Raw genomic sequence first — 115,343 nt, 5'->3', positions numbered from 1 at the left:
CCTGCCAACGAATAAATCAACGATTCGGGGGTGCGCAGCAAGTAAGATGGATTAAAAGCCTGGTAACCAATGGCAGCAGATATACCCAACGAGGGGTAAAACTGTGCTTTGGCCACTTTTACATCTAGCTTAGCGGCTTCAAGCTCAAATTCTGCCTTTTTAATATCAGGACGGTTGGCTAAAAGCTGTGCCGGCAAACCTGCCTGTACGGTTGGCGGAACCAGATCGGTAAAACTAGATTTATCTCTAATAATGGTTTGCGGATAACGCCCCAACAAGAAATTAATTTTATTTTCTGTTTCAGTAATGTTCTGTTGAATATCAAATTCCAAACTTTTAGAGCTCAATACTTCAGCCTCAAATTTACGTACGGCAAGTTCGTTAACCCGAGTGGCCTGTTTCTGTATTTTCATCAGCTCCAGCGCATTGCTTTGCAGCTCAATATTTTTTTTCACCGTTTCCAGCTGATTATCAGCCGCTAACAACTCATAATAAGAATTAGCAACTTCTGCAATTAAATTGGTAACCACAAAATTCTTGCCCTCAACCGTTGATAGGTAATGGTTAACAGCCGCTTTTTTCGAATTGCGCAGTTTATGCCAGATATCGGCCTCCCAATTGGCCTGCAAACCAAACCTATAATCGGGCAGTACTTCGGGCACTTCTTTACCTGGTGTAATTTCGGTCGAAGCATCTCCGGCACCTGAGCTGGTATAACGGCCTACTTTATCCAATCCGGCACCAACGCCATAACTTACGCTGGGCAGAAGCTCGCCTTTTTTGGCTTTGATTTCATTTTTCGCAATTTCAATATCCTGTAGCGTAATGTTCAGCTCCTGGTTATTTTTCAAAGCAGTATCAATCAGGTTGACCAGATTTTGATCGGTAAAAAACTTACGCCATTGTATGCTGGCAGTGCTTACCGTATCCTGCGTACCGGTAAATGCCGCAGGTACGTTTTTATTTTCGGTGCGTTGGGCCACTTCTGGCAATTTGCATGCTGTATATGCGGCGCATAACATCACTAACCCAAGGCCTTTATAAATATTTTGTTTAAACATTATCTTCTATTTCTTCAGTTAATGGATGTTCTTCTTCAATTTTGATCAGCTTGTGTTTGGCGGCAATCGTACCGAATACATAATACAATCCAGGGATAATAACCACCCCGAAAATAGTACCGAAAAGCATACCGCCTGCAGCAGCCGAACCAATGGTACGGTTACCGATCCTTCCTGGCCCCGTAGCAATCATTAACGGAATTAAACCTGCAATAAAGGCAAAAGAGGTCATCAAAATCGGACGGAAACGTACACTGGCACCTTCCATTGCAGCTTTAAGTACTGATGCCCCCTGACTATGGCGCTGCGCGGCAAATTCGACAATCAGTACGGCATTTTTACCCAGTAAGCCGATCAACATCACCATAGCAACCTGTGCATAAATGTTGTTTTCAAGGCCTAATAGTTTTAAGAATAAAAAGGCTCCAAAAATACCCGCTGGTAAAGAAAGGATTACCGAAAGCGGCAAAATAAAACTCTCGTACTGTGCGGCAAGAACCAAATAAACAAAGCCCAAACAGATTAAAAAGATATAAATGGCTTCATTACCTCTTGATACCTCATCTTTAGAAATACCGGCCCAATCGATGCCAAATCCCCTTGGAAGCGTTTTCTTGGCCACCTCGGTAATGGCCTTAATGGCTTCGCCCGAACTGTAACCCGGAGCCGATTGACCACTGATTTCAGAAGCATTGTACATGTTATGGCGGGTAATTTCCGATAGTCCATACACCTTACGCATTTTAATAAAGGCCGAGAAAGGTACCATTTCATCACGGTCGTTCTTTACCGAAAGTTTTAAAATATCTTCTGGTAAAGCCCTGTACTGCGGTAATGCTTGTACAATTACTTTGTATTGGCGGTCGTATTTAATAAAGCTGGTTTCGTAATTACTACCTACAAAAGTGGATAGTGTATTCATCGCATTATCAATACTTACCCCTTTCTGCTGCGCAATATCGTTATCAACATCCAACATATACTGCGGAAAACTGGCACTGTAAAAAGTAAATACTGATGAAAGTTCTTTACGTTTGTTCAATTCACGCACAAAATCATTGGCAACAGTTTCCATTTTTTTATAGTCGCCACTACCACCCTTATCCAATAAACGGAGTTCAAAACCTCCAGCCGCACCGTAGCCGGGAACAGCCGGTGGTTGGAAAAACTCGATGGTTGCACCTGGAATGGATTTCGATTTTTCTTCCAGTTCTTCGATAATTTCTACTGCCGATTGTTTACGCTCGCTCCAGTCTTTCAGGTTAATTAAACAGGTACCCGAGTTCGATCCTGTACCTTCGGTAAGGATTTCGTAACCGGCCAATGATGAAACCGATTTAACACCATCAATTTCCTCGCACATTTTCTGCAGTTTTTCTGCAATCTGATCGGTACGCTCCAAAGTAGATCCAGGAGGGGTTTGAATAATGGCATAAACCATTCCCTGATCTTCGTTCGGAATAAAACCTGATGGCACACTTCCACTTAATCCCCAAACACCCAAACAAAACGCAACCAAAATACCAAAGGTTAATATCCTACGGCTTACCACCCTGCTCAATACCAGTTCATATTTGCCCGAAAGCTTATTGAAACCGCTATTAAAACCATCTAAAAGTTTATCAATAATGGTTTTCTTTTTTGTTGAACCATGGTGGTTTTTAAGCATAATGGCACACAAGGCAGGCGTAAGCGTTAAGGCCACAATACCCGAAAGTATAATTGCCGTGGCCATGGTAATGGAAAACTGCCTGTAAAAAATACCTACAGGTCCCGACATAAAAGCAACCGGAATAAATACGGATGCCATTAGGAAAGTAATGGCGATAATTGCGCCGCCGATTTCTTTCATAGCCTGCTGAGTAGCTTTCAGCACCGAAAGTTTCCGGTTATGCTCCATCTTGGCATGCACGGCTTCAATTACTACAATGGCATCATCTACCACCACACCAATGGCCAGTACCAAGGCAAACAACGTAATTAAGTTAAGTGTAATGCCAAAAAACTGCATAAACACAAAGGTTCCGATCAGGGATACCGGTACAGCAATGGCCGGAATTAAGGTTGAACGCCAATCGCCAAGGAACAAGAATACAACCAAACCTACCAATATAAAGGCTTCGACAAGGGTGTGTATTACCTTTTCGATAGAGGCATCCAGGAATTTAGAAACGTCGTAGCTGATTTCATAATCCAATCCCTTAGGGAAAGAACTCGATTTAATCTCGGCCATTTTCGCCTTTACATCTTTAATTACCTGGCTTGCATTACTACCATACGATTGTTTTAAAACGATAGCAGCCGAGGCCTTTCCGTTTAATGTTGAGTATAAATTGTAAGCAGCAGCACTAAAATCTACATCGGCTACATCTTTTAAGCGAAGTAACTCGCCATTGGCACTTGCCCTCAGCACAATATTTTCGTAACCTTCTTTTGTGCTAAAACGTCCTGAATATTTCAATACGTATTCAAAAGCCTGCGAGCGTTTACCTGAACTCTCACCTGTTTTACCCGGCGAGGCTTCTAAACTTTGCTCATCGAGCGCTTTCATTACTTCATCTACTGAGATTTTATACGCCTGCATGCGGTCGGGTTTTAGCCATATACGCATCGCATAATCCCTATCGCCCAAAATATCTGCAAAACCTACACCATCAACCCTTTTCAGCTCCGAAAGCAGGTTGATATCGGCATAATTGTACAGGAAATTTTGGTTCATTTTAGGATCTTTACTATACAGGTTAATGTACATCAACATGTTAGATTCCTCACGGGTAATTTTAACCCCTTCGCGAACCACCAAAGGCGGAAGCTTATTGGTAACAGCTGCTACACGGTTTTGTACGTTAAGCGAAGCCTGATTGGGATCGGTACCTAAGTTAAATACCACCTGAATGGAGGCCTCACCATCGTTACCTGCATCCGAAGCAATATATTTCATGCCCGGTACACCGTTAAGTGCCCGCTCGAGCGGAATTACAACCGATTTAATCAAGAGTTCGTTGTTCGCCCCTGGGTATTCGGCCGTAATGTTTACCTTGGGAGGCGAAATGGAAGGAAACTGTGTTACCGGGAGATAGCTGATGGCCAGCACCCCTAAAAACACAATAATAAGTGATATAACGATAGAAAGGACGGGCCTTTGTATGAATTTACTAAACATAAAATAAGTATAGAGGGGTTTAGATTATTCTGTTTTTAATCTCAATTGTTTGATCACTTCTTGAGGCTGCTGAAATTTGAAGGCAATTTTGTCGTCGTCTTTCACCTTTTGTACACCTTCCAGCAATATCTTATCTTCAGCACCTATCCCGTCGCCGATGATGTACAGATCGGGTACCTCGCCCGCAATGGTAATTGCCCTAGAGTGTACTTTGTTGTTTTTATCGATTACGAAAACATAGGTTTTATCCTGAATATCGTAGGTTGCTTTTTGTGGGATAACCAGAGCGTTTTTTAAAGGAACAATCATCTGTATTTTTCCTGTTTCGCCATTTCTCAGTAAGTTATCCGAGTTATTAAACCTTGCCCTAAAAGCAATATTTCCGGTTTCATTATCAAACTCACTTTCGATTACCTCTACTTTACCTTTCGATTTTAGCAGCTCATTATTGGCCAGTAGCAAACTTACCTCCTGCTGCCCTTTAGCTTTTGCAGCGCTTTGGTAGTTTAGATATTCAGGTTCTGATACATTGAAGTAGGCAAAAACCTGGCTGTTATCGGATAAGCTGGTCAATAATGCACCCTCATCTACCAAACTCCCCAATTTTAAAGGAATACGGTCGATGGTACCATCAAACGGCGCCCTGATTTCGGTATTCGATAAGTGGAACTTAGCCAATGAAGTTTCTGCATTTGCCGATTGCAGTTTAGCCTTGGCCAAAGCCAGTTCATTTTTTGAAACGATATTTTTATCAGACAGTAATTTGGTGTTTTCCAGTTCAATCTGTGCCGACTTGGTTTCTGCCTGTGCTTTTAACAGTTCAGACTGTGCCGCTTTAGGCATAATCCTAAACAAAAGCTGACCTGCTTTTACATGCTGGCCTTCATCTACATAAATATTTTGGAGGTAGCCCTTTTCTTGGGCCCTGACTTCGATATTCCGGACAGATTTAATCTGCGAAACATATTCTTTGGTAAACGAAGTGTCCATTCTTACCGGCGAGGTTACCGCATAAGTGACTACTTCTTCTTTTTCTTCTTTTTTCGAGGTACAACCCGTTACGTAAAGCAAAGCACACAAGCCTAGGCATATGACATTTCTCTTCATCATTTTTTCTTGAATGGTTTTAATCTGATTTATTTTTTTCATTAGTTTTCCTTGCCAAACCAATTTTATAATCGCAGTACCACGAATGGACAGGATATTGGACCGATAAATTTGGGTTACGCAATGATTTAATTCGATAGCGAAATAAATACAGATTTATGAAGTTATAATGAAGTTGAAATTCAGGTATGAATCAAGAAAATGATGTTTTAGCGGATTAAAAACCCATTTTAAAGCAAACAACGGATCATTTCGTCCTACTTTTGACTAGGATTACCAATTAACAAGCCAAATTATATGAAGAAAAATGAATTTCAGCATCAAAAACTGGAATTTATTGAATACTGATATTTTTGAAGATAATGATTAATTTAAATTTGTTGACTGTAATTTAACAAATGCTTAATGCTTTTAACGGCCATTTTGAGTGGATCGGCATTGATTCTTTATAACCACAGATGTACACAGATCAACACAGATGCGTGTATCAGCCTTAGCGGAGAAGTTTTTTTCGCCTCGGAAATTCGGAAAGTGCGGATTGTTGTGTACGTTTCTATGTTCCTTAATAGAAAAACAATTATCCAAATCTATCATCTGAGCACAGCGATGAAGCTTTTATCACAAATTTAATTCGCAGGGTGCAAAACCTCAAAGATCTTTCTTCTCTCAGGATGACAGTACAAAGTTGCTCTTGTAAATCTAACTTAACTTCATAACGGTAAATCAGGGAATCTTCTGACCATTAAGGCATTTGTTCCAATTTTGATTGGAATATTGGATAAAAAAAATAGCTTGATAAATATTAGTCAATTGTTTACGGACGGAAAAAGCAGTTAGCCATTGATAAAATCCAGCTAAAATTCTTCTCAATATTAAAATTATGTTAGGTTTGTAAAAATAACTATAAAAAAGATAGATTATGTATAGTAAAACTTTGCCGTTTTATTTTTCTGCCTTTGGGTGCCTATCGCCGATGCGGATATACTGTTGCTGCCCATTAAATTGTTAATTACAAATCTAATTACCTCCTTAATTTTTAAATCTTTACCATGGTTATCCGCTACCTATTATTTCTGCTACTTGTTTCTGCACAGGCATTTGCACAAACAAAAGACCCCTCACCACTAAATTTCCCAACGCCTAAAAACGTAGAGCATATGTTGTTTTACCTGCAGCGCGACCCTAATACCAATACACTTATTTATGCCCTTAACTTCAAAGATAATGGAAGCATTGATTCTGATAACCCCATCCGCCCCTACTGGATCCGCTATGCTGAAAAAGGACAGCAAAAAGACCTTGGCTACATTCAGCGGAAATTTGCCTATGGCATAGATACCAAAGCTCTTGGCAAAGATAAATATGAATTCAGATTTGTATCCTATAAAAAACTGCCCTTTTACTTAAATAAATATACAGATAAAACCTACCATGTGTCGGTAACCATAAACAATATCACCATCCGGGTTAGGAGACTTTTCGTTCGGATTGTTGGTGGATCTTTCTGGCTGCCCAATGTTAAATATGCCGAAATTGAGGGCGTAGAAGAATCAACAGGTAAGGCAGTTACCGAAAGAATCAGCGTAAAATAAACCAGTACCAACAAACAGCCCTATTATTTGAGTTCCGGTTTGCAGTACGCCGGCCGCTATTTTAAAATCCTAAACTTATATTGGAAAATTAATGTTCAGTAGCATTTCGGGAACAATAGCCCCGTTATCCGCTTTAGTCCCGATATAAATCGGGAGCTGCCGCTTCTACCGGGTTTAAACAAAATGGCCTGTACATCAATAGCAAATTGCCTACAAACCTTTCAAATACATCAGGCAATCATTTAATTGCTTAGAACAAATCCTCATCCCGATCCGATAGCGATCGGGTCCGCCCGAGATGAAAGCATTGCGGATGAGCCATCCGTGTACATCTATCGTTAATCAATCATTCTTCACACAAACGTTTGTGTTGAAGCAAAAAATCCCCAAAAAAGGCCCGCAAATTACTACTAATCAAATAGTTTATCACGAAGTTTGAAAATAAATTAACGTTTCAATCTCCATGAGTACTATGTAAAACTACAAGATTTACCAAATTTGAACTACACACAAAAACACTACTTTTTCTTCAACAGGTAAGTGCCTTTTGGGCAAACGTTTGCGCTAAGATTCTTAATTTTTTATCAATCCTTAGTCTTTAACTTCAATTCAGGTTAGTGCAAATAGCATTCTTTTTACGGCACTAATAATCGAATCGGATTAGCGGCTAAGTATAGCGATATCATAAGCGGCGGTTGAAAATGGGGCTTGGTTAAGCAAAAACCAGCTGTACATGCAGCATGGTAATGAAATGCAAACAATTAATAACAACCCAATACTAACCAAAATCAAAAAATGAAAAAAACAACTTCATTTGTTGCAAGCGTGCTGCTAATGCTAAGCTTGTATTCGTGTAAAAAGACAGAAACCCTAGCGGAAACTGAAACTTCAAAAATTAAAAATGCCATTGCCGTTACCGAAAGCCTGGGCGGTTCATCGTTAAATGTGGGCTTAGGAGGCAATGCCTATACTGCAGGCACAGGAGGCTTAATTAACGATACTGGTTTGCACAATTGGACATCCTCCAGCACCATTACCAGTGTGTGGTTCCGATTGGGGCTTACCGGTAACTTAACTGTTGCGGTAAAAGGTACTGTACCTTCCGGAAGCAGCAATATTAAAGTAACTATTAACGGTACGGTGTTTAACAAAACCATTACCGGCACCACGGCTACTACCACTACAATAGGCACCGTAAATATTACAGCAGCCGGGTATGTGCGGGTAGATATTCAAGGCGTAAGTAAAACGGGCAGTTACTATGGCGATATTTCCGATCTGGTTATCAGCGGACCTGCCGTGGCCTCGAATGTACAATATGCCAATACAGTAGCCGATTATTACTGGTCGAGAAGAGGACCATCGTGCCATTTAAATTACACAGTGCCATCGGGCACGGAATGGTTTTACAGCGAGCTGAATGTACCCAGTGGACAAGACAGGATCGGTTCTTATTTTATGGCCGATGGCTTCAGCGGTGGTTATTTCGGTATGCAGGTTAATTCGGCTACCGAAAGAAGGGTACTGTTTTCAGTTTGGGATCCATCAACCGGAAGTACTACCCTGGTTAGAAAAGGTGCTGATGTAACTTCAAACGGTTTCGGCGGCGAAGGAACCGGTGGACAATCTTATCTGTTGTTTAACTGGGTAGCCGGAACTACCTATAAATTTTTGCTTCAGGGCAAACCTGATGGTGCTGGCGGTTCGGATTACACGGCTTGGTTTTATGCGCCAGAAAATGGTGCATGGAAAGTTTTGGCACAATGGAAACGCCCGAATACTACAGCCTATTTAACTGGTGTATATTCATTTATCGAAAATTTTAGTCCTGATCAAGGCTACCTGCAAAGAAGCTGCAATTACGGCAACCAATGGTACAAAACCAGTAGCGGTAGCTGGACAGAGGTTACAAATGCCAGTTTTAGCTACGATGCCACAGCAGCTGCAGAGCAACGGATGGATTACCAGGGTGGCGTAACCGGCAATAGTTTCTACCTAAAAAATGGTGGTTTCTTTGCTACTTATACGGCATATGGAACCGCCCTAAGCAGAACTGCTACGGGTACCGCACCAAGTGTTAATTTAACAACTTTACCATAACACAAACTAATCCCGGGTGCCGATGGCAATACCCGGGATTATATAAACTGCACAAAAAAAAACACCCTGCATCTTTAAAAACCAACCTAGATGAAAAACAACTATTTAATCTTCATTTTATGCTGCATTCTTTATACGGGCTGCAAAAAAGACCATACTATAAATGCAGCAACTGCCACCACTTCTTTAAAGCCCAAAACGCTGCAAAGCACAAATACAACCACTAATCTTAAACTTAAAGTATTACAGCTGAATGTTTGGCAGGAAGGCACAAAAGTAACCGGAGGTTTTAACGGCATAATAGATGCCATTATACAATCGGGTGCCGATTTAATTACCCTGAGTGAGGTACGCAATTATAACAATAAGGATTTTAGCGCAAGGGTTGTATCGGCACTGCAGGCAAAAAACCTTACTTTTTATTCTTTCAAGGATAACAATGTGGGCATTGTATCCCGTTATCCAATTGCTTCATTTAAGGCTGGTATATATGGTAACGCTTTTGATAAGGCCATTGTAAAACTTAATGTAAATACGGAGGTTGCCGTATATTCGGCCCACTTGGATTACTTGAATTATGCCTGTTATCTGCCCCGCGGTTATGATGGCAACAGTTTTCAAAAAATCAGTCAGCCGGTTACCGATGTAAATGCCATCTTGGCTTCCAACCTGCAATCGACAAGAGACGAAGAAATAGCAGCATTTGTTAACGATGCCAAACTGGAAAGAGACAGTGGCCGGATTGTAATATTGGGCGGTGATTTTAATGAACCATCACATTTAGATTGGGTGAGTGCACAAAAAGACCTATTCGATCATCATGGGACCATTGTACCTTGGCAAAGTAGTGTTACCCTATATGCAAAAGGCTACAAAGATGCTTATCGCGTAAAAAATCCAGATCCTGTACAGGCACCCGGATTTACATGGGCCGCATTCAACACCAGTGCCAGTTTATCTTCGCTTGTTTGGGCGCCCGATGCAGATGAGCGCGACCGGATCGATTACATTTATTATGCCGATAACAGCAATAGGGTAACTGTAGATCAATCTATTGTATTTGGGCCATCGGGCTCTATTGTAAGGGGGCAGGGTTACGAAGATCCAACTTACACTAATCCATTTCTGATTCCGAGCGGAACATGGCCTTCCGATCATAAAGGTTTAATTACCACTTTTTCGATTATAAGCGTTCAACCGGCAATCAGCTTAAATAAAACCACGTATTCAAACGGCGAAACAGTAACCGTAACTTTTGCAAATGGTTCTACGGATACAAAAGCCTGGATAGGTATTTACCAAAATGGAAAAGTACCCGGTAGCGGAAGTTATGCTACCACATGGAAATATACCAATGGTGCTGGCTCAGGAAGTATGGCTTTAACATTACCGGCAAACAGTGCTGCAGGCACTTATTTTGTTGCTTATTTCAAAGATAATGGCTACATAGAAATTGCGCCAAGGGTTTCTTTTAACTATGGTGGCTAAACAACATAAAACGATCAGCAGATTTACTATTTAATAGCCCTCAATTTTTCTATTGAGCGTATGTTAATGGTATTACCAGATTTATCAACGATTTTTTCATCCTTAAAATCAGTCAGCATGCGGCTTACCCTTTCGCTGGCTGTACCTACCATGCGTCAAGATCATTGCGCGAAATACGATCAAAGAAGCTTTGACACTATTGAAATGCAAAATTGCTATTGATATGCAATTGTAATAGAAGCTGATGAACATGGAAGCAGCTGTTAATCGCAAATAAGGGCTTATTTAACGCAACACATTTTCTTTTTTAATCCCCAGCTTTTTCATGCGCGATACCAGCGTTGAGTATGGCAGGTTAAGCAGTTCTGCCGCTCCACCAGGCCCGGCAATTTTACCTTTGCATATTTTAAGCACATTTACAATATGCTCAACTTCATTCTGCTCCATGGTTTTAATGGTTGTACCGGCATTTTCCCTTAATGGGCTTACATCTTCAAAAATCGGCAGCAATACGTTGGTAATTATTTTGCCGGGCGAAAGTAAGATACTCCTTTCTATCAAGTGCTCCAGTTCTCTGATGTTTCCTGGCCAATTGTAATTAATCAGGGTCTGCATGGCCTCGTCTGATATCCTTTCGATATTTTTACCCAGTTTTTGGGCATATTGCGCAATAAAATGTTCAACCAAAATAGGAATATCATCTTTCCTCGTTCTTAACGGTGGAACCGCAATGGGGAAAACATTTAAACGGTAAAAAAGGTCCATCCGAAACTTGCCACTGGCCACTTCTGCCTCCAAGTTCCGGTTTGTAGCGGCTACAATCCTGATATCGATTTTAATCGTACTTTTTCCGCCAACCCTTTCAATTTCCTTCTCTTGCAGCACACGCAACAGTTTTACCTGCAAATCAAGCGGAAGTTCGCCAACTTCATCCAAAAAAACGGTGCCTGTATCGGCGAGTTCAAACTTTCCTATCCGCTTGTCATAAGCTCCCGTAAAGGCACCTTTTTCGTGACCAAAAAGTTCTGATTCTATAAGTGAGGCCGGAAGTGCAGCACAGTTAACCTTAATTAAGGGCCCGTTCTTTCTAAGCGATTGTGCGTGCAGGCTATCTACCAACCGTTCTTTTCCGGTTCCGCTCTCTCCTAAAATCAAAACTGTTGTATCGGTAGGTGCAACTAGTTTTACATGGTTAAATACGGTTTTCAAACCTTCGCTTTTTCCGATAATGCCTTCAAAATCCTGATGTTGTATAAAGGCATCTTTCGCTACGTGCTCACTTCTAAACTTAAGTTTTAGCTTCTGCTCGTGCAGGTAATTGGCAATATCGATGGTCACCAGCACATCTTTTTCTCTGAAAGGCTTAACCAAAAACCCATAGGGCTCTGTTTTTTTAGCTTCAGCCAAAATATCCTTATTTGAATTTGCTGAAAGATAAACGAAAGCAATATTCTTTTCCCTGAGCACTTTGGCCAGATCGATGCCTGTTAACTTCCCTTTCAGAAAGATATCAAGCAGAACCAGATCGGGCTTTTCCCGTTCAACAATTTCGAGTGCTTTAGTTACATAACTGGCTATATCACAAACGTAATAGCCTGCGCGGTGAAGGATCATTTCGAGGTTATTCGCCTCAACAAATTCATCTTCAACTATTAGTATACGTTTCTTCATGTCGGTAAGTCCGGTTAGGGTGTTTAAGGGATGAAATGGGGATTGGTTGCCTAAATCTACGACATTTTTTTCAATCAGCAAATATTACTAATCCGCTCATTATCAAATTATTCTAACGCCATAATCAGCAAGCTGTTATTAAGATTTTCATTTCGATAATTGTTGATATTTCGACAGAAACAGCAAAAAGCACAAAAACATAAAATACTTATTTAAAGCACGTTACAAAATCGGCATATGATTGGAACATTAGGGGCATCCAACAGAAAAAAATAAATTTTATAAACTGAAAATATGGAAATTACATCATTACCAAACCTGTCCATCCCATCGGTTTCTGCTGATGCGGCCTTATCAAAAGAAACCAAAGATTTCTTAAATTCCTTAAACAGTTCGGGCGGTCCAACAATCGAATCGCTTGCCCCCATAGAAGCACGAAAAGTACTTGTGGCCGCGCAGGCTTCTAAAGCAGTTGATTTAACGGGCATCACCGAATCGGAAAAAACAATTTTAGCCGATGGTTATAACATTACTTTAAATATTGTAAAACCAGCAGGGTCTAAAGCGGCGCTACCGGCCTTTATTTTTATCCATGGTGGTGGCTGGGTACTGGGTGATTACCCTACGCACAAACGGATGGTTAGAGATTTGGTAGTACTATCGGGCTGTTGTGGCATTTTTGTTAATTATACACCCGCTCCAGATGCGCAATATCCGCAACAGCCCAACGAAATTTTTGCGGCTACCAAATGGATTGCTGAACATGGGGAAGAAATAGGCATTGATGGCAAACGATTGGCATTGGTAGGGAACAGCGCAGGAGGAAATATGGCCACTGTAACCGCATTAAAATCAAAGCAAAACGGTGGCCCTGAAATTAAACTCCAGATCTTGTTCTGGCCAACTGTAAACAGCGATTTTGAAACCGGTTCTTACAAGCGATATGGGCAGGAAAGGTTTCTTACCACGCCATTAATTAAATGGATGTACGAAAATTATATCCCTGATTACGAACAGCGCAAAGAAATATATGCGGCACCATTGCTGGCCAGCCACAGCGAACTTGCCGGGCTGCCACCTACCTTGATACAGGTGGGCGAAGCTGATATTTTTTACGATGAATGTCTGGCCTATGGCCGTAAGCTTGATGAAGCTGGCGTTAAGGTAACCACCATGGTTTACGCAGGGGCTATACACGATTTTGGTTTATTAAATCCCCTAGCAGATACTGCCCAGTCTAAATCGTTGTTTCTGCATGCCGCTGCCGAACTTTGTGCCTACCTTAAGCCCTAACACTCCAATTAGTTATACAACGATCATAAAACCAACAGCACATGAAATCGATAAAATCAAAAACAGTAGTTTTTGTAACCGGCGCCTTTGTTAGCCATATTGGCTGGGATAAATGGGTGAATTACTTCGAAAGTAAAGGTTACACGGCTATAGCACCACCTTGGCCTTATAAAGATGGTGTTCCGGCCGAAATCAGAAAAAGGCAGCCCGATGCCAAAATTGCTTCGTTAAATTTAACGCAGGTAGTTGATAGTTATGCCAATATCATCAGCAACCTGCCCGAAAAACCAATTATCATTGGCCATTCCCTTGGCGGACTAATCACCCAACTGCTGGTACAGCGTGGCCTGGCTGAAGCCGCTGTAATTTATCATTCTGTGCCACCACAGGGCGTTTTATCATTTAAATGGTCTTTTTTAAGAGGTGTTACTCCCTCGTTGGGCTTATTTTCTTCGGTAGATAAAACTTATTTAATGCCTTTTAAACATTGGCAGTACACTTTTACCAATGGTATGCCTTTGGCCTATCAGCAGGAAATGTACCATAAACTGGTTATACCCGAATCAAAACGGGCTGCCAGGGGTGCCCTATCCAGGCAAGGAAAAGTAGATTTTAAAAAACCACATGTACCACTACTGTTCCTTTCGGGTACTGAAGATCAGATTATACCTGCATCTTTAAACTATACCAATTTCAAGAAATACAACAATAGTTATTCGGTAAAAGAATACAAGGAGTATCCAGACAGGAACCACCTAGGTATGGACCATGTAAATTGGCAAGAAGAAACAGATTATATCATCAATTGGCTCAATAACCATTAAAAACCAAGTGGCTGTATTTTATCGCTATCCTGATTTTATTAATCACACATTGGATCAGCTAAAATACAGCCTCTTAGCCCTCGTTAACGGAAACCACTTTTTCTTTTATAATGCCGAGCTTGGCAATTTTCGAATTTAAGGTAGATACTGGCACGCCAAGCTTTACTGCGGCACCATGAGGACCGAAAACCTTGCCACCGCATTTATGCAGCACATTTAAAATATGCTCACGTTCGTTTTCATCAATGGTTTTGATGTAGCCTTGATCTGTTTTTTTCGCGGTACCACTGCCCGCCTGAAGTGAAAACTGCAGTTCCTTAATTACCGTATTTTTGGATAGCAGCACGCTCCGCTCCATCAAGTGCTCTAGTTCCCTTACATTACCTGGCCAATGATAATCCAATAAATCCTGCAAGGCTTTATTGGCGATTGAGGCTACATTTTTACCGGTTTTCTTTGCAAACTTGGTGATAAAAAAACTGCTCAGATCCCGTATATCTTCTTTTCGGTTCCGTAAAGGTGGTATGGTAATGGGAAAAACATTTAAACGGTAATAAAGGTCGCTCCTAAACCTGCCCTGTGCAATTTCTTTGAGCAGATCGCGGTTGGTAGCCGCAATTATCCTAACATTTACCTTAATCGTACCCTTTCCCCCTAAACGTTCAATTTCGCGTTCCTGCAGTACACGCAACAGCTTTACCTGCAGTTCTAGCGGCATCTCTCCTATCTCATCAAGAAAAAGAGTAGCCCGATCTGCCAGTTCAAACTTGCCGATGCGCCGCTCCAAAGCACCGGTAAAACTTCCCTTTTCATGTCCAAAAAGTTCGCTTTCGATCAGGTTTGCGGGTAAGGCTGCGCAGTTAACCTTAATCATCAGTTTCTCTTTCCTACTGGAATTACTGTGTATTGCACGCGCAACCAGCTCCTTGCCTGTTCCGGTTTCTCCAAGTAAAAGCACAGTGCTATCCGTATTGGAAACCTGCGAGATCATTTGAAATACCTGCTTCATTTCATCACCCGAGCCAATAATTTCGCTGTGGCTGTAGGTGGTTTCAATTTCATTTTGAAGATAGGTTTTCTCTTCCTGAAGCTGCTGCTTGTATTGATTGATCTCTTTCAGTTGATCTGCTATTTTTTCGTTGGCCGAGATGTTGGATAGCGCAATAGAAAGCTGTGCGGTAATCCCACCGAACAAACTGCTATAAAAAACATCAAGGTTATCGCCAACTTCAGGTTCTATCCAAAGTACACCAATTGGTCCGTTGCCAAACCTCAAAGTAATGCCCACCACTGTTTTAATCCCAATGGCATACCAAAAACTAATGTAACCTGGCACATTCTGACGGCTTAGCAGCGATTGGATCTGAAACACAAAGGCCTTATCGGCATCCATTAACACATTAAAAATGCCATCATTAATTTCGAATTTGGTATTTAAGGCTTTGGTAAATTCGGGCATTTTTACATAGCGCGATTCGTGGTTGTACATAAATCCGCCGTGTGTTTTTCCGTTTTCGTGTATAACCGAAATCACATAATCTTTAATGTTGCACATTTTTTTTAAGCGCTCATTTACAATGACATTTAAATCGTGCTTGGTTCTAACGGCAGCCATATCATTGCTGAATGACAAAAGAATGGCCTTTTCCTCATCGCGCTTTTTGATTTCTTCGAGGTAAATAATATTGGATACGGCAATTGCGATCTGATTTACGATACCGCACATTAAACTGATAACAGCTTTACTGAGCACCAATTTCTGTTCGAGGTAAAAACTGATCATCCCAAATTTTTGATGCGCCTGCTCAAGCACTACACAGATTAGCTGATTAATGCCCGCGCCAAAAAGCACTGCAGCCTCCCATCTGGCTGAGGTTTCGGCAACTTCTTCCAGATCGAACACCATTGGTGCGCGCTGTGCGATCATGCCTGCAAGGGGATCGTACTTAACAGAGGGCCTCGAATAGATATACCGCTCATATTCGGGGTGTAATTTTAACCGCGGCCCCGGATCGGTAACAAAGTTTTCGCATACCTTTTCGGGATTATTAAACGTACAAATAGACAGGCCCACAAAACCCAAAAGCGGTTTTATTTTATCATTGATTAACCGGATGAGCTCTTCCTTTCCCTTAATATTGGCAATATCCATACTCACAGATAAAAGTATGTTGCTTTGATGATCGGAAAAAATTGTCATACCTTATTGATTTGATTTGTTGCCAAAGAAAATGAAATCGACCATAATCACACCATGCTCGCCAGTTGTGGTTTCGATGGTGTGTACATATTTAAAACAACGGCTCAGTTCATCAAAACCCTGTGCAACCAGCCTTACCACAACTGTATCACTTAAAAAAACAGCGTTGTTCTGCATACATACAAATCCACAATTTTCAATAAATTCATAATCGAACTGATATCCCCTCGCATGCAGATCGATAACCTGTTTGGTTAAAAGGCTGTTCATGGTGTTAAGTTTTACCATCACCGCTTAAAACATCATGCCAAATATTTAACTAATTAAATATCAACAATTTAAATGATATTGATTTTAACAACTATCGAAATATAGCTAATTGTATCCATATATTTCGTATGCTAGTTGTAATAACGATTAATTTTTTACAATTAACGACATATCGCTAGTATCTCCATCCACAACCAAAACAACACACTGAAATACAGCAGATTACAAAACGGCATAACTATTGAAAAATTCATACAAACTAAATTAAGAAAAATGGAACCCACTAAAGAAGTCCAATTATCTGCAATTGAAATACCTACACAATTTATTGAAGTAGGCCTTACTAAAATTGCATACCGCAGCCTTGGCGAAGGCAAAACCATTTTACTATGCAACCGTTTCAGGGGCATATTGGATACCTGGGACCCCTTGTTTTTAGATAGTCTGGCCAGGAAAAACAGGGTGATTATTTTTGATTATCCGGGCATTGGCCTTTCTACCGGCGAACTTCCTGTTACCAGTTTAGGTGTGGCCACAGCAGTTAAAGAACTGGCGGAAGCACTTGAACTTAAAAAATTCACGCTTGCAGGCTGGTCGTACGGTGGAACAGTTGCCCAAACCTTTGCGGCGCATTTTCCTGAACTGATTTCGCACTTAATTATCATCGGTTCGAACCCGCCGGGAAATAATGCCACGCCACCTGAGCAGGTATTTTTTGACGCCGCCCTTAAACCTGTAAACGATCTTGCTGATGAAACGATCTTGTTTTTTGAGCCTGCATCCAAAGCGAGTGTTAAAGCTGCAAAAAAATCGAATAAAAGGATAGCGGCCCGAAAAACTGATTTAAGTATAATGGTTACGCCCGAAAAGTTTAACAATTACTTTTTGGGAGGCGCTGATTTTAAAGAAGATAGCTATCAATCGAGAGAAAAGCTGGCCAGTTCCAAAATTCCGATACTGATTTTAATGGGCGACCACGATCCAAGTTTCCCTGTAGAAAACTGGTTCCCGATTGTAAAAACCTGGAAAACCGCACAGCTCATTATTCTTCCAAGTTCGGGTCATGGCCCTCAACACGAATTCCCTAAACTAACCACCAGATACATGGCTTCGTTTATAAAATGGAGTTAACATTTTAACCCAGGCTAAATCAATTGGTTTAGCCTGAGGTTTTAATACACTTTATGCTTAATTTCTATAGCCTTACTGCCAAAAATACTCACCTGCTGTTCGGCAATTGTTTCGTGCGGACTGCCCAGTGAAATAGCGCTGATTACATCAAGCTCATCCATAACATCATCCGGCAGTGTAATATTTAAAGCATTGATGTAAGCGTTTAACTGCGACAATGTTCGTGGCCCGGCAATGGTACAGCTTGATAACCCATTTTGCCTATCTTTTTGCCTTAGCCAAGCCAATGCAATATCGGACATTTTTAAATTCAGCGCTTTGCCAAACGCTTCTAAGTGACTTAAAATCTGTTTAATCTGGCTATTGGTTTCTTCTTTTACCAATACTCCGCCCCAGGCCTTTTTCCGCGATTCTTCGGCCAGGTTCTGGTTTCTGTATTTCCCTGTTAAAGTGCCGCCGGCAAGTGGCGACCAATAGGCCACACCAAGCCCTAAGGCTTCGGCCATAGGCAATAATTCGCGGTCGGCAGTACGCTCAAGTAGATTATATTCAATCTGAATGCCCACTACGGGTGCCCAGCGGTAAATATCGGCCATAACAGAAGCTGCCGAAATGCGCCAGGCAGGAAAATTTGAAAATCCGCAATACACAATTTTGCCCGCACTGACCAGATCATCAAAGGCCCGCAAAATTTCTTCCATTGGTGTCTGGTTATCAGAAAAATGTGCCCAGTACAGATCTAACCGATCGGTATTAAGTCTTTTCAGGCTCTTTTCTATAGCGTAAACCATATTTTTTCGGCTATTTCCAGTATTTTGGATATGCGAACCACCTGTAGTGAATTTAGATGCCAAAACAAGTTTTTCCCGGTTCCTCTTCATAAACCTGCCCAACAGTTCTTCCGATTCTCCGTATTGATAGCCATCGGCTGTATCGATAAAGTTCCCACCCATATCTACATAGCGGCTAAATATGCTTTGCGCCTCATCGGCCTGACTTCCATAGCCCCAGCGCATACCGAAATTTCCGGTGCCCAAGGCCATCTCTGAAACACGCAATCCGCACTTTTTTCCAAAAATTTTATTGTTCATTGCTTTTAGAATTAGTTAGACAATAAAGGATATAGCAATAGACATACCACAAAATCAACCACCTAAAAAACAATAAGTTACATAAAAAACAACAAAATAAATTATCGGAATAACAAAATTTACGCAACCAATTAGCGGCCTTTCGTTAATATCTAAAATTAAGTGAAAAATAAGGATACCAGCCTTCTTTGGAGTAAGCGGCAACCAAGCGTAAAACCGTTAAGGATGCAGGTGCAAAATAAAGGCCACCGCCTACGCCATGGTGCCACACTTCTGATTTTTCATTGCGTTCCCAAACCCGTCCTACATCATATAAACCCATAAAACCAACTTGCCCAGGTAAAACATAATTTACAAAATCGCCAAGTTTGAGCCTCAGCTCTAGGTTATTGTAAATGCTATGCTCGCCAGCAAACCTAAACTGCCTATAACCTAAAAGATTGCCATGCCCACCTAAAAACTGCGATTGATAAAAGGTTGGTTTACCTACGGTTACCCCGCCACCAATCCGATCTGCCAGAACTACATTGCCTTTTCGATCTAATTTTTGGTAAACAGCCACACTGGGATTAAGCTGCCCGAAAGAATTCGAGTAACTGTTTACTCCCTTATAACCCAATACACCAACATCAATTAAAACACCTTTTGAGGGCAACATCACGTTATTCCGTGTGTCGAAACTGTATTTGAGTATCAATCCTGCAAACATCTTATCCTGATCAACCGTTGCACTATCTGATGAATGCAAAAAGCCTGGATTTGAAATAAAACGGCCCACATTTTCATCTGCATCGTATCGGTAATACTGATACGATGGACCAATACTGAAAATCGATTTTTTGGTACGCCAGCGCAATGCCGCATTTACCTGGTAAAGATCGAAACGTGCGCGGTAATAGCTAATATTATTTTGCGATTCATCAAAAAAGGTTTCATTTCCCAATCCGAAAAAGTTCTGTGTATTGCTTGGTGCATTTATATACGACTGGATTAAAAAATCGGCTTTGCCAATAGCATGCAGCCACTCTCCGGTATAATTAAATTTAAAAGCCCCTGTTGCAAACGAATAGAGAAATGAAAATGATTGCGAATTGCTGTAAGGCATTTTCCTGAAACCCGGATTAATAAACTTTAACGCTAAACCAATGGCCAGTCCATCATCATTATTAAAACCTAGGTTAGGGAATATAAAATGTCTTTTATACAGATCTTTGGGTGCATATGCAAGATTGGCAGAATCTGCAGAAAGGTGTTTGCTTAATTTATTTGCATCAGCCCCGGTATATTGCTGTGTTTTGGCATCGTAAAGCAAAATACGCTTTGAATCGTTAATGGCATAGCTTTTTTCTCCATCGCCACCAATAATCCGCACTCTGACACTGGCTTTGGCATTGTTAACCACTACCTGATCGTTACCGTTATGCAGGTAAATCCTGATCTCTTTGGTTACAACAGGATCGAAGTTACGCGCATAGAGCTGATTGCCTGTAGTGCCATCTTTTGTAAGTTTAAATACCTTAACCAAAAGATTTTTGCCTAACGTATCCGTAAGTCCCACCACTTCATTCTTATTGCTCAGTTCTATATCTACAATCCGGTTAAAGAAATGATAATAATCGTTCATTAGCTTGGGCAGGCTCTCCCGCCTAACTTTTAACTGTTTAAGCAATTCGGCTTTTTTTAGGGTATAACCAGGTTCAGGCAGTTTTTTTAGGGCTTTATCAAAAAGGCCATCTGTCATTAATCCACAAAATTCTTTAACTACAGCATCCCATTGCTTTTCGTCCAGCTCGTTAAACCATCTGCTGTTAATTTCTCTTCCTTCCCATAAAAACCAATTGATATTTTGGATATTCCTTTCGTAACCCTGCATCATGGGTAAATACCAGGAGGCCTGTGCATAGCGCTGTATTTTTCCTTCCGAGCGGTAAAAAACCTGGTCACGGTCTCTTGGAACGGGCATATAACTGATTCCTTTCGGAGATTTTAAGGCCTTCCAGCGCCACTGGTCATCGTGCCTGTCCCAATCGCCCAATAATACATCAAGGCATTTCAGTTTCAGCAACATGGCCGCGTTAATCGTATTATCGTTATCCTCTACAAGTCTTTCGCGCATTTTGGCGGTGTTGTCCGATTTCCCAATAGGCTCCCGTTCTTCCAGTAAGGCTACGGTATTTACAAAATCGGCAGCAAATTCGCCAAGATTTTTATCTGCAGCTACCAAACCGATAATTGGGCTACTGTGCGGTGCACCAATGGCTTCGGCAAAAACAGGTACCAGGAGTGCAGAAAAAGGGTGCTGGGCCGACATATTGTCTTTTATAATATCCCTGGCAAAAGTTTGTCGCAGTGCCGGAGGGAGCAACACCTCAGGATATTTTTCTACGCTGCGCAAAACCCATTCATTTCCATTCTTATCCTGAAGCCGGATAGATTTTGACTGATTCCCCCCACCTCTTTGCACCGCCTTAAGTCCACCTGCAAAATCGGATAAATGAATTACCGGAACTTTTGTTTCCAGTGCATACTCCTTTCGGTAATTTTCGCCGAAAATTTTGCGATGGAAATTGCTCACACTATCATATTTTGGTATTAATCTTACCCACACACTATCAGTTGATAGTTTTTGTTGAGAAAAAGCGGTTAAACTGGTTAAGCACAACGCAAAAAACGCAATGCTGAGCGTAAAGGTTTTTATATTCATGATGGTTTAAGATGGTTATGATAAAGCATGGCAAACAAAACCTATGCCCCAGTGAAAAACACTGTTTATTTACAAATTAGCTGGTAAAATAACATAATAGGTATCGATATTTCGCTAAATTCGGTTTGACTGTCGAAATATCGACATTCAGCAACAAAAATTTTAACCATTTTTTGAACAACAGTAATATTTCTTATTAAAATTATTACTATTTTTAGGGTATAACCGAAAAACTAAGCACAAAAGCCAAGTGAATATAAATTGCAGGTAATTGCCTTGTGTATGCTGCTGGTATCTAACCGTTGAAGATTTTTATTGTTTTATTCCATCCCAAAAAAAGCGGGGTTGCAGAATCTTTTCTCAGTAAGGAGAAGATGCTGCTTTCTGCACTTATTTTTAGGCTTAATGGCATGGGAAATGTAATGCAAGCAAAAATGCTTTAAACCAATTGATATGAAATTACAGGTACTTCTACTCTTCTTATTCGCCCATCCCCTCCTAAAGGAAAACAAAGAAATTAGCGAACTGATATAGGTTTGCACTGCAATAACATTTTATGAAAAAATTTAAATTAACGGTCTTTTTTATCCTGTTTTTTTCCTGCTTCGGAATTAAACTGAGTGCCGAACCGCTTTATGTAGCCGTATCGGCAAAAGATGCCAGCAATATTTTGCTTAGCCTGCAAAAAGCGGCAAACAACAAAGCCAAAGTAAATTTACTGCTCGATCTTGCTTACTACCATCTTTACCGTACCTACGAAACCAAAGTTGGTTTTAAAGAAAGTCTGGATTCTACTGAACTTTACGGCAACCAGGCCCGAACACTCAGCGAACAGCTGCATTATACCAAAGGAATACTTACTGCAGATCTGTTTAAGGGCGTAGCTTACCATCAACAGGGTATGGATCTGCAGGCCTTAGGCATGTACAAAAGAATTTTAGCGGCAGCCCATAGAGCCAAATTATTCGATCTGGAAGGCAGGACCTGGTACGAGTTTGCCATATTGCAGGAAAAAAAAGGACGTTTAAACAGCTACGCCCAAGCAAAAGCCTGTTACAAAAAAAATGGTGATGTTTTTCGCATGAAATATATCGACCGGCTTAGCGAACTGGCCAATGAACTGACTGTAAAGGGTCAGTATTTTCCGGGATACCTGCCAATCAATCCATCCAATATTCCCTCTATCAGGCAAAAAATAGATAAAACGGAATCTAAGCAAGATAAGCTAGACCTCCTGTTGAGGTTAGCCAGTGTTTACATTTATCGGCAGGGAGAAGAAAAAGTACATATAGATAGTGCTGTATTATTGCTTAACCAAGCCAGGGCATTAAGTTTGGAACTGAAAGATAAGCACAGTTATAATGAAAGTATGTTGTTAAAGGCTTCTACGTATCAAGAACGCAACCAGATTGGGCAGGTGCATCAGATTATTGCAGCTTTAACCGATACTTCTAAAATAAAACTGATCATCAACCTGAGCGATCATTATTGGTACGGCATGTTTAAGGTAACTGGAAAACAGAGCACCGTAATGTTAGATTCTACAGAACTGCTTAACAAGCAAGCCTTACAGCTTGGCATGGTGCTTAAAAAGCCTTATTACATTAGGCAGGCAATGGATAGGCTCCTGCGCATTGCAGACTGGCGTAAATATAGAAATCCGAAAGCACCAGAATCGCATTATACCTACATTATGCAAAATGCACGCGCAGCGGGTTACCCATCAAAAGCACGATTATATGGAAGCTTCTGCAATGAATATGTAGATAGGGGCAACTTTTACAAAGGTTTGTATTACGCACAATTGGCCGAAGAAAACCTGAACGACGGACTTACCGTTGAAGATAAAATTTCGGTATATACCGGATTATTAAGCATTTATAAAAACGTAGAAAATTACAAAAAAAGCCTTGTTTACCATAAAAAGCTGATTGATGGTGCCGACGTTTTTGGCAAAAAGATCCTCATCTATTCCATCATTAACAGTTATGCAGAGTGCCTCATTGCCATGCAACTTCCGCAAGAAGCCTTAAATTACGTTCAGCAAATGAAAATAAAAATGCCGCCACACATAGAGCAGGCAAGCATTTATTACCATGTGGCCTTAGGCCATTGTTACAAGGCCTTAAAACAGTATAATCTGGCAGAGGCCAATTATAAGGAAGCCATTAGGTACCGTGAAAGGCAAAGGGCAAACCCAGGCTCGCTATACAACGATCTCGGAAATTTATATGCGCTGACCAAGAACTTTAAACTGGCCGATGAGAATATAAAAATTGCTGAAAAATACCCCACAACCAATGTAACTACCTACATGATCCCCTATTATGCACTAAAATCGCGAATAGATTCTGCCATGGGCAATTATCAATCGGCCTATAAATACCTGGGCATGAGCAAAAGGCTCAGCGATTCTATTTACAGGGTAAGTAAAGATAAGCATACCCAAGAACTGGAATTTCAGTACCAAACGCAAAAGAAAGAAAGCGACCTGCGCCTAAAAGATGATAATATCCGTTTCTTGAACCAAAATGCAGCTTTACTTACACAAACGGCGAAAATTCAGGAAGCCCGGTTAAAAGAAGCGAGACTGCTTACACAAAAGAACATATCCGACCTCAGCTTAAAACAAAAAGATATCGACCTGCTCAACCAACAAGCCAAGCTGCAGGAAAGCAACCTGCAAAAACAGCAACTGCAACAAAAAGTAGCCATTGGAGCCGCCGCCATGTTGCTGCTGCTTACCGTATTAATTTACCGTTTGTACCGGATCAAGAAAAACAGCAACAAACAGTTGGAAAGCCAGCAGCTTAAAATAGAACACAGCAATGCCAAACTGCGGACCTTGCTCGAAGAAAAGGAATGGCTGCTGAAAGAAATCCACCATCGGGTTAAAAACAACCTGCATACCGTAATGAGTTTATTGGAATCGCAATCTGCTTACTTAGAGAACGATGCCTTGGAGGCGATCAGAAACAGCCAGCACAGAATTTATGCCATGTCGCTCATTCATCAAAAACTTTACCTTTCGGATGATGTGAAGGCGATTAATATGGCGCAGTACATACCAGAGCTGATACAGTATCTCAAAGAGAGTTTCGATGTTAAAAACAATGTACAGTTCAATATCGATCTGGATGATATCGAATTTGATGTAGCAGAGGCAGTGCCTTTGGGCTTAATTGTAAATGAAGTAATTACAAACTCCTTAAAATATGCCTTCAAACCAGCGGAATGCGGAAAAATAAACGTCAGTTTAAAACGCACAGCGCCCGATCTTTACGAATTGATTATGGAAGATGATGGAGAAGGACTTCCACTAGACTTCGAATTAAAAACGGTTAATTCACTGGGTATGAAACTAATAAAAGGATTAACAGGTCAACTTGAAGCCGATTTACACATTGACACCTTTGATGGAACCAAAATTATAATATCTTCACTTTCCAATAATTACTTCAAAAGGATTAAACTGATGGAAAGTGAAGAAAGTTGGTAAGGGCTTAAATTAGTGGCGGAGAACAAAATGCGACCTTATTTAGTGGCGCCTTTTGCTGCACTCTCGATTACTTTAGCTACCGCTTCTGGCTGCGACATAAATACCAAGTGACTGCCTTTAATTTCGGTAACCTTTGCACCTGCCCTTTTGGCCATAAAACGTTCGGCATCAGGAGGAATGGTCTGATCTTCTGAAGCTACAATATACCAGCTTGGTTTCGTTTTCCAGGCTGCATTTTCTATGGCATGACCAAACACAGCTGCTGAAACGGGAATTTGGGAATCGGCCAAAAATTCTGCTTTTTCTTTAGGTAAATCGGCGCAGAAACCAGCATGGAATTTGGCCCTGTCGTACCAGATATAACCATTTTCTGGGGGCAATATACCCGAATTAGGTGCCGGTGGCCCCGATTGCAAAAGTTTTAACAATGTTTCGCCATTATCGGGCACAAAGGCGGCAATGTATACCAGGCCAGCAACATTAGGCGCATTACCTGCTTCGGTAATAATGGCGCCACCGTACGAATGGCCAACCAATAAAACTGGTCCATCCTGTCTTTTTAGCACCAGGTTAGTGGCTGCAACATCTTCGGGCATACCTGTATTTGGATTGCCGACAACGCTTACCTTATAACCTTTTTTCGTCAGAATCTTATAAACAGATTCCCAGCCAGAACCATCAGCAAAAGCGCCGTGCACCAGTACAATGTTTTTAATGGGGGTTTGCGCAAATACGTTCAGTGCAAAAAATGTCATCCAAACTGCAAGGGCTAAACCCGTAATTAATTTGATTTTTTTTGAGAAGATTTCCTTTTCCATTTTTCTATTTTTTAGGTTCAACATGTTTTACCTATAGATATGCGAAGAGCGTACCAAACATATAAACAACTCATTAACAAATACTTAAATCTATTAACACATTTAATGACTGGCGGTATTTCGTCAATCATCGACCGTACTATGAAAATGCTGCTTCATGATTAAAGCGCCTGCAACGGTTTCCAGTTTTGTTAAAAAATCACTTATACTGGCTAATTTAAATCGTGATGGTTTCGCCTATTGCCGGTAAATGTAAGTTTATACCGGCCAAGCTGAATTTTTCAAAAGCCTGCTCATGATTGAGTATGATATAGCCAAAAGTATCGTAGTGTACCCCCAGCACATGTTTAACACCCACCATTCCTGCAGCCAAAATGGCATCCTCCACACCCATTGTCAAATCATCACCGATGGGAAATACGGCAAAATCTAGCTTTGTCCATTGCGGTATTAGCTGCATATCCATCGTTAGTGCCGTATCGCCACTGTAGTAAAAGTTTCCTGATGGGGTATCAAAAACAAAACCGCTGGCCGTGCCACCGTAACTTCCATCGGGCATGCTGCTGGAGTGCTGGGCAATAACACATTTTACGGTACCAAAATCAAACTTCCATTTCCCCCCAGGATTCATCGGATGCGTATTTTCTACACCATTTTTATTTAACCAATCTTTCACTTCCCAAGTGGCAACAACCTTAGCTCCAGTATGTAATGCAATCGCCTTTGCGTCGTTAATGTGGTCAAAATGTCCATGGGAAATGAAAATATAATCGGCCTTGATTTCTTTAATATCAATATCCTTCGCCAATGGGTTATCGGTGATATAAGGATCAAAAAGAATGTTGCTGTTTCCTACCTGCACTGCAAAGCAAGAGTGGCCATAATAAGTTAATTTCATATATTTTTTTTAGGGGTTTAGCTTATTCCATCGTTAATTACAAAGGTTTTCTGTCCGGTTACCAAAAAATATGTACGGTTTTTAATGAGCTCGTCTGCCATTAAAAGTACCTTTAAATCGGTTTCCTTTTGTTTAAAATGTGTCCATCCACTGCTGTGTACCGGAAATATCCGTTTGGGATTTAGCACATTAGCGGCTTTTATCAGTCCAAGGCCATCCATGGTATATTTGCCCAAGCCGGTGAGGTACCGAAACTCTACTCCACCAACGTTCATTACCGCTACATCGATTTTGTACCTGCGGCCTATTTCGGCTATTCCTTTAAAAAAAACAGTATCACCCGAAAGGTATATTGCACCGTTTGGCAGTTCGGCGGCTTCGATAATAAAACCGATTACCTTGCCAGAAACAAATTCAGGAATCCACGAAGGCCGGTGCTGTGCAGGCGTAGCCGTAATTTTTAATCCTTTAACTTTTGGGGTATATACAGCATAACTTTGCCATTCCTCCAATCCGGTTATACCTTTAATGTCCTTACTGGCCGGAACAGTAGAAATGATGGTTTTTACCTGCCCTAAAAAAGCCCTGCCCTTGGTATCGAGGTTATCTTTATGTTGATGATGGCTTAGCAGAACCAGGTCAATATCCTGAAGCTGATCAGCAGTTAAGCCAGGATTTGCTGTTTTCCGCGAAAACGCACCAAAGCCATGGTAATATAAACCTCCAGCATCATCGAGCGTTGGGTCGGTCAAAATCCTGTATCCGTTAATCTCTAGCAGTACGCAGGCGGTATTGATATGTGTGAGGCTTACTATCATTGTTTTCTTTATTAAATATGCTGATGGCTGTTCGGCTCAGCGTTTTGTGTATACCAAACACCAAACCAACACATAAACAACTGTATTACAGCCAAATAAACCAAAACAAAATATAGCCATATGTCGATATATAAACATTTATCGACATATAGTCTACCACATAATTCGCTTAATTAATCTGCTAAGGGGTACGGATATATTACACCTGCAAAGTCGATATATCAACTAAAATTGGAATACCGTTATTCCGCAATTGCACACTCAAACCATAACCAACTGTATTACAAAACCTTAATTAACGGCACTTCATTAGAAAACTAAATGAATACAGCAGATAATCTTTTAAATGAAAAACGATTTTAAACACAAGCGAATTATGAAAACATTAGCACTTTACCTTGCCTTAGTTTTAACACTTGGCCATTATGCTTTACCTGCAAAGGCGGATCAACCCACCACAACATTTTTAGGGCTTAACGCAAAGCACAAAGCCACGGTAACGGCCGTAAATGCCCCTACACTTTACATAAAGGCTGGAAAAAACAAAATCGGCTATCGAAGTATAGGCAAAGGCGCACCACTTATACTCTGCAACCGGCTAAGGGGAATTTTAGATACTTGGGACCCACTGTTTTTAGATCAACTGGCTAAGAACAACCGCGTAATTATTTTCGATTATCCAGGCATAGGACTATCGACAGGCCAACTAGCGCCAAGTATTTTGGATGTTGCCGGCGATGTGAAATCCTTTGCTACAGCGCTTAAAATTAATAAATTCAGGTTATTGGGCTGGTCGTACGGTGGTGCCGTTGCGCAAACCTTAGCTGCGCATTTTCCAGCAATGGTTTCGCACCTCATCCTTATCGGTGCAAACCCTCCAGGTAAAAATGATACGCCAGTTGAAAAAGCCTTTCTTGATGCTGCCTTTAAACCTGTTAACGACTTAAAAGACGAGGAAGTTCTTTTCTTCGAACCTGCATCGGCCAAAAGCAGGGCTGCTGCCAAAGCTTCTAACCTCCGTATTGCAAAAAGAAAAAAAGACCTGAGCAAAATGGTCACGCCAGATAAATTTACCGATTACTTTAAGGGCATTGCCGATTATCAGAAAGACAGTTACCAATCAAGAGAAAAATTGGCCAATACTCCCCTGCCGATCTTAATTTTAATGGGCGATCATGATCCAAGCTGTCCGGTAGAGAACTGGTTTCCGCTGATCAAAAAATGGAAAACTGCAGAGTTAATCGTAATCCCGAATTCTGGCCATGGCGTACAACACGAATTTCCGGCAGTAGCTGCAGCTCAGATCCAGCTTTTTGTGCATTACAATTGAATACGCTAGTTTACGTATAACCGAAACATCGAAACTTAAAAATGAAGGTGTCTTTTTGGTGATGGATAATGGCGAACGAATCAGGATCGACCGGATTATTACCTTATTTGGGAAACCTGGTGCAGCTAATGATGATTACGGTGCTTCTGCCAATGCCAGTATGAGCTGCCTGGGCGGCTACGAAAAAAATGAGCTTTAGTTTCATCTACATCAACCTTCAAAACCGCTTTTTGCTCTTGATATGGCTCTGCATCAGTAACATGTTGATTACGGTGCAGTTCTTTAACAAGCTGTGCCGTATTTTTAGGGCACACACAAACACATTCATGAAGGTTTTTATTAAAATGGCCTGGCTGCTCCTGTTCATTGCAGGTTTTTACTCCAGCAGCAGTGCTCAAAATTATGCCATAAAAGGCACCGTGCTGGATACAGCAGGACAACCGCTTCCTGGCGCTGTTGTAAGGATTAAATCGGGCACCGATAGCGTGGGCATTTCTGCCAATCCCGACGGAACTTTTACTTTCAATAAAGTTAAATTCAAACAGTTTACCTTATCGGCCGCTTTTATCGGTTACGATACTTTTGTAAAACAATATCTCATTAATAAAGGCCTTACGCTAACCATTGACAACATTAAACTTAAACCCTCGTCCAATACGCTCGATGCCGTAGTAATTTCGGGGGTACCACCTGTAAAAGTAACCGAAGATACAGTAAGTTTTAACGCCAAGGCTTTCCCGGTAAGGGATGGAGATGCTGTTGATGAAGTGTTAAAAAAGCTGCCCGGAATAAAGGTGGATAAAGATGGTAATGTAACCAGTCAAGGCGCACCAGTAACCAAAATACGTGTTAATGGCAAGGATTTTTTTGGTACCGATGTGGCTACCGCAATTAAAAACCTGCCGGCCGATATCATCAAGAATCTACAGTTTATAGATGATTACGGCGATCAGGCCAAACTTACGGGCATTAAAACGGGCGAACCCGAAAAAATATTAAACCTGACTATACAAGAAGATAAAAAGAAGGGCTACTTTGCAAGGGCATCGGCAGGTGTGGGCAACTCAGACCGCTACAACACCAACATCAGGGGAAACAGCATGAAAGGCGAAAGACAGATTTCTTTTGATGGAACTTCGGCCAATGCCAACATGCGTGGTGGTGGTGGCGATGGGGTTACCACCAGGAATGCCGCCGGACTAAACTACAAAAACGAGTTTAATCCTAAAGTTTCTGCTGATGCCAGTTACAATTTTACCAACGATAAAAACAATACGATAAGCTCTACCTATACGCAGAATATTTTGCTGGATGCCGGTCAGAATCCGATAACCCGTATTGAAGATGCCAACAACAACAACAATAGCAACAATTATAACCATTGGATGGGCGGTAACCTGGAGTATAAGATCGACACCATGAATTACCTGAAAATTTCTCCAAATATCAATTACAGCACCAACAGTGGCAACAGTGCAGGTGGATCGATTACCAAGCAGGATACTTTAAGCATACGGAGGGAAAACACCAATTATAGCAGTTCCAACAACCTGAATTTACGCACCAACATTTTTTACAACCACAAATTTTCGAAAAAAGGCCGTAATTTAAGTGCTTGGAGCAACATTAATTATTCGAACAGTGGAAACGACAGGGATGTATACAACGCATACATTAATGCACGTCGCAATGTAACCGACTCAGTGCAGAATCAGTTAAACAACCAGGATAGCCGCAATTTAGGGCTTAACGTTGGGGCATCATACATGGAGCCGCTATGGCGTAAAACTTTTATTGAGGTAAACTACAGCTGGAACCGTTCTACCACCAATAACAACCGGACTGCTTATGATATTGCGAACGGCAGCGAAGTATTTAATCCGCAACTGAGCAACATTTACGATTACCAGTTTATGATCAATAAAGTGGGTATGAACTACCGTTATATTGGCGAAAAACTAAACTATACCCTTGGGCTAAATGCACAACCGGCTGTATTGAGCGGACAGAACTTAAGCCGCGACATTACAACGGTTAACCGCACTTTTAACCTAATCCCTTCTGGCCGTTTTTCTTACAAATTTTCAAATCAAGAATCGTTGGATATCAATTATTGGGGCCGAAACAACCAACCAAGCTTTTTGCAGTTGCAGCCGATATCCGACAACTCGAACCTACAGAATATTGTTACCGGTAACCCCGATCTTAAACCAGAATTTATCCATAGCGTTAACGCACATTATAAACAGGCCGATTGGAATGCGGGAAAAGTTATTCTGGCCAATTTTAGGTATGAACAAACCAACGACAGGATTGTTACCATTAAACAGCGCGTGGCCGGTACGGTTAACCAGCTAACCAGTTATATCAATACCGATGGTTATTACACATTACAGGGCGATTACAACATCAGTAAACCGCTTTCCGCTGAACGTAAATTCACCATTGGTTATTCGGGATCAGGCCAGTTGAACAATAACATTTCTTTTACCGATAACAGTAAAATTACCGCAAAAAACATGTCGTGGCGTCAGGAGCTTGAATTTAGGGTAGATTTAAAAGACATCACCAATTTTGAAATCGAAACCTCTTATTCCCAGAATTTAACCACCTACTCAAACGATTCATTTACCAGCCGCCAATCGAACCGGTTTGAGTATGGTATTGAAGGCCGCAACTATTTCTTTAAAGACTTAACCCTAGGCTACGATTTTAGTAAGCAGATTAACTCGGGTTTCGACAACGGATCGGTACGCAACCCCACTTTGCTGCGCCTATCAATGGAATATAAGTTTATGAAAAACGATATGGCCGCCATCCGTGTTGAAGGATTTGATCTTTTTGACCAGAATTCGGGAATTTCAAGAGATGTTTTCGATAACGTGATTATTGATAAGCAGGTAAACCGTTTAGGCCGTTATTTTATGCTTTCGCTGATCTACAGGGTACGTAAATTTGGTTAGTAACAAGGGTAAATGGAGTAAAAAGCTATTTTAGGCTGATTACTCCAGCCCATCAATTGATTAAGATTATAACTGCCAACGCTGGATTGGATCGTAACGCAGTTCCTCAACCTTGCGGCTAAGCGCTGCTACAAAATCATCGCTAAAATCGTTATTGTACACGGCAAAATGGATTGGCCATTCATCTTTAATCATAGCGGGAACAAATGTGGTAAACATCCGTTCAAATGTTTTAAAGTTAATAGATGGCTTGCATATCACCATGTATTCGCTATCCGATTTCCGTACCACTTTTTCGACCAGTTTGGGCCATCTGGCACTGATATCGCCTGGAAGATGATTAAAATGCTGTCCATCTATTAACAATCCAGCGTTTTCTATCAGCTCAGCTGGAAATGGATCGCCTAAAATCTGCACCCATTTTCCTTCTTGTTTTTCAATCCGTCCCAGTAGTTTGTCTCCTGCAACAACCGCCCAAAATCCATTGTCCGTAAACATCATCAGCCGAAACACTCCGCCGTGGCCATATGATGGATCAAAGAAAAAATCGAGTTCGGTCATAAAAAAGGGATATTGCTTAAACCCAAATTTACAAAATACTAAATTAAATAGCAAAATATATTTAAGGTTCGAAAGCAGGCTCATCTGTATATCAAAGAGATCAAAAACCTGAAATTCCAATAGATCCATATTGCTATAGGATGGTTCAAAATGCAGTTAGACTTGCATTAAAGCTTGTATTATTGTTAAATTTGCCGCCAAAATTGGCAAGCGGCTGCCACTTAAGCCGAAATTATTAAACCTTATATTACATGGAAGAAAACGATTTCGTTTCTATCTGGTTAGCAGAGAGCGGAAACCCTGCTATTGAAGAGCTATCGCGATTAAATCTGGAAATGGCCAACAAAACAGCTAAAACCCTAACAAACAATGGCTTTTCGGCGCAAGATTTGGCCGTATGGCTTGATATTAATCCCGACGAAGTTAAAAGGTGGTTAGTGGGCAGGCATCCATTCAGTATGAAAATGTTGAAGGAAATTTCTACCGTGCTGTCAACTCATTTGGCCCAAACTGTGGCAGCCCAATAGCTTATAGCTTTTCTTTTAAGGATAAAAACCTTTAATTGAGTAACAGGTTTTCATCCTGAGTGCGAAGGTTTTTTTCGGTCTGTGAGGACACAGACCGAGGAGTAAGAAATTTCTACCGTGCTGTAAACTCACTTGCCCCAAACTGTGGCAGCCCAATAGTCTATAGCTATTCTGTTAAGGATAAAAACGTTTAATTGAGTCACAGATTTTCATCCTGAGTGCGAAGGTTTTTTTCGGTCTGTGAGGACACAGACCGAGGAGTAAGAAATTTCTACCGTGCTGTAAACTCATTTGGCCCAAACTGTGGCAGCCCAATAGCTTATAGCTTTTCTTTTAAGGATAAAAACGTTTAATTGAGTCACAGATTTTCATCCTGAGTGCGAAGGTTTTTTTCGGTCTGTGAGGACACAGACCGAGGAGTAAGAAATTTCTACCGTGCTGTAAACTCACTTGCCACAAACTGTGGCAGCCCAATAGTCTATAGCTATTCTGTTAAGGATAAAAACGTTTAATTGAGTCACAGATTTTCATCCTGAGTGCGAAGGTTTTTTTCGGTCTGTGAGGACACAGACCGAGGTTTGAGAAGCAATGATTATAGCTTTTCTGATTATTTAAAATCTGGTATAGGGAATATATAACCCCCGAATAAGATATAAGCCCATAATAAGGTCCAGAAGATGTTAAAGATCTGCGCGGTTACAAAGGTAAATGCAGGTTTGCCACCTTGCAGTTTTACCAGTGATGAAAACTTGGCTTCCATACCGATTGAGATAAAAGCAATGGCAAACCACACGGTACGCAAACCGTTTAATGTTGGCGCTACACTTTTTGCATTTGCAGGTGATAATAAGAAAGAAAACACTAACGATGCGGCAACAAATCCCAGCACAAATTTCGGGAAACGTTCCCAAACAATTTTAAGCCCAGGGCTTTGCGCTTTAACTAAAACCTCTCCATTTTCGCCTTTTGGCTTTTTATAAGCCCACCAAATGGCGATAAAAAATGCGGCTACCCCGATAAATACATTCTGAGAGAATTTAGCAATTACCCCAGCCTTAACGGCAATTGACCCAACCAGATCGCCTGCCGCGGTAACTGTTGCGGTGGTATCTAATGTACCGCCCAACCAAGCACCGCCAATAACATCCGGAATGTGGAAATACTTTACTGCCCAAGGCTGTATAATCATCATGGGTATGGCCATTATTAACACCAAGGTAGTTACATAAGATAGTTTTCGTTTATCGCCATTAATAGCTCCTGCCGCAACTATAGCCGCAGAAACACCGCAGATAGATACGGCAGAGGCTAAGATCACGCCGAATTCATCATCCACTTTTAACTTACGGCTTAACCACAGCGAGAAAAACCAAACTGCGGTAACCACAATAACAGCTTGAACAATACCTGGTAAACCGGCTTTAATTAAATCGGCAGATAATATGGTGGTTCCTAGAATAACCAAACCGGTTTTAATGTAAAATTCAGACCGCACCGCTTCTTTTAACCATTCGGGCAGCTTTATTACATTGCCCAAAAAGACACCAATGAGGAGCGCGAATACCACGTATTCCAATCCGAAATAAGATACGTTTTTGTTGCCGCCAATAATAAAAGCGATAATGGCAAAAAAGTAGATCAGCGAAAAACCTGCAGCAAACCGGACTACATTACCACCCGAAAGTCCAATGGCGGTGGCTGCAAGCGCCAAAAAGACTGCTCCTGTTTCTAAAATGAGCAATAAATTTTGTCCAGAAAGGATTTTACCAAAAAGGTCTTCGGAAGTTGCCCATTTATAAGCGGGTAAAGTAATTGTTATACCGCTATTGGTTAAATAAAGTACAGTGGCAATAATAATTGTTCCTAAAATTACCGCCCACCAATCTTCGGTAATCGATTGTAGAAATGTTTTTTTGTCGGGTGTTATTCCAGCATCTGTTAAAGCTTCTGTGGTTCCTGAAGCATTGTTCTGTATAGACATCGTTTTTTCTTTGTGGTTATCTGATTTTTATATTGAAAATATCTCTTAATACTCTTTTTCCGGCGTTGTAGCCGCACATGCCATGTACACCACCACCTGGCGGCGTAGACGATGAGCAGATGTATAATCCTTTTGCCGATGTTTTATAAGGCGACCACCTTAGCGCCGGGCGGGTAAACAACTGTCCGAGATCTAATATCCCGCCGTTAATATCGCCACCAATGTAATTGTGGTTGTGCGCTTCCATCTGTTCGGTATTCATGGCGTGTTTGGCTATAATCAGATCTTTAAAGCCCGGTGCAAAACGTTCTACCTGATTTTCGATAATTGCGGTCATATCCTGTTTTGAACCATTTGGAACGTGGCAATAGGCCCAAGCCGTCTGCTTTCCTTCGGGCGCACGCGATGCATCGAACAAACTCTGCTGTGCCAAAAGCACAAAGGGTTTTTCTGCCTGTTGGCCCCTACTGGTTGCCAGTTCGCCGGTTGCTATTTCTTCGAAAGTATTGCCCAGGTGAACCGTACCTGCTCCACTACATGCTTCGGCAGTAAACGGAATAGGCCCATGCAATGCCCAATCTACCTTAAATACGCCCATGCCGTAACGGTAACGTTCGAGCTGCCATTTGTAAATATTGGAAAATTTATGCCCTGCTAGCTGCAATAACTGTTTTGGGGTAATATCAAAAAGCACGGCGTGGGCAGAAGGCAGTTGATTTAAGGAGGTAACAAAAGTTCCGGTTTCGATTTTCCCACCCAAAAATTTAAAATAACCAGCTAAGGCTTCTGCAATAAATTTTGATCCGCCTTTGGGTATGGGCCAGCCTTTAAGGTGCCCAGTAGCCATTAATACCAAACCTATGGCTGTGGTGCTGAGGTTGCTCAAAGGTTGTATGGCATGTGCGGCCATTCCGGCAAAAAGTCCGCGGGCCTGCTTTTCTTTAAAGCGTTTAACAAAACCTGTAGCACTGCTCAATGCCTTTAGTCCAAAGCCTGCCATTGCCAATGGGTGTTTGGGGAAATGCAATGGTCCAAGGGCATCCTCATCAATCAATGGCCATGTAGCCGTGATGTTTTCCATCAATGCAGTATAAGTTTTGGCATCTCCACCTAAATATTCAGCGGTTTTTTGGATAGATTGATCCAATATAGTCGCTGTACCATCATCAAAAGGATGTGCCGCGGCAAAAGTGGGCTGCAGATATTCCAATCCATAATTGGCCAAAGGAAGGGTTTTAAAAAACGGCGAAGCCAGTGCCATCGGGTGGATTGCCGAGCATACATCATGTGTAAAGCCAGGCAAAGTGAGTTCGTCAGAGCTTAATCCTCCACCGATTACATTTTTACCCTCTATAATTAAAACGGAAAGCCCATGCTGCTGCAAGAGGATGGCCGCAGCCAATCCATTTGGCCCCGATCCTACAACTATTGCATCATAATCCCGTTTTTCTAGTTTCATCTGGTTATTTTATTCTCTCCGGCTTAAATAATGGGCATTCAATCCAAAGCTAAACATTCTGAATTTATCTTTTATAGGCTGGCTCATTTTTATGTTCCTCCCTCGATTAGGAGTGATTCTGCTATCACTAAAATGGCGGCAAAAATTATTTTTATACATACTTATTGGGGGTTACGGCCAAGCAGTATTTTAGGTCAACCCTCAAAAATGCACATTCAACGATTGGCATAGGCTACTCAGCGAATATACTTCGAACCACTGCTAAGCATAGCCTAATTTTAGGATACAAAGGCTCACCTGCTACACGCGTGGGCAGTTCAAATGAAAAAAAATTGCGATTATGAAAGCAAACATTGGAATTAGCGGAGCAAAACGCCAAGAAGTATCAAAACTGCTCAGCTCGCTTTTAGCAGAGTTTCCATTTCCAAAAAGCTCCGGTTCAATTAATTGATTAAAATATTCTGTTTCGTAAAATCATTTAAAGCCTGCGCTCCTCAGCGCTAATCTCCAGATCGTTAATACTGGCAAACCTTTTCTGCATCAGTCCATTTTCATCAAACTCCCAGTTTTCGTTACCATAGGCCCTAAACCATTTGTGCTCTGCGGTGCGGTATTCGTACTCAAACCTTACAGCAATACGGTTATCGGTATGGGCCCAATATTCTTTTTTAAGTTTATAATCCAGCTCTTTCTCCCATTTTTTGGTGAGGAAGGTTACAATTTCTGCTCGGCCATTGATAAACTGATCTCTGTTTCTCCACTCCGAATCTGGTGTATAGGCTTTAGAAATCCGTTCGGGATCACAACTGTTCCAGGCATCTTCTGCAGTCTGTATTTTTTCTTGCGCTGTTTCCATGGTAAAGGGTGGAAGCGGAAATTTCTGTTCCATGTTTTGATTGATCTGTTAAGTATTTAAAATTCTGCCGGCACCGGTTATTTTTATCCGCCAGCATCGGGCTGGTGCCGCCTAATCTGTATCTTAATAAACTTTGAAGCCGGCATATTCGATTCGGCCACAACATTATTGATGGATACCAGCACATTGGTTTCAGGAAAATAGGTTACGGTATTGCGCTCGGGGATGCTGTAAGGAACCACCAGGAAAAGTGGGGCAATGCGCTCAATACCATCATCGTAGTTAAAAAGGTCCACCTTATCTTCGGCCTTAAAGCCTTCCCTATCCATATCTTTTTGGTTCATAAACACTACCCTCCGCTCATTTTTTATTCCGCGGTAACGGTCTTCCAAACCATAAATGGTGGTATTAAACTGGTCGTGCGTTCTGGTGGTTGCCATCATATACTCATTTTCGGCAAGTTGGTTAAAAGGCACGCCCGAAATGGTAAATGCGGCACGGTTACCATCTTTTCCGGTCATAAACTGGCCTTCTCTGGCGGCATTGGGCAGATAAAAACCACCTTTGTGCCTTACTTTTTCGTTATAATGCTCAAAACCCGGAATGCACTTTTCTATCGCATCGCGGATTTTATCGTAATCTTCGGCATAAGCAGCCCAATTTACAACTGAGCGATCGCCTAAAGTAGCCATGGCCATGCGGCATACAATGTGCGTTTCATTCAATAACTGATCGGATACTGGTTTTAAAATACCTTTGGAGGATTGCACCACGCCCATGGAGTTTTCGGTGCTGATAAACTGATGAACCCCTCCAACCATATCAATATCGCTGCGCGAAAGCGTTGGCAAAATAAGGGCTTCTTCGCCATGCACCAAGTGGCTACGGTTCAGTTTTGTAGATACATGTACAGAAAGTTTTAACCTGCGAAGGGCTTCTGCGGTAAAGGTAGTATCAGGAGTGGCCGATAAAAAGTTGCCTCCCATGGCAAATAGCACTTTTACTTCCTTGGCATGCATGGCTTTTATAGCGCCAACCACGTCATAACCATGTGCCCTGGGCGGCTCAAAGCCAAATACATCCCTAATCCGGTCTAACTGCTGGCTGGTAGGTTTTTCATTAATGAGCATGGTGCGGTTTCCCTGTACATTGCTGTGGCCCCTTACCGGGCAAACCCCTGCCCCAGGTTTACCAATGCTTCCTTTCAGCAACAGTATATTCACAATCTCACGGATCATATCTACCCCGTTTGGTTGCTGTGTAAGGCCCATCCCCCATGCAAATATAATGCGCTTATGCTTTGCAATAATGGCTGCAGCCTGCTTAATCTCTTCAATGTTAAGCCCTGCAGCTTCCGCAAGATCTGACAAATTGTAATTTTTCAACTGGGCCAGATAAGTTTCAGCTCCGGTGGTTTTTTCGGCAATAAAATCGCGGTCAAAAACATGGCCTGGCGATTCCTCTTCGGCTTCGGCAAGCAATATCCCGATTGCTTTTAGCAGCGCCATATCTCCGTTAATCTTTACGGGAAGGTACAGGTCGGAATAATGTTCGCCAATACCCAATATGCCATTCAGGGCCTGTGGATCTCTAAACCCCATTAATCCGGCTTCGGGCATTGGGTTAATGGCAATAATTTTTGCCCCGTTCTTTTTTCCCTTTTGCAGCGCACTCATCATCCGCGGTGCATTGGTGCCCGGATTGTGGCCGATAATCACAATTACCTCAGCCTGATAAAAATCATCAAGCTTTACCGTACCCTTACCAATGCCGATGGTTGGCAGTAGCGCCGTGCCTGAAGTTTCGTGGCACATATTGGAACAATCGGGCATGTTGTTGGTACCAAATTCTTTTGCAAATAATTGATATAGAAATGATGTTTCATTGCTGGTACGCCCCGAAGTATAAAATGCGGCCTCATTTGGCGAACCGAGTGCATTGAGGTGTGAGGCTATTTTTTCGAATGCCTTTTCCCAGCTTATGGGCTGGTAATGGGTACCTCCCTTTGCTAAAAACATGGGTTCGGCAAGCCTGCCTTTCTTCCCAATTTCAAAATCAATTAATTGGGCAAGGTCGTAAACACTGTTTTCGGCAAAGAAATCGGCTGTAACTTTTTTAGATGTTGCCTCCTCGGCCAGTGCCTTTACCCCGTTCTCGCAATATTCGCCAATGGGCGAGCGTTCATCATCGGGATCGGGCCAGGCACAGCTGGGGCAATCAAAGCCTCCCTTTTGGTTCATGCTGAACAGTGCACGCATGCCGCGCAAAGGTATACGCTCTTGTAGTATGTCGCTAAACGCTGCAACAACAGCTGGAATACCCGCAGCCCAGGTTTTTGCAGGTGTATATTTAAGGTCCAGTAATTTAACTGGGTTTTCGGGATCTGGTAATACTTTTAACTTTTTCATTTACTTTCGTTCAAAAGTGGGTTCGGATAATTATCGCTCTGATCTTCTTCTACCTGATCAAGGCAGGTAAAATCCTTTTCCAACAGTATACCCAATGTGCCATCCTCAGCTTTATAGCCAACCCGATCGGTAGTTTGCCACTCGGCCAACCATACCGAAGGGAATTTTAAGTTGATTTCGTCTCCGATAAAACTGGCCGACATATTATTATCAGCAGTACAGGTGATACTATAAATGAGCTTACGGCTTCCAAAGTCTACAGTTTCAGCCAAAGTCTTGTTTTCTGCCAATCCATCCACTTCAGAGCGGGTTAACCTATATCTTATAAAATTGCCTTTGATGCGTATTTTCATGTCTGTTTTATTTAATGCGCTCAGCGCCAGTATAAATATTGAAGCTTCTGCCCCGCAAAAAGCCGATAAGTGTGATGTTAAATTCGGCGGCAAGCTCAACTGCGAGGCTTGATGGTGCGCCAATTGCTGCAATAACGGTTATGCCTGCCATGGCCGCTTTCTGCACCAATTCAAAACTTGCCCTACCACTCAGCAGCAAAATATGCTCACTTAACGGCAATATTCCATCAGAAAAAGCTTTACCTATCAATTTATCCAATGCATTATGGCGGCCCACATCTTCACGGAGGCCGATCAGTTCTCCATCCGGGGTAAAAATACCGCAAGCATGAAGTCCACCGGTAACCGAAAATAACCGCTGTGCCTTGCGTAAGGCATCAGGAAGCGTGAGCAGGACGTTGCTATCGATGTAAGCGCGCCTCGGCTCAATAGGCTTAAACTGACCAAGTGTACGGATAGACGCAATAGAAGACTTGCCACAAACCCCACAGCTAGAGGTACTGTAAAAATTACGTTCGCTATTGGAAAGATCGGGCACAGAGCCGCCTTCGATTAGCAAAGTGATGGTATTTTCACGACCTTCTCCGCATATAAAAACATCACTCTTTTTCAGATTGGCATTGGAATCAATAATCCCTTCGGTAAAAAGAAAGCCTTTTGCCAGTTCTTCATCGTTGCCTGGCGTTCGCATAGTAACCGAAATACTTTTAACAACCTGTTCTGTACCAGCCGCAAAAGCCAGTCTAATTTCCAGCGGTTCTTCAACAGCAAGGGTATCTTCAAAATCAGCTTCCAGTTCGTCACTAATCTTTCTTACCTGTACCGCAGAGGTATATGTTGGGGGAACAGGCTCCCCGAAAAAGGAAACTTCAAAAGGGTTTTTCATATTGTTGAGATTTCCATTAAAATTATACGGTTTTGGGACGTTTACAGCACTATTTCATACAAACTGTTGCTTACACTAATATAAGTATTTTGCCTAAATAATACCGGGAAAGAAAGTGCTTTACCGCTTGAGGTGACAAAAAATACTGTCGCTAAGCTCATTAATCAAACTGCTGTGGAAGCCTGTAATTGCTAAAAATGGCTTTTACAGGGGAGTAAATGGTGAAAGCAGTAACTTCCAGATAGAACAATACCGGAACAATAAAAATGAGCAACGCTGTACTATAGGTCCGATCAACCACTGTGAACAAAGGTACCGCGGCAACAATTAGTAAACCACGGATAATTGCCTCTTTGGTGCTTACATTTTCGCTGGTTTCGCCCAATGTCCAGTGCTGTTTTTTTATAAACGCATCTCTTTTTCGACTGGATTTTAGCCCGGCTGCAGTAAGACTGTTGTTGTTACAATATCCACTCTGAAATTAACAGCGCCACCTTTGTTGATCGGTAAAGTTTTCATGGTTCTTTAGGATCAGTAAGTTATCTGAATTTGAAAAATAAAATCCTCATTATAAATCATTTAACCTACAAAGTACAAAAACGTGATATGAAGGACTTGGAGCGCACAGGCAGCTGTTCTTAAAGAAATTCGTTTATAATATCCCGGTAGAAATGGCTATAATTCCAATAATTACTATGGGTAAAACTAAATGTGCCGCTGGCAAATCTACAGTTTACATTGGTAAGGTTGGTATAATAATCTAAACCACCACTTACGTAATCCCTTCCATCATAATAATTCCGCCACTTAATTTCTTCCAAAAAGCGTTCAAGCTTGCAGGTAGTTTCTACGTAAGCTAAAATGCGGTCTTTAAAAGGATCTAAATCGCGCATTTTAAAACCTTGATAATGGTGTATCATCTGTTGTTTAATGTATTGCTGATCGGCAACATTCTCCCTTAAAAAGAAGATAATTTTATCGAGCGGACTGCCAAAAGTGATGAAACCACTGAGCTGATCGGCAAGTTTTTTATTTGGATTTGATAGCAGGGTAGCATTGGCCGTGTAGTTTTTAATTTCGCCCTGATTAACCAGCAGGTTAAGTTTGTTAATGGCATCGTAAGCAATCTGACTGCCCAATGAGTGCCCCGCCACAATTACCTTTGGATAATAATTCTGCGGGATATCGCCATCGGTTTGTCCGATAACTTTAGGTTTCTCAATTAAATACTTCAAGGCCGAAACGGCACCAGAGGCAATCTGTTTCTTGATGGCATAAAACTTTGATTTGGGATCGACAACGTTGTAAATGGCAATATCACCCGCCACGTTGGTTAGGCTGTGCATAGAAGATTCTACATAACTTTCTGTCCAGCTGCTCACCAATTTACCCAAGAAAGGAATTGGAAGAAAGGTAAGCAGTTTGAGCAGGCCACCAACTGCAATATCAAAGGCCATAAATATTTTGGCAAACAGCGAAAGGAAAATCTGGTAGCGCCAAGCAATGAAATTACCGTTCTGATCAAAAAATATGCTCTTGTCTTTATATTCTTCGCCCAGCGATTTATTCTTGTTGTAAAAATGTTTGGCCCCCTTTACCACGCCCTGAAGCCACTTGTTGAGGTCGTTCCATGATGACTTATCTTCTGTATAGTTTGCCCAGTAATACTCGTAAATATCGATATAGTTTTCACTATCAGCGTGTTTAATGCGCAGCACATTATCAAACCAGGTTTCGTTGCCATCCTTTTTGGGCATAATTTCGTGGCTTAAGCTAAGTTTATCCTTGTAAACCGTTTTAAACTCTCCCACAAAGCCCCTTGCAAAATCATCTAAGGTAGAAATCGGAAACTGATCGCCTATACCATGCACAATCAGCATCGCTGTGGTTTCATTTACCCATTCTTTTAATTCTACAACAGGATCTTTTGGTTTAGGAAGCTCTTGCGAATCGTTACTTCTAATGGCTGTTGTTTCCATCCTATTGTATTTTATTGATTTAAAAGACCGGTTAAGTATTGGTAAATATCTTTATTGAAGAAAAGACGGTTATTTACCGTCGGATATACGTGTGGTTCAGTATAAATTTAGGCGCTTTATACTGGTTTACAAATACTTATATTTAAACAACACAAAAATGCCTGTTTTTTTGATTTAGATCAAAAAAATTATCATCAAAACTTAATTATGGATAGCTTGGAGATTGATATGGTTAGATAAAACCTGGCCAAATAAACTTGGCCAGGTTCTTTAAGGGATAATAAGTGATATTGAGCGGTTAATTCATGATGTAAGGTGTTATTTTCTTTCGTTATAAACTCCCAGTTCGGCAATAGCAGGTGGGCTATCAAAACCAGAAATGGTTACTTTGATTTTTTCGCACCAAGTACGTCCAAACCTAAAAATGTTTACCTTTTTTTCTCCTTCGTTCTTTGCTTCTATTGGGTTCCATTTTCCATTGGCAAAATAAGATAAGCTATAGGTAGCTTTTCTGTTGCTTCCGGCTGTAAGTACCACCATGTTGCAAGGAGCAGCCTTATCGAATGTAAGTTCGTACCAAGGTGCACTAACTGTTGGGTTTGAAGACCAGCTCGAGCCGAAATTATCATCGTTTGCAAAGTCCATAATATTCATATCATCGCTCCAGCTGCTGTTGCTTCTGATGTGTTTGGCAATATTGCTCGAAATAACGGGGGCTGCATAAGTGCCAAGCTTTGGAGGGTTGGCCGCCCTTTGGTAGCGCTTACCAATTTCTTTCAATGCTTCTAGGGCATTATCATCAATGAGGCCGTTCGCATTTGGGGCAACATTAAGTATAAAATTGCAATAAGCTCCATTATAAGGGATGATAAACTTATCTACCAGCTCAGGTACATTTTTTACCGGGGTAGTAGGAAACGATGTTTTCCAGAACCAGTTGGCCTGTAAAGGCAGGCAGGCCAGTGCCGGCAGTTTATTGTGTTCTTTGGAGATAAATTGGCCTGCACCTTGTTCGTAAGATTTGATATCGGTATAAAAAAGTGCTTCCGTTGGATATTTAGCCGCATTTAAATCCATCACTAAACAGTTTGGCTGAAGCGTTTTAATCAGGTGATATAAATCTTCGAAAGGCACATCATCATAAGAAATCCTCGACCACGGAGCATCCCAGCCATCTATAATCAGCGCGGTGATTTCACCGTAATTGGTTAACAGTTCGGTTAACTGATCTTTGATCATTTTGATATGTGCTGGGGTAATCTGGTTCGGACGGATTCCATGATGGGTATCTAAAATGGAATAATAAAGCATAACCTTTAAACCATTTTTGCGGAAGGCATCAGTATACTCCTTTACCACATCGCGTTTAAGTGGCGTGTTCATCACGTTGTAAGGGGTGGTTTTGGTATCCCATATCGGAAATCCACTGTGGTGCTTGGTGGTGAGGCAGCCATAGGTCATGTTTGCCGATTTAGCCGCTTTGGCCCACTGGTCTGCATCTAGTTTTGGTGAGCGGAACAATGAAAGCGCTGCATCTGGGTCAGACCAATCCTGATCCATAAATGTTGGCATGCCATAATGGATAAACATGCCCAAACCCAGGTCAACAAAATCCTGTTGAAGCGAAGTTAGGGGTTTATTAGCCGCTTTCTGCTGTGCCATTGCCGGACATAGGGCTGTTGTTACTGACGCAATCAGTAATAATGATAAAATCCTTTTAAAGGTCATTTCTCTTTTTTTTGGTTATGTTATTTGTGTTATTTACTTGAAAGATGAGTTACTGTAACTGCATTTACCCAGGCTAATTGGTTAATATTAATCTGGTTAATGGCTGTAGCCTGCTTTTAATTATCCAAAGCTACACCCCACATTGATAAAATTTGTTGAACGAAACCGTAACAGAAACCTAACAAAAGCTTAACGTGATCTTATTTATGAAATAATAGAACTATTTTTAAAAGGTAAATGAAAGATCGTATATATAAAACGGTAGTATTGATTAGTTTTGTGATATTGCTATTGGTGCAGCTCAGATTAACATATAATTCTTACGTTTTAAGAGACAGGGACTATAGCTTAAAGGAGAAAGCGCTGATTATAGACGACTATGGAAAAAGTATTGCTGAAGATAAGATCTATAAGGGCGGGGGCAAAATTATTGATTCGGTACTTTCCATAAATATGCCACAGCTCAAAGCCGCTTACCTTACGGACAAAGGTGAATTTGAAAAACTTTCGAATCGTGTTAGCGGCTCATTGCTAAAAGAGCTGCAAAAGAAAAGCTCTATGGATAGTGTTTTCCGTTCGATTGTAAAACGGAAAGGACTTGATACCACACTGAAATACTTACTTACCTTTCAGCAGATAGAGATAAATTTTGATACCAAGATTGGAAACATCAACATATTCGATAGTCGCCATGATAATTTATTTAAAGCTAGGCAAAAAACGCCCTTTGGCCTGATAATAAGTGGAACTTTGGCCGATCCTACTGTTCAAAACTGTATTGCCAATCTTTCCATCAGTGGTAAACTGGTATACGACTTCAGAATTACCTATAGCCTTTTTGTTGATGCACCTGGCCGTAACCTCAAAGTTGCCTATCAAATGTTGCCCACTTTTTTACTGGTTGCTCTATGTATCATCATTATTGTGGGGATCAATTATTACACGTATATCAGTTGGATGCGCCAAAAAAAAGAAACTGATGTTAAATCCGATTTCCTTAACAGTATAAAACACGAGTTTAACACACCAATTACTACCATTTTGGTCGCCAGTAAAAGTTTGGATGAAGATGAAGTGCTCAACGACAGAAACCGCGTAAAAGCACTTGTACACATAGTTGACAGGCAGGCCAGAAGGCTTCACTCGCACATAAACCAAATGTTGGAGGTTTCGGAGATCAACAAGAATATCAACCTAGAGGAAACCGATCTCAATTACGCCGTGCTTACCTTAGTAAACGATTATAAAATAAAAGTTGAGCAGCCAAATAGCCTTACATTTGACCCATACCATTCGGAAATATTGATCATGATTGATCCATTTGTGTTTACAACCATGCTGCAGAATATTTTGGATAACTCGTTTAAGCACAACCATAACGATGTAAAAATGACGGTGCTCTTTATCACCTTGCAGAATGATAATTATATTCTTCACATTAAAGACAACGGAAAAGGAATTGAAGAAGCCGTAAAGGATAAAATATTCGATAAGTTTTTCCGTGCAGGGAAAGATAAAACAATTGCTGGCCTGGGGCTAGGATTATATTATGTTAAACAATGCCTAGCTATACATGGCTGGGATATTAGCATAAAAACCGAAGTGGGCAAAGGGACCGAATTTTTGGTTCACATTCCTATCGGGCAAACTGTGGGCCATACAAATCATTAATCCAAAGAATTTTATGCTTTATGATATCGTAATAATTGAAGATGAAATAGACCTGGGAAACGTGATTTCAGAATACCTGAAGTTAAGGGGATTTAGTGTACTGTGGTTTAAGACCGCCTTGGCAGCACTGGATTATTACAGCGCAAACCAGCACAGCAACAAGCTGATGATAGTGGATGTGCAGTTACCCGATATGAATGGTTTTGATTTGGCAACTGAAATGGTAAACATCAACCCAAACCAGCCTTTTTTCTTCCTTACTGCACATAACGAAAAGCAAGACCGCCTTAAGGGACTCAAAATCGGCGCAATAGACTATATATCAAAGCCTTTCGAAATTGAAGAACTGGTTTTACGGATAGGTAATATCATCAATAAGTTTTCCAATAACCCCAGTGCACCAATGGGTTCAAGCCCTGGTTTTATCAATATAGGAGATATCAGATACCAAAAAGATCAGTTGTTTGTACTAATGCCCGATGGCAGGGAAATATCCCTTACTTTGAGAGAATCGGAAGTATTGGATTGTTTGGCGGGCAACATGAACCAGGTAGTTAAAAAGAAGGATATTCTTATGGCCCTGTGGGGAAACGATGATTATTTTAATGGCAAAAGCCTCGAAGTTTTTATTTCTAGGCTGCGCAGGCTTTTTAAAAGCTCCAAGCAGGCCAGTATCGAAAATGTGTACGGGCTGGGCTACATCCTAAAAATAAAATAGTAGACTGAGGAATATCTGTGCTACCAAATTTTTTGACAGCGGCAATTAGTAAAAATATATTATGGAAAATTTTCAGCAACTAAAAAAGGTAATTGCATCATTAGAAACCGATGCCAAAAAGTTTGACGATAGGAAAAACCGTGCATCGGGTATACGTTTGCGCCGGGCCATGCAAGAAATCAAACGCATTGCCCAAGAAATCCGTTTTGAAATTACCGAAAGGAAAAATAGTGCTAAATAATGCTATTGGGGCTTAAAAAGCTGTACGCCATGCGAACATCTTTTATCATCCACCCAAAATCTGACCGGCTAGCATTCTATTCTTCCAAGACGGATAGAATATTGCCATCTGGATCTTTAAACCAGGCAATATTTGGCCCGCCATTGCCCCTGCTTATTCCTTTTTCATCCGTTTTGAAATATTCTTCATCGTAATGCTCGAAGATAATTCCCTTGCTGTTAAGCTCAGCTACTGCCTCATCGATATTAGCCACCGGGAAATTCAACACAGTGAAAGTAGCGGGTTGATAATCAGGTTTGGGATAGATTAAAATGGGGGTTCTGTCTGCGATCTGCAGTTCGAGTACGCCCATTGGATTGTCTTTAACCGCTAAGCCTAATATATTCTGATAAAAATCTTTTGCTTTTGCAATGTCGCTTACTGCAAACGAACTAAATGCTTTCGAATTCTTTAACATAATATTTAAATTAAATTATCTTCTTTTAAGATTTCCAATTCCCTAACAACCGCCGGATGACTATAATTTCGGCAGTATGATAAGCGTTATGATCTGCAATCTGTAAAGCTTCGCGCAGCACAGTCTGCCCATTTCCATGCTTAATTGGCTGAAAAAGATCTTTACCGTTCAGCAATTCTATAAAGCTGTTACGGTCGGCCGAAATCTGTGCCAAGCACTTATTCCAATCTTCTTTGCTATTCGGCTCTAGCTCTTTTGGCCAATATTCATCAGGCCATTTTGGCGATTGGTGTGCCGGGTTTCTTGTAAATTCAAGCATATCCCATTGTGCAATGCGGATGTGCTCTACCAATTGCCAAATGCTGTAAGGAAGCTGGTGCGGCTTTATACCAATCTGATCTAACGGCAAGCCTGATATTGCTTCTTCCAAACTGGCGTGGGCTGTACCCCCAAGTAAAAGTTTTTTAAGCTCAGCAATTAATATCTGGTTGTTTTCCACTGCTTTAACATTTATAATATAACAACTGAAGCCCAATCGGGTTTTAAAAATACAAGGCTTATAGTACATCTCTGGGTTAGCCATAAGCCAACCTGTAAAAAAACATTAATCTACTTTCCAAACTGCATCCACAAAATATTGATGCTGATCGGTGAAATATTGTTGCACTTTAAAGCCCGAGTCTTTAGCCAATTGTTCAATATCAATTAGTGAGTATTTCTGCGAAATTTCCATAAAAATGCATTCGTGCTTTGCAAACGGAATACGCGACGAACCGATATTAACGGCCTGGTTACTAAGGCTTACCAGATAACTCTTGCAGGCTCCGCTTTCAGGATCGTAGGTGGCATAATGGTCAAAATGCTCCAGGTCAAAATCAGCATTAAGTTCGCGGTTGATACGGGTTAACAGGTTAAGGTTAAATTTTCGGGTAATGCCCTGTTTATCGTTATAGGCAGCCAAAATCTGTCGAGGGCTTTTCTTAAGGTCGAAACCAATCACCAATAAATCATCAGGAGCTAAACTGTGGCCTAACTTGCGGCAAAACGCTTGGGCACCTGCTATATCCATGTTGCCAATATTAGCGCCCATAAAAAGAAGTACTTTTTTACGCTGTGATTTTTGGGTAACATCTTCCAGCATCTCAAAATAATCGCCGTTTAACCCTTCAAAATCCAATGCCGGAACCTGCTGCGGAAGGCTATTTTCCAGCAATGCAATTACGTTTTCAGAAATATCGATTGGAAAATATTTAAAATCTACACCTTTATCGATGAGGGCTTTCAATAAATGAACAGATTTTGTTGCATCGCCGGCACCAAGTTCGATCAGATCAAAGGGTGTAGAATCAGCTGAGATTACATTGGCTAGGTTGCCGGCCTGGTATTTCATAATCTCCATTTCTGCACCGGTGAGATAATATTCTTCCATATCCATTATCTGTTGGAATATATGGTCGCCACGTTCATCGTAAAAGTATTTTGACGACATGAATTTAGGCTCAGCACTCAATCCGCTTAACGTATCACTAAGGAACTGGGCATTGGTGGTGGTGGTGTTTGCTGTTAGGATCATAATGTTGTTTATCTAGCCAGACGGATACCTGTATATTGCCATCTTAAATGCGGGTGAAAGAAATTTCTATAACTGATACGGCCATGACCAGCCGGCGTAGCCACTGATGCTCCCCTTAAAACCTTTTGGTTAACCATAAATTTTCCGTTATACTCGCCAAGCGCGCCTGGCGCTTTGTTAAAACCGGGATAAGGTAAATAGGCACTTTCGGTCCACTCCCAGCGTTCGCCCCAATCCATTTTTTGGGCGGCCACTTCCCATTCAAATTCGGTAGGCAGGCGCATGCTTTTCCAACTGGCAAAAGCATAAGCTTCGTAATAACTTACATGGCTTACCGGGGCATCGGTTTGCAAAGGTTTTAAACCGGCCAAGGTGTAATGTAACCACTGGCCATCAAGTTTGTACCAATACATTGGGGCGGTAATATTGAAATTATTTACCCATTCCCAGCCTTCGGCATGCCAATGCCTAAAGTCCTGATAGCCCCCATCTGCTATAAAGGCTTGGTACTCGCTGTTGCTTACCAGCGTGCTGCTAATCGAAAATTCATTTACATAAACCTGATGCCTGCCAAGTTCGTTATCGAAGCAAAAGCCTCCGCCCTCATGCCCAATGGCATATAAACCTTCTGCCACATGCAGCATTGGGTTTGGCACCGGAGTGATTTTGGTATGTTCAACATAATCTTCGGCATAAATAGGAAAAAGTGGATTGTGCCCAAGAATGTATTTAATATCGGTTAAAAGCAATTCTTGGTGCTGTTGCTCGTGGTTAAAGCCCAAAAGTAACACCTCAAGCATTTCTTCGCTTATATCGGTAGCCAATAAATTTAACATGGCTTCATCTACATAGCTGCGGTAGGCATAAATATCATTAACACTAGGCCGGCTTAAGTTCCCTCTATCCGTTCGGATTACACGCTTGCCAACAGATTCGTAGTAGCTGTTGAATACGAAATTATAATCGGCATTAAACACATTATAAAATGGCGAATATGGCAATAGGATAAAGGTTTCAAAAAACCAGGTAGTATGCCCCAAATGCCATTTAGGTGGACTTACATCTGCAATGGGCTGTACTACATAATCTTCAGGCTGTAATGGCGCGCAGATCTGCTCAGACTGTTTGCGGATGCCAAGGTATATTTCAGCAAAGTTCATTAATTTTTATCGAGATGGTTCTTAAGTTCTGTTATGGTATTAACATTCAGTTCTGCCGATTGTTTTTGCCGCATCATTAAAGCGTAGGCATTGTTGAAACCGATCGGCTTTAACCATTTAATGCGGTATCTTTTCAAAAATTCCTGCTGAACATAGTAGTAGGTTTTGTCCTTATCTGGCGTTATCTTAGCAACAATATGGCTATCAGGTTTTAAGATCGCCAGTAGGCCGGTGCCGGTATATTCGGGATAAAAATCAATCTGATCGTTTGTTAAGGCATCGAAACAGATTTTGGTGCCGCCCAGGCCTGTTTTGGTTTCTACCTGATAACTGGTGTTCCCCCTAATCAGTAAACTGTAGATTTCTGCCAATATATACTGCTCTCCAAAAATTTTTGAACCAATCCGTACGGTACTACCACTGGCCGGTTTGGGAGATTGATAAAGTCCATTCTTCACTAAAAAATCTTTTGCAACCCGTGCAGGTGTTTGGTGCAGGTAATCGGTGCGGTAGTTAAGATCGGTCATAACCGAATCGTTTATTTTACCGGCCAAAAGGTTCAGTGTTTTTTCCAATTCCGGAAATTTCTGCAATGCAGCTGTGCTCACAATCGGCGCGGCGTAATATGGAGGAAATATCCCCCGGTCATCTTTAAGGATTTTGAGTCCAAAGGCTTTCAACCGGCCATCAGTAGAATACCCGCTGATGATGTCCAGTTCCTTTTCAAATGCTGCTTTATACATCACCGCATCACTGATTACCACTGTATTGATTTTTAAACCGTACACTGATTTTAGCCCCAGATCGCCATCTGGCCTTCCCATAAATTCGGGTGTAAAACCTGCCTTTAAACCCGAACCATAAGCACTTGGAATTAGGTAAAAAGCGCTCAATAGTAAAACGAGGAAAGGAAAAACCGACATTACTTTACGCAACTTTTTGCTGCTTAGGCGTTGTACGAGCGAAAGTAAGCTATCCAGAACAACTGCCAGCAAAGCAGCCGGTACAGCGCCTGCCAGGATCATGTTGGTATTATTAAGCGATATGCCACCAAAAATAAATTCGCCCAGTCCGCCAGCAGCAATGAAAGATGCCAGGGTGGCTACGCCAACATTGATTACTGTTGCGGTTCGGATACCGGCGAGGATAACCGGCATGGCCAGTGGGAGTTCGACTTTTAACAGGACTTGGATTTTGCTCATGCCCAAAGCCCTTGCAGCTTCTGTAATATCGGCATTAATCCCAGTTATACCGGTATAGGTATTGCGGATAATGGGCAAAAGGGCATAAATAAATAGCGCCACAATTGCAGGTTTGGCGCCAATGCCTAAAACGGGGATCATAAATCCCAGCAGGGCTATACTCGGCACTGTTTGCAGCACACCGGCAATACCCAAAACCGGGCCAGCGAATATTTTTTTCCTCGCAATAAATATTCCCAATGGCAGGCCTACCAGTACGGCAAGAACCAGTGATATAAAAGTTAGACCAATATGCTGTAAGGTTTGGTTAAGCAGTTTATCCGATTCCATCGACATGAACTGCCATAAACTTAGTTCCTGCTCATTCATCAGCTTTATTTTTTTGGTATTGGTTAAAGGCCAGGCTCAACTGATCGGCATTTGTGCGTTTGCATTTCCCCTTTCCATCCTGAAAATACAGTTCGGTAACGTGTTCTTTCTGAAAGGCTTCCATCGTTTCCCAAACATTATGATCTGCCGACAAACAAGTTCCGGATGGATGATCTACCTGCTCAAAAGCATCCCATATATCATTGATTTTGACCACCCTGAAAGCAAGCTGTAAACGCTGGTTATCGAAAAATGATCTAGCAAAGTCGTTAACCGGACGGTAAAGCAGCTCTCTTGGTGTTCCAATCTGTACAACCCTTCCGCGGTCCATCAGGCAGATACGGTCTCCGAGATCGAAAGCCTCCTGAACATCGTGCGTAACCATAACCACTGTTTTGCGCTTAAACTCTTCCAAGTGCTTAAATTCCTGCTGAATATGCATCCTGGTTACGTTATCAAGTGCGCCGAATGGCTCATCCATCAATAATATCGGAGGATCGGAAGCCAATGCCCTGGCTAAGCCTACCCGCTGCTGCTGCCCACCGCTTAGTTCGTGTGGATATAAGCCTAAACTGTTTTGTGGAAGATGGAGTTTTTCGACCAGCTGACGTACGCGGTCCGAAGTTTTATTTTTGTCCCATTTCAATAATTTGGGCACTATTGCAATATTTTCTTCTACGGTGTAGTGTGGAAAAAGGCCATTGTGCTGCAGTACATAACCTATGCCTTTTCGCAAAACCTCTACAGGCTGCTGACGGATATCCTGTCCCGAAACCGTTATTTCACCGCTATCGGGCTCAATAAGCCGGTTGATCATTTTAAGCAAGGTTGTTTTTCCGCAGCCGCTTGTGCCTAAAAGGATAAGCTTTTCTTGCGCTTCAATGTTGATGCTAACCTCTGAAACGGCTTGGGTGGCACCATAAGATTTACTTACCTTGTTAAGCCCGATCATAAATCTTGTATTTTCATAAATAGGTTATTAAGCGATTCTGAATAGGTTGGATGTGCAAAAACACAATAGCGGATACGGTCGAAAGTGATTCCGCCTTCCATAGCCATCTGTAAAACTGACATCACTTCGCCTCCTTCGGCACCAATAATGGCTGCGCCCAAAATCTTTTTACTTTTTACATCCACTATTGCTTTCATCAGTCCTAGTGTTTCACCTGTTTCTATGCCCCTTGCAACCGAGGTCATGGGCAATACGGCCACTTTATACTGCAGGTTTTGGGCTTTCGCCTGATTTTCTGAAATCCCTACACGTGCAAGCTGCGGATCGGTAAACATGCAGTAAGGAATAGGCCGGTCAGCAGTATTATAGTCTGTTCCTTCTATTAAATTGCGGTAAACAATGGTATAATCGTTATAAGCAATATGCGTAAAAGCGGGGCCTCCGTTTACATCTCCTAGCGCATATATCCCTTTTATATTGGTTTCCAACTGCCCATTTACCGCGATATAGCCTTTGCCATTTAATTTTACCCCACATTTTTCCAGATTGAGCTTTTCTGTTTGTGGTTTGCGTCCGGCGGCAATTAAAAGGTGGGAACCTTTAAGCTTGATGGGCTTTCCACCGTGTTTTATTTCCACCTCGATATGTTTCCCACCTACCTTTTTAATCTGACCGATCTCCGTATCCGTTAATATCTTAATTTCTTCTTTTTCCAGAATATCTTTAATTGAAGCCGAAATATCTTCGTCTTCATGGGCCAATAACCTGTCTGACTTTTCCAGAATGGTTACCTGACTGCCAAAACGCCTGAACATCTGCCCAAATTCCAGCGCAATATAACCGCCGCCTACAACAATCAGGTGTTCGGGTATTTCTTTAATTTCCATGATCGTGGTAGAATTGAGATAGGGTACCTCTTCCAGGCCAGGGATATCTGGAACTGCAGGACTTGCACCTGTGTTAATGAAAATCCAGGTTCCCGAAATCCGTTCTTCCTTTCCTTTCTTTGAATAAATGATAATTTCTTTTTCGGCAGTAAACTTTGCTTCACCTTCGTACAAATCCAGTCCTTTAGTTTCGGCAATCCCCTTTTCGGCCCCTTCCCTAAACTGCTTTACAATCAGGTTCTTTCGGGTCATTATGGCTTTCAGATCCACTTTAATTTCGCCGGGTATAGTTACGCCAAGGGCTGATGATTTACGCGACTGATAAGCAAGCCTGGCCGAAGCTACCATAGCTTTGGTGGGGGTACAACCATCGTTGATGCAGGTTCCTCCGATTAACCTTTTTTCAATTAAAGCTGTCTTTTTACCGGCCATAGCCAGTTTTTTAGCCAGCGGCACGCCTGCTTGGCCCGCGCCAATTACTATTGCATCATAATGTTTCATATCCTGCTTGTGTAAACCAGTATTTACTACTAATCTAACCAATATCTATGCACAATGTTCGCGGTTTATTAAAAAATATGAAGCTAGATTGAAGAAAGCATACGCGCTGTACTACCCGCCTGGTGTAAAATCATGAAAGCCACCAAATGGACCATTAATTCATGTTTGGCAGCTTTTTATGTATTGAATTTTAGCGCGATTTGGCTATTTCAATCCTTGTTCAATAAATAATAAGATTCTTTTTATAGAATGCTTAATAAAGCCTTTTGTAGAAACTAGGCAAACACGTAATAAAAACAGTAAAGCAAAATGCGTAGCCTGATATTCTTTAGGCTACGCATCGCATTATTAATTTTCAGTCCAGCGGATTTGGTTATCCGTTGATTTACTTCCAGCCCAGTGCAGGCGCAACATGTTCCAGAATGGCAGATAGTACGTGTATATTGTAATCTACGCCCAGGGTATTGGGTATAGTAAGCAGCAGTGTATCGGCTTCCTGTATCGCTTCATCCATAGCCAGTTCTTTAATAAGCTGATCGGGCTCAGCAGCGTAGCTCCGGCCAAATACCGCCCGTTTATCGGCTTCGATATAACCAAAACTGTCATCTCCTTTTCCCTGCTGGCCAAAATAATACCTATCCTGATCGTTCACCAAGGCAAAAATAGAACGGCTTACCGAAACCCTTGCTTCGCGCTCATGCCCTGATTTTTTCCAGGCTTCTTTATATAACCTGATCTGCTCAGCCTGCTGGATATGGAAAGGTTTGCCACTTTCGTCGAATTTTAAGGTAGAGCTTTGCAGGTTCATGCCGTTTTCTGCTGCCCAAATGGCGGTGGCATTAGAGGCTGCTCCCCACCAAATCCGTTCCCGCAACCCTTCTGAATAGGGTTCTAAGCGCAAGAGACCCGGTGGATTGGGAAACATTGGATAAGGATTAGGCTCAGCAAATCCATTACCTTTTAATTTATCCAGAAACTCCATAGCATGGCGTCGGCCCATATCGGCATCGGTTTCACCAGCTTCTGGTGCATAACCAAAGTATCTCCAGCCTTCAATTACCTGCTCTGGAGAACCGCGGCTAATGCCCAATTGCAATCGTCCACCAGCTATCAGGTCGGCAGCGCCGGCATCTTCTACCATATATAGCGGGTTTTCATAGCGCATATCAATTACGCCGGTTCCGATTTCGATAGTATTTGTTTTCGCCCCTATTGCTGCAAGCAGTGGAAATGGCGAGGCCAATTGCCTTGCAAAATGGTGAACACGAAAGTACGCACCATCCAATCCTATTTCTTCAGCCGCAACAGCTAAATCGATAGATTGCAGTAAGGTATCGCCTCCACTACGTGTAAGGTATGTTGGATGGTCGGACCAATGCCCAAATGATAAAAATCCTATTTTCTTCATCTAATTGCTATTTGAGTTCAAATTTAAGGATATGCCTATATCACTCGGGTCACAGCCCAGTCATAACGGAAATAACGCGCCCACTGGGCATTTGCGTTAATTACCAAAAAAAATCACTTACTGGATGTACACCTCCAATATTGGCAGCGCTGATGTAATCCCCTCCTTCAGCTCGGCTATAAGGCCATAAAAGGTATTGAAATCAGAACAGGCGGTATTCTGCAGTCTTCCGCTGATTCCTGCTAGGTTTTCAAGCCCGGCAGAGGTAGACATTCCGTAAAGCCTGTGTGCCAGCGAAAGTATGCGCTCGCAATCTGCAGGCCCAATTTCACCGTCAAGCTCTATTAGGGCAGCACGCAGCTGATCGATGGTTATCCCAATAATCCTGCGTAGTTTTGCACTATCTCCCTGAAAATACAGCATTAATTTACTGATATCAAAATGCGGACGGCTTATCCCATCTGCCTCTGTTTCATCTTCAAAAGTATCCACAGGTCGCACCAGCCATTTATCTGTTATAAGCGCGATATGTTCTTCCATAACCGGTTTCGTTATAAAATCATCCATACCCGCAGCAAGGCTTTTCTCTCTTTCGCCCATAACATTTGCCGCTGTAAGGGCAATGATGGGAATCCTTGAACCTGTCTCTACCGACCTTATTTTCCTGGCACACTCATATCCATTCATTTCAGGCATCTGTATATCCATAAAAATAAGGTCGAAAGTTCCTTCCTGAAAAAGACGGAACCCAATAGCTCCATTCTCGGCCTCGGTTACTATGCTTTTAGGATATATTCCTTCCAACAATGAACGGGTAAGGAACCTGTTTACCGCATTATCCTCGATAATCAAAAACCGGTAGGCCAAACTTTCCTTTGAGGACGAAACGGTAGCATGCTGGGCGCTTTGATTGGTGGCCTCCCTTGTTCTTATCCTAGTAAGGGCAAGGTACAGATCGTTCATCTTGATCGGTTTGATCAACCTGTTGTCGATATGAAGGTCGTTACAGGCTTTAATAATCTTTCCATCATCTGCAGAGCTGTGCAGCAGAATGATTGGAATTTCTCCGGCATCGAAAGAAAAATTCTCCCTAATCTTGGCCGCTGTTTCCAGTCCATCCATATACTGCATATGGTAATCCAATAAAACCGCATCATAAACCTCTCCGGTGGCCAGTAGCTGCAGGGCTTCAAAACCATTCGCAGCTTGTACCGAGTCAATATTTTTCAGGGCAAGCATATCAGTTAGGATCTGCCTGTTGTTCACATTGTCATCTACAATCAGCACCCGGTTAATATTTTCCATACCCAGCCATTCAACCTGTCCGCCCTTTTCGGTAGGCAGCTTAACATCGAAGTAAAAGGTACTTCCAACACCCGGTTCGCTCTCCAGGTGTAGGCGGCTGTTCATCATGTTCAACAGTTTATTGGAAATGGTAAGCCCAAGGCCTGTTCCCCCATATTTTTTGGTTGTTGAAGAATCTTCCTGAGAGAAAGCCTCAAAAATCTTTACCTGTTTAGCTTTGGCAATCCCAATGCCGGTATCGCGGACAGAGAACCTTAGCAGATGTTCTTCGCCCTCGTTTTGCAGAGATTCGATCTTCAGCTCAATTTCTCCTTCTGCCGTAAATTTCGCCGCATTTCCCAATAAGTTAATCAGCACCTGCTTCAATCTGAGCGCATCTGCCCATATAAACCTTGGTAAATCTGGATGAAGGTTCAACAGCATCTCCAGGTTTTTGGTATGCACCTGGTAATTGGTAATATCGCTCGCCTGCCAGGCAAGTTCATACAGATCGCACCGGTCTACATCAAGTTCAAACTTGCCGGCCTCTATTTTAGAGAAATCAAGGATATCGTTGATGATCCCGAGCAAGGCATTTGCTGATTGGTGTACAATTTTTAGATACTGCTGTTGTGTACTGTTCAGCTGTGTTTTTAATACCAGGTCGGTAAAACCGATTACGCCGTTAAGGGGCGTCCGGATTTCGTGGCTCATATTGGCCAAAAACTCCGACTTGGCAAAATTGGCCACATCTGCACGCAACCTTGCCGCTGTTAACTCCTGCCTATGTTGAACGCTTGCAGAAATATCGTGCGTAAAAATCATCATCCCGCCGATAGCTGTATCGGAATGGTACCATGGGGTCATTTCCCATGCAATATGGTGAGAGCCTTTGTCTTCGGGATCTATATAAACATCTTCATCTTTTTTGACTGTTCTCCCCTTCAACACCTCCTTATGTACATCTTTGCGCGCTTGGGAAAGATCAGGAAACAGATCGTAATAAGACATGCCCTTAATACTGCCTTCGATTTTTGTATAGGCTTTTATCCATGTCCTGCTTGCAATCAAAAACTTCATATCGTTATCAACCATGGCTACCGATGCCGGAGCATTTTCGATAAAGGCCAATAACAGCGCTTTCTCCATTGCAAGCTCTTTTTGGAAAGCCTCTTTTTGGGTAATATCAACCGATATGCCCAAATAACCAATGGTATCGCCACCGCTGTTCTTTATTGAAGTAATAGACAGTGATACCCTCACCCGCTTGGATGTTTTGGTAATAAAGGTAAAAACCCTTTCGCGCTCCGGGCTATCTGCACACTGTGCGTAAAAACCAAAACCTGATACTTCTTTCCCTGCGCTGTTACTAAAATCGCTACAGATTTCTGAAATTTCCTTTTCATCGTGGAACATGATGGGCGTTTGTTTGCCCACCATTTCTTCTGCGGTATAGCCCAGCATGCGTTCTGAACCTTTATTGAACACCGTAATCGTGCCATCCAGATCTGTAGCAATAATACTTACACCAGTGGCTGCTGAGAGCACTTCATCCAAGAGTTTTTTAGATTCGATAACGGCAAGCTGTGCACGTTTCTGTTCATCAATATTCTGAATGGTGCCATAAATGCGTTTTGGCACCTGATTTACCATTTCGGCTTTGCCAATAGCCCTTACCCATATTTCGCGGCCATCAAAAGCGGTGATCTGTAACTCCTCATCCCATTCTGTTCCTGTACGCATACATTCATCTATTGCATTCAGGATTTTATCTCTATCGGCCCCTGGCTTATAAAAGGCTATGGCATTATCTACTGTGGGTATAAATCCATCTGGTACGCCATGGATTTCACGTGTAATTTTTGACCAATGAAGCTGATTGTTGCTCACATTGAGTTCCCATCCCCCTATCATGGCCAGGCCACTGGTTTCCTCCAGCTGATCTTTGGTGTGGGTGAGATCCATTTCCAGCTTTTTTTGGTCTGTAATATCAACTGCATTGCCCACTATATATGGCTCACCCTGAAGGTCTTTTTGCAGGATATTTGAATACAACCACAAACGTTCTTCTCCTGATTTGCGTTTAATGATCATATAACCTGTTGAATGGCCTTTTTGGGTAATATCAAGCAGGTATTGGCGCAAGAAATTATGTCTTTCTTCGGGGATGATATCGAAAAGGCTTTTATTCGCCAGTTCTGTTCGGCGGTAGCCCAAAGATCTTGCGCCCGCAGGGTTTAGTGAGATCAGGTTTCCCATAATATCGTGGGTACACATCAGTCCCTGAGAGCTTTCAAAAAAAGCTTTCAGCTTCTGCTCACTCACCCGCAGCGCATGGTTTTTCTCCATCTCTGCGGTTACATCCCTGCCAATGGCAAACACATCACCGCCCAGTTCCTCAACCGTGGCGGTCCATTCTATCATCCTGTGTCCGCCCTCTTTTATGGCTATCTGATGGGTTGGATCTTCTACCTGCTCCCGGTTTTTAAGTCTTTGCCAGATGTTTTTTGCCTCCTCCAGTCCTTCCTCCGGTACAATATCCAAAAGCGTTTTCTTTTTCAGTTCCTGATCTTTCCAGCCCAGTTTTGTAACAAAGCGCGGGTTCGTCCGCTTAAATTTTAAGTCTTTATCCAAAATACAGATCAGATCGTCTGAATGCTCAAAAAGCAATCGGATATTCCTGTTTTCTGATTTTTTAATGCGTACATGGATGAGAAATTCGATCTCCCCGGCAAGCAGCGATAACTGCCTTTGCTGTGAGGCCGTGATCTTTTTTGGAAGGGTATCCATTACCGATAACGAGCCCAGAACTGTCCCATCGCTATCTTTTAGCGGGTAGCCTGCGTACGACCTTATCTGTATTGCTCCAGCGGATGGGGTATAATCTTTAAAACGGTTATCAAGCAGGATATCCTCCACGGCAAAAATCTCGCCTGTATTAAACGGGTAGGCACACAATGGCAAGATAGCCGGCACTTCAGCTTCGCTCAGGCCAATAACGGCCTTGTGCTGCAGTCCGTTGCCATCAGAGAAAGTAATCAGTGATATCCCACTATCACAGATCAAAGCGGCCATCTCATTGAGCCTATTAAAATCACCTTCGCTGTCCCCCTCTATAATTTCATAGATATAGGATCTCCTTATGCCTGTTTTTAGATCTTTCTGCATTTACACTATATTTTATCCAGCAACCACCGAATCCTAAGTTCAAATAACCGCGGATGCTGTTAAGATCGGAAAAAAAAGGTAGCTAAACCATAACTGATTTTCTTTTTTTTGGAAGGGCGGTGTTTTTTTTCAGGACAGGCAGACGAGTGCCATAGTAAATTTCCTATATTTTTGCATAGGGAATATACACTAAACATTTTCTTTTTGGAAAAGTGCGGGTACGGTTTTTAAGATCAGCCTGATGTCGTTCCAGAAACTCTGCTTCAATGCATAGGTATTATCGAGCACCAAGCGCTCTTCCTCGCTCATTTCCCCCCTGCCACGTTTTTCTACCTGCCATAAACCTGTAATACCTGCGGGTGCGGCAAACCTCAGCACGTACCTATCGGTAGTGAGTTTCTCGGCCTCATAAATTGGAAGCGGCCTGTTCCCTACAATACTCATGTCCCCTTTTATTACATTCCACAGCTGTGGAAGCTCATCTATACTGGTATTGCGGATAAAGTTACCAACCTTGGTTACCCTCGGATCGTTGGCGAGCTTGAAAAATGCAGATCCGTTTTTTTGTGAGCTCCTGTACACGTCGTCTTTCTCACACCACTGTGCTCCATCAGCATAAACCGGATACTGGCATTTCCCTAGCGCGGTGCAGGAACTGCAAAGACCAAATTCAAGCTTGGGTATAGCTGTTTTTTCCTGTTCGGCGCCATATTGGTTCAGGTGCATAAGATCTTTAACCTTCTGATCGGCATTTACATACATCGACCTGAATTTATAAAATCGGAACACCCTAAAGCCTGTACCGGTTCTTAAAGAATAATAAAATACAGGTCCCCTCGATTCAATCCATACTGCAAAAGCCACCAGCACAAGTAGCGGCAACAATAAAATAAGGGCAAAGCTGGCAAAAAACAGATCAAAGAGCCGCTTGGCCATCCCGATCTGGTATGCCGGCCTATTGGCCAGTTCTACCTCTTTGTTTAAAGGGGTCCAGTTGCGGACAATAAACTGCACTCTTTTTTCAAGGCGCTGCGTATTCACGGGCAATCTGAAAACATCAGAAACACCCGAGCTTAGGGCAAGCACCCGTAAATTGGGATTAAAATATCTTACCACTAAAAAAAAGGGAACCCTTGGCATCTGTCGCCTTTTAAGGGTTTCGAGCAAAGATAGTCCTCCATCTGATAGGATTTCGCTGTTGGAAATGATGGCTGCGATATCCAACTCTTTATCGGTCCATTCCTGTACAAGCTTCAGCCCGTTTTCAAAATGGGCGAGCTGTATATCCCCAAAATTACACCTACTGAAATCAATGTGTGCATACCCCTCTTCAAATCCTACAAGGGCAATTCTGGGATTGTTCGTCCCTTCCTTCCTCGCTGCATTTTCCATCATGAAAGATTTTTACCTGCGCGCCTCAATACCATTTTGATCCTGGCTTCGAGTTCAGCCGGATTAAAAGGCTTAACCACAAAATCATCTGCCCCGGCATCAAGACACTTGATCCTTTTATCCGAACTCTCTTCTCCTGAAAGGATCATAATGGGCAGGGAATGAAAGAAATCGCTAACTTTTAGCTGCTCTATCAGTTCAAGTCCGTTCATATTCGGTGTATTTAGGTCAGATATGATCAGATCGGGAATATTTCCGCTCTGCAGAAAAGTTAGTGCACTTAATCCGTCTGGCCTGATATCGATCTGATAGTTTGCGGTAAGGATCTCTTCAAGTACTGCTTGCATAAATTCGTCATCCTCAACCAGGAGTAAACGAGTTTTAGGATTATTATTCTGGGTCATCATAGGGGACGTCTACTTACGCATGATAGCCATAGAACCGGCACGGAAAAAGATAATGGCCTAACAGTCCCTGCGGAAATGTTTTACCCTTATACATTGCCCTAGCCAATCCATATTCAAAACAGAAAACCAAAATCAGTAGTCTAAATTTGATGATATCAATGTCGTTGTACAATTATAAAAAAAAAATCGCTTTACTTCCTTATTATTTTCCATTTGCTTGTAAAGAATGATAAATTAGTGATAACACTAACCTGAAACACAATATAATAAACGCATTAATTTAAGTCAGACATACCCATGTGTATCCTTGCAGATACCATACTATCAGATATTAAAGAATAATACCCCTCAACCACCTGTTTTAAGGATGTATTTTTTTTTATACATTTAGCCTATATTTACCTTTACCTTGATGAACACTTTTTTTTTAGCCCTCGACCCCACCCAGTTAAATAGGCTTTTTCCCTATTTTCTCCTGCTGGATACAGACCTGAAGATATTGCAAACGGGCAATAAACTGAAGGCTATCAGCGCAGATTGCCTGGATAAAAATCTTTTTGAGTATTTTGATTCTGATGATCTGGACTTTACCAGACTTGGGGAAACGGAGCAGCAAACGTTCATCAGGCCTAAACAAAATGGCGGAAAGGTTTATGGAAGCTGGGAAAAATTAACCGAAAACAAACTGTTGTTTTTCGCCGGGAGAAATTACAGTCTGGATGCAGAAAAACTGGATGGGCAGAAAAGCGAGGTTATTCTCCAGGTTCAGAACACAGGGCTATTGGATGTTGCGCTATTGCCCAACACCCGTAATTTCGACAAAGTGATTGGAGATATGGGTTTTGGTTTTGTAGAAATGGATTCCGATGGCAGGATACGCTATGCCAACGACCGGTTTTGCAGCATGTCGGGCTATCATCTGGCAGAAATGAGCGGCCAAATACCCGGACTGTTGTTTGATAACGATTTTTTCCAGCAAGATTATGTGCGGGAGCTGACCGGTGGAACTGATGCCGGACTGCATGAGATCGTATTTACCGATGCACAGGGCAACCAAAGGTTATGGCTGGCGGGCCGAACGGTAAACTACGACCAAAAAGATGAAAATATTGGCTGGGCGAGTATATGTTTTGATGTGAGTGCACATAAAAGCTTTGAACAGGAGCTTATAACAGCCAAAAAAGATGCCGAGCGTACAGCCGGTATCAAGGCGATGTTTCTGGCCAACATGAGCCACGAAATCAGAACACCAATGAACGCCATTATCAGCATGGCGGGTTTGCTTTCCAAAACCTTACTGACCGAAGAACAGGATTACTATCTACAGACTGTACAAACAGCTTCGAAAAGCCTTTTGGTAATTATTGATGATATTTTGGACCTCTCTAAAATTGATGCCGGAAAACTCAATCTCGAGCATATTGGTTTCAGCCTACCCATGGTGTTTACCGAGGTAATGCAGGTAATTACCCATAAAGCGGTAAAACGGGGACTGGAACTCAGCTATCTTCCGCCAACTGGCAATGCAATATCGCCTGTGCTAATGGGAGATCCCTACCGGATTACCCAAGTGGTACTCAACCTGATGACCAATGCCATTAAATTTACCGAAAAAGGATCAGTACTGTTAACAGCTATTGTGCTGGAAGATACAGCGGACTTTCAGGAGATCGAAGTATTGGTAAAAGACACCGGGATAGGAATGGATACAGAATTTCAAAGCCGCCTTTTCGACAATTTCAGTCAGGAATATGAATCGGTAACGCGCCAATATGGTGGCACCGGACTGGGCATGAGCATCTCGCAGAAACTGGTTGCGCAGATGGGTGGCTACTTTAAGGTAAAGAGCGAAAAAAATGTGGGCTCTGAAATTTCCTTTGTGGTAAAACTGCAGAAAGGACAGGCTGCCGATATGCCTGCAGAAACAAGGGTTGTTCATCATGAAGATTTATTTGCCGGACGCAAGATTCTTATTGTGGATGACAATGAAATGAACCGACTGGTAGCCAGTACCATTTTGCTTAGCTATGGCCCACAGGTAATTATTGCTGAAAATGGGGAAATAGCACTTAAGATGTTGGAAGATGAGGTTTACGATCTCATCCTGATGGATATCCAAATGCCAATACTTAACGGTTATGATACGACCAAAGCCCTCAGAAAAAAGGGCTATGCGGGAGCAATTATTGCGCTTACCGCCTCTGCCATAGAGGGCGAACGGGAGAAATGTTTGGCGGCCGGAATGGATGACTACATCACTAAGCCCATTAATGAGGAGCTGCTTATCAGCATGGTTGACAACTGGATCCAAAAAAAGGCTGCCCCATTGCCACTTGTTGCCCCTGAACCCAACCTACCTTTGTATAATCTGGATGGGCTGAGGGAAATTAGCAAGGGACGGGAAGATTTTGTGACCAAAATGATCGAAATGTTCTGCGGACAGATGCCCGGTTCTTTAGCAGAACTAAACCAGGCCCACTCAGCCGGCGATATGCAACAGGTTTCCAAACTGGCACACAAACTCAAGTCCACCATTGATCATCTTGCCATTATTCCGCTTCAGCGTACCATCAGAGAAATTGAGGCGGTGGGTGATGAAAACACCCCAGCTGCTGAGCTAGACAGGATGATAGAAGAAGTAAACCATGTACTTGGGCAGGTAATGGCCGAGCTTAATGCAGAAATTGCCATCAGAAACCCAAAATAAATGGGTTAGGATTATCGGCGCAGTAACTTTCTGTATAGACCAGAGAGGAAATCAGAAATCCTTTTGCCAAGCAAACGGTTAGATAACCTGCCAATAACGCTGTCTCCCTGATCTGAAATCCAGGAGGCTGCAAAATGATGTATGCAATAGGTATCTGCTGTGATATTGATTTTTAGGGTTTTCCAGCTTTTAGGACTGAAAAATGCACTGGGATAAATAGTGCAATATCCATCAAGCTGTTGGTATGAGTTGTTCAGGCGCAGTCCTTTTTTTACTTTCATAAACGCGGTAATACTTTCCGTATTAGGTTTTGTATCCGGTTTTCCGTTCGTTAAGTAAAAACTCCTTCCATCATAATAAGTTATTAGGTCATTTATCCAAGAACTATCTTTTACACTTCCCATAACTGCTGAAGTAAGCAGTAAATTACCCTCAAAGCCTGTAAAAGCAACACTATCGAGCATTTGCACGTCAAAAGAACGCAGCAGCTCCACGTCCGTATCGAAGTAAATACCGCCCATGCTTTTCAGTGCATACAAACGGCAAACATCTGAAACAAAGGCAAATTTACGCTCCCGGTAGGCTTCTGCACTATACTGGTACATGTTCACATCAAAATTATCTTCGTTCCATTCCACAATCTGGTAGCCGGGAAGATATTTTTCCCATGATCTCAGGCATCTTTGAACAAGTTCAGACATCTCTCCCCTGCCAAACCAACAATAATGGATTATTTTTGGTATCATATCTTTCCTTTTTTGAATATCCTTTTATACCCCTCCATCAGTGTTGCACGGTTAAACTGTACTGGCAGGGTAATAATGAGCAGCACAGTACCGATGATGGCACAGTTTAAAATAAATGTGGCCCAAGAACCCACTGCTATCAGATCTGCTTTTTTCCAGCAGTAGGTTACTGCAATAAGCACGGTAAAACCAATCAGGCCTTTGATGATCTTTAAAAAAAAATAACTCTTTTTCTCTTTTAAGCAGTGTGCTGCATAGAGCGGGGTAAATGTAAGGTGACTGAATACACCGCTTATGGCTGCTGCAAGTGGAATAGCATAAATACCTAAACTGCTGTAGAGGCAGAGCAATATTACCAGCACAAAGTTTAATACCGAAATAAAAATGCCCCAAATCGATGCTACCTTTAACTTGTTGGTAATCACAAAAACATGATGCACTGTTTCCACTGTTCCATGTACAATAAAAGGCAAAAGGGTAATAACTGAAAGCAGATGTAAAGCCTCTGCATCTTGTGTAGGCAACCAAAGCCTGAAAAAATCTCCTCCATACACAAAAAACACCGCCAAAGGCAAGAGCACAACCAGAAAAATAGCTTTGAATGATAAGTCAAGTGTTTTCTTTAGCTTTACCATATCATCCTGAGCATAAGCTTTCAGCATTTCGGGCAAAAATATAGGTACCACAATTCCCAATAGGATATAAATGGCATTGGGGATAAACTTGGTGAGCGAGAGAAAACCCATGCCAGAGGCTCCAAAAAAATGGTTTGCGATTAAGAGATCTAACTGGGTATTGATTACATTGGAGAGCGCGATAATTGAATTCCACATACCAAAGCCAGCAACCAGCGAAAGTGCTTTCCAAGAAAAAAACGACTTATCGATCACCACCTCCGGAAGCAGTTTTTTGGTCAGCCTGTAATTGGCATACAGCATATACACCGCCGTAAGTGCGGTTACCACACCCAGGAAATAGATTTTGGGCTTAAAAAAGTAAAACAGCAGCACAACTGCGCAGAGTTTTACCGCATTGGATATGATGTTGATGTACGCAAGCCTATCGAACCTATTGAGCGCAAATGCAGCCACCGAAAAAACAGCCGAGGACACATTGATAACGAGGCTGAAGAAGATAAACACAAAAAGCAGTCTCACATCTTCTAAAAGGCCTCCCGGAATATCGAGTACATTATTGATGAATAGACAAAACAGGGCACTTAAAGCAATAAAACCTACTGAAATGGCAATATTGCCAAACAGGATAGAGTTGAAATACACATTTACTTCCTTGATATCCTTTTTTTCCAAGCTGATGGTAATATATCGGCTGGACATGGAGTTCAATGCGGTGGTGATAATGCCGGCATACATCACAAAGTTATTGGACAGTGGAAAGAATCCGTAAGCTTCCCTGCCCAGATGTTCTACAATGTAAGGTGTAAGAAAGAAGGAAATGCCCACACCAGAGAGCGCACTGAAAAAATTGGAGACCAGGTTAACTACAAAACGTCTTCTATCCATAACTAGCTGCCCTAAAGTAAGGGTTTTATTTCAATTTAACCGGCGCTGAAATGCATTATCCAAAATTTTAGTTATTTTGGCCTATCAAAATATTTAATCCCCCGTCAGCTTGGAGCCACTCGTATCAATTGTTACCCCCTGCTATAATTCCGCTTCCTTTATCAGCGCAACCCTTGAATCAGTTGTTAGCCAGGAATATAAAAACTGGGAGCTGATTGTTGTGGATGACCGCTCTACTGATGACACCTGCAAAATTGTAGAAGTGTATGCTGAGCAGCACACTGGCATACACCTGATCTCTTTAAAAGAAAACGGTGGGGTATCAAACGCCCGCAATATTGGCATGGCAGCGGCAAGGGGAAAATACATTGCATTTTTAGACAGTGATGATATCTGGTTCAAGGATAAGCTGTCCCGTCAAATAAGCTTTATGGAAGAAAAAGGATTGCCCTTAACCTTCTGCAGCTATAAAAGGATTAATGAGGAAGGAAAGGTTATTTCCGCGCAGATCCCTGTTCCTGCTACAGTTGTTTATAACAGCCTGCTGGCCCATAATGTGGTAATTTTTTCAACCTCCATGATATTAAAGGCGGCCATAGGCGAATTGCAGTTCGGCCAGGCCGGGCACGAAGACTGGATTTTCCTGCTCCAGATATTGAAAAAAAACGGTACTGGTTATGGCATCAATGAAACCCTGGCTTTCTACAGGGTTAGAAAAAACTCGGTATCTTCCAATAAACTCCAGGCTATAGGATATACCTGGAATATTTTTAGGAAAAGTGAGGGCATCGGTTATTTGAGATCAACATTTCTGCTGGCCAGATATGCCGTTTCTGCTACATTGAAAAGATTAAGGTAAAAACTTTTAGGGCAATACCATGCCCAAATCTGCACTGCTGCGCTTGTGCGTGAAATTCCACCAAAGCCCTTTGAGCACCCACTTGGCCAGATCAGCCCTACCATGTGCATAATAAGAAAGTACCGCTTTAGGACAGGCGATAAGACAAAAATACAGCGAGAACAGCAAGTTGGTTGCCCATCCGGTATTTTTTCTGATAAAGAGCATCCTGTTTCTGGTCATAAAATATACCTTAATTGGGCTTTCCTTCCCTACGCTGACCGATTCTTTATGATAAACATGCGTTTTTCCGGTAAACCAGATTTCTTTACTTATCCGTTTGAATTTCTCACACCAATCGAGTTCCTCGTAGTACAGAAAATAATTTTCATCCATTAGTCCTGCGTTCAACAGATCGTGCTTGCGGCACATTACCGCTGCACCATGGCAAAAGGCAGTTTTGTAGGTCTGCGTAAATTGCCCGCTGTTTCGCTCAAACTGGCCGATGTAGGCATTTCTGCCGGTAAAATAGTTTAAAGGCGTAAAGCCTGCATACTGAACCAGATCATTCTGATCAAAATAAAGTAACAGCGGCGATATCAGGCCAATTTTTTCATTGCTATCGAGTTCCGTCTGCATGGCTTCTACACATCCTGCAGGTATTTCGGTATCGTTGTTCAACAGGAGGATATAATCTCCAGAGGCCTGCTTGATGCCCAGATTGTTGCCACCGGCAAAGCCAAGGTTTTCGCCTGAACGGATATATTTGATATTTTCAAAGTACGGGCTAAAGATATCACCCTGATCCTTATCTGCCCCGTTATCGACCAATATAACTTCTACGTTTCCGCCATGATAAGCGCTTGCTATCGACTTAAGCAAATCGATAGTTACTTCTTCCTGATGGAAATTAACAGTTATAATAGAGGTTAAGGGCATAGTTGGCTTAAATTTACGGTATGTTGAACAATTTGGGATACAGCTACTGTTTTATTGGAATTACTCCCCTGAAATGATCAAACCTCCTTCGATCTTATTTATCATTTTGTATATTTCCTGGGCATTGGCCTCCCAGGTATGCGTAGCAGCAAACTTGATCCGCTCTTGGGCGAGATCCGGATGATCCTCAGCAAGTGCTTTTTCTGCCAACTGCAGATAATCTTCTTTGGTATCGGCAAGATAAACGTGATCTTTAAATATATCCATCGCTTCGGTTTTAGTGGCTAGGGTCGGCTTGCCCATGGCCAGGTACTCATCAATTTTACGGGGATAATTTCCGATGGTAAGCGGATTGATTACCTGAGGATTAAGGCAAACGTCAAAACCTTTGATATAAGAAGCCAGCGCATCAGGGCTTTTGGGACCCAAAAAATATACATTATTCAGTTTATGAAGCTCGCTCCTACTAAAGTCTTCATCCTGCGGTCCTACCAATACAATATTCCAGTCTGGCCGCTGCTTTGCCAGATATAACAGGATATTTTCATCGAGCCTTATGGATAGCAGTGCACCCACATATCCTAAAACCGGCTTTTTAATGGATGAAAGGTCTTGGGGCACCGCTAAGGTATCGCTGCTGTTAAAAAGTGTGAGGTCACAGCCTTGGCCTACATAAAAGGCATTAGGGTTATATTTCCGGCAATAATTGGCCAGGTATACAGAGTTGGCCACGCATAAATCGCTTTTGCCGATCAGTTCAGGCTCCATGTAACTGCCATGGCGTTTCCAATATGGCGTGGCCACCACATTATCTCTGGAGTAATAAATGCTTACGGCTGGATTTAACAGTTCTTTTAAATGATAACTTCTAAAAATATCATTATCGTTAAATAAAATGAAGTTTTCAAAACCCAGTTCCTTAACCGCATCCTTAATTGATTTTGCAAACCTTACATTATTGATCTTATTCAACCACCTGAACAAGCTATTGAACCTTACCCAGTTAACCGATTCTACCAGCACACGCGGATAATACACCCACAGGTTGGCAGATATTTTCTCCAGGGCTTCTTCTTTGCCTGCAATAATATGCAACCTCTTTTTTACACCTGCTGTACTGCGCTGCAGCAAACTGGTTTTCCGGTCTAAAGGCGCATTCACATACAGCACGCGGTTGTGCTTGCTAAACTCCACCGCCAGATCTTTACAATTGCTGCCAATGGTAGTATCCCAAGGCTGTTGCCCTACAATGATGATATCCCTGTTCTTTAAAATAGACATTGGCTTATGTTTTTTGGTTTGGTGTTTTCATTCCCCTGATAAAGCCAAAAATTCCAGCAACAGCACCGATAATGAGTAGTAACAATATTGGCATAATGTTAGGTTTTAGGTTTTGAAAAAGTGGTATGCTGGTGCGGCGTGGCCATATTCGATCGTTTTACCTTCCCGATACTCAGCAGGGCGATAAGCATCCCGATCATTGCCCTTGGTATTTGCAGCACAGCGATGTAAAGCCTCTTGTCCCTGTAAAAGCGTCCGGGTACCGAGATCAATAAGGTCAGACAGATTGCACTGAACAAAAGGAGCCATAAGCCTTTCCCAGGCCCAAGTGGATTAAAAAATGATTGTGCTGCCATAACAAAAAGTAATCCAAGCAATAAAATACGGGGCATGAGCAGGGTTTGCAAAGTTTTATTGAAAAAACCAATATTGCCCTTAAACAGTTTAACTAACCCTTCGGTGGCATACTCCTTTATAAATTCGATCTGTGATGCTATCCACCGGGTTCTTTGTGCAGTAAAAACCGCTGCATCGCCCACTTTCTCATCATAAACAAATACATCATCAAGATAGAGAACCGCTGAACGGTCGGCAGCTATCAAAAAATCCATTTTCTTGTCCTCACCCAAGGTTTCTCCTATATTTTTTAACAGGGAGTGAAAATAGGCAAAATCAAATGCAATCCCCGAACCGATTAATGCTGGAGAAAAGCCCATTACCGCCTGCCCTTTCCGGTAAATCCGGTTATTCACTTCTTCATTGCAGGCATCCAGAAACGCAAAACTGCTATCGAGGTTTTTTGCCGTGCGGTGCAGCTGGATCACCTTATGGCCCTGTTGAGCGGCACTATTGACACAGTTCAAGCAATCTGCGCCCATCAGGTTATCTACATCAAGCACAAAAGCAATATCGAAGCCCCTGTGCTTTAAATTTTCCATGGCTTCAAGAAGTGCTTTCCCCTTGGTACTTTTTTCAAAAAACACCTCTATCACTTCTGCCCCTTGTGCCCTCAGCTGTGCACAAGTTTCCTGCTTTAAGCCATCTGCGATTACAATAGTTGCAAATTCTCCTTGATAGGTATGCGCAAGTGCTGATTTTACGCTGTCCATAATCACCTCATCGGCCCGGTAGGTTGGAAACAGTACTGCTATTTTCTTATAACTTTCCGAATCCTTTTTGGCACTGGCTAATGGGAAGAGCCCTGCTACTGCAAAAAAAGCTAGGTACAAGCAGTTGAACGACAGGTAAATTGCCAGTATCCAGAGCAGCACATGTGTAATGTTATATATCAGTTCCATCAGTTTCCAGTTGTATTTGCTGCCTATCGAGTCCCGGTGCGATAAAAATAAAAGCCCAAGACATAAACATAATTACCGACGAAGGCATGCCGTTCATCACCTCGTTGCCATAGCTGCAGATAAAACAGGCTACGGTGCCAGCGGTGAGCGCTATCATTTTGACCCTTAATTTTGGGTCGCGGATTTTCCAGGCAATGCCCCCGCATTTCCCTATAATATAACAGGTTAGCGCAAACCAAATGCTTAGCCCCACCACACCGTACATTACCCAAACTTTCACCCAGTAGCTATCGGGTGGTATATTGGCTATCGGCCGGTCTGCATTATAAGTGGTACCGTTCATCCCGCTCATGCCAAGGCCTGCGCCAAAGGGCAGTTCATCAAGCAGGTAACTCAGTTTATGTTGGTTTTCCAGCCTAACGGCCAATGAGGCATCCTTTGGATCGAGCGCAGTACGCAAGCGGTGCACCTGGAAAATATGGTCTCCAATATCCGTATATTTCAACAGCCCAAACCCAGCTGCGCAAAAAATCATGCCCACCACGAGTACCGCAAAATTTCTGCTTAAAAAAAGTGAGGCCACAAGTCCTGCCGCCAATGCAAACAGCGCCCCCCTTGTTCCGGATATGGCCATGCCATACAGAAAAACGAGTGCAAAAAAGGCAAAGGTTACTTTTTTTACAAAGCTGAACGGTCCAGCGGCCAATGTGAGGGCGATAACCGCCATAATGGCTTGAGAGGCACCGAACTGGCCTGCATCCGAATACATTGAAAATACCCTTAGCTTTCCGTTTATGATGTGTGTACCTGCGTTTCCTGCGTTCATCCAGATCTGTTCGCCCTGCGAAAGCCCCAGATAAAGCTGCTTCATTCCATATAAAGTAGCTACCAGTGAAAGCAGCAAAATACCTGTAATAAAGCGGTTGAGATCGGCTATCCTGTTAAAGAGCAGAAAAACAAATGGCGCAACAAGCAGCCAGCTTAGGGCCGCAAAGCGGAGTTCATTGAACCAGCCCAAAAAACTTCCCCCATAGGGATTTAGAAGCTGCAAAATACTGATGGCAAACCAGACCAGGGAAAATAATACATGTTCGTTTCTGAGCCTGCTCCAATCGAAATTTTTCATATGAACCAGTATGCTGGCCCAGGTTAACAGCAATATCCCATCCAGTGCCAAACCTACCGGGATCTGCAGAAAATATTTTACCAGAAAACCCAGCACAAAACAATAAACCAGATATACCCAAACCCCTGTACGTGGATTGCGGAACAAGCTGACCATAAAGATGCCCAGCCCCGCAATGGCCAGTACCGACAGTGGCCCCAGCAATCCAAACGAATAGGTAGAGCCTACCACCAACACCGAAAGGCAGAGTGAGATGATAAAAAAAACTATCTTTTTTTTATGGTCTAGAATATATGCATTTAACCTATTGTGCATTGGGCCTGCCTATGGTTGTTTTACCCCTGTTATCATCCAGCCGGCAAACTTTTCATCTCTGTTCAACTCTACCAGTTTTGCTTTCTGCTGTTCATTCAGCGTCGAACCTGCGGTAAATATAGCGGTGTACTGGTCTACCATCGAAATCCATTCCCTGTTACCCTTCCCTTCTTCTAAAGGTTCAAAATCGATAAGGATCAGATCAAAACGGCTCCTTAAATGATCGAAAGTTTCAGAAAGTCCTGCCCTGTCCCTGATTTCAAGTAGTGAGCGGCCTTCCAAATCATTTTTCACAAAAGAAAAAGGTTTGGTTTCGCTAACAGATGTGCCTTGCAGTACCGCAGTAATGGTCTGATCGGCGGCAATATCCAGTTTTTTCAAGGTAGAAATCAATTCCTGCCCACCAATCAGTAAAACATTTTTGCCCATAGCCGCAAAAGCATAAGCCAGGTTGATCACCGTAAAGGCATCACCAGCCGAAGAATTGGCAGCAGTTAATCCCAATACCTTGTGGTTGTTTTTGAAGAGCAAACTGTCCAGCTCAAAACGCAGTGTACGGAGCTGGTTCCTAAACACCGCAAACGATCCCTCAGGCTGCCTTTCAGTCCATATCTTAGTAGTATTATTCGGATCGGCATCAATAAATCCCAATTCGCCGATCAGTTTTGCCTGTAGCGCTGAGCGCAGTTCGGCCCCATTATTTATCGAACGGTCTAAAACCGATAACAAGAACAGGGTACAAAAACAGATGGCTAAACTGGCAATGGCACTAAGGGCAAGGAATATTAGTTTTTTAGAGTTTTCTGGTGTTGTGGGAATGCCTTCCTGCACCAACTGTAATCGTAGACCAATATTTTTATCCAGACTTGTCTGATTATAGCGGGACAGGATTTCCAGGTATTCTTTCGTTGCCACATCGGCATTGCGTTCAAAATCCTGTACGCCCGCATCAAAAGGAACCATTCCGCTGAACTTTGCATTGAGCTTGGCCAGTTCCCTATCAATATCATTTATCCCTGCTGTTGCCCTTTCAATCTCTATTCCCAAAGAGATTCGGCGTTGCACCAAGCTCTGTTTGGCAATAAGCGGATCGCTAACATACTGGTCATTCGACTTGATGAGCCTAGAGCTGAGCTGCTGCTGCAATGAATCAACTGTTTTTTTATCGGCGGCCTTGTATCCATTCCGTAAATAAACATCTTCTGCTGCCTGTATCTTATTTTTGATGCTGATGATTGCCCGGTTATCTTCTAACACTTCAGCACCGAGGTACTTATCATTGGATCTGCTCGCCAATTTTTCATTAACACTCTTCAATGCGGCCTGCGCTGCCTGTTTATCAATCAGGGCCTGGTTTTTTCGGGTTTCGTTATCGGTAATCTGCTGATAAACAATCTGCGACTGCTTATCCAGGTTCAGTACGCCATTTCGGATCTTATAGTCTTTCAACTGGCGTATCCTGTCATTCATTACCGCTTCCTTCTTTTTAAGCAGCGAATCTAATACCACAATTGCGGTATTTTTATTACCGATCTGCTCTACACTATAATTATTGATAAAATCTTTTGAAAGCGTATTGACCACAAAAACCGAAAGCAGTGTATTGTGGGAGGTAAAGGCTACCGAGATGAAATCACTGTTCTGCTCATGGCTGATATCGAGTTTTTTGCCTATGCTCTTTTCATCATAGCCCATAGAGGTAACCATTTGATAAAGCCTTACCCTACCCGTATCTAAGGGTGTAAGCACCTGCTTTCTGTTTAGCCGTTCTTCAAAAATGGCAATCGCTTCTGTACGCTGCTGGGCACTTAAGCCCTTTAGTTCTTCACTCCAAGGCCTAAAAGCTGCTTTTTGATCTTTCAGGTCGTGTAATATTAACCTGTAAGAAAGCAAACTGATGTTTTTGGGCATCTTCATGATGTCCATGATGGTAGAAAACTGCTGATTAAGCTTTATAATTACATCAGGCCCTGTATAGCTGGCATTATCTGGGGCCAGTTGTCTGGAGGGATCCAGCAGTCCGGTTGAAAGTTTTGCTTCAGACCTGTAATCGTGCGGCAGGTTTCTGAGGAAGAAAAAACCCACAACCATGGTCAGGATGAAAACCGTAAGGATCATCCACTTGTATCTTTTTATTGTTTCTAAGGATTTCTGTATGTTCATCCGTTTTTATTTCACATTTTCCAGTACTTCGCCGATCAGTGCTTCAAGCGATTCTTTTGCCTTTAAGAGATTGAGCTCTGCAAGCAACCTTTCCGAATTGGCATAGGAAGTTAGGGTTTTGGCCTTGGTATAATCATCAAGGGTAGATTCGCCTTTCTCAAATTTGTATCTCAAACCGTCGCTGGCTGCTTTATTGTCTATATAGGTCTGCGCCTTAACCCGTAGGTCGGCAGCTTCCCTAAGATATTCAAAATAGGTCTTCTTCACTTCAGATTTTAGCAGGATATCGTATTCCTGTGCCTGAAAGAATTTCTCGTTATGTTCCTCCTTGGCCTGGCGAACCAGTGCTGGCGTGCGGAACAGTATGCCCAAATTGAAATAGATACCAAACTGTATCCCATTTAAAGTGTAAGGGTTTGCCGTATTGTACCTGGCGGCATTGTTTGGACTATAATTATAAGATGCGGTAAAGGCATCGAGATAGGTTGCCTTGGCTACGCCAATTTTTGCCTTGGCACTCAGCTCGCTGGCCTTGAACATTTTCCTTTTGGGATAATTTTTTAGGGCAAGGTCAACGTACTTTTCCAACAGTTGATAGTTAATGTCTCCGATAAAGCTCTCTTGAGCCTGGACAACATTTAGGGAAGCAAAAAGAAAAATAATAAATAGGATAGTCCGGGTCATTGATTATTGCATTAAAAGCTCCCCATCAAAAGGGGTATTTCTTTGGATACATTCCAAATCTAATTAAATAGAATGTTTTTTTCGTAAAATCCTGTACTTTTTTCTTCAGCAGTTGATCATTGTATTGAAAGCCAGCATTTACAATGGATAAAATAAGATTTTGGTACGAGAATAGATGCTAACGCTTGGATGTTTTTAGCGCAGAAATAGGGTAAAAACAAAAAACCCTCTAAATGATGAATTTAGAAGGTTTTTAAGGGATTTTAAATCCTTTTAAGTCGGGATGGCAGGAATCATCCAATAACCTCGTAAAATACTATACTACAAACAGTTACGAGAGCTCAAAAAAGCCTGGTTACTGCAAAGGGAAGCCCTATTTTCGTGCCAAAACGGCATAATTCCAAACTCATCCGAGCTTATACTTTCATCAATTTTTCAATGTTTTTTCCATAGTCTAACTTAAGAAAAATATGCAAAACATTCAAAATTTAATCGGATCACCCCGACGCCTTTTTTTTTGAGCTTTACGGAAAATTATCATAGGCTAAATTACATATTTCAATGAAACTGGTTCTTCCCCATTATTGTTGGTTTTTTAGTTGCTGACCACTTAAATGAATTTAATAACAGATTCTCTACAACGTTCTCAATACAGTTATTCTTTCATATGTAAACTGGATAACCATTGGCTTTTTAATTCCAAGAACAAAATTGCTTATCAAATTGTTAGAGTGAATTCCTTTCCGTTGCATTGATTGTCATTTTAATGATCTTCCTGCGGCAAAAAGGGTCTCCGGAATCTAAGCCTGTAGATGCTCCACATATGCAGACGGGAAAATTAGGTAGGTGCCCCTTATCAGACCATCCAACGTGTAAATTCAGGACGCAATTCTTGTAATGTTATTTCCGTTCCTGATTAGGTTCCAGGCGCGTTCTCCTTAAAACATGCGGGCATAGTCCTAGAACCCTGCTGATCTATTTATTAAAAATATTATTTTTAGTCCTATGAAATGGATTACCCGTGAACGCCCTAAAATTGACCGGATTGCATGCCCTTGGCTGATCAAACGTTTTGTCGATCCAGATGCGGAAATAATTTATGTGCCCTATGCCCAGGTAATGGCAGAAGCCCAAAAACTGGACGCCATCCCCTTTGATTTACCTGAGGTCGAATATTCTCATTATCAGGACCAGTGTACTTTTGATTATATCATCAAAAAACACCAGTTGAAAGATCCCGCTTTAGCACGAATGGCCCATATTGTCCGGGGTGCAGATACTGATCGCCATGACTTCGCCTCCCAGGCTGCTGGTCTGGAAGCGATCTTTTCTGGCCTTGCGTTTAATATCTGCGATGACAAGGAACTTTTAAAAATAGGCATGATCATCTATGACGGTCTTTATAGCTGGGCTACGCACTTGTTCAAAAGGAAGCACTCGCAAGATGGGCCTGTTGAGCAATTATTGCTGCAGGTTTACCATCAATACCTGAAGCAAGACCGGAGTAAAAAGACTCCGGAATGGGCCCAAACGTTAAAAGAGATGATTCAGGACCAGTTGGACACCAATATGTTTTTAAGTTTACAGCAAGCCTCAGAGGAACTGGAAATCAATCCGGCTTATCTTTCCAGGGAGTTTTCCAAGCACTTTGATAACCTGAGTTTTGGCGATTATATGCGCAAAATCCGAATTGGGAAGGCTCTTGAGCTTATCGAAATAACCAATCACAGTTTGACCGAGATCGCTTATCTAACCGGTTTTTCGGATCAAAGCCATTTTAACCGGATTTTTAAAAAGGTTACCGGGCAGAGCCCGTCAGCATACCGAAAACTGCGGAAAAGTAAAATTCAGACCAAAAGTTAAACCAATACAATTTTGCTCCCACAAACATGGATAAACTTGCATAAAAAAAGTTTTATTCATGAGATTCACCCCTACGATTTTATTATTTCTGTTTCTGCTGATTGCATTTGACTCAAAAGCGCAAACGATCCCAGTTCAGAGCTACCCCAGGATTGCCGGTTATGTGGGCATCCTCCATCCTATAATCACCTTTAGCAGTGCAGGCACTGATACTAATTTTGGAGATCATTATGTGGTAGGAATGCCTGTTGGCATCAATATTTGGAAAAGCCAGAAAATCGGCTTTTCCGCGGAATTCGTGCCTTCGATCAGAGTTGAGAACGGTAGTAGCAAAATGGCCAATTTTACTTTTCATCCCGGAGTATTATTCGCTTTGGGCAAAAGCTGGACTTTGGCAGGGCGGGCAGCTTTTGAGACCTCGGGTAGATATGGACTGACGCCGGTGATAAACAAAACGGTTATCAAAGGCAAGGGCGCCAGCTTATTTGCTGCAGTGCCATTACCTGTTCGTTTTGGTAACGACAAACCTGCATCTTTCACCGCCGGTTTTCAATTTGGAATTGCTTTTTGATATGAAACCAAAAAAATATACATTGAGGGAAATCACCCTATATTTCCTAAAACTGGGTGCCTGGGGCTTCGGTGGACCGGTTGCCCTGGTTGGTTACATGCACCGCGATCTTGTGGAGGAGCGGAAATGGCTGAGTGAAGAGGAATACAAAGAAGGACTGGCACTGGCCCAACTCGCGCCGGGCCCATTGGCGGCACAATTGGGGATCTACATTGGATTTGTGCATTATCGGCTCTTGGGCGCCACACTTGCAGGACTTGCATTTGTGATGCCCTCATTTATTATGGTTGTACTGTTAGGCATGGTATATCAATCCTATAGCGGCCTGAGCTGGGTGCAGGAGGTTTTTTATGGGGTTGGCGCTGCTGTGATCGGTATTATTGCCATCAGCGCCTATAAATTGACGCTCAAATCGGTGGGCAAAATCAATTCATCAGCGATGAAAGCCAATTGGATGCTTTGGCTTTTCTATCTGATAGCAATTGCCGTTACCATAATGACCCAGCAGGAACAGGTATTGTTATTTATGGCCTGTGGCCTGCTTTATATGGTGGTAAAAGTCCCACCAACGTGGATGAAAAGACGGGCCTCATTACCTATGCTTGTAGCTACGGGAATAGGTTTTTGGGATTATTCGAAAAATACTTTGATCGACATCAGCCTGTTCTTTCTAAAAGCGGGAACCTTTGTTTTCGGAAGCGGCCTGGCAATAGTACCTTTTCTACATAGTGGTGTTGTCAACGAATATCACTGGTTGAGCGAAGCCCAGTTCGTGGATGCAGTAGCAGTTGGCAGCACTGTCGACTTTCTTACCCTGTTTTCTGTTTACAGTGGTATTGGCTCCGTATTTTAACAAGATTGCCAAGAATAAAAGTATTAAAGCTTTTGTTGACGGAATCACGACTGCAGTAATCGGAGCGCTCGTCGGATCGGTCGTTGTTATCGCAACACGCTCAATCACCGATATCCCTACTGCCCTTATTGCCGGCGGAGCAGCTGTTGCTTTGGTTTATGTAAAGAAAATCCAGGAACCGCATATCATTGTAATCGCTGCATTATTGGGTATATTGATCAAAAGCATTTAAGAAGACAAAACGCAAATACGCCATGTTAAAGCAAGCTGGAATCAATCCACGAAATATGCTCAAAAGTTTTTGCATCAACAGGAAATGTAATTGTTTGATCCACCAGCCTTTTGATGAAGTCTGCGCATGAATTTGATATGTCTGCAAAATGGCAATGCCAAAATGACTGAGTTTTTAGCCTATTGTTTTTTCTCTATGTGTGTTTTTATCCTATCGCCTGATCATACCCATGTAAGCGCTGCTCTACCAGTAGAAATCTAGGCCCAGCTCTTGTAATAGATTTTACTTAAAACCTGCTGACTTATGATAAGTCAGCGGGTTTTAAGTTGTGTTTTATGCCAAACTGGTGCTTGGCGAATAAAAAGTTCGTCATTTGAGCTTATTGGTCATTAAAAGAGCCCAATTTGCATCTGTTTATTTAAAATCCGGTACCGGGAACAGATAACCCCCGAACAGGATATATGCCCACAGCACGGTCCAGAAGATGTTAAAAATTTGGGCCGTAACAAAAGTAAATGCCGGCCGGCCGCCTTGCAATTTAACCAGCGATGAAAATTTAGCTTCCATACCAATGGAGATAAAGGCAATGGCGAACCAAACCGTACGCAATCCGTTTAAGGTTGGTGCAACACTTTTTGCGGTTGCTGGCGACAGCAGGAAAGAGAATACTAGCGATGCAGCAACAAATCCGAGCACAAATTTCGGGAATCGCTCCCATACAATTTTAAGTCCGGGACTTTCGGCTTTAATTAAAACCTCACCATTTTCTGCTTTTGGTTTTTTATAGGCCCACCAGATGGCGATAAAAAATGCTGCTACCCCAATAAATACATTCTGCGAGAATTTGGCAATGACCCCTGCTTTAACTGCGATTGGTCCAACCAGATCGCCAGCCGCTGTAACCGTTGCAGTGGTATCTAATGTTCCACCCAGCCAGGCACCACCAATTACATCCGGAATATGAAAATACTTTACCGCCCAGGGTTGGATGATCATCATCGGGATGGCCATAATCAATACCAGCGTAGTTACATAGGACAACTTGCGTTTATCGCCATTAATGGCCCCTGCGGCAACTATAGCAGCAGAAACACCACAAATGGATACCGCTGAGGCCAAGATTACTCCGAATTCATCGTCTACCTTTAACCTACGGCTTAACCATAATGAGAAAAACCAAACTGCTGTTACCACAATAACTGCCTGCACAATTCCAGGCAAGCCTGCTTTGATCAAATCGGCAGATAAAATGGTGGTTCCTAAAATTACAAGGCCGGTTTTAATGTAAAATTCGGAACGAACGGCTTCTTTTAACCAATCAGGCAGCTTTACCACATTACCCAAAACGATACCGATGAGCAAGGCGAACACCACATATTCCAATCCGAAATAAGATACGTTTTTGTTGCCAGCAATAATGAAAGATATGATGGCAAAAAAGTAGATCAGTGAAAAACCTGCAGCAAACCTGGCTACATTACCACCTGAAATGCCAATTGCAATAGCCGCAAGTGCCAGAAAAACTGCGCCGGTTTCTAAAATGAGTAATAAATTCTGGCCTGAAAGGATTTTACCGAATAGGTCTTCGGAAGTAGCCCATTTATAGGCGGGCAGCGTAATTGTAGTACCGTTATTGGTTAAATAAAGTACGGTGGCAATAATAATTGTTCCTAATATTACGGCCCACCAATCTTCGGTAAGCGATCGTAAAAATGTTTTTTTGTCGGGTGTTATACCTGCGTCTGTTAAAGCTCCGGTAGTTCCCGTAGCACTGTTCTGTGTTGACATAGTTTTTCTCTGTGGTTATCTGATTTTTATGTTGAAAATATCTTTTAATACGTTTTTTGCGGCATTGTAGCCACACATGCCATGTACTCCACCTCCAGGCGGGGTAGATGACGAGCAGATGTATAGGCCTTTGGCAGCCGTTTTATATGGCGACCACCTTAAAGCCGGACGGGTAAACAATTGTCCAAGATCTAGTATCCCTCCGTTTATATCCCCGCCGACATAGTTTCGGTTATGTGCTTCCATCTGCTGGGTGTTCATGGTGTGTTTTGCAAGGATTAAATCTTTAAAGCCTGGGGCAAAACGTTCTACCTGATTTTCGATCAGGGCGGTCATATCCTGCTCAGATCCGTTGGGAACATGGCAATAGGCCCAGGCCGTCTGTTTTCCTTCTGGAGCGCGCGATGCATCGAACAAACTCTGCTGAGCCAAAAGCACAAAGGGTTTTTCTGCCTGCCTGCCTTTACTGGTCATCAGTTCGCCTTCGGCTATTTCTTCGAAAGTATTGCCCAAATGCAGGGTACCTGCCCTTCGGCATGCTTCGGCAGTAAATGGGATAGGTCCATCCAAGGCCCAATCTACTTTGAACACCCCCATACCGTAACGGTAACGCTCGAGCTGCCATTTGTAAATACTGGAGAATTTATGCCCTGCTATTTGCAAAAGTTGTTTCGGGGTTACATCAAAAAGCACTGCATGGGCAGAAGGTAATTGACCTAGCGAAGTAACAAAAGTTCCGGTTTCGATTTTTCCGCCCAGCGATTTAAAGTAACCCGCCAATGCCTCTGCAATAAATTTTGATCCACCTTTAGGTATCGGCCATCCTTTAAGATGTCCGCAGGCCATTAATACCAGACCAATGGCTGTAGTGCTTAAATTGCTTAATGGTTGTATGGCATGTGCAGCCATTCCGGCAAAAAGTCCGCGGGCATGCTTTTCTTTAAAACGCTTAACAAAACCTGTGGCACTGCTCAGCGCTTTTAATCCAAAACCAGCCATTGCCAATGGGTGCTTAGGGAAATGTAAAGGTCCTAAAGCATCCTCATCGATCAGCGGCCATGCTGTCGTGATGTTTTCCATCAGGGAAGTATAGGTTTTGGCATCGCGCCCCAGGTATTGAGCAGTTTTTTGGATAGCATGATCCACTATGGCTGCACTACCATCATCAAAAGGGTGAGCAGCAGCCAAAACAGGTTGCAGGTATTCCAATCCATGCTCAGCCAAAGGCAAGGTTTTAAAAAAGGGCGAAGCCACTGCCATAGGGTGAATAGCCGAACATACATCGTGCGTAAAGCCAGGCAAAGTGAGTTCGGCCGAGCTGAGTCCGCCCCCAATCACCTCTTTACCTTCTATTATCAAAACGGAAAGCCCCTGCTGCTGCAAAAGGATGGCCGCAGCCAATCCATTTGGCCCCGATCCTACTACTATTGCATCATAATCCCGTTTTTCTGGTTTCATTTGGTTATTTTATGGTTTCCGGTTTAAATAGAACGGTTCCGTCATTTTTGATCTGCCATGCAGTAATGGGATTCATGTGGTACCCCCCCAGGTTTACACCACGGGCTTCTACCAATTGTGCTAAAGTTGGCTGTAAGTATCCGGTCTCATCGGTAACACGGCTTAAGATTTCAGTAGCCTCGCCTTTCCAATCCCACAGGCACCTAAAATAAGTATGTGCTTTACTTAGCACTGGCTCCTGCAAATTGGCCAGTTGCCATGTTTTTCCCCCGTCCGTACTTACTTCTACCTTTTCTACCTTCCCCCTACCACTCCAGGCAATTCCTCGGATTTCTACCCAGCCCTTATTTATCTTTTGCGGGTAAGATGGATAGGTAATGATGGAACGCGCATCCAATTCAAAGCTAAACATTCTGATTTTATCTTTTACCGCGTAAGTATATTTTGAAGTTTCTTCCCTGGTCATGTAGGGTTCGTCCGAAAGTTCAATACGCCTTAGCCATTTGATATTCATGTTACCTTCAAAACCGGGTAAAAGTAATCTCATGGGATAACCCTGCTCAGGCCGCATGGCCTCACCATTCTGGGCATAAACAATCATGGCATCATCCCAGGCTTTTGCTACGGGGATGGTACGGGTCATCACCGCTGCATCTGAACCTTCGGCTAAAAACCATTTGGCTTTATCACTAACGCCAACCTCGTTAAATATAGTGGAGAGCATTACCCCTGTCCACTCGCTCTGACTTGTAAGGCCGAGGATATCCTGCGGGGTCATTTCGGCTTTACCTGTACGGAAATTTCCGGCACATTCGATAAAACAGGTACGGGTAACAGATGGAAATCTTTTGATATCGGCAAGGGTAAATTTCATCGGATTATCGACCAGTCCATGAATGAGCAATTCATGTTTTGCAGGGTCGATGGTTGGAATACCTGCATGATGGCGTTCAAAATGGAGATCGGCCGGGGTAATGGTACTGTGCAGATCCTGCAATGGGGTACGCGAAGAAATATCGGAAGGTTTGCGCAGTGGCTGCTCAAATGTTGAGCGTTTACCCAAAGAGCTTGGCCCGGGGCCTACGATTTTGGTCGGATCGTCGGCAATATCCGCTAGCGCAGTTGTTTCAGTCTGTATTTCATCGCCAAAGAGCGATTGTACAGGCAAAACTGCAGCAGCAATTACTCCTCCCAATAATGTACGCCTGCTGATTTTACCAGTGGCTGTTTCCTGATTATTATTCCTGCTCTTTTCCATTATTTTATTTCAGGGCCTCCTTTACGATCGTCCATAATAAACAGTTTTTTAGCTGGCATTACCACTTTGTACAGGTTTTTGGCATCGAGCACCACATCTGCTTTGATAATTTTGTTGGCATTGAGCAAATAGGCCGTTATGCTGTAAACCTCATCATTACTCAGGGATCCGGGAAGATTGTAAGGCATGGCGCGGCGCATATAATCGAACAAAGTTGTGGCATAAGGCCAGTAGTTACCAATAGTTTTAGGCTTGCTGGTGGCCGATGTATCGCCAACCAAAGCATTTCCCGGAAGTTTTACGCCGGCCTTTTCGGTACCCTCAGCACCATGACATACTGCACATTTAAGCGCATACAACGTCTTGCCGGTTTTCACATTTCCCTGTCCTGCCGGCAATCCTTTCCCATCCGGGCGAACGTCGATATCCCAGACTGCGATTTCCTGAGCGGTAGCCGGCCGGCCAAAACCAAATTTAGCCGGTCGCTTTAAGCTGTCAGTTAAGGGCAGTTGAGCCTGCCTGGGTATAAAAGTCGTTTTTAGCGACATCAAAAGCAAAGCTACCGGAAATGCCAGTATTCGTACCGTTTTTTTGTTCATCGCCTTAATATTTACCTGCGCTCAAAGTGCTCTTTGGCAGTACATATTGTCTATCATAACGATCTAGTACCACATAAATCGAATCTTTGCGTTCGTTAATCCCCGAAAGAATCACCCTCGAACCATCCGTAGTATCGTATTTCAATACCATCCGGTGGCGTTTCACTTCTCTTGGTTTTTCAGCAAACTCACGATCCCTGCGGGTAGACCAGGCCGCTTTATCGATCATTTTATTTTCATCACCGATGTGCTGCCAAGCCGTTTTACTGATCCAGTTATCTCCTTTTGGTTTCGCCTCTTTTGTCTTATCAGCATCTTTTGGTCTGCCCCTTAAAGCCATCACATTTTTATCCTGCAGGTAAAGTACTTTATCTACAGTATCAGCATAGTAATGAAACGCCCTTTGTCCTCCGGCAACACCGCTGATTTCGAAAGTACGCTGAATATCGCGCATCGGGCTACCCCCACCGTTTGACGGATCGATAAGCACCGGACGGTTAATTTTGAAAGTCAGCGTAGTCCAGTTTTCGAAAGTGGCCTCCTGCCAGCGGGTAGAATCGAGCGGATTAAATGGAATCGCCTCTCCGTTGATTTTAAACTCGGTTACATGGTAATTCCCTCTAAGTTTTTTAACCCCGGCAGTTGCCGGTTGTTTATAGGGATCGTATTTAAAATTAATGACTTCGGTATAGGTAAGCACGCCGAAAAAGATTACAAAAGTGAGCACCTTTAAGGTAATACGACTGTATTTAAGCCACGGCTTTCTGAAATCGGGATAAATCCTGAAGGGAACGGTATACCGTTCGAGAATGAGCAGGTTGTATAATTTACGAAAATCGTCGGCCGCGATAAACAAACCGAGCAGCACAAAATAAAAGGCATATACGTGTACACCGCCATCGTAGGCATAATTTACAAAGGTGATATCGCCTAGCGCTGCTGCTAAAAGTATAGCTCCATAGGTACTGGTTTTCCGGAAGAAAAGCAGCAAGCCGGCAACAATTTCGACCACGCCACCAAAAACCTGATACCATGGCACTACACCAACCGAAAGCCAGTATATTTTTTGGGCAGTAAAATCGCCAAAATTACTATTAAGCAAGCCCAATGATGGGTATGGCATTTGCGTGGGAAAAAGCTTGGTAAAACCAAAACCAATAATACCGATCCCGGCGCGGTAACGTACTACCACCCTGATCCAGTAGTAAAGAATATGGTAAGATTTGCTTTTGCGGTCGAAAGCAGTCCAGATTAATGCACCTAGCAATGCAAATACCAGTGCAATACCCCAATCTATATAATCGGCTAGGAAGCTTCTTTTTGGAGGTAAAACTGCACTCCGGTCATTTTTGGCTTCAGCCTTTTTAAAATCAGCCTTTTCTGCTTTATTTTTCTTCGCGCCGTCTTTTTTAGCAGTTTCATCGCCAGATGGAGCGTCGGTAATATCGCGCGAACGCTGTCCGCCAAAAAGTGATAAAAAACTGGGCTGGAAACGCGCGATATCGTATAGATCGCGGTAATGCGGTCGCGACCAATCTAAGGTAAAAACGTTTTTATACCAGTTGGCAGAAAACGGGATAGACATGGCCAGGAAGAAAATAAACAGCACGCGGAAGCCAAATTTCTTTGACCATGACCATGGCTTTTTAGCCTCGGCCTGCTGCGCCGTTGCTTCGTTTTCTATATCCTGTTGTTTTATTTCAGACATAACATTAAGCTTTTTTATAGTTTAAGTGCTTTGCGGCGGCTAAGCTTTAATGGATATTTTTTATCGATTTTGTTCAGTACCACATAAATAGAATCGCGGCGCTGATTGGTGCCCGAAAGGATCACCGTAGCGCTGTCAGGACGGCTATAATTTAAGCGCAACTGCTCGCCTTTGTAATGATGATTTTTATTCTCCAATAACAATACATGCTTTACCGAATCGACAGTATAGCTGTAATAATGCCTTCCGGCGGTACCTGCCAGCTCATAATTGCGGTCTTTATCGTTTTTAAATACCTGCTCGTAATTTGCCGAATCGACAATTACTTTCCTATCGGAGCGTACGCTGATGGTGGCCCATTTCTCGAATACCACATCTTTCCAGCGGGTTGAATCTGCGGTAGCATAAGGCAGTACACGACCGTTAATCCTGAATTCGCTTACATTGTAAATACCTGCAGCTTTGGCCAGGCCTTTGCCCCGCGGAAACTGGTAAGGATCATGACGAAAACCCGAATAGGTTTTAAAACCATAAAAGAAAACAAAAAAGAAAATAACTACAGTCTTCAGTACCAAACGCAGAGTTTTGATTTTTCCCACGAAATGTGGCTTAAAGCTATTCGGTGCTGTTGCCCGCTCAAGCGATACGAGGTTATAAATACGCTGTGCATCGAACCACAGTACGAAAAGTGCAAAAGTGATCAGGTAAGTGGCATACACAAATTCGCCGCCTTCGTAAGCCAGGTTGGATATAAAAACATTCCCGGTAAACACCAGAATAATTGCTGCCCCGATGGTTGCTGTTTTGCGGAAGAACAATAATAAACCGGCGAGGATTTCTATTGCACCCAAAAATGCCTCATAAGAAGGTACAATGCCCAAACTCATCGAAAATATTTTCCAGTCGGTAAAGTCGCCGTAACTGGTATTTAAATTACTGATGGAAGGGAAAGGTGCCTGTAGCGGGAAGAACTTAATAAAGCCATAACCGATGATGCCGATGGCCAAACGGTAACGTACCACCACCCTTAACCAATAATTCAAGCGGTTGTAATCGATGTTTTGATATTTCGTTCTGCCCCAGGCCAATACACCGGTTAAGGCAATTGCCGCAACAATGATCCAGTTGATAAAACTATCGGCACCGGGAAGAAATTTCGCGGATAAACGGGTAAGATTAAAAATATCCCCATAACTAATGAGAAACCAGTTAAACCCAAAAACAATTTTAAAAAAATCGACGCTTAAAGGAATGGCCTGAAGGATAAAAAAGAGGAAAAAGAACCTGAATATCAGCTTTTCCCTATCTGTCCATGCAGGTGGCGACGGTATATTCGTGTTGCTCATTGCTTTATTTTTTAAGATTATCGGTTGGAAGCAGGATTAGCTGATTTGCGGGCTTCTTTAATCACCACTCTTTTGGCCAGATCGTATTTCTGACCTGCTGAGAGGAAGAAAAAAGGTCCGTTTGAAGCCGTAAAATCTTCTCGGTTGTTTACCACATGTTTTTCGCCATTGTTTATGATCGTATTGTAATCGTAAATGGCCACAAAAGAATGTCCGAGCACCTGCAAGGTATCGCGCTGTACCAGAATGGCTGTTGCTTCATTTAAACCAATGCCGATAAAATCGGGTGCCTTCCTGATAAAATCAACCAGATCGTACTGGCGGTTGCGCACCAGTAAATGCTGATCGATGGCCGAATATTTAAGGAAACCGAGGCCCTGGGTATGATCGCCCACTAAAACCTGTGCACCATTGGTATCGCCTCTCCACAGAAAAGATCCAATAATACTGGCCCCTGCAGAGCTACCCGCAATGACACCTCCCCTGTTTAGCACATCAATAAAAGCCTGATGGGTAAGCGTGTTGAGGTAAGAATCGGCGATGCGCCATTGGCGGCCACCTTCAAAATAAACTGCGGTTGCATTTTTTAAGGGCGCGATAAATTTCTCGCTATTGGCCTCCTTAAAATCGCTGGTATGGAAAAGGGTTACATTTTTAATTCCTGTTTGGCGTTTTACCTCCTCAACCCCTTTTTTATCATAGGCTGCCGAATCGCCCGATGCGGTAGTAACCACCACCAATACGGCTTTATCTTTACCTCCTGCGAGTTCGGTAAATCTCTCCCAGATATCACGTTGCGAACCCACATTCCCCCCAATAATCAACAGACTGCCTTTCTCGGGACCGTGTCTGGTGTCAGATTTTTTCACGGTAATGGGCGATGATTGGGCAAAGGCCGAATAACAGAATGCGGTTAGGGCCAAAAGAAAGATGCTTAGTTTTTTCATGATCAATTTTTTAATAACCAGGGTTACGGTTTGCTCCCCCTAATTGCGGATCAACCAATGTTTCGTTATAAGGAATCGGGAAAAGATAAAGGTGTTTATCGGGTAGCGCCAGCACAGTTTGCGCACGGTCAGTCCGCACCAGGTTGAACCAGCGGTCAGCTTCGAATGGAAATTCTACCTGACGTTCTTTTTCGAGCGCCAATAAAATATCACTTAAAGTAGCTGCTGTAGTTACTCCAATGCCTGCACGGCTGCGTACCGCATTTAAATCGGTTTGAGCGCTGTTTGTACCGATCAGGTTGCCCTGCTGTGCCCTGGCTTCTGAACGAATGAGATATAATTCGGCAATACGGATAACATAAGCTGGATCGGTACCCAGTGGATTGCGGTAATATAATTTTCCATACCATAAATTGCCTGGGGGCGCGGTTTGTGCAATTAAGGCATTTCGGTTACCACCAATAGCCGGATTATTTAACAAAGCAACCAGCGCGTCGTTAGGTGACCACTCCCTGCGTCCGCCCAAAGCCGGTGGCAACCACCAGTTGCTGTGCCCATTGGTGTTAGATGTAGTATAAGCCAGCTCAAGTATCGACTCACTTGTTGTAACGGCGTTATTGGCAAAAAATGCACTATAAGGTACCACAAGCGAATAATTTGCATTGTCGCCAATTACCGAAGTGGCAAACTGCTCGGCCAGCACCCAGTTTTTCTGATAAAGGTAAAACCTCGCTTTTAGTGCTTGTACAGTGCGCAAACTAACCCGGTTGCGGTTTAAGGTAGTTGGCACCAAAGTTTCCGCAGCGTTTAAATCTTTTAGCACTTGTGCGTAAGTATCAGCCAGGCTACTTCGCGGAATATCGGTATTATCTGATGCGGTATTAGTTGGCTTTAAGATCAGCTGTACGCCGCCCCAACCGCGTGCAAGATCGAAATATGCCAGCGCGCGCACAAAATAGGCCTCGCCAAGATACTGGTTCTTTAGCGTTGGAGTTAGCAATGGATCGCTGACGGCTGGAACCTTATCAATGATATAATTGGCCTGTGATATGGTTTTGTAAATTGCCGTCCACGCCGATTGCACATAGCCATTGGTAGCTGAAGTAAGGTGTTTGGTAATCTCGTTAGGGTCGGACTGTGAGCCCGACCATTGGATATCTCCGGCAGATAAATAAGAAAGCGCCGGAAAATTCGATCCGTAATAACTGTTGGCGGCCAGCAGGTTGAATAAACCATTTACCGCAGTAGCCGCAGTACCGGCATTGATGATGGCCTGATCCTGATCTACCTGCAACTGGGGCTGTACCTCCAGAAACTTTTTGCAGGAAGTGAAGAGGATAATGACTGCGAATATGTATATAACTTTTTTCATGATTGATTATTCGGTTTAAAAAGTAATGTTTGCACCTATCTGGAAAGTACGTGGCACAGGTGGTGTACCTAAATCGTAACCGAGTACGGTAGCCGATGATGACACATTGATCTCCGGATCCGGACCTTTATATTTAGTCCACAACCAAAGGTTTGAGCCGCTTGCGTATATTCTTACCGAATTCATCCTGGCTTTTTTAATAAAATCTTTAGGCAGGTTATAACCCAGGGTTACATTGCTGAGGCGAAGGAAAGATCCATCCTCAATATTACGGCTGGTTGGACTTAATGTATAATTCTGTCCGTAAGCGGTTAATCTTGGCATATTGGTAATATCGCCCGGTTTCTGCCAGCGGTCTAACTGGTACACATCCATTGCCCTGTTGGCATCGCGGGTACCGCCACCTTCAAGAAAATAGTTGTTATTGTTATACACCTTGCTACCATAAACGAAGTTGAAAAACACCGATAAATCGAAACCTTTATAACTGAGGTTATTGGTTAAACCGCCGTTAAATTTCGGCAGTGCATTACCAACCGGAACAATATCATTTGCATTGATCACGCCATTTTTGTCGGCATCTTCATACACGGCATTTCCGGTCTGCGGATCAACATAAAGCTGGTTGTACACAAAGAAAGTGTACATCGATAAACCCTGAACCATGCGTTCGGCGGCATAAGCGGCAACCACTGGTGTAGGCAGTTTTTCTATTTTATTAATGTTGCGCGAAATATTGAAGTTGGTACTCCATTTCAATGCACCATCGAGGTTAATGCTGCTTATGTTGAATTCCAAACCTTTATTGCTCATTTCACCGGCATTGGTAAGGATTGATGAAAAGCCTTTGCTCGAAGCCAGTGGCAGATTAAGCAACAGGTTACTGGTGTATTTATCGTAAACATCACCACTTAAAGTCAATCGGTCTTTAAAGAAACTTAAATCAAAACCGATATTGGCCTGACGGGTACTTTCCCATTTCAGATCGGGATTAGCCAATTGCGATGGCACGGTCCCCGGATTGTTCAGGTAGTTGGCACCAGCACCCCATAAACCGCGTGAGGCAAAATCGTTTATGCCATTCTGGTTTCCGGTTACCCCGAGACTTCCACGGAGTTTTAAATCCGAAATTATGGCAACATCCTTTAAGAAATTTTCTTTTTTAACACGCCAGGCCAGACCTGCCGAAGGGAAATACCCCCACTGGTGATTGGCTCCAAAACGCGAAGAACCATCGGCCCTAACACTGAATACCGCATAATATTTTCCGCCATAGTTGTAGTTTACACGGGCAAAAAACGAAGATAGTTTATACTGTGTTTCTGAGGCGGATGAAGTGGTGGTAGCTGCAGAGGCAATTTGCTGAAACGAATCGTTAGGGAAATTGGTACCCTGTGCCAGCGTTTGGTTGGAAATTGATCCCTGTAACGAATTACCGATCAAAGCTCCAAAAGTATGGTTGCCGCTAACGTGGTTATAGTTTAAGGTTTGTTCATTGGTCCAGATGGTATTATTGCTAACACTTGAAGTACCCAGGTTTTTGTTTGCAATACCCAGGTTGGTTAAGCTGTTCCAGTACTGAAACTCGTTGTACTGATTATAATCAACACTCCAGCTGGTTTTAAAGGTTAAATCTTTGGTAATATTCACCTCACCGTACAGGTTACTGATTAACCTGTTACTAGTACTGTTCATGTTGGTATTGTTCAGCAATATATCCAGGTTATCGAAACCTGCCCACTTACCCGGCGTACCATCGGCATTAAATTCTGGCAGATAAGTTGGAGTATGCAGGGCCGACTGCAAAATACCGCCCTGAGGGCCATCGCCTACCCGTGCATTGGTGCGGTAAGTTTGGGTAAGGATGTTACTGGTTCCGATTTTAACGTAATCGTTGATTTTCTGATCGAGGTTTAATTTAAAACTTCCCCGTCTGAAATCGTTTGTTTTAAGGGTAGCTTCCTGTTTATTTAAGCCCCCACCAATATAATAGGTGGTTTTATCATTACCACCGGAAACAGAAATGTCGTAGTTCTGCAAAAGTCCGGTGCGGAAGGCCTTGTTCAAACGATCATAGGTATTTTGATCCTGAGGCAAACCACGTGGTGCAGGTGAAGCGGTAGGATTATCGGTTAATGCTCTGAAAGGCTGGAACCTGTAAGTAGTAGCCGGACTTGTTCCGTTTACGGCAGCAATGGCAATGGCATCGGCATTTGAATTGCGGTAAAATTCATTAATCAGTTCGGCGTGCTGAGGTCCCGTAACCAATTCCCATAATTCCGGAGTTTTTGCAAAACCTACATATGAACTTAAACTCACCTTCGGCGCTGTATTGTATTTACCGCGTTTGGTGGTAATTACGATTACGCCATTGGCTGCACGTGCACCATAAATGGCTGTTGCATCGGCATCTTTCAGAACCGTTACTGTTTCAATGTCATCAGGGCTTATATCTGATAAGGGGTTATTGGCCTGCCCCTGGGTGGTGATGCGCTGCAATGATCCGCTATTTACATACACCCCATCGATTACATACAAGGGATCGTTACTGGCATTGATCGAAGTTGTACCGCGAATCCGGATAAACATTCCATCGCCGGGAACACCAGTAGAAGTACTTACCTGAAGACCGGGAGCTTTACCCTGCAGCTGCTCGGCAAAAGTAGCTGTTGGTTTAGCCCGAACTTCATCAACTGCAATGGTAGAAACCGAACCGGTTAACGATTTTCTCGTCTGTGTGCCATAGCCTACTACCACTACATCATTTAACTGGCTGTTTACTTCTTTTAGCCTGATGGTTGTGGGGCTGGTACTTACTACAATCTCTTTGGTCTCGTAGCCAACCGAACTTAATATTAAGGTGTAAGGCAATTTCTGACCGGTTACAAAAACAAATTTTCCATCACCATCGGTTGAAACCACGTGTGTAACCCCTTTAATGCGGACAACTACGCCGGGCAAAGGCTGTTTGGTTAAAGAGTCGATTACCACACCTGCCAGTTTGGAATTAATGAGTGGCGGTGGCTCAACCTGGGCAAAAATTTTAAGTGGAACGGCCAGCACGCTTAGCAGCAAAAATAAGCAGGCCAATAAGAATGGTTTTTTCTTATGGAGAAATATTTCCATATTTAACGGGTTTTATTTTAATGGTTGAATTCATTGGATAAAGCTGGATGGATATCAGTGTGTGATTGGCGTTACAGAACTGATATTCCATAAAAACCGGCGAGGCTTCCTTGCCGGTTATTTTTTTATTGGTATTTTAACACATATTTAAGGGAAAGATGGTGATCAGGGTTTAAAATATAATAGGATCAACCTACAGCTATTTTGGAAGAATCAAAATCAACAGCAACACCTATTCCAAGGGAAATACATAATCAAGATATTAGCTTTGAGATAGGCTTTAATAGTAAAGTAAATAGAGGATATTGTTATTGCATTCATGATGGTTGCAAACATATTGATAAAAATTTAATCTACAAAATCTATAGATTAACTATTAATAATGTTACACCCATGCTTCAAGCAATGACTTTTGCCAATTTCTGAACTTTTCAATATGTTGATTTAATGGGCTGAATTATTAATGATCCCCTACAACAATCTTTGTTCCTTGAAATATTTCCCCATCATTCCCTGTAGTTTCATGGAAGCAACCTTCCTCCCTCAGCCCACTTTTAGATGGAAACCATTCAAACTATACAGGCTGCAATTAAGGGATTAAGATTTTTCGAAAGGTAAGGTTAACCCTTGGTCCCATATGCCGGGATGATTTGGCTATTCTATGATCCCATTTAGTCTGGAGGTCTCCTTTCATCAACAGTAATGAACCATGTTCTAGCCTGATGGTATATTTTTCTCTATGATCAGCTTTCCTGCGAATGTCAAAGCCCCTAACCTGACCAAAAGAAACAGAGGCAATAATTGGATGAGATCCCATTACCGTCTCATTATCACTATGCCAGGCGACAGAATCCTGACCATTCCGGTAATAATTCAGCAGTACACTGTTAAAACTGATACCTGCAAGCGATTCAACCTTATTCTTTAAACTCAAAAGCTCTGTAGTCCACATCATGGGTACCGTTTTTCCCAAGGAACTGTAATCCAAGCTAAGCGGATCTCCGAACCAAGCAGAAAGTCTTGGTGTAATTACCTCTTTATCATACATCTTTACTATTTTCTGCCTCCAGGGCACAGTTTTGATAAAGCCAGACAATAAGCTATCTGCCTCCTCAAAGGAAATAAATCCAGGCATATACTCCAGCACGTCTTTTGGAAGACCTGGTGTTTGTCCCGATTCATTAAAAAAACTAAGCTGCTCCATATCCGATACAAATGTGCAAAATAATTTTAAAATACTAATATTTTTAGCATTATATTTGTCCATGTAAATACAAAAAAAGGAGGGTGATCATGGAACAGACTGCAAAAAACAAGATTATTGAGGAATTAAGGGCAAATATCCTCTCCATGCAGGGTTATAAAACAATCTCCGAAACGCAACAAAACATTTCAGGATTACAGCTTTTTGCATCTGCATTTCCTAATCAAACTTTTCCCCTGCAAGGTATCCATGAATTCGTCTCAGATAGCGCGGAAAATACAGCTGCAAGTAGCGGCTTTATCAGCGGAGTACTCTCCTCTCTGATGAAAGACGGCGGTCCCTGTATCTGGATCAGTGCCTCAAGAAAGTTCTTTCCCCCGGGAGCAGGAAGATTTTCGCTTCATGCCCCATCTATTATTTTTATAGACCTGCAGCATGAAAAAGAGCTTCTATGGGTTACCGAAGAGGCATTGAAGTGCGAAGGACTGGCCGCTGTAGTAGCCGAGATTCCAGACTTAAATTTTGCCACCTCCAGAAGGTTTCAGCTGGTGATCGAAAAAAGTAAAACGACTGCCCTTTTTTTAAGGGAAAACCCCAAAATACTATCTAATACAACCTGCCTTGCGCGCTGGAAGGTCAGTCCTCTTCCCAGCGTTCTTCCAGAGGGTATGCCTGGCGTTGGTCAGCCCAGCTGGAAGGCAGAACTCTTAAAGGTGCGCAACGGCCAGGGTGGTATTTTTGAAGTATACTGGTCTGGCAGCACCTTCGATATATTATGCAGGGAAAATGTAAACATGCTACCTGTCCACAAACTTCAGGCAGGATAACGATGGCAAAAAGGTACATGAGTATATGGTTCCCGTTTTTACTAACAGACTGGATGCTTATCCGCCGTCCGGAATGGAAAACTTCTGCACTTGTCTGCGCTGGAAATAACCATGGCCGCATGATTGTTGTTGCTGCCAATCCTATCGCAAATGCACAGGGTATTCAAAGGGGAATGCCTCTTGCCGATGCGCGTGCAATTGCACGCCAGCTAGAAGTCTTTGATGAAAAAACAGGAAGGGCAGAAAAGTTACTAGAAGGGTTGGCTAGATGGGCCATACGGTATACTCCTCTCACCGCTGTCCATACAGATGGCATTCTCCTTGATATCTCAGGCTGTGCTCACTTATGGGGAGGAGAGGAATGCTACCTAAAGCATATCTTAGATCGCCTTCAATCATCAGGCTATTGCGTGAAAGCTGCCATTGCCGGCACCATCGGAGCTGCCTGGGCTATGGCCCGCTATGGGAAAGGGACTGAAATTATCCCTCCATATCAGCAATATACACACCTACTTTCCCTACCTCCTGCTTCGCTCAGAATACCAGAAGAAGTTAGCGAAAAGCTGCACAAACTAGGTCTAAACAAAATCGAACGTTTTATCCAGATGCCACGCAGCGTTCTGCGCAGAAGATTTGGCGGTATCCTACTCAATCGTATCTCGCAGGCCATGGGTGATGAACCAGAGGAATTCTCCCCTGTTGTAATCATACCCGAGTTTGAAGAACGTTTACCCTGCCTGGAGCCTATCCGCACATCCACAGCAATTGAAATTGCCATCCATAAACTTCTCGAAAATATTTGCCAAAAACTAAAAAAAGAAGGCCTTGGCATTAGAAAAGCTGCGCTTATAGCTTACCGTATAGACGGAAAAACCATCACAAGCTCCATTGGTACCAACCGGCCTAGTGATAATCCCAGGCACCTGCTAAAACTATTTGCCTTGAACATCTCCAGTATGGCACCTGGCATGGGCATCGAACTTTTTAGCTTAACTGCTGAAAAGACAGAAAGCATATCCCATCAGCAGGAAAAAATTTGGGCAGGCCAAACAGGCCTGGAGAATCAGCAACTGGCGGAATTTCTGGACCGCGTAGTTGGAAAGGTAGGTAAAAATACCATTCACCGCTATCTTCCAAGAGCTGATTACTGGCCTGAAAGAGCCCTAAAGCAGGCAAAAGATTTACAAGAAGCTACACCTGTAAGCTTTCATAATCCCCTGAACCGTCCTATACGCCTGCTATCCCGCCCCGAACGAATCGAGGTAACCGCCCCTATCCCCGATTATCCGCCTATGCTTTTTATCTATCAGGGTGAGCGGCATAGCATCAAAAAAGCAGATGGACCTGAAAGACTTGAACGCGCCTGGTGGCTCGAAGGTGGCGAACATAGGGATTATTATACTGTTGAAGATGAAAAAGGAAACCGTTATTGGCTTTTCCGTTCCGGCCATTATGCCGCTGAAAAATCCGCTTGGTATATCCATGGATTTTTTGCTTAAAAACCATATTTAAGAATAAAGCCATGGAATACGTAGAACTTCAAATCACCAGTAACTTTAGTTTTCTTCGTGGTGCCTCCCATCCCGAGGAGCTAGTCGAAGAGGCCGAGCGATTGGGTTATCAGAAAATTGCCATTACCGATCACAATACACTAGCTGGGATTGTGCGTGCGCACGCTGCAGCCAGAAAACTCAACATCCAGATCATACCCGCCTGTAGGCTAAACCTCATGGATGGGCCAAGCCTGCTTGCCTATCCAACCAATACTGAGGCCTATGGCAGACTATCTGCTCTATTAAGCATGGGGAACCTGCGCACAGAAAAGGGCAGCTGCGAACTTTATAAAAACGATGTATTTGAATATGCTAAGGGAATTATTTTTATTGCCATAGCGCCTGACAGCCTTTCAGAAGATTTTGATTTTCAGACTAACTTTTACACTAGCCTTGAAAGTTATAAAGACGCATTGGCTGAAAGGCTATATCTCGCTATAGGCAGAAGCTACCAGGGCGAAGATCAGAAAAGGATGTTCCGGCTGTCTGAACTATCCAAAAAAACCGGCATCCCGCTTGTAGCAACCAATGATGTTTATTATCACAATGCCCAGAGGCGCGAGCTCCAGGACGTGTTGAGCTGCGTGAGGGAAAAATGTACCATCCACAATGCAGGTTATCTGCTTTTTCAAAACGCAGAGCGGCATTTAAAACCTGAAGCGGAAATGAAAAGGTTATTCCGGCAATATCCAGATGCCTTGAAAAACGCGGTTAAAATTTCCGATGCCTGCACCTTCAGCCTGGATAGCCTCCAATACATTTACCCAGAAGAAATCACCTCGGAGGGTAGGACCCCGCAAGAGGAACTGGAATACCTGACGATGAAAGGGGCACATGAAATCTTCGGCGAACGTCTCCCTAAAAAAGTAATGGATAATATCAGCCATGAAATGAAATTTGTACAGGAAATGAACTATGCTTCCTACTTTCTCACCGTATATGACATCGTCCGTTTTGCCAGAAGCGAGCGCATCTTATGCCAGGGACGTGGCTCTGCCGCCAACTCCACCATCTGCTACTGCCTGGGGATTACCTCTGTAGACCCGACTAAATTTGACTTGTTGTTTGAGCGTTTTATCTCCTCTGCCCGCAATGAGCCTCCAGATATTGACGTTGATTTTGAACATGAACGAAGGGAAGAAGTAATCCAATATATTTATAGTAAATATGGCCGTGACCGCGCAGCAATCGTAGCCACGGTAACCCAGCAAAGGCAAAAAGGCGCTATCCGTGATGTAGGCAAAGTAATGGGGCTATCGGTAGATACCATTAACCGCCTCTCCAGCTCTATTTGGGAATTTACCGATGAATGGTTCGAAGGCGGAAAATTAACCGAACAAGGGCTCAATCCCAATGACCCGCTACTAAGAAAGGTACTAAGCCTTACCGCTCAGATGATGGGCTTTCCAAGGCAACTTGGCCAGCATACAGGAGGTTTTGTTATTACCCGTGGTAAACTGACTGACCTCTGCCCTATCCTGAATGCCCGAATGGAAGACCGTACCAATATCGAATGGAACAAAGATGACATCGATACGCTCGGTTTTTTAAAAATCGATGTATTAGCCCTTGGTATGCTCACCTGTATTCGTAAAGGCTTCGATCTTGCCAAAGCACACTACGACCTGGAGTTAACTATGGCCAAGATAAATGAAAACGAAGATCCAAAGGTTTATGATATGATCAGCCATGCTGATACCCTGGGCGTTTTTCAGATCGAAAGCCGTGCCCAGATGTCCATGTTGCCACGCCTTAAGCCAAAAACATTTTATGACCTTGTAATCGAAGTTGCTATCGTACGCCCAGGTCCCATCCAAGGGGATATGGTGCATCCTTATCTGAGAAGACGAAATGGGGAAGAAAAAGTTGAATATCCCTCTGAAGAACTGAAAGAAATTTTGCAGCGTACACTTGGCGTTCCCCTCTTCCAGGAACAGGCCATGAAAATTGCCATTGTAGGTGCAGGTTTTACTCCTGCAGAAGCCGATGAACTCCGGCGAAGCATGGCCACCTTTAAAGCTAAGGGAATGGTTGCCAAATTTGAAGAAAAACTTATCTCAGGCATGAAAAGTAAAGGCTACAGCGAAGATTTCGCCAGGCGAGTATTCAAACAGCTGGAAGGCTTTGGAAGTTATGGCTTTCCTGAAAGCCATGCCGCCAGCTTTGCCCTGCTAGTTTATGTCTCCTGTTACCTGAAATGTTATTACCCCGATGTATTTGCGACAGCGCTACTAAACAGCATGCCCATGGGATTTTATCAGCCGGCACAGATCGTAATCGATGCAAAAAAGCATGGCGTAGAAGTTCGTCCCATTGATATCAATTATTCGTCTTGGGATAATATTTTAGAAGAGAAATCTGGAAAATACCATGCCCTCCGCCTTGGCTTCCGACAGATAAAAGGTATTCGCGAAGAAGATATTGAGGCCTTGACTGCTAACCGCAGCCAGGACTATAAGCAGCCCCATGAACTAATGGATGCCGGAGTTAAGTTATCTACCCTGGAGAGACTTGCCGATGCCGATGCTTTCGGTTCCATGGGCCTGGATAGAAGACGGGCCTTATGGGAGGTATCGGCTATGGCTGACCGTCCCATAGCACTTTTTGAAAACCAACCCTCGGAAAGTACTCTGGAAACCCAGGCCACTCTTCCCCTGATGACTAAAGGCGAGCATGTAATTCAGGATTATGCCACAACTTCCCTTTCATTAAAAGCACATCCGGTACACTTTGTGCGGGAACAACTGACCTTACTGCGGGTAATCCCGACTAAAGATCTCACCGGATTAAAAGATGGACAAACCGTTAAAGTGGCCGGACTGGTATTAGTCCGGCAGCGTCCTGGAACAGCAAAAGGGGTATGTTTCATCACCATTGAAGATGAAACCGGTTTTACTAATTTGGTCGTTTTTGAAAATCTGTTCGAAAAATTTCGTAAAGAAATTATCCAGTCACGGCTTTTGATGGTTGAGGGTAAACTGCAAATAGAGGGAGAAGTGATCCATGTGATCGTTAAACGCTGCTTTGATCTCACTAGCATGCTGCGCATTATAGATAGAACAGAAAGCCGTGAATTTCCTGCTGTAGCTTTTTCCAGGTCTGATGAGCGTACCGCCCCTTACTCCTCAGCGGCTAGTATGGAAAGGAACCATTCTGATAAAAACGCCATGCCAAAGGGCAGGAATTTCAAATAATCTCCTATTAGAACTAAAAATCCACCCCGCCTGCAAACCCGGTGCCGTATTGGACAAAGAATATTTTGGATATAAGCATTAAAAATGGAAACTTCATTATCACCGTAGGTTACTTCTCTCGAATAGCCCATGAAAACAAAACTATTGTTTTGGGATATTGTTGTATATCTTTAGCGTTCCACAATTTAGCTATCTATATATGATCAGGATTATTATTGCTGAAGACCATTTAATTGTGCGTAACGGGTTGAAGATGTTGCTGGGCACGCAGCCGGATTTTCAGATTGTGGGACTTGCTGCCGATGGGCAAGAAGTTTTGGACTTATTAGGTAGGGGAATCGAAACAGACATTGTCCTTACCGATATCAACATGCCAGGGATGGACGGATTGACATTAATAGAAACATTGGTAGCCCAGAAGCATCCAGCAAAGTCAATTGTACTTTCTATGATCGATACTGAGCCATATGTATTAAAGGTTTTTGCAGCCGGTGCCAGCGGCTATGCGCTCAAAAACATGGATGAGACGGAACTGATCTTTGCGATTCGGATTGTGTTTGCAGGACAGCGTTTTTTAAGTACGGAACTCACCTCTGGACTAATCGATAAAGCTGTACATCATACCTTTAACCCACAGCCCCAGACAGAAAAAACTGTCGAACTTTCCGTCCGGGAGCTTGAGGTATTGAACCTGATCGCGGACGGTATGACCAATACGGAAATGGGCGAACAGCTGTTCTTAAGTAAACGGACTATTGAAGGGCATAGGCAGGCATTATTGGATAAAACAGGCTCGAGGAATACAGCAAGGCTGATCCGATATGCCGTCATGAACAATCTTTTGTAGGTAGCGAAATTTAGGAACTCTTATCGGTACTAGTCTTGTAGGTATTTATACGTGAATAAGCGCGAAAAATACGCGATTTTTATTTTCGATAGTGTATCAGGTTTCAAGGCCTTATTTATGCAAGCAAAACAGCCATTGAACTGATTGTTAAACTTTTGGGTACTAATTCGAAACTTCTCTATAGTGCTGTCATCAAAGGATCTTGGATAATTTTGCGTATCTTAAAGATAAGCTGCAATATTCAATATTTGCCGCTACGCCCGGAATATTCCTGGCGGATAAAATCCAAAATAAAGAGGATAATTAATATGACGGCGGGCAAAATACTAATTGTAGAAAACAATTCCAGCAATGCAGAGGCACTGCAGTTATTGCTTGAAAGCGAGCATTTCAATGTGATATCTCTAAAAGGCAGAGAACTTTTAAACGAGGTCCTACAACGTTTCTCGCCCGACCTTGTATTAATGGATATTCTATTAGACCATGATGATGGTAGATTGATCTGCAGGGAACTGAAGCAATTGAGGGCACAACAACAAATCCCGGTGATGTTAATCACAGCAATGCTGGAAAAGGATGCATTGCTTCTTGATAGTGGGGCGGATGCACTGATGTTCAAACCTTTTGAAAGCAGTAACCTTATAGCCACGGTTAGCAGGCTGCTTGAAGCTAACAATAAACTCGCATAATACCAATACCCCAGGAATTAAGGGCTTATTTCTTCATGCTCATCTGCGACAGGCCAGCTCACCCTAACAGTGGTACCTATTTTTTCACCCGAGGTGATCTCCACCCCGCCGTTAAGCAGATCTGCCTTGCTCTCTATCGATGCCAGTCCAATGCCAGTCCTGTTTTTTTGGTTCATCCCCCTACCATTATCGCTCACTTCGATTACAATATTTCCTGATTCGATCCGGATATTGACCGATGCATTGGTCGCCCCTGCATGCTTAAGTACATTTAGCATCAGTTCTTGCGCGGTCCGGAAAACTGCCAGTTGGATATCCTCTTCGAGTTCCTCTCCGCCAAGTTCAATTTTACAGTCAAAACGCACTCCATCCTGCATCTGCCTACAGGTATCCTCCAAGGCTACTTTAAGTCCGAAATCGTTGAGGCTGGTGGGCATCAGCTGATGGGAAATCCGCCGGGTATCACGCATTGCCTCCAAGAGGAGCTGAAGGGCATATTCCCTGTTTTTGTCATATTGCACGGGATCGGAAACAGCTAGCTTTGCGGTCATTCCGCTAATGTTAATCTTAATGCCATAAAGAATCTGCCCTAACCCATTGTGCAGGCTCTCGGCAAAACGTCGGCGCTCCTCCTCCAATGTACTCAAAGTGATTCTGAAAATTTCTTTCTGTTGGGCAGCACGCAATTTCTTCAAATTTTCCTCTGCCTCCTTTTTTGCCGTAATATTGCTGGCGACCCCAAACCACTCCCTGATATTGCCATCTTCATCCATTAAAGGTACTGCCCGGGAATGGGTCCATCCGATTTTTCCATTGGCCATGATAACCCGATGCTCGAGTTCAAACATTGTCTTAAGCGCGATGGCCATGTTAACTGCCGCCATTACCCTGGGCTGTTCTTCTATTGGAATATAGCGCTCAAGCCATTCTTGGTGAGCATCGAGGGTATTCCTTAAAAAATTTTTGCTTTCCAGTGCCCACATTTGCTTCCAGTCGGCGCTCATCTGGTAGACCAGCTCAGAACTGGCAGTCACATAAGCACGGAGCTTCTCCTCGTAGCGATCCAGGTAAGAATTGGCCGTAGCCAGTTCTGCTGTCCTTTCGGCTACTTCCTGTTCAAGCCGGCCTAGCTGGGCGAGATGTTTATCGTTTATTTTCTTTTCAGCAGCAGCTTGCTCAGCAGCCTGCCATATACGGGTACACACATCTTCAATAAGCGCTATCTCCGTGACCGTCCATTGACGGGGGTGGATGTAATGCACCCCCACCATGGCCATCAATATTCCATTTTTGACGAGCGGAACAGCAACGGCCGACCGTGTGCCGATTTCACGAAATACGCTTTTGGCCTTCGAGGTAAATCTGTTATCGCGAAGAATATCTTCGATAACCAAGGTAGATCCAGCGTCGATGGCAGACGGAATAAAATTGCTCAGGCTCATCGTAGCTGGCAGCGAAGTCAATCCATCACAATATTCTGGTCCAATCAGAAGCGCCTCACCATCCTTTAGCACGCTGGAATAAAATGCTCTTGAGGCTCCAAGGTGACTACCAATAAGCTGGATCGCCACCCAGCGGATCTGCTGGGGATCCTTTAAAGGCCTAAGGGCATCACTCATGCGGAGCAGATACCCTTGCTGCTGATGCAAAGAGTGCCCTGTCACATCCCTAAACACCATCATTAACCGCTGTCTGTTTTCATCCCCCAACCTGGAGACACTTACTTCGAGCTTTATACTCTCTGATGGAATTTCATATGTTACTCTTTGGGCCTCTCCTGTTTGCACCGTCTTTTCAAACTGCTCGAACCACAACTGTGGTGCTGTGGGAAAGTCGCGTTTAATACTTTCTCCAATGATGCCACTAATACCAGGTAATCGCTGATAAGCGGGATTTGCAGCTATATAACGATAATCATTGGTAAGTGTCCGTCCGGGTGACGTTCGTTCCAATATGCAGGCAGCTTCATCCAGCGCCATGAAAAATGCACTAAAGTCGATGGGTTGCTCAACAGTATCCATAGCAGATAAACAGTACAGGAATGTTTTTGTTTTGGCCCCGCACTTCAGATATTAGCTACAAAAACTCATTTTTAACACTTCTACAAGCTATCATTTAAACCACCACAGTCAGCCTGACAATAGACCGTAGTAACAGCCGTATTTGTACGATAATTCATAAATCCTCGCTCTGGCCGCTATATTCTTTATAGCTTTATCCCCAAAGTCCGGAACTATCAGGTTGAACACTTAATATACCCTCGCGTCCGGCCAAAAAGAATCGATATTTCCTCAATTTATTTATTACTAATATGCCATTAAGCGCCGAGAGTATTCTGGCAAAACTTCCGATAACCTATTGTGCCATCGATAAACATGGTCTGGTATCCCATTCGAACATTCCCTCACTTCAGGCCGGTTCTCACATAGATGCTTCTTTTGAAACCGCTATTCGCAAAAAGGCAATGTTATTGGTTGAAAATGCATTGAAATTAGGTTTATATGGCGAATTAAACTATCATCAATCGGGAAGCGGAAGACTGACCTATCTAACTGTTGCCCCTACCGTTTACGGCGCACTGGTATCTTTTTTTGATACCGGAATTCAGCCTATTCAACCAACACCGGAAATCCAGACAGACTTTGGGGAGAATTATCCGGAGACATTTTACGGTCCTATCCTGGATAGCTTGCCTGATTATGTCTTTGTTTTTGACCGCCAGGGAAAGTTTGTATATGTTAATAGCTCTATGCGCAGGCTTTATGGTTATGATCTGGATGTAATAGGTAAAGGCCTTTTGGAAATTGGCTATCCAGATGAACTTGCCACGCTGCTCAATGGTTATATAAGCGATGTTTTCACTACAGGAAAAGCGGTTAGTGATGAGGTATATTATACGAGCAGAACAGGTTTTTCTGCATATTTTGATTTTATTTATAGTCCGGTATTGGGTAGGGATAACAAGGTCGCATATGTTGCCGGCGTATCGCGTGACACGACCTCCAGAAAGCTTACCGAGCAAAAGCTGGCGGAGAGCAGGGCCCGTTTATCAGCGGTGTTGGAAATCTTACCTGCCGGGATAGCCATCACGGACAAAGATGGGGAATTCCTATTTTCCAATACCGAGATGGACCGTTTTGTACCGCGCAGGATTATGCCATCGACAGATGATACGAGGCTTTCAGACTGGCAGGCTTTCGATACGCTTGGAAAACCGCTGCCCAGAAGTGAATTTCCTGGAGCAAGGGCATTGCGCGGGGAACATGTAAAACCGGGGATCGATATGCTTTATACCCACCCAGCTGGCAACAGGATCTGGACGAAGGTATCCGCTATACCTCTTATAGATGACCGCGGTTTAGTCAATGGGCAGGTAACTCTGGTGCATGATGTAAGCGAGCTCAAGGATACCATCAGGGCTGCCTTCGACAGTGTAACCGAAATGATCCAGGTATTTAAGGCATTACGGGATGATGACGGCCGGATCATCGATTTCATCTGGGTGCTTAACAATGCGAGCTCTGAAAAAATCTATGGTGATGTTATAGGAAAACGTCTTCTCGAAAATAATCCCGGTGTGGTAAAGGCTGGTATTTTTGACCATTTTATAGAGGTAGTGGAATCTGGCAGGGCTGTGCAGTACGAGAAAAATTATGTATCGGAAATGTTCGATGGCTGGTTCCATCAATCAGTGGTAAAGCTAGGTGACGGCGTGGCTACAACGACAACGGATATCACCTCCAGAAAAAAAACCGAAGTACAGATGCAGCGCAACCTTATGCTGCTAAACAGGGCCGAATCTATCGGTAAAAGTGGAAGCTGGGAATACGATCCCGCCAGCGGCATTTTTCACTGGTCAGCGGGAATGTATCACCTATTCGGCATCACTCCCGGTTCAAGCGTAACTGAAGATATATTGCTTGAAAAAGCTACGAAGGGTTCTAAAAAAAAGTTAGTGGAAATCATCAGGGCCCTACGTAAGGGTAATGAAGATATTGATACTGTTATTGAATTTAATATCAATGGCAAGCCTATCGCACATCAACTAACCGCTTATCCGGTTACTAACCTGAAAGGACAGCATCAAAACAGTAGCGCAATCATGGGGATCAACATAGATATCTCGAAGAAACTGGAACTAGAGCAAAATAACCGCAGGCTTGTGCGCGAACGTTACGAGCTTAAGGAGAAGCAGCGGCTGGATCTATTAACCTCTATCCTTGACGTGCAGGAGGAGGAAAGAAGCCGTTTGGCAGATAGCCTACACAATGGGTTATCGCAAACCCTGTATGGAATGTTATTTACATTAAAAGCACTTTCATTAGCACACGGCACCGACAATTTCCAAGAAATAACCTCACAACTCGCATCATTAAAGGAAATGCTAGCTAATGCGATAAGTGAAGCCAGGCGGATTTCCCACGAACTTACCCCCAACATCCTTCAGCTGTTTGGGCTCAGAGCGGCCATTGAAAAAATGTGCACTACCTATGAGCCATCGTTTTCCATCACCCGAACATTTGAAAACTTACCTGCCAAAAGTCAACCCTATCTGGAAATGGTGATATACCGGACCATCCAGGAACTTTTATTGAATGCAGTACGCCATGCTGGGGCAAAGTCTATTGCCATCCGGCTCGAATATGCAGCTAATCGTTTTGATATAAGGGTGAGTGATGATGGTAACGGATTTGCAGATGGAGCAAAAACAAGTGGAATCGGATTGGCAACCATACGCCAGAGGCTAAAACTGCTTAACGGTTCATTGAGTATTTCATCTTCGAAAGGCAATACCGTGGTGAAGGTAAGCATACCGGACAAACCAAGATCCAGGGAAAAATCATAATTATTTTGTGGCTGAGCGCGATCTTTTTTGATCGCATCACATTATCCTGATTTTCTTTCTATTTTTTTTATCGGACAGGTATTGGCAGGTAAATGGTAAAGGGCGGCTGGGTTTTAGCTATCTGCGTCAGCCCCCTGTGAAACATCGTTTTTTTCAGGACCTTTTTTCAACGTTTCCTGTCCTTCAAAATTCTCCTTTTCAAAATTACCGTTTTCATCATAGGCTTTATCCGCATCACTGCCCCGAAGATCATCGTTCTCTATCAGGACAGCCTTACTGCTCTGCTTTTCTTTGTTTTTATTGTCCATAACAATATTTTCTATCCCCAACTTACTCAGGGACTATTACGGTTAATATTTACTTCTGCGAGATGGCCCAAATTTTCGACACAGTCTAAAGACTGCATACTTTGAAACAAAAAGCCACTTTGTTCTAAACTTATCAGGATTTATTTATTCAGGAATTTCCGCCGGCATTTCCAGCAAGGTCACCACCTACATCTTCCTCATCGTCGGTTTCTCCTGTCAAACCGCGTTGTACCTCATTATCATCCATCTCTTTTTCCTCATTTGGACTTTTCTGCGATTGTTCGCTTTCATTTTGAGTTTCTTTCTCCTTTGGGTCGTGATTTTCTTCCATGATATTGCTTTTACTATTAAGAACATATTCCAGTAGGAATGGTTTTGCAGGAATAGTTTATTAAATTTTATCAATAATCCATATTGCGTGTAAATCTCTAAAGGATTATTTGATCAACTATGCCAAAACGGGTATAAATGGGTAATAGCTTAAAATGCCTAAAATAGCCCAGGCATATGTTTTCTACTCTTCCATCAGTCCAATAAAAAGTGGCACTTTAAATCCGAAGAATGGCCGCTTTTAAATATGCCCAAGGTGTACTATTGTTGATAAACTACTTCAAAACTTCCGTACATGGCCATCTCAGCACTATGGGCGACCATAAGTTTTAGTTTTAACTGACCGATAAGCTCTTTGGCAAAATTTATACTTCGGTTGAGGTCTTTGATCCCGCGGATTTCGATCCCCCTTTGGAGCATCTTAAATTTTGATGGTTCGAATTTTTCAATAAATTTCTCGAGGTCCCGAGCTTGAGCTGATTTATCCATAGTTATATATTTCTATCCTGAACCCGGACTATAGCTCTATTGTTTGTTTTGTGACGATGTTATTTTCCACATCTTAATAAGTAACTTAAGATCAGTCCAATCTTTTTTCCTATAGGCTATATTTGTCTCTTACCAAAGCATTGAAAAACAGCGGTTCACTGTCTTTTGGTACCAGATACTCCAAAAACTGTAAGGCAGACTCAAATTTTTGCAAACGCCAAATATGACATCAGTTGTGGCTGAAAAAATAATATTGCGAGGTTTGAAATAGAATAGCTTAACCCCAGTTCACTCCAGCAAAAGGAGAAAACTTAGTTTTCCATCAGATCCCCTCAAATGCGCCTAAAACCTGAACTCAAAACGCTGGAAAAAGATCAAGACCGAGAATAAAATGCGGGGAAAGGCGTTTCCCCGCATGGTAACAGACACCAACACATGTCAAGCTTGACTTCCAAACGCACAGGAATGTTACCGCCAAAATAACCCATAGAATGGCAAAAAGGTTTCCACAGCGAAAAAATCATACAGCGCTAACACAATTTGGAGATGAGGACATCCTCTATCTTCAACGTAATTATGCCTGATAAACCCGCTATGAGATAAAGCCCTAAATAATAATTTCGAACTCCCGTGTGGGTATTACGAAGATGGGATGGGCCGGTCACAATCGTATTTCGACGCCTCGCAAAACAGAGCCTGGCAGAAAAGCCTCCTTACAGACTTAAGTGGCCTAATAATAACTAACAAGTAGTGGATCAAGATGAATTTTTGCATACGCAAAAAAGCCCGCGAGCGATCACGGGCCATAAATTTTATTTTATGAGGTGAAAAGCAATCCGGTAGAACAGGCCAGACTTTATCTATCAGCGATTTAGGTGCGTTTTTTATCCTTTACGTTCAATCAACCTATATTCTAGAGAAATGGTGAAAGCCCACCTAAAACAAACAAGCAAGATTGTCTCGCCAATACAGGCTAGACTTAAGGAACCGAAAATGCATTTCAGGAACTTTAGGGAAGAATTTACTGGTTTGCTGCAGTGGAAAGACCAAGCGCACCCACATATTGAAACGTTGTAAAAGCATTCCCCTGTTCTTTACGTACAACACCTGTGAAACTTGTCGGATAATCCCCGACCGATTCCCAAACCACTTTTGCCGCATCTGCAAACTGGAGCAGATCGGTATCCTCTTTTACTATAAATGTCATCGTATTATCTCCCATCAGTTTACTCCTCTCCGATCCGATAAATTGGGAACGGTAATAATCGTTTTCGCACTGAAGATCATTCTTTAGCTTATCCAACATATATTTTCTATTTTTCCAGCCTAACAATCAAGGCATCTTAAATTTAAACATGCCCCAGCAGCTAAAAGTTTTCTGAGATGAATAATTTGGGTACCTTGAGCAATGGTATCGAAAACAAGTATTGAAAATTCATATAAAACAAACTTTTAACGATATCCATGGTTGTACCCTCATGGAAAACATCGACCAACTCATCATACCAGCAGCCCGTAAGGGAGAAATAGAAGTATTAAAAGAACTTATCCGCCGCGAAGCAGACCTGAATTATACTGACGAAAAAGGATATACGCCACTGATCATCGCCTGTTACAACAATCAACTAGAAGCAGCAAAGCTTTTGATCGAAGCCGGAGCAGCAATCGACGCGGCCGATCACGGAGGCAATACCGCATTGATGGGTGCGGCATTTAAGGGCTATACTGGTATCGCGAAAACTTTAATCGACAATCGGGCATCCCTTGACCTAAAGCACGGCAATGGTGGGACTGCACTGATGTTTGCCGCCATGTTTGGTAGGAACGAAGTGTTGTCTTTGCTCATTGAATGTGGCGCGGATCCCACGCTGAGGGATCACCGTGGCCAAACTGCGATGGATTATGCAGCCTTGCAGGGAAATGAAGCGGGGAGCGAAATCATAGCCCGAGCGATCGGAGCCTGAGCTAATCCGCTAGAAACGCCCTCACCAGGCTTTTCCATTGGGGATAGGACAGCCCTAGTTTTGCAGCAAGACCAACAACCATATTCCTTCCCTTATCGATTAGACCAACAGTATCTGTATTGGCTACCTCATTGCGGCCATGCTCTTCGGCTGACACCTCATTCCCCTTACGCCTGATAATAAAGGTGGAAGTAGCGGTATCCTGTAGAAAATGGGCGGTTTCTGGACTTCCAGATACAGGATGAGCGCATGGCCTTACCTTCATCGCTACCTCCGCAGTACCATCTTTTTCGAAACTTTTGACCTCTTCAACTCTTACCCAATCATAGCCCATTCCAGCCATCGTACCCGGTCCTGGTATATCGATGCGGATATAGTCCCCCTCCCTCGCCGCTCTCTCGACACTTACGCCGGAGGCATCCATCAGCTGGAATGCCGATACTCCGGCAAGCTTGCCCCATGTATTCACAGCCAGTAAACGTCCGCATGCTCGCTCAAAGATACTATTCGCTTCCGCTATGCTACATGCGCTGCGTTTTTCCTCTGCATCCATACTGCTTCCCCTGTACTGGGGAGGGATGAGATCGCCTTTGAAATTACCTTTTTCCATGATTTCAATTTAAAACGACGGGGCAAACCTTGCCCCGTCGTTACGATTAATTAAGCTGGGATTTTTCTGGGGTTTTCCCGCTCCCAAAACCTATGCTGTGCTATCATCTGCTTAAATAGCTCTGTTAGCTTCCTGGTATCCTCTAAAACAACAAGCCCTTCCCTAAGCACCGTTTCCTTTGAATATTCAGCTGGCAGTTTCTTATAAAAGTATGTAGACTCCAATACCTGCATGGCCTGCGCATCTGCGGCAATGGCCTTACAATGTTTGAATGCCTCATTTAAAAAATGTATCGCATTGGCTTCCGCCTCCAGCGTGGCTACGGAATTGGTGCCACCCGGAAGATAAACCGCATCGTATAAAACTGAAGCGGCAGTAAGGAAACTCTCATCGGGAACAATCTTCTGATCTTCCACTGAAATGACTTCTCCGAGCTTCGGTGCGATAATATGTACCACTGCGCCATCTGCTATCAAAGCATCTTTTACCGTACTTAGCGCTTTACCATCCACGCCATCGGCTGCCAGTATGGCTATTTTCCGCGTTTTGATGTTATCTTTTATAGTTCCAGCCATGCTCAAAGCCTCTGATCTATCCAGGCTGCCCTCCGGGTTGAGCGAAGTATAGTCCTCCTTTTTGCCGTCTGCGGGTACACTTTTGTTAAGCTCTTCAAGACTAGTTTCAGGTATATGTAAACCAAGCGCATAGGCCACCTCAGCGGAAAGTCCCTTATCGATCTGGGCGAGCACAGCAAGCATTCGCTCACGCACAGCAACCGCCTTCACCTTACCAAGCTCAAAACTCAGGGCATCGATAATATGGTTTTTCTCTGGATCGCTCTGTGAATTGAAAAACAAGCGTGCCTGTGAGAAATGGTCAAAAAAGCTACGACTCCTGGCCCTGATCTTTTTAGCATCAATCCGCTCATTGTAACTGGTAAAACCGCCGTCGGCTTCCCTCACCTGCAGGGGATCATTAGCCGCCAACGCGTTCGGTCCATAGCTGGTCTTGCCCCTATTGATCGTCTGGCGCATATAACCATCACGCTGATTATTGTGTACCGGAACAACTGGCCTATTGATGGGGATCTCATGGAAATTTGGTCCACCTAAACGGATCAGCTGGGTATCAGTATAGGAAAATAACCTGCCCTGAAGTAACGGGTCATTAGTAAAATCAATCCCAGGAACTACATGTCCTACATGGAAGGCCACCTGTTCGGTTTCCGCAAAAAAGTTATCTGGATTCCGATTAAGGGTCATTTTACCGATTCGCTGTACCGGTACAAGCTCTTCGGGAATGAGTTTAGTAGGATCGAGTATATCAAACTCAAATTTAAATTCATCTGCCTCCGGTATCACCTGTATTCCCAGTTCCCACTCCGGAAAAGCACCTGCTTCAATCGCATCCCAAAGATCCCTGCGGTGAAAATCGGGATCTTTTCCCGATATATTCTGTGCTTCATCCCAGGCTACAGCATGCACCCCCAATAACGGTTTCCAATGGAATTTTACAAAATTCGATTCACCTCTGGCATTCACCATACGGAAAGTATGCACCCCAAAGCCCTCCATCATCCGGTACGAGCGCGGCAAAGCTCGGTCACTCATCGCCCACATGATCATATGTGCCGATTCCGGCATCTGTGAGATAAAATCCCAAAAGGTGTCATGTGCTGAGGCAGCTTGCGGCATCTCATTATCCGGCTCTGGTTTAACCGCATGCACCAGATCAGGAAATTTCATTGCATCCTGGATAAAAAATACAGGCATGTTATTACCGACCAAATCAAAGTTTCCCTCCTGGGTGTAAAACTTCACGGCAAATCCACGCACATCACGGGCAAGGTCGGTAGAGCCGCGGGATCCGGCTACAGTGGAAAAGCGCACGAACACGGGCGTTTCTGCTCCAGGATCACTTAAAAAAGCTGCACGTGTAAGCTCCGATAAATCTTCATAGACTCTAAATACACCATGCGCAGCTGATCCCCGCGCATGGACAATCCGCTCCGGGATACGCTCATGATCGAAATGGGTAATCTTTTCGCGCAGAATAAAGTCCTCCAGCAGCGTTGCACCTCTATCCCCAGCTTTAAGTGAATTCTGATCATCATTTATCTTTACGCCGTGGTTGGTAGTCATGGACGCACCACTGGCATCCGCTACAAAGTTTTCCAACTGGCCGGTTTTAGTACTCTCCTGCTTTGTAGCTACGTTTTTTGATTTTGGATTTTGCTTCGCCATATTTTTTCTGGGTTATGCCTCCTGAGACGCTTTGTAATTAATATCTTTTTCTGACACCTGGCTAAGGTTATCATCTGCATTTTTTTCCTCTTCCAGTGTCTGCGCCAAAAGCGCAGCCACCTCATCGAGTCCAAGTGTCAAAGCCAGCTGGTGTAAGCCGCCATAACTGGCGATCTCGTAGTGCTCAACTTTCTGAGCGGCCAGGATAATCCCAACATCTCTGGTAGCTGTTCCAGCTGGCGTTTCCTCTACAATCCCTTCAGCTTCTTTGGTCAGCCCTTCCATTGCATCGCATTTTTTGGCGACCGCTTTTTCACCAAGCAGCTCAAATACTTGCTCCAACCTTGCCACATGACCTTCGGTTTCAGCTAAATGTGACTGGATTGCTTGCTTTAGTGCAGGGGAAGTTGCTGCCGAAATCATTTTAGGAAGCGCCTTCACCAGATGGTTTTCAGCCCAGTAGAGATCGCAAATAGAGTCAGTGAACAGTTCTTTTAACGCAGGTGACTCCGCCACAGTGGTCTGGGCAGCAAATTTAGGGCTGCTGCCGGTTTCATTTTTTTTCATGATATGTTCTGTTAAGGTAATGTATGAATAGAACCCTATATCAGCTGATTAAGTTTTGCCAATTTTTCCCTAAATGCTACGGCAAAAGACGGAAAGATAAAAACGGAATCCAGATCGCTGTTTGAGCTGTGCTAGACGGATTTACAAAACTTTAACTCAAATGACACTGTTGCACTTAGAAAGCCACATCTGCAGTGGAAGCAATTTACGCTCCGAATGTTTCCTCCAAACAGTAATAGCGGCCTTATCAAAACTTAAAAACCGTATACCATGAATGACATCAAACATTTTGCACTCATTACCGGCGCAACCAGCGGCATCGGTCTGGAACTTGCCAAACTTCTGGCGAAGGATAATTTTAACCTGATTATCGTCGCCCGGGGCGAAGACAAACTCAGCTCGGTAGCCACGCTCCTAAACAAACAGGGTGTGGAGGTGCTGACCATCAGCAAGGACCTTTCTCAGCCAGGCTCGGCAGAGGCACTTTATAATGAAATCAAGGAAAAGGCCATACAGGTAGAGGTACTGATCAACGATGCCGGGCAGGGTGCCTATGGAAAGTTTATTGAAACAGATCTGGAGAAAGAACTGGCGATCATCCATCTCAATATATCTTCCCTAATCACCCTGACCAAGCTCTTCCTAAAAGAAATGGTGGCCCGGGGAAGGGGAAAAATCCTCAACGTAGCCTCGGTTGCGGGAAAGGCACCAGGTCCTTATCAGGCAGTCTACCATGGCACAAAAGCATTTGTCCACTCCTTCAACGAAGCGGTCCGCTCAGAAGTGGCCGGGACAGGTGTGACCATTACCTCCCTGCTTCCCGGGGCTACCGATACTGATTTCTTCAGAAAAGCAGATATGCTGGATTCTAAAATTGTACAGTCCGGTGATCTGGCCGACCCTGCAGCGGTAGCAAAGGATGGCTATGAGGCTATGCTTGCTGGAAAGGATATGATGGTCTCTGGCCTTAAGAATAAAATCCAGGTAGCCCTTGGAAACCTGACCCCGGACAGTATGCAGGCAGAGCAGATGAAAAAAATACAGGAACCCGCGAAGGGCGACAAAAATTAAAAAGCAGCTGTCTCTATTTCACCCCAAAACCACATACCATGAGCAGTCAAAAAACATACCCCAAAAAGACCTGGTTATACCGCAACGGGCTATCGGTAGTTTTTATTACGATCTTTCTGATCACCCTGATGGCACAGGCACTAACGGGTTGGAGGGAGCACAACAGCGAGCTTGCAGATCACGGTGCGGCAGCGTTAACCCTAAGGGGATATTTAACATCCGGGCATTTCATTTCTGCCACTTTTGAAAACTTCGAAAGTGAGTTTCTCCAAATGATGCTATATGTACTCTTGACCGTTAAACTCCGCCAACTTGGATCTGCTGAATCCAAAAAGCTTGATGAAAAAGAAGAAGTTGACCGCGAACCTACTCCCTCCAAACACGCGCCATGGGCTGTAAGGCAGGGTGGCTGGATACTTAAAGTGTATTCCCATTCGCTATCCATCGCCTTTGGTGTACTTTTTCTCAGCAGCTGGGCACTCCATTTCTACGGGAGCTGGCAGGAAAACAACATTTCAAGGGCCCTGCTAGGTAAACCGCGTATGGCCATGTCGGACTATCTGGCTGAGGCTAATTTTTGGTTCGAAACCTTTCAGAACTGGCAGAGCGAATTTCTTTCCGTTGCCGCGATTGTAATCCTCACCATATTCCTGCGGGAAAAAGGGTCACCTGAATCCAAACCCGTTGATGCCCCCAATCTGGAAACCGGCAAATAAACCTTTAACCTTTAAACAAAAGACACAATGGATACATCTGATATCAATACTAAAAGACGCGATGGCGCAAACACCAGCATCTGGGAAGCAGCCGCTCAAAGACTCACTGTACCTGCCGATGCTAAAAACAACCAGGTATACGATGCCCTGATTGTCGGGGCAGGCATTACCGGACTTACCACCGGCCTTCTGTTAGCTCAACAGGGCAAAGCATGTCTAATTGTGGAAGCCCATAGCCTAGGATTTGGCACCAGCGGAGGCACCACTGCCCACCTAAATACCTTCCTGGATGCTACCTATCCGGAGATTGACAGCGATTTTAGCCCGGAAGCCTCGAGACAACTGGCCAGCGCCACCAGCGAAATCATCGAAATGATTAGAAAAAACATCGAAACCTTCTCGATTGAAGCCGATTTTGAATATAAACAGGCTTATCTCTACTCCCAGAACAAGAAAGAAAGTGACCAGCTGTCCGATATCCTCCAGTCCTCTAAAGCAGCAGGGCTACATGTAGACCAGGCCGATCAAAATGGCCTGCCAATACCATTTGAAAAAGCCATCCGCTTTGAAAAGCAGGCGCAGTTCCATCCCATAAAATACCTGCTCGGCCTGGCCAAAGCATTCAAAGACCTTGGCGGCGAAATCATCGAAAACACCTTTGTAAACGGCAGCGAAAAAGCAGATGGGATCCACATGGTAAATACAGGATCAGGGAAGTTCAAGGCCAAACATATCGTTTATGCCACTCATATACCGCCCGGGATCAATATCCTCTCTCTGCGCAACGCCCCTTACCGGAGTTACGTACTGGGCGTTAAACTAAAGAATGGGCCCTACCCGGATGCGCTATGTTATGATATGCAGGAACCATACCATTATTTCAGGACCCACCAGGTTGATGGGGAACAGTACCTGATTGCCGGAGGAGAAGACCATAAAACAGGGCACGGGGATCCAGAGCAGGCCTTGATCAACCTGGAAGATTATCTCCGTAA

The 115,343-nt window shown here is 42.9% G+C and carries 90 protein-coding genes and 1 pseudogene (2 of these 91 only partly in view); 32 read left to right on the top strand and 59 right to left on the bottom strand.

Annotated features, from left to right (window positions below; translation table 11 throughout):
- The 3 genes in view from ACS5PU_RS17345 to ACS5PU_RS17335 are tightly spaced (at most 24 nt apart) and all read right to left on the bottom strand, a layout consistent with a single transcriptional unit that may run on beyond the window.
- A protein-coding gene (locus ACS5PU_RS17345; RefSeq protein ID WP_439460419.1) for a TolC family protein crosses the window boundary here: on the bottom strand, positions 1-1,061 show its 5' portion. It extends 373 nt beyond the left edge of the window; 1,061 of the gene's 1,434 nt are visible here — the first part of the coding sequence; it begins with the start codon at positions 1,059-1,061; its stop codon lies beyond the left edge, outside the window.
- Positions 1,054-4,224: an efflux RND transporter permease subunit gene (locus ACS5PU_RS17340; protein ID WP_439460418.1), complete on the bottom strand. Its 3,171-nt coding sequence runs from the start codon at positions 4,222-4,224 to the stop codon at positions 1,054-1,056. The genes ACS5PU_RS17345 and ACS5PU_RS17340 overlap by 8 nt, the downstream gene beginning before the upstream one ends.
- Before the next feature lie 24 nt (positions 4,225-4,248).
- Complete coding sequence (locus ACS5PU_RS17335) at positions 4,249-5,373, bottom strand: efflux RND transporter periplasmic adaptor subunit (protein ID WP_439460417.1); 1,125 nt, start codon at positions 5,371-5,373, stop codon at positions 4,249-4,251.
- Between the two features lie 1,007 nt (positions 5,374-6,380).
- Here ACS5PU_RS17335 and ACS5PU_RS17330 point away from each other — a divergent pair.
- From ACS5PU_RS17330 to ACS5PU_RS17320, 3 genes are all read left to right on the top strand, one after another.
- Positions 6,381-6,923 (top strand): DUF4833 domain-containing protein, encoded by a 543-nt coding sequence (locus tag ACS5PU_RS17330; RefSeq protein WP_439460416.1) that lies wholly within the window; start codon positions 6,381-6,383, stop codon positions 6,921-6,923.
- A 795-nt stretch (positions 6,924-7,718) separates the two neighbouring features.
- Complete coding sequence (locus ACS5PU_RS17325; protein ID WP_439460415.1) at positions 7,719-9,023, top strand: DUF3472 domain-containing protein; 1,305 nt, start codon at positions 7,719-7,721, stop codon at positions 9,021-9,023.
- 90 nt (positions 9,024-9,113) lie between these two features.
- Positions 9,114-10,511, top strand: coding sequence for an endonuclease/exonuclease/phosphatase family protein (locus tag ACS5PU_RS17320; protein ID WP_439460414.1), 1,398 nt, complete (start codon positions 9,114-9,116; stop codon positions 10,509-10,511).
- 26 nt (positions 10,512-10,537) lie between these two features.
- Here ACS5PU_RS17320 and ACS5PU_RS17315 read toward each other — a convergent pair whose 3' ends face one another.
- Both ACS5PU_RS17315 and ACS5PU_RS17310 read right to left on the bottom strand, forming a co-directional pair.
- On the bottom strand, positions 10,538-10,630 hold the full coding sequence (locus ACS5PU_RS17315; protein ID WP_439460442.1) for a hypothetical protein: 93 nt from the start codon (positions 10,628-10,630) through the stop codon (positions 10,538-10,540).
- Between the two features lie 166 nt (positions 10,631-10,796).
- Positions 10,797-12,182 carry a sigma-54-dependent transcriptional regulator gene (locus tag ACS5PU_RS17310; RefSeq protein ID WP_439460413.1) on the bottom strand — a complete coding sequence of 462 codons (1,386 nt, stop codon included), beginning with the start codon at positions 12,180-12,182 and terminating at the stop codon, positions 10,797-10,799.
- A 294-nt stretch (positions 12,183-12,476) separates the two neighbouring features.
- On the opposite strand from ACS5PU_RS17310, the gene ACS5PU_RS17305 reads away from it, so the two are divergent.
- Together ACS5PU_RS17305 and ACS5PU_RS17300 are read left to right on the top strand one after the other, a co-directional pair.
- Entirely contained in the window at positions 12,477-13,475 is a 999-nt protein-coding gene (locus tag ACS5PU_RS17305) for an alpha/beta hydrolase (protein WP_439460412.1), read from the top strand.
- Between the two features lie 41 nt (positions 13,476-13,516).
- Positions 13,517-14,299 carry an alpha/beta hydrolase gene (locus tag ACS5PU_RS17300; protein ID WP_439460411.1) on the top strand — a complete coding sequence of 261 codons (783 nt, stop codon included), beginning with the start codon at positions 13,517-13,519 and terminating at the stop codon, positions 14,297-14,299.
- A 73-nt stretch (positions 14,300-14,372) separates the two neighbouring features.
- On the opposite strand, the gene ACS5PU_RS17295 is transcribed toward ACS5PU_RS17300, so the two are convergent.
- The gene (locus tag ACS5PU_RS17295; RefSeq protein ID WP_439460410.1) at positions 14,373-16,499 is read right to left on the bottom strand and encodes a sigma 54-interacting transcriptional regulator; all 2,127 of its coding nucleotides are present in this window, start codon (positions 16,497-16,499) and stop codon (positions 14,373-14,375) included.
- 3 nt (positions 16,500-16,502) lie between these two features.
- Positions 16,503-16,769 (bottom strand): hypothetical protein, encoded by a 267-nt coding sequence (locus tag ACS5PU_RS17290; RefSeq protein WP_439460409.1) that lies wholly within the window; start codon positions 16,767-16,769, stop codon positions 16,503-16,505.
- Between the two features lie 273 nt (positions 16,770-17,042).
- Here ACS5PU_RS17290 and ACS5PU_RS17285 point away from each other — a divergent pair, with 273 nt between their 5' ends.
- Complete coding sequence (locus tag ACS5PU_RS17285; protein ID WP_439460408.1) at positions 17,043-17,900, top strand: alpha/beta fold hydrolase; 858 nt, start codon at positions 17,043-17,045, stop codon at positions 17,898-17,900.
- A 41-nt stretch (positions 17,901-17,941) separates the two neighbouring features.
- On the opposite strand, the gene ACS5PU_RS17280 is transcribed toward ACS5PU_RS17285, so the two are convergent.
- Both ACS5PU_RS17280 and ACS5PU_RS17275 read right to left on the bottom strand, forming a co-directional pair.
- Positions 17,942-18,991, bottom strand: a complete 1,050-nt coding sequence (locus ACS5PU_RS17280; RefSeq protein WP_439460407.1) for an aldo/keto reductase — start codon at positions 18,989-18,991, stop codon at positions 17,942-17,944.
- Positions 18,992-19,136: 145 nt separating this feature from the next.
- Positions 19,137-21,695 (bottom strand): BamA/TamA family outer membrane protein, encoded by a 2,559-nt coding sequence (locus ACS5PU_RS17275; RefSeq protein WP_439460406.1) that lies wholly within the window; start codon positions 21,693-21,695, stop codon positions 19,137-19,139.
- A gap of 556 nt (positions 21,696-22,251) precedes the next feature.
- Here ACS5PU_RS17275 and ACS5PU_RS17270 point away from each other — a divergent pair.
- Positions 22,252-25,194 carry a histidine kinase dimerization/phosphoacceptor domain -containing protein gene (locus ACS5PU_RS17270; RefSeq protein ID WP_439460405.1) on the top strand — a complete coding sequence of 981 codons (2,943 nt, stop codon included), beginning with the start codon at positions 22,252-22,254 and terminating at the stop codon, positions 25,192-25,194.
- A gap of 35 nt (positions 25,195-25,229) precedes the next feature.
- Here ACS5PU_RS17270 and ACS5PU_RS17265 read toward each other — a convergent pair whose 3' ends face one another.
- The 3 genes from ACS5PU_RS17265 to ACS5PU_RS17255 form a co-directional block, all read right to left on the bottom strand.
- Complete coding sequence (locus ACS5PU_RS17265; RefSeq protein ID WP_439460404.1) at positions 25,230-26,012, bottom strand: alpha/beta hydrolase; 783 nt, start codon at positions 26,010-26,012, stop codon at positions 25,230-25,232.
- Positions 26,013-26,229: 217 nt separating this feature from the next.
- Entirely contained in the window at positions 26,230-26,910 is a 681-nt protein-coding gene (locus ACS5PU_RS17260; protein ID WP_439460403.1) for a metal-dependent hydrolase, read from the bottom strand.
- A 17-nt stretch (positions 26,911-26,927) separates the two neighbouring features.
- On the bottom strand, positions 26,928-27,728 hold the full coding sequence (locus ACS5PU_RS17255; protein WP_439460402.1) for an MBL fold metallo-hydrolase: 801 nt from the start codon (positions 27,726-27,728) through the stop codon (positions 26,928-26,930).
- Between the two features lie 376 nt (positions 27,729-28,104).
- Here ACS5PU_RS17255 and ACS5PU_RS17250 point away from each other — a divergent pair, with 376 nt between their 5' ends.
- Genes ACS5PU_RS17250 through ACS5PU_RS17240 form a run of 3 tightly spaced genes read left to right on the top strand, consistent with a single transcriptional unit; the run spans position 28,105 to position 32,021 of the window.
- Entirely contained in the window at positions 28,105-29,058 is a 954-nt protein-coding gene (locus tag ACS5PU_RS17250; protein WP_439460401.1) for an alpha/beta fold hydrolase, read from the top strand.
- Entirely contained in the window at positions 29,042-29,257 is a 216-nt protein-coding gene (locus ACS5PU_RS17245; protein ID WP_439460400.1) for a hypothetical protein, read from the top strand. Before ACS5PU_RS17250 ends, ACS5PU_RS17245 begins: the two co-directional genes overlap by 17 nt.
- Positions 29,247-32,021: an outer membrane beta-barrel protein gene (locus ACS5PU_RS17240; protein WP_439460399.1), complete on the top strand. Its 2,775-nt coding sequence runs from the start codon at positions 29,247-29,249 to the stop codon at positions 32,019-32,021. Before ACS5PU_RS17245 ends, ACS5PU_RS17240 begins: the two co-directional genes overlap by 11 nt.
- A gap of 66 nt (positions 32,022-32,087) precedes the next feature.
- On the opposite strand, the gene ACS5PU_RS17235 is transcribed toward ACS5PU_RS17240, so the two are convergent.
- Positions 32,088-32,582: a hypothetical protein gene (locus ACS5PU_RS17235; protein ID WP_439460398.1), complete on the bottom strand. Its 495-nt coding sequence runs from the start codon at positions 32,580-32,582 to the stop codon at positions 32,088-32,090.
- A gap of 251 nt (positions 32,583-32,833) precedes the next feature.
- Between ACS5PU_RS17235 and ACS5PU_RS17230 the strand changes: the two genes are divergently transcribed.
- The gene (locus tag ACS5PU_RS17230) at positions 32,834-33,109 is read left to right on the top strand and encodes a hypothetical protein (protein WP_439460397.1); all 276 of its coding nucleotides are present in this window, start codon (positions 32,834-32,836) and stop codon (positions 33,107-33,109) included.
- Between the two features lie 607 nt (positions 33,110-33,716).
- On the opposite strand, the gene ACS5PU_RS17225 is transcribed toward ACS5PU_RS17230, so the two are convergent.
- From ACS5PU_RS17225 to ACS5PU_RS17185, 9 genes are all read right to left on the bottom strand, one after another.
- A complete protein-coding gene (locus ACS5PU_RS17225; protein ID WP_439460396.1) occupies positions 33,717-35,090 on the bottom strand; it encodes a YeiH family protein in 1,374 nt (457 codons plus the stop codon).
- A 16-nt stretch (positions 35,091-35,106) separates the two neighbouring features.
- The gene (locus ACS5PU_RS17220) at positions 35,107-36,549 is read right to left on the bottom strand and encodes a phytoene desaturase family protein (RefSeq protein WP_439460395.1); all 1,443 of its coding nucleotides are present in this window, start codon (positions 36,547-36,549) and stop codon (positions 35,107-35,109) included.
- Between the two features lie 478 nt (positions 36,550-37,027).
- Positions 37,028-37,438 carry a DUF1348 family protein gene (locus ACS5PU_RS17215; RefSeq protein ID WP_439460394.1) on the bottom strand — a complete coding sequence of 137 codons (411 nt, stop codon included), beginning with the start codon at positions 37,436-37,438 and terminating at the stop codon, positions 37,028-37,030.
- Between the two features lie 50 nt (positions 37,439-37,488).
- Positions 37,489-39,813, bottom strand: coding sequence for an FdhF/YdeP family oxidoreductase (locus ACS5PU_RS17210; protein ID WP_439460393.1), 2,325 nt, complete (start codon positions 39,811-39,813; stop codon positions 37,489-37,491).
- Positions 39,810-40,166 (bottom strand): DUF7009 family protein, encoded by a 357-nt coding sequence (locus ACS5PU_RS17205; RefSeq protein WP_439460392.1) that lies wholly within the window; start codon positions 40,164-40,166, stop codon positions 39,810-39,812. The genes ACS5PU_RS17210 and ACS5PU_RS17205 overlap by 4 nt, the downstream gene beginning before the upstream one ends.
- Positions 40,167-40,173: 7 nt before the next feature.
- Positions 40,174-41,052, bottom strand: a complete 879-nt coding sequence (gene fdhD / locus ACS5PU_RS17200; protein WP_439460391.1) for a formate dehydrogenase accessory sulfurtransferase FdhD — start codon at positions 41,050-41,052, stop codon at positions 40,174-40,176.
- Positions 41,053-41,212: 160 nt separating this feature from the next.
- The gene (locus tag ACS5PU_RS17195; protein WP_439460390.1) at positions 41,213-41,437 is read right to left on the bottom strand and encodes a hypothetical protein; all 225 of its coding nucleotides are present in this window, start codon (positions 41,435-41,437) and stop codon (positions 41,213-41,215) included.
- Positions 41,438-41,690: 253 nt separating this feature from the next.
- The gene (locus ACS5PU_RS17190; RefSeq protein ID WP_439460389.1) at positions 41,691-43,031 is read right to left on the bottom strand and encodes a hypothetical protein; all 1,341 of its coding nucleotides are present in this window, start codon (positions 43,029-43,031) and stop codon (positions 41,691-41,693) included.
- Between the two features lie 318 nt (positions 43,032-43,349).
- Entirely contained in the window at positions 43,350-44,759 is a 1,410-nt protein-coding gene (locus tag ACS5PU_RS17185) for an alpha-L-fucosidase (protein ID WP_439460388.1), read from the bottom strand.
- A 237-nt stretch (positions 44,760-44,996) separates the two neighbouring features.
- Here ACS5PU_RS17185 and ACS5PU_RS17180 point away from each other — a divergent pair, with 237 nt between their 5' ends.
- The 3 genes from ACS5PU_RS17180 to ACS5PU_RS17170 all read left to right on the top strand — a co-directional run bounded on the left by ACS5PU_RS17180 (position 44,997) and on the right by ACS5PU_RS17170 (position 47,389).
- On the top strand, positions 44,997-46,430 hold the full coding sequence (locus tag ACS5PU_RS17180) for a sensor histidine kinase (RefSeq protein WP_439460387.1): 1,434 nt from the start codon (positions 44,997-44,999) through the stop codon (positions 46,428-46,430).
- A 13-nt stretch (positions 46,431-46,443) separates the two neighbouring features.
- Positions 46,444-47,148: a response regulator transcription factor gene (locus tag ACS5PU_RS17175; protein WP_439460386.1), complete on the top strand. Its 705-nt coding sequence runs from the start codon at positions 46,444-46,446 to the stop codon at positions 47,146-47,148.
- A 61-nt stretch (positions 47,149-47,209) separates the two neighbouring features.
- Positions 47,210-47,389, top strand: a complete 180-nt coding sequence (locus tag ACS5PU_RS17170; protein ID WP_439460385.1) for a histone H1 — start codon at positions 47,210-47,212, stop codon at positions 47,387-47,389.
- Positions 47,390-47,465: 76 nt separating this feature from the next.
- Here ACS5PU_RS17170 and ACS5PU_RS17165 read toward each other — a convergent pair whose 3' ends face one another.
- The 11 genes from ACS5PU_RS17165 to ACS5PU_RS17115 form a co-directional block, all read right to left on the bottom strand.
- Positions 47,466-47,846, bottom strand: coding sequence for a VOC family protein (locus ACS5PU_RS17165; RefSeq protein WP_439460384.1), 381 nt, complete (start codon positions 47,844-47,846; stop codon positions 47,466-47,468).
- Positions 47,847-47,871: 25 nt separating this feature from the next.
- The gene (locus ACS5PU_RS17160; protein ID WP_439460383.1) at positions 47,872-48,429 is read right to left on the bottom strand and encodes a DinB family protein; all 558 of its coding nucleotides are present in this window, start codon (positions 48,427-48,429) and stop codon (positions 47,872-47,874) included.
- A 21-nt stretch (positions 48,430-48,450) separates the two neighbouring features.
- On the bottom strand, positions 48,451-49,419 hold the full coding sequence (locus tag ACS5PU_RS17155; RefSeq protein ID WP_439460382.1) for an L-histidine N(alpha)-methyltransferase: 969 nt from the start codon (positions 49,417-49,419) through the stop codon (positions 48,451-48,453).
- Positions 49,420-49,427: 8 nt separating this feature from the next.
- On the bottom strand, positions 49,428-50,579 hold the full coding sequence (gene egtB / locus ACS5PU_RS17150; RefSeq protein WP_439460381.1) for an ergothioneine biosynthesis protein EgtB: 1,152 nt from the start codon (positions 50,577-50,579) through the stop codon (positions 49,428-49,430).
- Positions 50,579-52,150, bottom strand: coding sequence for an ABC transporter permease/substrate-binding protein (locus ACS5PU_RS17145; protein ID WP_439460380.1), 1,572 nt, complete (start codon positions 52,148-52,150; stop codon positions 50,579-50,581). Before ACS5PU_RS17145 ends, egtB begins: the two co-directional genes overlap by 1 nt.
- On the bottom strand, positions 52,143-53,102 hold the full coding sequence (locus ACS5PU_RS17140) for an ABC transporter ATP-binding protein (protein WP_439460379.1): 960 nt from the start codon (positions 53,100-53,102) through the stop codon (positions 52,143-52,145). Before ACS5PU_RS17140 ends, ACS5PU_RS17145 begins: the two co-directional genes overlap by 8 nt.
- Positions 53,099-54,490: a mercuric reductase gene (locus ACS5PU_RS17135; RefSeq protein WP_439460378.1), complete on the bottom strand. Its 1,392-nt coding sequence runs from the start codon at positions 54,488-54,490 to the stop codon at positions 53,099-53,101. Before ACS5PU_RS17135 ends, ACS5PU_RS17140 begins: the two co-directional genes overlap by 4 nt.
- Before the next feature lie 385 nt (positions 54,491-54,875).
- Positions 54,876-55,898 carry an LLM class flavin-dependent oxidoreductase gene (locus tag ACS5PU_RS17130; RefSeq protein WP_439460377.1) on the bottom strand — a complete coding sequence of 341 codons (1,023 nt, stop codon included), beginning with the start codon at positions 55,896-55,898 and terminating at the stop codon, positions 54,876-54,878.
- A gap of 117 nt (positions 55,899-56,015) precedes the next feature.
- On the bottom strand, positions 56,016-60,350 hold the full coding sequence (locus ACS5PU_RS17125) for a PAS domain S-box protein (RefSeq protein WP_439460376.1): 4,335 nt from the start codon (positions 60,348-60,350) through the stop codon (positions 56,016-56,018).
- 189 nt (positions 60,351-60,539) lie between these two features.
- A complete protein-coding gene (locus ACS5PU_RS17120; protein ID WP_439460375.1) occupies positions 60,540-61,745 on the bottom strand; it encodes a sugar transferase in 1,206 nt (401 codons plus the stop codon).
- On the bottom strand, positions 61,742-62,149 hold the full coding sequence (locus tag ACS5PU_RS17115; RefSeq protein WP_439460374.1) for a response regulator transcription factor: 408 nt from the start codon (positions 62,147-62,149) through the stop codon (positions 61,742-61,744). The genes ACS5PU_RS17120 and ACS5PU_RS17115 overlap by 4 nt, the downstream gene beginning before the upstream one ends.
- A 412-nt stretch (positions 62,150-62,561) precedes the next feature.
- Between ACS5PU_RS17115 and ACS5PU_RS17110 the strand changes: the two genes are divergently transcribed.
- A complete protein-coding gene (locus tag ACS5PU_RS17110; RefSeq protein ID WP_439460373.1) occupies positions 62,562-64,856 on the top strand; it encodes a response regulator in 2,295 nt (764 codons plus the stop codon).
- Positions 64,857-64,867: 11 nt separating this feature from the next.
- On the opposite strand, the gene ACS5PU_RS17105 is transcribed toward ACS5PU_RS17110, so the two are convergent.
- Both ACS5PU_RS17105 and ACS5PU_RS17100 read right to left on the bottom strand, forming a co-directional pair.
- Positions 64,868-65,602 carry a glycosyltransferase family 32 protein gene (locus tag ACS5PU_RS17105; RefSeq protein ID WP_439460372.1) on the bottom strand — a complete coding sequence of 245 codons (735 nt, stop codon included), beginning with the start codon at positions 65,600-65,602 and terminating at the stop codon, positions 64,868-64,870.
- The gene (locus tag ACS5PU_RS17100; RefSeq protein WP_439460371.1) at positions 65,599-67,125 is read right to left on the bottom strand and encodes a lipopolysaccharide biosynthesis protein; all 1,527 of its coding nucleotides are present in this window, start codon (positions 67,123-67,125) and stop codon (positions 65,599-65,601) included. Before ACS5PU_RS17100 ends, ACS5PU_RS17105 begins: the two co-directional genes overlap by 4 nt.
- A gap of 109 nt (positions 67,126-67,234) precedes the next feature.
- Here ACS5PU_RS17100 and ACS5PU_RS17095 point away from each other — a divergent pair, with 109 nt between their 5' ends.
- A complete protein-coding gene (locus ACS5PU_RS17095) occupies positions 67,235-67,984 on the top strand; it encodes a glycosyltransferase family 2 protein (protein WP_439460370.1) in 750 nt (249 codons plus the stop codon).
- A gap of 6 nt (positions 67,985-67,990) precedes the next feature.
- On the opposite strand, the gene ACS5PU_RS17090 is transcribed toward ACS5PU_RS17095, so the two are convergent.
- From ACS5PU_RS17090 to ACS5PU_RS17065, 6 genes are all read right to left on the bottom strand, one after another.
- The gene (locus tag ACS5PU_RS17090; RefSeq protein ID WP_439460369.1) at positions 67,991-68,902 is read right to left on the bottom strand and encodes a glycosyltransferase family 2 protein; all 912 of its coding nucleotides are present in this window, start codon (positions 68,900-68,902) and stop codon (positions 67,991-67,993) included.
- A gap of 60 nt (positions 68,903-68,962) precedes the next feature.
- Entirely contained in the window at positions 68,963-70,183 is a 1,221-nt protein-coding gene (locus tag ACS5PU_RS17085; RefSeq protein ID WP_439460368.1) for a glycosyltransferase, read from the bottom strand.
- A 98-nt stretch (positions 70,184-70,281) separates the two neighbouring features.
- A complete protein-coding gene (locus ACS5PU_RS17080; RefSeq protein WP_439460367.1) occupies positions 70,282-71,481 on the bottom strand; it encodes a glycosyltransferase family 2 protein in 1,200 nt (399 codons plus the stop codon).
- Positions 71,465-72,922 (bottom strand): O-antigen ligase family protein, encoded by a 1,458-nt coding sequence (locus tag ACS5PU_RS17075; protein ID WP_439460366.1) that lies wholly within the window; start codon positions 72,920-72,922, stop codon positions 71,465-71,467. The genes ACS5PU_RS17080 and ACS5PU_RS17075 overlap by 17 nt, the downstream gene beginning before the upstream one ends.
- 9 nt (positions 72,923-72,931) lie before the next feature.
- Positions 72,932-75,085: a GumC family protein gene (locus tag ACS5PU_RS17070; protein ID WP_439460365.1), complete on the bottom strand. Its 2,154-nt coding sequence runs from the start codon at positions 75,083-75,085 to the stop codon at positions 72,932-72,934.
- A gap of 6 nt (positions 75,086-75,091) precedes the next feature.
- Positions 75,092-75,673, bottom strand: a complete 582-nt coding sequence (locus ACS5PU_RS17065) for a TolC family protein (RefSeq protein ID WP_439460364.1) — start codon at positions 75,671-75,673, stop codon at positions 75,092-75,094.
- Positions 75,674-76,511: 838 nt separating this feature from the next.
- On the opposite strand from ACS5PU_RS17065, the pseudogene ACS5PU_RS17060 reads away from it, so the two are divergent.
- The 5 genes and pseudogenes from ACS5PU_RS17060 to ACS5PU_RS17040 all read left to right on the top strand — a co-directional run.
- Positions 76,512-76,667 (top strand): annotated as a pseudogene (locus ACS5PU_RS17060) (DUF6766 family protein); the annotation flags it as partial.
- A 107-nt stretch (positions 76,668-76,774) separates the two neighbouring features.
- Positions 76,775-77,632, top strand: a complete 858-nt coding sequence (locus ACS5PU_RS17055) for a chromate resistance protein ChrB domain-containing protein (protein ID WP_439460363.1) — start codon at positions 76,775-76,777, stop codon at positions 77,630-77,632.
- Positions 77,633-77,690: 58 nt separating this feature from the next.
- Positions 77,691-78,203 carry a hypothetical protein gene (locus tag ACS5PU_RS17050; RefSeq protein WP_439460362.1) on the top strand — a complete coding sequence of 171 codons (513 nt, stop codon included), beginning with the start codon at positions 77,691-77,693 and terminating at the stop codon, positions 78,201-78,203.
- A 22-nt stretch (positions 78,204-78,225) separates the two neighbouring features.
- On the top strand, positions 78,226-79,056 hold the full coding sequence (gene chrA, locus ACS5PU_RS17045; RefSeq protein ID WP_439460361.1) for a chromate efflux transporter: 831 nt from the start codon (positions 78,226-78,228) through the stop codon (positions 79,054-79,056).
- The gene (locus tag ACS5PU_RS17040; RefSeq protein WP_439460360.1) at positions 79,040-79,288 is read left to right on the top strand and encodes a chromate transporter; all 249 of its coding nucleotides are present in this window, start codon (positions 79,040-79,042) and stop codon (positions 79,286-79,288) included. Before chrA ends, ACS5PU_RS17040 begins: the two co-directional genes overlap by 17 nt.
- Before the next feature lie 414 nt (positions 79,289-79,702).
- Here the strand turns inward: ACS5PU_RS17040 and ACS5PU_RS17035 are convergent, their stop codons facing one another.
- From ACS5PU_RS17035 to ACS5PU_RS16995, 9 genes are read right to left on the bottom strand one after another with little or no spacing between them, the layout of a single operon-like run.
- Complete coding sequence (locus tag ACS5PU_RS17035) at positions 79,703-81,076, bottom strand: YeiH family protein (protein ID WP_439460359.1); 1,374 nt, start codon at positions 81,074-81,076, stop codon at positions 79,703-79,705.
- Between the two features lie 15 nt (positions 81,077-81,091).
- On the bottom strand, positions 81,092-82,534 hold the full coding sequence (locus ACS5PU_RS17030) for a phytoene desaturase family protein (RefSeq protein WP_439460358.1): 1,443 nt from the start codon (positions 82,532-82,534) through the stop codon (positions 81,092-81,094).
- Between the two features lie 4 nt (positions 82,535-82,538).
- Entirely contained in the window at positions 82,539-83,792 is a 1,254-nt protein-coding gene (gene soxC / locus ACS5PU_RS17025) for a sulfite dehydrogenase (protein ID WP_439460357.1), read from the bottom strand.
- Positions 83,792-84,391, bottom strand: a complete 600-nt coding sequence (locus ACS5PU_RS17020; protein ID WP_439460356.1) for a c-type cytochrome — start codon at positions 84,389-84,391, stop codon at positions 83,792-83,794. The genes soxC and ACS5PU_RS17020 overlap by 1 nt, the downstream gene beginning before the upstream one ends.
- A gap of 4 nt (positions 84,392-84,395) precedes the next feature.
- Complete coding sequence (locus ACS5PU_RS17015) at positions 84,396-86,099, bottom strand: hypothetical protein (RefSeq protein ID WP_439460355.1); 1,704 nt, start codon at positions 86,097-86,099, stop codon at positions 84,396-84,398.
- Positions 86,100-86,113: 14 nt separating this feature from the next.
- Positions 86,114-87,445 carry a DoxX family protein gene (locus tag ACS5PU_RS17010; RefSeq protein ID WP_439460354.1) on the bottom strand — a complete coding sequence of 444 codons (1,332 nt, stop codon included), beginning with the start codon at positions 87,443-87,445 and terminating at the stop codon, positions 86,114-86,116.
- 17 nt (positions 87,446-87,462) lie between these two features.
- On the bottom strand, positions 87,463-88,392 hold the full coding sequence (locus tag ACS5PU_RS17005; protein ID WP_439460353.1) for a cyanophycinase: 930 nt from the start codon (positions 88,390-88,392) through the stop codon (positions 87,463-87,465).
- A gap of 10 nt (positions 88,393-88,402) precedes the next feature.
- Positions 88,403-89,764 (bottom strand): RagB/SusD family nutrient uptake outer membrane protein, encoded by a 1,362-nt coding sequence (locus tag ACS5PU_RS17000; RefSeq protein ID WP_439460352.1) that lies wholly within the window; start codon positions 89,762-89,764, stop codon positions 88,403-88,405.
- A gap of 15 nt (positions 89,765-89,779) precedes the next feature.
- Positions 89,780-92,890, bottom strand: coding sequence for a SusC/RagA family TonB-linked outer membrane protein (locus tag ACS5PU_RS16995; RefSeq protein WP_439460351.1), 3,111 nt, complete (start codon positions 92,888-92,890; stop codon positions 89,780-89,782).
- 204 nt (positions 92,891-93,094) lie between these two features.
- Between ACS5PU_RS16995 and ACS5PU_RS16990 the strand changes: the two genes are divergently transcribed.
- On the top strand, positions 93,095-93,316 hold the full coding sequence (locus ACS5PU_RS16990; protein ID WP_439460350.1) for a hypothetical protein: 222 nt from the start codon (positions 93,095-93,097) through the stop codon (positions 93,314-93,316).
- Between the two features lie 163 nt (positions 93,317-93,479).
- Here the strand turns inward: ACS5PU_RS16990 and ACS5PU_RS16985 are convergent, their stop codons facing one another.
- Complete coding sequence (locus ACS5PU_RS16985) at positions 93,480-94,157, bottom strand: alpha-ketoglutarate-dependent dioxygenase AlkB family protein (RefSeq protein WP_439460349.1); 678 nt, start codon at positions 94,155-94,157, stop codon at positions 93,480-93,482.
- Between the two features lie 26 nt (positions 94,158-94,183).
- Here ACS5PU_RS16985 and ACS5PU_RS16980 point away from each other — a divergent pair, with 26 nt between their 5' ends.
- From ACS5PU_RS16980 to ACS5PU_RS16960, 5 genes are all read left to right on the top strand, one after another.
- Positions 94,184-94,921, top strand: a complete 738-nt coding sequence (locus ACS5PU_RS16980) for an ImuA family protein (protein ID WP_439460348.1) — start codon at positions 94,184-94,186, stop codon at positions 94,919-94,921.
- 2 nt (positions 94,922-94,923) lie between these two features.
- Positions 94,924-96,420, top strand: a complete 1,497-nt coding sequence (locus ACS5PU_RS16975; RefSeq protein ID WP_439460347.1) for a Y-family DNA polymerase — start codon at positions 94,924-94,926, stop codon at positions 96,418-96,420.
- A gap of 23 nt (positions 96,421-96,443) precedes the next feature.
- Positions 96,444-99,668, top strand: a complete 3,225-nt coding sequence (locus ACS5PU_RS16970) for an error-prone DNA polymerase (protein ID WP_439460346.1) — start codon at positions 96,444-96,446, stop codon at positions 99,666-99,668.
- Between the two features lie 199 nt (positions 99,669-99,867).
- A complete protein-coding gene (locus ACS5PU_RS16965; RefSeq protein ID WP_439460345.1) occupies positions 99,868-100,515 on the top strand; it encodes a response regulator in 648 nt (215 codons plus the stop codon).
- A 308-nt stretch (positions 100,516-100,823) separates the two neighbouring features.
- Positions 100,824-101,204, top strand: coding sequence for a response regulator (locus ACS5PU_RS16960; protein ID WP_439460344.1), 381 nt, complete (start codon positions 100,824-100,826; stop codon positions 101,202-101,204).
- A gap of 17 nt (positions 101,205-101,221) precedes the next feature.
- Here the strand turns inward: ACS5PU_RS16960 and ACS5PU_RS16955 are convergent, their stop codons facing one another.
- Positions 101,222-103,225 (bottom strand): ATP-binding protein, encoded by a 2,004-nt coding sequence (locus ACS5PU_RS16955; protein WP_439460343.1) that lies wholly within the window; start codon positions 103,223-103,225, stop codon positions 101,222-101,224.
- Between the two features lie 290 nt (positions 103,226-103,515).
- Here ACS5PU_RS16955 and ACS5PU_RS16950 point away from each other — a divergent pair, with 290 nt between their 5' ends.
- Entirely contained in the window at positions 103,516-106,050 is a 2,535-nt protein-coding gene (locus ACS5PU_RS16950; RefSeq protein WP_439460342.1) for a PAS domain S-box protein, read from the top strand.
- Positions 106,051-106,163: 113 nt separating this feature from the next.
- Here ACS5PU_RS16950 and ACS5PU_RS16945 read toward each other — a convergent pair whose 3' ends face one another.
- From ACS5PU_RS16945 to ACS5PU_RS16930, 4 genes are all read right to left on the bottom strand, one after another.
- Positions 106,164-106,358, bottom strand: a complete 195-nt coding sequence (locus tag ACS5PU_RS16945; protein WP_439460341.1) for a hypothetical protein — start codon at positions 106,356-106,358, stop codon at positions 106,164-106,166.
- A 148-nt stretch (positions 106,359-106,506) separates the two neighbouring features.
- Positions 106,507-106,689 (bottom strand): hypothetical protein, encoded by a 183-nt coding sequence (locus tag ACS5PU_RS16940; RefSeq protein ID WP_439460340.1) that lies wholly within the window; start codon positions 106,687-106,689, stop codon positions 106,507-106,509.
- Positions 106,690-106,949: 260 nt separating this feature from the next.
- On the bottom strand, positions 106,950-107,177 hold the full coding sequence (locus tag ACS5PU_RS16935; RefSeq protein ID WP_439460339.1) for a hypothetical protein: 228 nt from the start codon (positions 107,175-107,177) through the stop codon (positions 106,950-106,952).
- A gap of 1,021 nt (positions 107,178-108,198) precedes the next feature.
- Positions 108,199-108,483, bottom strand: a complete 285-nt coding sequence (locus ACS5PU_RS16930; protein WP_439460338.1) for a hypothetical protein — start codon at positions 108,481-108,483, stop codon at positions 108,199-108,201.
- Between the two features lie 121 nt (positions 108,484-108,604).
- On the opposite strand from ACS5PU_RS16930, the gene ACS5PU_RS16925 reads away from it, so the two are divergent.
- Positions 108,605-109,141: an ankyrin repeat domain-containing protein gene (locus ACS5PU_RS16925; protein WP_439460337.1), complete on the top strand. Its 537-nt coding sequence runs from the start codon at positions 108,605-108,607 to the stop codon at positions 109,139-109,141.
- 1 nt (position 109,142) lies between these two features.
- Here ACS5PU_RS16925 and ACS5PU_RS16920 read toward each other — a convergent pair whose 3' ends face one another.
- The 3 genes from ACS5PU_RS16920 to ACS5PU_RS16910 are packed head-to-tail and all read right to left on the bottom strand — an operon-like array spanning position 109,143 to position 112,561.
- A complete protein-coding gene (locus tag ACS5PU_RS16920; protein WP_439460336.1) occupies positions 109,143-109,751 on the bottom strand; it encodes a hypothetical protein in 609 nt (202 codons plus the stop codon).
- A 50-nt stretch (positions 109,752-109,801) separates the two neighbouring features.
- The gene (locus ACS5PU_RS16915) at positions 109,802-111,994 is read right to left on the bottom strand and encodes a catalase (protein ID WP_439460335.1); all 2,193 of its coding nucleotides are present in this window, start codon (positions 111,992-111,994) and stop codon (positions 109,802-109,804) included.
- A 12-nt stretch (positions 111,995-112,006) separates the two neighbouring features.
- Positions 112,007-112,561 carry a YciE/YciF ferroxidase family protein gene (locus tag ACS5PU_RS16910; protein WP_439460334.1) on the bottom strand — a complete coding sequence of 185 codons (555 nt, stop codon included), beginning with the start codon at positions 112,559-112,561 and terminating at the stop codon, positions 112,007-112,009.
- 270 nt (positions 112,562-112,831) lie between these two features.
- On the opposite strand from ACS5PU_RS16910, the gene ACS5PU_RS16905 reads away from it, so the two are divergent.
- The 3 genes in view from ACS5PU_RS16905 to ACS5PU_RS16895 are tightly spaced (at most 38 nt apart) and all read left to right on the top strand, a layout consistent with a single transcriptional unit that may run on beyond the window.
- The gene (locus ACS5PU_RS16905; protein WP_439460333.1) at positions 112,832-113,632 is read left to right on the top strand and encodes an SDR family NAD(P)-dependent oxidoreductase; all 801 of its coding nucleotides are present in this window, start codon (positions 112,832-112,834) and stop codon (positions 113,630-113,632) included.
- A gap of 38 nt (positions 113,633-113,670) precedes the next feature.
- On the top strand, positions 113,671-114,348 hold the full coding sequence (locus ACS5PU_RS16900; RefSeq protein ID WP_439460332.1) for a DUF6766 family protein: 678 nt from the start codon (positions 113,671-113,673) through the stop codon (positions 114,346-114,348).
- 27 nt (positions 114,349-114,375) lie between these two features.
- A protein-coding gene (locus ACS5PU_RS16895; RefSeq protein WP_439460331.1) for an FAD-dependent oxidoreductase crosses the window boundary here: on the top strand, positions 114,376-115,343 show its 5' portion. Its footprint extends 577 nt past the window's final position; only the first 968 of its 1,545 coding nucleotides appear in the window; its start codon is at positions 114,376-114,378; its stop codon lies beyond the right edge, outside the window.

Origin of the sequence: Pedobacter sp. GSP4, assembly GCF_051857575.1 — a bacterium.
In the GTDB taxonomy this organism is placed as follows: domain Bacteria; phylum Bacteroidota; class Bacteroidia; order Sphingobacteriales; family Sphingobacteriaceae; genus Pedobacter.
Note: the sequence above shows the minus strand (reverse complement) of the source record. Positions and strands in the feature narration are given on the sequence as shown.

Excerpts from the sequence above, each read along its gene's own strand:
- ACS5PU_RS17340 (WP_439460418.1), bottom strand. The coding sequence starts at position 4,224 with ATGTTTAGTAAATTCATACAAAGGCCCGTCCTTTCTATCGTTATATCA.
- ACS5PU_RS17335 (WP_439460417.1), bottom strand. The coding sequence starts at position 5,373 with ATGAAAAAAATAAATCAGATTAAAACCATTCAAGAAAAAATGATGAAG.
- ACS5PU_RS17330 (WP_439460416.1), top strand. The coding sequence starts at position 6,381 with ATGGTTATCCGCTACCTATTATTTCTGCTACTTGTTTCTGCACAGGCA.
- ACS5PU_RS17325 (WP_439460415.1), top strand. The coding sequence starts at position 7,719 with ATGAAAAAAACAACTTCATTTGTTGCAAGCGTGCTGCTAATGCTAAGC.
- ACS5PU_RS17320 (WP_439460414.1), top strand. The coding sequence starts at position 9,114 with ATGAAAAACAACTATTTAATCTTCATTTTATGCTGCATTCTTTATACG.
- ACS5PU_RS17315 (WP_439460442.1), bottom strand. The coding sequence starts at position 10,630 with ATGCTGACTGATTTTAAGGATGAAAAAATCGTTGATAAATCTGGTAAT.
- ACS5PU_RS17310 (WP_439460413.1), bottom strand. The coding sequence starts at position 12,182 with ATGAAGAAACGTATACTAATAGTTGAAGATGAATTTGTTGAGGCGAAT.
- ACS5PU_RS17305 (WP_439460412.1), top strand. The coding sequence starts at position 12,477 with ATGGAAATTACATCATTACCAAACCTGTCCATCCCATCGGTTTCTGCT.
- ACS5PU_RS17300 (WP_439460411.1), top strand. The coding sequence starts at position 13,517 with ATGAAATCGATAAAATCAAAAACAGTAGTTTTTGTAACCGGCGCCTTT.
- ACS5PU_RS17295 (WP_439460410.1), bottom strand. The coding sequence starts at position 16,499 with ATGACAATTTTTTCCGATCATCAAAGCAACATACTTTTATCTGTGAGT.
- ACS5PU_RS17290 (WP_439460409.1), bottom strand. The coding sequence starts at position 16,769 with ATGAACAGCCTTTTAACCAAACAGGTTATCGATCTGCATGCGAGGGGA.
- ACS5PU_RS17285 (WP_439460408.1), top strand. The coding sequence starts at position 17,043 with ATGGAACCCACTAAAGAAGTCCAATTATCTGCAATTGAAATACCTACA.
- ACS5PU_RS17280 (WP_439460407.1), bottom strand. The coding sequence starts at position 18,991 with ATGAACAATAAAATTTTTGGAAAAAAGTGCGGATTGCGTGTTTCAGAG.
- ACS5PU_RS17275 (WP_439460406.1), bottom strand. The coding sequence starts at position 21,695 with ATGAATATAAAAACCTTTACGCTCAGCATTGCGTTTTTTGCGTTGTGC.
- ACS5PU_RS17270 (WP_439460405.1), top strand. The coding sequence starts at position 22,252 with ATGAAAAAATTTAAATTAACGGTCTTTTTTATCCTGTTTTTTTCCTGC.
- ACS5PU_RS17265 (WP_439460404.1), bottom strand. The coding sequence starts at position 26,012 with ATGGAAAAGGAAATCTTCTCAAAAAAAATCAAATTAATTACGGGTTTA.
- ACS5PU_RS17260 (WP_439460403.1), bottom strand. The coding sequence starts at position 26,910 with ATGAAATTAACTTATTATGGCCACTCTTGCTTTGCAGTGCAGGTAGGA.
- ACS5PU_RS17255 (WP_439460402.1), bottom strand. The coding sequence starts at position 27,728 with ATGATAGTAAGCCTCACACATATCAATACCGCCTGCGTACTGCTAGAG.
- ACS5PU_RS17250 (WP_439460401.1), top strand. The coding sequence starts at position 28,105 with ATGAAAACATTAGCACTTTACCTTGCCTTAGTTTTAACACTTGGCCAT.
- ACS5PU_RS17240 (WP_439460399.1), top strand. The coding sequence starts at position 29,247 with ATGAGCTTTAGTTTCATCTACATCAACCTTCAAAACCGCTTTTTGCTC.
- ACS5PU_RS17235 (WP_439460398.1), bottom strand. The coding sequence starts at position 32,582 with ATGACCGAACTCGATTTTTTCTTTGATCCATCATATGGCCACGGCGGA.
- ACS5PU_RS17230 (WP_439460397.1), top strand. The coding sequence starts at position 32,834 with ATGGAAGAAAACGATTTCGTTTCTATCTGGTTAGCAGAGAGCGGAAAC.
- ACS5PU_RS17225 (WP_439460396.1), bottom strand. The coding sequence starts at position 35,090 with ATGTCTATACAGAACAATGCTTCAGGAACCACAGAAGCTTTAACAGAT.
- ACS5PU_RS17220 (WP_439460395.1), bottom strand. The coding sequence starts at position 36,549 with ATGAAACTAGAAAAACGGGATTATGATGCAATAGTTGTAGGATCGGGG.
- ACS5PU_RS17215 (WP_439460394.1), bottom strand. The coding sequence starts at position 37,438 with ATGGAACAGAAATTTCCGCTTCCACCCTTTACCATGGAAACAGCGCAA.
- ACS5PU_RS17210 (WP_439460393.1), bottom strand. The coding sequence starts at position 39,813 with ATGAAAAAGTTAAAAGTATTACCAGATCCCGAAAACCCAGTTAAATTA.
- ACS5PU_RS17205 (WP_439460392.1), bottom strand. The coding sequence starts at position 40,166 with ATGAAAATACGCATCAAAGGCAATTTTATAAGATATAGGTTAACCCGC.
- fdhD (WP_439460391.1), bottom strand. The coding sequence starts at position 41,052 with ATGAAAAACCCTTTTGAAGTTTCCTTTTTCGGGGAGCCTGTTCCCCCA.
- ACS5PU_RS17190 (WP_439460389.1), bottom strand. The coding sequence starts at position 43,031 with ATGGAAACAACAGCCATTAGAAGTAACGATTCGCAAGAGCTTCCTAAA.
- ACS5PU_RS17185 (WP_439460388.1), bottom strand. The coding sequence starts at position 44,759 with ATGACCTTTAAAAGGATTTTATCATTATTACTGATTGCGTCAGTAACA.
- ACS5PU_RS17180 (WP_439460387.1), top strand. The coding sequence starts at position 44,997 with ATGAAAGATCGTATATATAAAACGGTAGTATTGATTAGTTTTGTGATA.
- ACS5PU_RS17175 (WP_439460386.1), top strand. The coding sequence starts at position 46,444 with ATGCTTTATGATATCGTAATAATTGAAGATGAAATAGACCTGGGAAAC.
- ACS5PU_RS17170 (WP_439460385.1), top strand. The coding sequence starts at position 47,210 with ATGGAAAATTTTCAGCAACTAAAAAAGGTAATTGCATCATTAGAAACC.
- ACS5PU_RS17165 (WP_439460384.1), bottom strand. The coding sequence starts at position 47,846 with ATGTTAAAGAATTCGAAAGCATTTAGTTCGTTTGCAGTAAGCGACATT.
- ACS5PU_RS17160 (WP_439460383.1), bottom strand. The coding sequence starts at position 48,429 with ATGGCTAACCCAGAGATGTACTATAAGCCTTGTATTTTTAAAACCCGA.
- ACS5PU_RS17155 (WP_439460382.1), bottom strand. The coding sequence starts at position 49,419 with ATGATCCTAACAGCAAACACCACCACCACCAATGCCCAGTTCCTTAGT.
- egtB (WP_439460381.1), bottom strand. The coding sequence starts at position 50,579 with ATGAACTTTGCTGAAATATACCTTGGCATCCGCAAACAGTCTGAGCAG.
- ACS5PU_RS17145 (WP_439460380.1), bottom strand. The coding sequence starts at position 52,150 with ATGAATGAGCAGGAACTAAGTTTATGGCAGTTCATGTCGATGGAATCG.
- ACS5PU_RS17140 (WP_439460379.1), bottom strand. The coding sequence starts at position 53,102 with ATGATCGGGCTTAACAAGGTAAGTAAATCTTATGGTGCCACCCAAGCC.
- ACS5PU_RS17135 (WP_439460378.1), bottom strand. The coding sequence starts at position 54,490 with ATGAAACATTATGATGCAATAGTAATTGGCGCGGGCCAAGCAGGCGTG.
- ACS5PU_RS17130 (WP_439460377.1), bottom strand. The coding sequence starts at position 55,898 with ATGAAGAAAATAGGATTTTTATCATTTGGGCATTGGTCCGACCATCCA.
- ACS5PU_RS17125 (WP_439460376.1), bottom strand. The coding sequence starts at position 60,350 with ATGCAGAAAGATCTAAAAACAGGCATAAGGAGATCCTATATCTATGAA.
- ACS5PU_RS17120 (WP_439460375.1), bottom strand. The coding sequence starts at position 61,745 with ATGATGGAAAATGCAGCGAGGAAGGAAGGGACGAACAATCCCAGAATT.
- ACS5PU_RS17115 (WP_439460374.1), bottom strand. The coding sequence starts at position 62,149 with ATGATGACCCAGAATAATAATCCTAAAACTCGTTTACTCCTGGTTGAG.
- ACS5PU_RS17110 (WP_439460373.1), top strand. The coding sequence starts at position 62,562 with ATGAACACTTTTTTTTTAGCCCTCGACCCCACCCAGTTAAATAGGCTT.
- ACS5PU_RS17105 (WP_439460372.1), bottom strand. The coding sequence starts at position 65,602 with ATGATACCAAAAATAATCCATTATTGTTGGTTTGGCAGGGGAGAGATG.
- ACS5PU_RS17100 (WP_439460371.1), bottom strand. The coding sequence starts at position 67,125 with ATGGATAGAAGACGTTTTGTAGTTAACCTGGTCTCCAATTTTTTCAGT.
- ACS5PU_RS17090 (WP_439460369.1), bottom strand. The coding sequence starts at position 68,902 with ATGCCCTTAACCTCTATTATAACTGTTAATTTCCATCAGGAAGAAGTA.
- ACS5PU_RS17085 (WP_439460368.1), bottom strand. The coding sequence starts at position 70,183 with ATGTCTATTTTAAAGAACAGGGATATCATCATTGTAGGGCAACAGCCT.
- ACS5PU_RS17080 (WP_439460367.1), bottom strand. The coding sequence starts at position 71,481 with ATGGAACTGATATATAACATTACACATGTGCTGCTCTGGATACTGGCA.
- ACS5PU_RS17075 (WP_439460366.1), bottom strand. The coding sequence starts at position 72,922 with ATGCACAATAGGTTAAATGCATATATTCTAGACCATAAAAAAAAGATA.
- ACS5PU_RS17070 (WP_439460365.1), bottom strand. The coding sequence starts at position 75,085 with ATGAACATACAGAAATCCTTAGAAACAATAAAAAGATACAAGTGGATG.
- ACS5PU_RS17055 (WP_439460363.1), top strand. The coding sequence starts at position 76,775 with ATGAAATGGATTACCCGTGAACGCCCTAAAATTGACCGGATTGCATGC.
- ACS5PU_RS17050 (WP_439460362.1), top strand. The coding sequence starts at position 77,691 with ATGAGATTCACCCCTACGATTTTATTATTTCTGTTTCTGCTGATTGCA.
- ACS5PU_RS17035 (WP_439460359.1), bottom strand. The coding sequence starts at position 81,076 with ATGTCAACACAGAACAGTGCTACGGGAACTACCGGAGCTTTAACAGAC.
- ACS5PU_RS17030 (WP_439460358.1), bottom strand. The coding sequence starts at position 82,534 with ATGAAACCAGAAAAACGGGATTATGATGCAATAGTAGTAGGATCGGGG.
- soxC (WP_439460357.1), bottom strand. The coding sequence starts at position 83,792 with ATGGAAAAGAGCAGGAATAATAATCAGGAAACAGCCACTGGTAAAATC.
- ACS5PU_RS17020 (WP_439460356.1), bottom strand. The coding sequence starts at position 84,391 with ATGAACAAAAAAACGGTACGAATACTGGCATTTCCGGTAGCTTTGCTT.
- ACS5PU_RS17015 (WP_439460355.1), bottom strand. The coding sequence starts at position 86,099 with ATGTCTGAAATAAAACAACAGGATATAGAAAACGAAGCAACGGCGCAG.
- ACS5PU_RS17010 (WP_439460354.1), bottom strand. The coding sequence starts at position 87,445 with ATGAGCAACACGAATATACCGTCGCCACCTGCATGGACAGATAGGGAA.
- ACS5PU_RS17005 (WP_439460353.1), bottom strand. The coding sequence starts at position 88,392 with ATGAAAAAACTAAGCATCTTTCTTTTGGCCCTAACCGCATTCTGTTAT.
- ACS5PU_RS17000 (WP_439460352.1), bottom strand. The coding sequence starts at position 89,764 with ATGAAAAAAGTTATATACATATTCGCAGTCATTATCCTCTTCACTTCC.
- ACS5PU_RS16995 (WP_439460351.1), bottom strand. The coding sequence starts at position 92,890 with ATGGAAATATTTCTCCATAAGAAAAAACCATTCTTATTGGCCTGCTTA.
- ACS5PU_RS16985 (WP_439460349.1), bottom strand. The coding sequence starts at position 94,157 with ATGGACAAATATAATGCTAAAAATATTAGTATTTTAAAATTATTTTGC.
- ACS5PU_RS16980 (WP_439460348.1), top strand. The coding sequence starts at position 94,184 with ATGGAACAGACTGCAAAAAACAAGATTATTGAGGAATTAAGGGCAAAT.
- ACS5PU_RS16975 (WP_439460347.1), top strand. The coding sequence starts at position 94,924 with ATGGCAAAAAGGTACATGAGTATATGGTTCCCGTTTTTACTAACAGAC.
- ACS5PU_RS16970 (WP_439460346.1), top strand. The coding sequence starts at position 96,444 with ATGGAATACGTAGAACTTCAAATCACCAGTAACTTTAGTTTTCTTCGT.
- ACS5PU_RS16965 (WP_439460345.1), top strand. The coding sequence starts at position 99,868 with ATGATCAGGATTATTATTGCTGAAGACCATTTAATTGTGCGTAACGGG.
- ACS5PU_RS16960 (WP_439460344.1), top strand. The coding sequence starts at position 100,824 with ATGACGGCGGGCAAAATACTAATTGTAGAAAACAATTCCAGCAATGCA.
- ACS5PU_RS16955 (WP_439460343.1), bottom strand. The coding sequence starts at position 103,225 with ATGGATACTGTTGAGCAACCCATCGACTTTAGTGCATTTTTCATGGCG.
- ACS5PU_RS16950 (WP_439460342.1), top strand. The coding sequence starts at position 103,516 with ATGCCATTAAGCGCCGAGAGTATTCTGGCAAAACTTCCGATAACCTAT.
- ACS5PU_RS16945 (WP_439460341.1), bottom strand. The coding sequence starts at position 106,358 with ATGGACAATAAAAACAAAGAAAAGCAGAGCAGTAAGGCTGTCCTGATA.
- ACS5PU_RS16940 (WP_439460340.1), bottom strand. The coding sequence starts at position 106,689 with ATGGAAGAAAATCACGACCCAAAGGAGAAAGAAACTCAAAATGAAAGC.
- ACS5PU_RS16935 (WP_439460339.1), bottom strand. The coding sequence starts at position 107,177 with ATGGATAAATCAGCTCAAGCTCGGGACCTCGAGAAATTTATTGAAAAA.
- ACS5PU_RS16930 (WP_439460338.1), bottom strand. The coding sequence starts at position 108,483 with ATGTTGGATAAGCTAAAGAATGATCTTCAGTGCGAAAACGATTATTAC.
- ACS5PU_RS16920 (WP_439460336.1), bottom strand. The coding sequence starts at position 109,751 with ATGGAAAAAGGTAATTTCAAAGGCGATCTCATCCCTCCCCAGTACAGG.
- ACS5PU_RS16915 (WP_439460335.1), bottom strand. The coding sequence starts at position 111,994 with ATGGCGAAGCAAAATCCAAAATCAAAAAACGTAGCTACAAAGCAGGAG.
- ACS5PU_RS16910 (WP_439460334.1), bottom strand. The coding sequence starts at position 112,561 with ATGAAAAAAAATGAAACCGGCAGCAGCCCTAAATTTGCTGCCCAGACC.
- ACS5PU_RS16905 (WP_439460333.1), top strand. The coding sequence starts at position 112,832 with ATGAATGACATCAAACATTTTGCACTCATTACCGGCGCAACCAGCGGC.
- ACS5PU_RS16900 (WP_439460332.1), top strand. The coding sequence starts at position 113,671 with ATGAGCAGTCAAAAAACATACCCCAAAAAGACCTGGTTATACCGCAAC.